This window comes from Streptomyces sp. NBC_00829, from assembly GCF_045161795.1.
GTDB lineage: Bacteria > Actinomycetota > Actinomycetes > Streptomycetales > Streptomycetaceae > Streptomyces.
Window position 1 is genome coordinate 2294548 of record NZ_CP108867.1, and the last position, 115343, is coordinate 2409890.

91 protein-coding genes, 1 pseudogene and 1 riboswitch (1 of these 93 running past the window's edge) are annotated in these 115343 nt (G+C 70.0%); of the genes and pseudogenes, 38 read left to right on the top strand and 54 right to left on the bottom strand.

Annotated features, from left to right (window positions below):
- Positions 1–149 precede the first annotated feature (149 nt).
- Both OG293_RS09415 and OG293_RS09420 read right to left on the bottom strand, forming a co-directional pair.
- Positions 150–2957 (bottom strand): putative bifunctional diguanylate cyclase/phosphodiesterase, encoded by a 2808-nt coding sequence (locus OG293_RS09415; protein WP_405998310.1) that lies wholly within the window; start codon positions 2955–2957, stop codon positions 150–152.
- A 420-nt stretch (positions 2958–3377) separates the two neighbouring features.
- Positions 3378–4328, bottom strand: coding sequence for a 2-hydroxyacid dehydrogenase (locus OG293_RS09420; RefSeq protein WP_405998311.1), 951 nt, complete (start codon positions 4326–4328; stop codon positions 3378–3380).
- Positions 4329–4416: 88 nt separating this feature from the next.
- Here OG293_RS09420 and OG293_RS09425 point away from each other — a divergent pair, with 88 nt between their 5' ends.
- From OG293_RS09425 to OG293_RS09435, 3 genes are all read left to right on the top strand, one after another.
- On the top strand, positions 4417–5415 hold the full coding sequence (locus OG293_RS09425; RefSeq protein ID WP_405998312.1) for an aldo/keto reductase: 999 nt from the start codon (positions 4417–4419) through the stop codon (positions 5413–5415).
- Positions 5416–5528: 113 nt separating this feature from the next.
- Positions 5529–6677: a PQQ-dependent sugar dehydrogenase gene (locus tag OG293_RS09430; protein WP_405998313.1), complete on the top strand. Its 1149-nt coding sequence runs from the start codon at positions 5529–5531 to the stop codon at positions 6675–6677.
- A 14-nt stretch (positions 6678–6691) separates the two neighbouring features.
- The gene (locus OG293_RS09435) at positions 6692–6868 is read left to right on the top strand and encodes a DUF6191 domain-containing protein (RefSeq protein WP_405998314.1); all 177 of its coding nucleotides are present in this window, start codon (positions 6692–6694) and stop codon (positions 6866–6868) included.
- Between the two features lie 15 nt (positions 6869–6883).
- Here the strand turns inward: OG293_RS09435 and OG293_RS09440 are convergent.
- From OG293_RS09440 to OG293_RS09460, 5 genes and pseudogenes are all read right to left on the bottom strand, one after another.
- Positions 6884–7536, bottom strand: a pseudogene (locus OG293_RS09440) (hypothetical protein); the annotation flags it as partial.
- Positions 7537–8136 carry a hypothetical protein gene (locus OG293_RS09445; RefSeq protein WP_405998315.1) on the bottom strand — a complete coding sequence of 200 codons (600 nt, stop codon included), beginning with the start codon at positions 8134–8136 and terminating at the stop codon, positions 7537–7539. It lies immediately after the preceding pseudogene.
- Between the two features lie 95 nt (positions 8137–8231).
- Positions 8232–8804, bottom strand: a complete 573-nt coding sequence (locus OG293_RS09450; protein ID WP_405998316.1) for a GNAT family N-acetyltransferase — start codon at positions 8802–8804, stop codon at positions 8232–8234.
- Between the two features lie 18 nt (positions 8805–8822).
- Positions 8823–11027, bottom strand: coding sequence for an MMPL family transporter (locus OG293_RS09455; protein WP_405998317.1), 2205 nt, complete (start codon positions 11025–11027; stop codon positions 8823–8825).
- 192 nt (positions 11028–11219) lie between these two features.
- Positions 11220–13316: a phosphocholine-specific phospholipase C gene (locus OG293_RS09460; protein WP_405998318.1), complete on the bottom strand. Its 2097-nt coding sequence runs from the start codon at positions 13314–13316 to the stop codon at positions 11220–11222.
- A gap of 251 nt (positions 13317–13567) precedes the next feature.
- Between OG293_RS09460 and OG293_RS09465 the strand changes: the two genes are divergently transcribed.
- The gene (locus OG293_RS09465) at positions 13568–14467 is read left to right on the top strand and encodes a hypothetical protein (RefSeq protein ID WP_405998319.1); all 900 of its coding nucleotides are present in this window, start codon (positions 13568–13570) and stop codon (positions 14465–14467) included.
- Between the two features lie 102 nt (positions 14468–14569).
- Here OG293_RS09465 and gatB read toward each other — a convergent pair whose 3' ends face one another.
- The 9 genes from gatB to OG293_RS09510 form a co-directional block, all read right to left on the bottom strand.
- Positions 14570–16078: an Asp-tRNA(Asn)/Glu-tRNA(Gln) amidotransferase subunit GatB gene (gene gatB, locus OG293_RS09470; protein ID WP_405998320.1), complete on the bottom strand. Its 1509-nt coding sequence runs from the start codon at positions 16076–16078 to the stop codon at positions 14570–14572.
- 16 nt (positions 16079–16094) lie between these two features.
- Complete coding sequence (locus OG293_RS09475) at positions 16095–16328, bottom strand: hypothetical protein (protein ID WP_073727053.1); 234 nt, start codon at positions 16326–16328, stop codon at positions 16095–16097.
- A 5-nt stretch (positions 16329–16333) separates the two neighbouring features.
- Positions 16334–17839: an Asp-tRNA(Asn)/Glu-tRNA(Gln) amidotransferase subunit GatA gene (gatA, locus tag OG293_RS09480; RefSeq protein WP_405998321.1), complete on the bottom strand. Its 1506-nt coding sequence runs from the start codon at positions 17837–17839 to the stop codon at positions 16334–16336.
- 5 nt (positions 17840–17844) lie between these two features.
- A complete protein-coding gene (gene gatC / locus OG293_RS09485; protein ID WP_405998322.1) occupies positions 17845–18141 on the bottom strand; it encodes an Asp-tRNA(Asn)/Glu-tRNA(Gln) amidotransferase subunit GatC in 297 nt (98 codons plus the stop codon).
- Positions 18142–18279: 138 nt separating this feature from the next.
- A complete protein-coding gene (locus OG293_RS09490; RefSeq protein WP_405998323.1) occupies positions 18280–20394 on the bottom strand; it encodes a putative bifunctional diguanylate cyclase/phosphodiesterase in 2115 nt (704 codons plus the stop codon).
- Between the two features lie 315 nt (positions 20395–20709).
- Positions 20710–22893 (bottom strand): NAD-dependent DNA ligase LigA, encoded by a 2184-nt coding sequence (gene ligA / locus OG293_RS09495; RefSeq protein WP_405998324.1) that lies wholly within the window; start codon positions 22891–22893, stop codon positions 20710–20712.
- Positions 22894–22924: 31 nt separating this feature from the next.
- Entirely contained in the window at positions 22925–23917 is a 993-nt protein-coding gene (locus OG293_RS09500; protein ID WP_405998325.1) for a methionine synthase, read from the bottom strand.
- Complete coding sequence (locus tag OG293_RS09505) at positions 23914–24603, bottom strand: SDR family oxidoreductase (RefSeq protein ID WP_405998326.1); 690 nt, start codon at positions 24601–24603, stop codon at positions 23914–23916. Before OG293_RS09505 ends, OG293_RS09500 begins: the two co-directional genes overlap by 4 nt.
- A gap of 16 nt (positions 24604–24619) precedes the next feature.
- Positions 24620–25159, bottom strand: a complete 540-nt coding sequence (locus OG293_RS09510; protein ID WP_405998327.1) for a TIGR00730 family Rossman fold protein — start codon at positions 25157–25159, stop codon at positions 24620–24622.
- 61 nt (positions 25160–25220) lie between these two features.
- Between OG293_RS09510 and OG293_RS09515 the strand changes: the two genes are divergently transcribed.
- Positions 25221–25550, top strand: coding sequence for a DUF427 domain-containing protein (locus OG293_RS09515; RefSeq protein ID WP_405998328.1), 330 nt, complete (start codon positions 25221–25223; stop codon positions 25548–25550).
- A 186-nt stretch (positions 25551–25736) separates the two neighbouring features.
- Here the strand turns inward: OG293_RS09515 and mnmA are convergent, their stop codons facing one another.
- Entirely contained in the window at positions 25737–26864 is a 1128-nt protein-coding gene (gene mnmA, locus OG293_RS09520) for a tRNA 2-thiouridine(34) synthase MnmA (protein WP_405998329.1), read from the bottom strand.
- 61 nt (positions 26865–26925) lie between these two features.
- Here mnmA and OG293_RS09525 point away from each other — a divergent pair, with 61 nt between their 5' ends.
- Entirely contained in the window at positions 26926–27618 is a 693-nt protein-coding gene (locus OG293_RS09525) for an N-acetylmuramoyl-L-alanine amidase (protein WP_405998330.1), read from the top strand.
- A 36-nt stretch (positions 27619–27654) separates the two neighbouring features.
- Here the strand turns inward: OG293_RS09525 and OG293_RS09530 are convergent, their stop codons facing one another.
- The 3 genes from OG293_RS09530 to OG293_RS09540 all read right to left on the bottom strand — a co-directional run bounded on the left by OG293_RS09530 (position 27655) and on the right by OG293_RS09540 (position 29464).
- Entirely contained in the window at positions 27655–28818 is a 1164-nt protein-coding gene (locus OG293_RS09530) for a cysteine desulfurase family protein (RefSeq protein WP_405998331.1), read from the bottom strand.
- Between the two features lie 98 nt (positions 28819–28916).
- On the bottom strand, positions 28917–29294 hold the full coding sequence (locus OG293_RS09535) for a DUF4190 domain-containing protein (RefSeq protein ID WP_405998332.1): 378 nt from the start codon (positions 29292–29294) through the stop codon (positions 28917–28919).
- A gap of 17 nt (positions 29295–29311) precedes the next feature.
- On the bottom strand, positions 29312–29464 hold the full coding sequence (locus OG293_RS09540) for a hypothetical protein (protein WP_405998333.1): 153 nt from the start codon (positions 29462–29464) through the stop codon (positions 29312–29314).
- Between the two features lie 103 nt (positions 29465–29567).
- Between OG293_RS09540 and OG293_RS09545 the strand changes: the two genes are divergently transcribed.
- A complete protein-coding gene (locus OG293_RS09545) occupies positions 29568–30182 on the top strand; it encodes a TetR family transcriptional regulator (protein WP_405998334.1) in 615 nt (204 codons plus the stop codon).
- On the opposite strand, the gene OG293_RS09550 is transcribed toward OG293_RS09545, so the two are convergent.
- Positions 30151–31170 (bottom strand): helix-turn-helix transcriptional regulator, encoded by a 1020-nt coding sequence (locus tag OG293_RS09550; protein ID WP_405998335.1) that lies wholly within the window; start codon positions 31168–31170, stop codon positions 30151–30153. The genes OG293_RS09545 and OG293_RS09550 overlap by 32 nt on opposite strands.
- Positions 31171–31266: 96 nt before the next feature.
- Between OG293_RS09550 and OG293_RS09555 the strand changes: the two genes are divergently transcribed.
- Complete coding sequence (locus OG293_RS09555; protein ID WP_405998336.1) at positions 31267–31839, top strand: TIGR03086 family metal-binding protein; 573 nt, start codon at positions 31267–31269, stop codon at positions 31837–31839.
- A gap of 119 nt (positions 31840–31958) precedes the next feature.
- On the opposite strand, the gene OG293_RS09560 is transcribed toward OG293_RS09555, so the two are convergent.
- Together OG293_RS09560 and OG293_RS09565 are read right to left on the bottom strand one after the other, a co-directional pair.
- Positions 31959–32807 (bottom strand): thioesterase family protein, encoded by an 849-nt coding sequence (locus tag OG293_RS09560; protein ID WP_405998337.1) that lies wholly within the window; start codon positions 32805–32807, stop codon positions 31959–31961.
- A gap of 140 nt (positions 32808–32947) precedes the next feature.
- Positions 32948–33412, bottom strand: a complete 465-nt coding sequence (locus tag OG293_RS09565) for an RrF2 family transcriptional regulator (RefSeq protein ID WP_405998338.1) — start codon at positions 33410–33412, stop codon at positions 32948–32950.
- A gap of 134 nt (positions 33413–33546) precedes the next feature.
- On the opposite strand from OG293_RS09565, the gene OG293_RS09570 reads away from it, so the two are divergent.
- Complete coding sequence (locus OG293_RS09570) at positions 33547–36249, top strand: FAD/NAD(P)-binding protein (protein ID WP_405998339.1); 2703 nt, start codon at positions 33547–33549, stop codon at positions 36247–36249.
- 101 nt (positions 36250–36350) lie between these two features.
- Here the strand turns inward: OG293_RS09570 and OG293_RS09575 are convergent, their stop codons facing one another.
- The 9 genes from OG293_RS09575 to OG293_RS09615 form a co-directional block, all read right to left on the bottom strand.
- Positions 36351–37010: a trimeric intracellular cation channel family protein gene (locus OG293_RS09575; protein ID WP_405998340.1), complete on the bottom strand. Its 660-nt coding sequence runs from the start codon at positions 37008–37010 to the stop codon at positions 36351–36353.
- A 141-nt stretch (positions 37011–37151) separates the two neighbouring features.
- Positions 37152–38591 carry an ABC transporter ATP-binding protein gene (locus tag OG293_RS09580; RefSeq protein ID WP_405998341.1) on the bottom strand — a complete coding sequence of 480 codons (1440 nt, stop codon included), beginning with the start codon at positions 38589–38591 and terminating at the stop codon, positions 37152–37154.
- A complete protein-coding gene (locus OG293_RS09585) occupies positions 38588–39685 on the bottom strand; it encodes an ABC transporter ATP-binding protein (protein ID WP_405998342.1) in 1098 nt (365 codons plus the stop codon). Before OG293_RS09585 ends, OG293_RS09580 begins: the two co-directional genes overlap by 4 nt.
- On the bottom strand, positions 39682–40680 hold the full coding sequence (locus OG293_RS09590; RefSeq protein WP_405998343.1) for an ABC transporter permease: 999 nt from the start codon (positions 40678–40680) through the stop codon (positions 39682–39684). Before OG293_RS09590 ends, OG293_RS09585 begins: the two co-directional genes overlap by 4 nt.
- Positions 40681–40805: 125 nt before the next feature.
- On the bottom strand, positions 40806–42581 hold the full coding sequence (locus tag OG293_RS09595) for an ABC transporter substrate-binding protein (protein ID WP_405998344.1): 1776 nt from the start codon (positions 42579–42581) through the stop codon (positions 40806–40808).
- Positions 42582–42683: 102 nt separating this feature from the next.
- Complete coding sequence (locus tag OG293_RS09600) at positions 42684–43682, bottom strand: ABC transporter permease (protein ID WP_405998345.1); 999 nt, start codon at positions 43680–43682, stop codon at positions 42684–42686.
- A gap of 494 nt (positions 43683–44176) precedes the next feature.
- Entirely contained in the window at positions 44177–44968 is a 792-nt protein-coding gene (locus OG293_RS09605; RefSeq protein ID WP_405998346.1) for an enhanced serine sensitivity protein SseB C-terminal domain-containing protein, read from the bottom strand.
- Positions 44969–45063: 95 nt separating this feature from the next.
- Positions 45064–45834: an enhanced serine sensitivity protein SseB gene (locus OG293_RS09610; protein ID WP_405998347.1), complete on the bottom strand. Its 771-nt coding sequence runs from the start codon at positions 45832–45834 to the stop codon at positions 45064–45066.
- 268 nt (positions 45835–46102) lie between these two features.
- Positions 46103–46771 (bottom strand): AAA family ATPase, encoded by a 669-nt coding sequence (locus OG293_RS09615; RefSeq protein WP_405998348.1) that lies wholly within the window; start codon positions 46769–46771, stop codon positions 46103–46105.
- 151 nt (positions 46772–46922) lie between these two features.
- Positions 46923–47020: riboswitch (glycine riboswitch) on the top strand.
- Between the two features lie 149 nt (positions 47021–47169).
- Between OG293_RS09615 and gcvT the strand changes: the two genes are divergently transcribed.
- From gcvT to OG293_RS09640, 5 genes are all read left to right on the top strand, one after another.
- The gene (gene gcvT / locus OG293_RS09620; RefSeq protein ID WP_405998349.1) at positions 47170–48285 is read left to right on the top strand and encodes a glycine cleavage system aminomethyltransferase GcvT; all 1116 of its coding nucleotides are present in this window, start codon (positions 47170–47172) and stop codon (positions 48283–48285) included.
- A gap of 58 nt (positions 48286–48343) precedes the next feature.
- Positions 48344–48727 carry a glycine cleavage system protein GcvH gene (gene gcvH, locus OG293_RS09625; protein WP_405998350.1) on the top strand — a complete coding sequence of 128 codons (384 nt, stop codon included), beginning with the start codon at positions 48344–48346 and terminating at the stop codon, positions 48725–48727.
- Between the two features lie 16 nt (positions 48728–48743).
- A complete protein-coding gene (glyA, locus tag OG293_RS09630; protein WP_405998351.1) occupies positions 48744–50006 on the top strand; it encodes a serine hydroxymethyltransferase in 1263 nt (420 codons plus the stop codon).
- Positions 50007–50146: 140 nt separating this feature from the next.
- Positions 50147–51514 (top strand): L-serine ammonia-lyase, encoded by a 1368-nt coding sequence (locus OG293_RS09635; RefSeq protein WP_405998352.1) that lies wholly within the window; start codon positions 50147–50149, stop codon positions 51512–51514.
- 203 nt (positions 51515–51717) lie between these two features.
- Positions 51718–52107, top strand: coding sequence for an STAS domain-containing protein (locus OG293_RS09640; protein ID WP_405998353.1), 390 nt, complete (start codon positions 51718–51720; stop codon positions 52105–52107).
- 114 nt (positions 52108–52221) lie between these two features.
- Here the strand turns inward: OG293_RS09640 and OG293_RS09645 are convergent, their stop codons facing one another.
- The 7 genes from OG293_RS09645 to OG293_RS09675 all read right to left on the bottom strand — a co-directional run bounded on the left by OG293_RS09645 (position 52222) and on the right by OG293_RS09675 (position 59283).
- Positions 52222–52437 (bottom strand): EF-hand domain-containing protein, encoded by a 216-nt coding sequence (locus OG293_RS09645; protein ID WP_405998354.1) that lies wholly within the window; start codon positions 52435–52437, stop codon positions 52222–52224.
- A 197-nt stretch (positions 52438–52634) separates the two neighbouring features.
- Entirely contained in the window at positions 52635–53822 is a 1188-nt protein-coding gene (locus OG293_RS09650) for a YncE family protein (RefSeq protein ID WP_405998355.1), read from the bottom strand.
- Positions 53822–54610, bottom strand: coding sequence for a polysaccharide deacetylase family protein (locus tag OG293_RS09655; protein WP_405998356.1), 789 nt, complete (start codon positions 54608–54610; stop codon positions 53822–53824). The genes OG293_RS09650 and OG293_RS09655 overlap by 1 nt, the downstream gene beginning before the upstream one ends.
- A 387-nt stretch (positions 54611–54997) precedes the next feature.
- On the bottom strand, positions 54998–55501 hold the full coding sequence (locus OG293_RS09660; RefSeq protein WP_405998357.1) for an ATP-binding protein: 504 nt from the start codon (positions 55499–55501) through the stop codon (positions 54998–55000).
- A 262-nt stretch (positions 55502–55763) separates the two neighbouring features.
- Positions 55764–56531: an enoyl-CoA hydratase/isomerase family protein gene (locus OG293_RS09665; protein ID WP_405998358.1), complete on the bottom strand. Its 768-nt coding sequence runs from the start codon at positions 56529–56531 to the stop codon at positions 55764–55766.
- 77 nt (positions 56532–56608) lie between these two features.
- The gene (locus OG293_RS09670) at positions 56609–57859 is read right to left on the bottom strand and encodes an Ig-like domain-containing protein (protein ID WP_405998359.1); all 1251 of its coding nucleotides are present in this window, start codon (positions 57857–57859) and stop codon (positions 56609–56611) included.
- Positions 57860–58056: 197 nt separating this feature from the next.
- Positions 58057–59283, bottom strand: a complete 1227-nt coding sequence (locus OG293_RS09675) for an Ig-like domain-containing protein (RefSeq protein WP_405998360.1) — start codon at positions 59281–59283, stop codon at positions 58057–58059.
- Positions 59284–59453: 170 nt separating this feature from the next.
- Here OG293_RS09675 and glgX point away from each other — a divergent pair, with 170 nt between their 5' ends.
- The 5 genes from glgX (at position 59454) to OG293_RS09700 (ending at position 68131) form a co-directional block, all read left to right on the top strand.
- A complete protein-coding gene (glgX, locus tag OG293_RS09680) occupies positions 59454–61727 on the top strand; it encodes a glycogen debranching protein GlgX (RefSeq protein WP_405998361.1) in 2274 nt (757 codons plus the stop codon).
- A 99-nt stretch (positions 61728–61826) separates the two neighbouring features.
- Positions 61827–63683: an ABC transporter ATP-binding protein gene (locus OG293_RS09685; RefSeq protein ID WP_405998362.1), complete on the top strand. Its 1857-nt coding sequence runs from the start codon at positions 61827–61829 to the stop codon at positions 63681–63683.
- Positions 63680–65557, top strand: a complete 1878-nt coding sequence (locus OG293_RS09690; protein ID WP_405998363.1) for an ABC transporter ATP-binding protein — start codon at positions 63680–63682, stop codon at positions 65555–65557. The genes OG293_RS09685 and OG293_RS09690 overlap by 4 nt, the downstream gene beginning before the upstream one ends.
- Positions 65558–65647: 90 nt before the next feature.
- On the top strand, positions 65648–65917 hold the full coding sequence (locus tag OG293_RS09695) for a hypothetical protein (protein ID WP_405998364.1): 270 nt from the start codon (positions 65648–65650) through the stop codon (positions 65915–65917).
- Between the two features lie 174 nt (positions 65918–66091).
- Positions 66092–68131 carry a M4 family metallopeptidase gene (locus OG293_RS09700; protein WP_405998365.1) on the top strand — a complete coding sequence of 680 codons (2040 nt, stop codon included), beginning with the start codon at positions 66092–66094 and terminating at the stop codon, positions 68129–68131.
- Positions 68132–68326: 195 nt separating this feature from the next.
- On the opposite strand, the gene OG293_RS09705 is transcribed toward OG293_RS09700, so the two are convergent.
- The 7 genes from OG293_RS09705 to OG293_RS09735 form a co-directional block, all read right to left on the bottom strand.
- Entirely contained in the window at positions 68327–69946 is a 1620-nt protein-coding gene (locus OG293_RS09705) for an alpha/beta hydrolase (protein WP_405998366.1), read from the bottom strand.
- 239 nt (positions 69947–70185) lie between these two features.
- Positions 70186–72861, bottom strand: a complete 2676-nt coding sequence (glgP, locus tag OG293_RS09710; protein ID WP_405998367.1) for an alpha-glucan family phosphorylase — start codon at positions 72859–72861, stop codon at positions 70186–70188.
- Positions 72862–73000: 139 nt separating this feature from the next.
- Entirely contained in the window at positions 73001–74287 is a 1287-nt protein-coding gene (locus OG293_RS09715) for an FAD-dependent monooxygenase (protein ID WP_405998368.1), read from the bottom strand.
- Positions 74288–74306: 19 nt separating this feature from the next.
- Positions 74307–75428 (bottom strand): monodechloroaminopyrrolnitrin synthase PrnB family protein, encoded by a 1122-nt coding sequence (locus tag OG293_RS09720; protein WP_405998369.1) that lies wholly within the window; start codon positions 75426–75428, stop codon positions 74307–74309.
- Positions 75429–75550: 122 nt separating this feature from the next.
- Positions 75551–76984, bottom strand: a complete 1434-nt coding sequence (locus OG293_RS09725; RefSeq protein WP_405998370.1) for an MFS transporter — start codon at positions 76982–76984, stop codon at positions 75551–75553.
- Positions 76981–78411, bottom strand: a complete 1431-nt coding sequence (locus tag OG293_RS09730; protein WP_405998371.1) for a 4-hydroxyphenylacetate 3-hydroxylase family protein — start codon at positions 78409–78411, stop codon at positions 76981–76983. Before OG293_RS09730 ends, OG293_RS09725 begins: the two co-directional genes overlap by 4 nt.
- Before the next feature lie 103 nt (positions 78412–78514).
- Positions 78515–79468, bottom strand: coding sequence for an AraC family transcriptional regulator (locus OG293_RS09735; protein ID WP_405998372.1), 954 nt, complete (start codon positions 79466–79468; stop codon positions 78515–78517).
- Between the two features lie 136 nt (positions 79469–79604).
- Between OG293_RS09735 and OG293_RS09740 the strand changes: the two genes are divergently transcribed.
- The 5 genes from OG293_RS09740 (at position 79605) to glgB (ending at position 88645) form a co-directional block, all read left to right on the top strand.
- On the top strand, positions 79605–80516 hold the full coding sequence (locus OG293_RS09740) for an SDR family oxidoreductase (protein WP_405998373.1): 912 nt from the start codon (positions 79605–79607) through the stop codon (positions 80514–80516).
- Between the two features lie 523 nt (positions 80517–81039).
- Positions 81040–83040 carry an alpha-1,4-glucan--maltose-1-phosphate maltosyltransferase gene (locus OG293_RS09745; protein ID WP_405998374.1) on the top strand — a complete coding sequence of 667 codons (2001 nt, stop codon included), beginning with the start codon at positions 81040–81042 and terminating at the stop codon, positions 83038–83040.
- Positions 83037–84743 carry a maltose alpha-D-glucosyltransferase gene (gene treS / locus OG293_RS09750; RefSeq protein WP_405998375.1) on the top strand — a complete coding sequence of 569 codons (1707 nt, stop codon included), beginning with the start codon at positions 83037–83039 and terminating at the stop codon, positions 84741–84743. Before OG293_RS09745 ends, treS begins: the two co-directional genes overlap by 4 nt.
- Positions 84744–84907: 164 nt before the next feature.
- The gene (locus OG293_RS09755; protein WP_405998376.1) at positions 84908–86293 is read left to right on the top strand and encodes a maltokinase N-terminal cap-like domain-containing protein; all 1386 of its coding nucleotides are present in this window, start codon (positions 84908–84910) and stop codon (positions 86291–86293) included.
- Between the two features lie 30 nt (positions 86294–86323).
- Positions 86324–88645, top strand: a complete 2322-nt coding sequence (gene glgB, locus OG293_RS09760) for a 1,4-alpha-glucan branching enzyme (protein WP_405998377.1) — start codon at positions 86324–86326, stop codon at positions 88643–88645.
- On the opposite strand, the gene OG293_RS09765 is transcribed toward glgB, so the two are convergent.
- Complete coding sequence (locus OG293_RS09765) at positions 88632–90830, bottom strand: HelD family protein (RefSeq protein ID WP_405998378.1); 2199 nt, start codon at positions 90828–90830, stop codon at positions 88632–88634. The two genes, glgB and OG293_RS09765, sit on opposite strands and share 14 nt — an antisense overlap.
- Positions 90831–91616: 786 nt before the next feature.
- Here OG293_RS09765 and OG293_RS09770 point away from each other — a divergent pair.
- The 3 genes from OG293_RS09770 to OG293_RS09780 are packed head-to-tail and all read left to right on the top strand — an operon-like array spanning position 91617 to position 93934.
- Complete coding sequence (locus OG293_RS09770) at positions 91617–92483, top strand: oxaloacetate decarboxylase (protein WP_405998379.1); 867 nt, start codon at positions 91617–91619, stop codon at positions 92481–92483.
- Positions 92484–92541: 58 nt separating this feature from the next.
- On the top strand, positions 92542–92811 hold the full coding sequence (locus OG293_RS09775; RefSeq protein WP_405998380.1) for a hypothetical protein: 270 nt from the start codon (positions 92542–92544) through the stop codon (positions 92809–92811).
- Positions 92798–93934 (top strand): bile acid:sodium symporter family protein, encoded by a 1137-nt coding sequence (locus tag OG293_RS09780; RefSeq protein WP_405998381.1) that lies wholly within the window; start codon positions 92798–92800, stop codon positions 93932–93934. Before OG293_RS09775 ends, OG293_RS09780 begins: the two co-directional genes overlap by 14 nt.
- Before the next feature lie 67 nt (positions 93935–94001).
- Here OG293_RS09780 and OG293_RS09785 read toward each other — a convergent pair whose 3' ends face one another.
- Together OG293_RS09785 and OG293_RS09790 are read right to left on the bottom strand one after the other, a co-directional pair.
- Positions 94002–94433: a protein-tyrosine phosphatase family protein gene (locus tag OG293_RS09785; RefSeq protein WP_405998382.1), complete on the bottom strand. Its 432-nt coding sequence runs from the start codon at positions 94431–94433 to the stop codon at positions 94002–94004.
- Between the two features lie 99 nt (positions 94434–94532).
- Entirely contained in the window at positions 94533–95915 is a 1383-nt protein-coding gene (locus OG293_RS09790; RefSeq protein ID WP_405998383.1) for a cation:dicarboxylate symporter family transporter, read from the bottom strand.
- Positions 95916–96039: 124 nt separating this feature from the next.
- On the opposite strand from OG293_RS09790, the gene OG293_RS09795 reads away from it, so the two are divergent.
- From OG293_RS09795 to OG293_RS09825, 7 genes are all read left to right on the top strand, one after another.
- The gene (locus OG293_RS09795) at positions 96040–97671 is read left to right on the top strand and encodes an ATP-binding protein (RefSeq protein WP_405998384.1); all 1632 of its coding nucleotides are present in this window, start codon (positions 96040–96042) and stop codon (positions 97669–97671) included.
- 91 nt (positions 97672–97762) lie between these two features.
- Positions 97763–98458 (top strand): response regulator, encoded by a 696-nt coding sequence (locus OG293_RS09800; protein WP_405998385.1) that lies wholly within the window; start codon positions 97763–97765, stop codon positions 98456–98458.
- Positions 98459–98549: 91 nt separating this feature from the next.
- The gene (locus OG293_RS09805) at positions 98550–99911 is read left to right on the top strand and encodes an ABC transporter substrate-binding protein (protein WP_405998386.1); all 1362 of its coding nucleotides are present in this window, start codon (positions 98550–98552) and stop codon (positions 99909–99911) included.
- The gene (locus OG293_RS09810; RefSeq protein WP_405998387.1) at positions 99908–100774 is read left to right on the top strand and encodes a carbohydrate ABC transporter permease; all 867 of its coding nucleotides are present in this window, start codon (positions 99908–99910) and stop codon (positions 100772–100774) included. The genes OG293_RS09805 and OG293_RS09810 overlap by 4 nt, the downstream gene beginning before the upstream one ends.
- On the top strand, positions 100774–101598 hold the full coding sequence (locus OG293_RS09815; protein ID WP_405998388.1) for a carbohydrate ABC transporter permease: 825 nt from the start codon (positions 100774–100776) through the stop codon (positions 101596–101598). The genes OG293_RS09810 and OG293_RS09815 overlap by 1 nt, the downstream gene beginning before the upstream one ends.
- Positions 101599–101788: 190 nt before the next feature.
- Positions 101789–102403 carry a helix-turn-helix domain-containing protein gene (locus tag OG293_RS09820; RefSeq protein WP_406003548.1) on the top strand — a complete coding sequence of 205 codons (615 nt, stop codon included), beginning with the start codon at positions 101789–101791 and terminating at the stop codon, positions 102401–102403.
- A 187-nt stretch (positions 102404–102590) separates the two neighbouring features.
- Positions 102591–103238, top strand: a complete 648-nt coding sequence (locus OG293_RS09825) for an HAD family acid phosphatase (protein ID WP_405998389.1) — start codon at positions 102591–102593, stop codon at positions 103236–103238.
- A gap of 113 nt (positions 103239–103351) precedes the next feature.
- Here the strand turns inward: OG293_RS09825 and OG293_RS09830 are convergent, their stop codons facing one another.
- The gene (locus tag OG293_RS09830; protein WP_405998390.1) at positions 103352–104377 is read right to left on the bottom strand and encodes an ATP-dependent 6-phosphofructokinase; all 1026 of its coding nucleotides are present in this window, start codon (positions 104375–104377) and stop codon (positions 103352–103354) included.
- A gap of 263 nt (positions 104378–104640) precedes the next feature.
- On the opposite strand from OG293_RS09830, the gene pta reads away from it, so the two are divergent.
- The 3 genes from pta to pyk all read left to right on the top strand — a co-directional run bounded on the left by pta (position 104641) and on the right by pyk (position 109453).
- On the top strand, positions 104641–106722 hold the full coding sequence (gene pta / locus OG293_RS09835; protein WP_405998391.1) for a phosphate acetyltransferase: 2082 nt from the start codon (positions 104641–104643) through the stop codon (positions 106720–106722).
- The gene (locus OG293_RS09840) at positions 106719–107948 is read left to right on the top strand and encodes an acetate kinase (protein WP_405998392.1); all 1230 of its coding nucleotides are present in this window, start codon (positions 106719–106721) and stop codon (positions 107946–107948) included. Before pta ends, OG293_RS09840 begins: the two co-directional genes overlap by 4 nt.
- 74 nt (positions 107949–108022) lie before the next feature.
- Positions 108023–109453, top strand: coding sequence for a pyruvate kinase (gene pyk, locus OG293_RS09845; RefSeq protein WP_405998393.1), 1431 nt, complete (start codon positions 108023–108025; stop codon positions 109451–109453).
- Positions 109454–109576: 123 nt separating this feature from the next.
- Here pyk and OG293_RS09850 read toward each other — a convergent pair whose 3' ends face one another.
- Entirely contained in the window at positions 109577–109894 is a 318-nt protein-coding gene (locus tag OG293_RS09850) for a helix-turn-helix domain-containing protein (protein ID WP_405998394.1), read from the bottom strand.
- Complete coding sequence (locus tag OG293_RS09855) at positions 109891–110256, bottom strand: type II toxin-antitoxin system RelE/ParE family toxin (RefSeq protein WP_405998395.1); 366 nt, start codon at positions 110254–110256, stop codon at positions 109891–109893. Before OG293_RS09855 ends, OG293_RS09850 begins: the two co-directional genes overlap by 4 nt.
- A gap of 276 nt (positions 110257–110532) precedes the next feature.
- On the opposite strand from OG293_RS09855, the gene OG293_RS09860 reads away from it, so the two are divergent.
- Complete coding sequence (locus OG293_RS09860) at positions 110533–110784, top strand: DUF397 domain-containing protein (protein ID WP_405998396.1); 252 nt, start codon at positions 110533–110535, stop codon at positions 110782–110784.
- A gap of 113 nt (positions 110785–110897) precedes the next feature.
- Here the strand turns inward: OG293_RS09860 and OG293_RS09865 are convergent, their stop codons facing one another.
- Both OG293_RS09865 and OG293_RS09870 read right to left on the bottom strand, forming a co-directional pair.
- Positions 110898–111557, bottom strand: a complete 660-nt coding sequence (locus OG293_RS09865) for a hypothetical protein (protein WP_405998397.1) — start codon at positions 111555–111557, stop codon at positions 110898–110900.
- Positions 111558–111572: 15 nt separating this feature from the next.
- Positions 111573–115343 carry the 3' portion of a ricin-type beta-trefoil lectin domain protein gene (locus OG293_RS09870; protein ID WP_405998398.1) on the bottom strand. Its footprint extends 1200 nt past the window's final position, so the window shows 3771 of its 4971 coding nt (coding positions 1201–4971); its start codon lies off the right edge, out of view; it ends in the stop codon at positions 111573–111575.

Below are 115343 nucleotides of genomic sequence, written 5' to 3' on the forward strand. Positions count from 1 at the left end.
AAAAACCCCTCGTGCCGTGTGGCAAGCGAGGGGAGCGCGTCGGGGTGGGTCCACAGTGCTTCAAAGAGCCCTGCTCAGCCGACGCGCTTTCCAAGTACGAGAATTCGGGTGCGCATGGCACTGACCCTCCCCCCGGCGCACTGCCACTGTCAAGTGGGTGGGACACGCGTCTCACTATTTGACCCGTTGCGGGCCGCGAACGCGCCACCCGTCAGCACGGGCAGAGCCACTCCGCCCGGTACCGGGAACTCGTCCCGGACCAGCGACCGGCGCAGCCGGTACTCGTCCAGAGGGCCGGAGAATGCCATGCCCTGGCCATGTGTGCATCCCATGGCGCGCAGGGCGAGCACCTGCTCGGGAACGTCCACCCCGTCCGCCACGGACTGCATCCCCAGGTCACAGGCGATACGCAGCAGACCCGCCGTGATCTTGTGCAGCCGGGCCGACTCGACGACTCCCTCGACCAGTCCCCTGTCCAGTTTCAGGACGTCCACGGGCAGCCTGCGCAAGGCGTTGATCGCGGCGTAGCCACTGCCGAATCCGTCCAGCGCGATCCGCACTCCGAGCCTGCGCAGCGAGACGAGCCGCTGCTCCAGATCGTCGAAGGAGATCCGGGGATCGCTGTCCGCCAGCTCGATGATCAGGGCGCCCGAGGCCAGTCCGTGCCGGGTGAGCAGCGCCTCGATGGAACCGAGAGGCAGGGACTTGTCCAGCAGCCTCCGGGCCGAGATCCGCACGGACACGGGCACGCGATGACCCAGCCTGCTGCGCTCGGCGGCCTGCTCGACGGCCTCTTCGAGGAGCCAGCGGCCCAGCTCTGCGGTGCGGTCACCGTCCTCGGCGACCCGCAGGAATTCGGCCGGGGTGAACAGGATGCCCTGCGCGGACCGCCAGCGGGCCTGGGCGGCCACGGCGGCGATACGGCCGGTGGTGAGGCTGACCACGGGCTGATGGAGCAGCGCGAACTCGCCCTGGTGCAGGGCGCTGCGCAGCCGTGCGGCCAGCTCGGTGCGGCGCACCACCTCGGCCTGCATCTGGGGCGCGTACAGCTCGACGCGGTCCTTGCCCGCGGCCTTGGCGCGGTACATGGCGAGATCGGCGTTGCGCATCAGATCGGTGGGGGTGATCCCGGGCTCGGCGAAGGCCACCCCGATGGAGGCGGCCACCCGCACTTCGCTGCCGTCGATGCGGTACGGCTGGGAGAGGGTCAGGCGCAGCCGGTCGGCGATCTCCTGGACCTGGTACTCACGGGCGCTGCGGTCACGGGAGCCGTCGCCGACGATGAGCGCCGCGAACTCGTCGCCACCGAGGCGTGCGGCGGTGTCCCCGGTCCGCACCGAGTCCTGGAGGCGGCGGGCCGCCTGGATGAGGAGTTCGTCGCCCGCCTGATGGCCGAGGCGGTCGTTGACCCCCTTGAAGCCGTCCAGGTCGATGAAGAGCACCGCGGTGCCCGAGTCGCCCGCGCGGCGGCCGGTGAGGGCCCGCCTGACCCGTTCGGTGAACAGGGCGCGGTTGGGCAGATCGGTGAGCGGGTCGTGCTCGGCGTTGTGCTGGAGCTGTGCCTGGAGGCGGACCCGCTCGGTGACATCGCGGCTGTTGAAGATCAGGCCGCCCTGGTGGCGGTTGACCGTGGACTCCACATTGAGCCACTCACCGGTGCCCGACCTGAAGCGGCACTCGATCCTGGTCGTGGGCTCCTCCGCCGGAGGAGCCGCCAGAAAACGGCGCACCTCGTGGACCACGCGGCCGAGATCCTCGGAGTGGATCAGGGACGCCAGCTCGGAGCCGACGAGCTCCTCGGCCTCCCGGCCGTAGACTCCGGCGGCGGCGGGGCTGACGTACCGCAGTATCCCGCTGGGCGCGGCGATCATGATGACGTCGCTGGAGCCCTGCACCAGCGAGCGGAAGTGGTTCTCCTTCTGCGCCAGCTCATGGGTGAGGGCGATGTTGTCGACGAGCATGATGCCCTGCCGGACGACCAGGGCGAGCACGACGGTGCAGCCGGTGAGGACGACGACCCGGTCCACGCGGCGGCCCTCGATGACGTTGTAGAGGATCCCCAGCGTGCACACGGCCGCCGCCAGATACGGCGTGAGCGCGGCGAGCGAGCCGGCGACCGGGCGGCTGGGGTGGCGCGGTCCGCGTGGGGGCCGGGCGGTCTCGACCGTACGGCGCGCGCCCCAGGGGGCGTACGCGAGCAGCAGGGAGCCGGCGAACCAGCCGGCGTCGAGGAGCTGGCCCGAGCGGTAGTTCTCGCGCAGCAGGGGTGAGGTGAACAGCGCGTCGCACAGGACGGTCAGGGCGAGTGCGGCGATGGCGGTGTTCACGGCCGACCGGTTGGTGGCCGAGCGCCGGAAGTGCAGCGCCAGGACCATGCTGACCAGCACGATGTCGAGCAGCGGATAGGCGAGGGAGAGCGCGGCGGGGGCCACGCTCTCGCCCTGTACATGCGCGGTGTGGGCCAGCGCGAGGCTCCAGGAGAGGGTGAGCAGCGAGCCGCCGATCAGCCAGGCGTCCAGCACGAGGCAGACCCAGCCGGCCTTGGTGACCGGGCGTTTGGCGAGGACGAGCAGGCCGACGATGGCCGGCGGCGCGAAGCAGAGGAAGAACAGGTCGGCGATCGAGGGGCTCGGGACCTCACGGTCCAGCACCACTTCGTACCACCCCCAGACCGCGTTCCCCGCGGCGGCCATCGCGGAGGAGAGGGAGAACAGCAGCCATGCGGGCCGAAAGCGGCTCTGCTTCGCCCGGGCGTAGAGGAAGCAGGAGACGGCGGCGATCAGGGCGGCGGCGCTCAGCCCGAAGTCACCCATGACCATGGCAACTTCCGGTGAGCCCCAGCCGAGGGCCGCGCCCAGGCCGTAGGCGGCGCAGACGGCGGCGAGGAGGAGTTGGGGGAGCGGTCCCGTGCCGCCGGGGACCGTCTGCCGGGCCATGAGCGCCCCCGGGGCGCTCACCGGACTGCTCCGGCGCGTGTCGCAGGAGGGCTCGCCGCCGGCTCGACCGGTGCCGGTGGAAACGGCGCCGCATCGACCGGTGCCGGTGGGGATGGCACCGCGTCCGCGGGTGCCGGTGGGAGCCCAGCCGGACGGTGTCTTTGTCCCGGAGTCCGTGAGGGTCGCCGTCGGCGATCCTGCCGCGTCGGATGGTTCGTCCATTGGCCGTGCATCGCCCGTCGCCCCCCTCGAAGTCTGATCGGCAGTCAGGTCGCGTAGCAGCACCACCCCTGCCCGGTGCAGCCCCCGGTCGGGACGATACACCAGAACGGTCACTCAGGGACATACCCCCTCTACTCTGCGTGACCATCGACGCCATGGTCGGCACGCGGCGCATCCGGGTGACTTCACAGCGTGCCCGAATGACGCGAGCCGGGCGGACTATTCGGTCGTGAGCACCACGTTGCGCACCGGCTCGCCCGCGGCGAATCGGGTGAGTTGTCCGGCGAGCAGCCGCTTGGCGCGCGGCATGAACGCCGAGGTGGAGCCCCCCACATGGGGGCTGATGAGCACGCCCGGGGCGTGCCACAGGGGGTGCCCGGCGGGCAGCGGCTCGGGGTCGGTCACATCGAGGGCGGCGGTGATACGGCCGCTTTCCACCTCGGCGAGCAGCGCCTTGGTGTCGACGACGGGACCCCGCGCCACGTTCACCAGCAGGGCGCCGTCCTTCATCCGGCCCAGGAAGGCGGCGTTCGCAAGGCCCTTCGTCCGCTCCGTAAGAGGGGCGGAAAGAACCACAATGTCCGCTTCTGGCAGCAGGGTGGGCAGATCGGCGAGTGCGCGCACTTCTCCGCGCTCCGTAGTGCGGGCGGAGCGCGCGACGCGCGCCACCCGCGCGCACTCAAACGGCGCGAGCCGGTCCTCGATAGCGGCCCCGATCGATCCGTATCCCACGATGAGGACCGACTTGTCGGCGAGCGCGGGATAGAAGCCCGCACGCCATTCCTCCTTGTCCTGACCGCGCACGAAACCGGGGAAACCGCGCAGGGAGGCGAGGATCAGGGCGAGGGTGAGCTCGGCGGTCGAGGCCTCGTGGACGCCCTTGGCGTTGCAGAGGCGTACGCCGGGGTGCAGTGAACCGATTCCCGGGGTCACATGGTCGATCCCCGCGGAGAGGGTCTGAACGACTCGGACGGACGACATGGCGGCGAGCGGGCGGACCGCGACCTCCGTGCCCTTCATGTAGGGCACGGCGTAGAAGACGCAGTCGGCGGGGTCGGCGGGAAGGTCCGGGCCGCCGTCCCAGAACCGATACGTGAGGCCGGATTCCGAGGGCTCGGGAAGCCCGTCGATCTCCTCGGCCGGAATGGGGAGCCAAACGTCTGCAGTCATGGTCAGGAGGCTATGCGAAGGGCGTCCGGAGGCATTGGCTAGTTTGGTCAGCGGCCTGCGGAGACGACCAGAGGAGGGGTTCGGGCAGTTGGAACCCAGGACAATCGGTGCGTCGGTGCTCGAAGTGGGCGCGATCGGGCTCGGCTGTATGCCGATGAGCTGGGCGTACACCGGCTCCCAGCAGCGTGGGGACCGCTCGCTGCGTACGGTGCACGCCGCGCTCGACGCCGGTTGCAGTCTTCTGGACACGGCCGACATGTACGGGCCGTTCACCAATGAGCTGCTGATCGGCCGGGTGCTCGAGGAGCGGCGGCGGGACGCGTTCGTATCGACCAAGGTCGGGCTGCTCGTCGGCGACCAGCATGTGGTCGCCAATGGGCGGCCGGGATATGTGAAGCGGGCCTGCGACGCGTCACTGCGGCGGCTGCGCACCGAGGTGATCGACCTCTATCAGCTGCACCGGGCCGATCCTGAGGTCCCCGTGGAGGAGACCTGGGGCGCGATGGCGGAGCTGGTGCGGGCGGGAAAGGTGCGGGCGCTGGGGATGTGCGCGGTGGGGGCGCGCGCTGGGCGCCGCTCGGGCGCGCATCTGTACGAGGGAACGATCCGTCAGTTGGAGCGGGTGCAGCAGGTGTTCCCGGTGAGCGCGGTCGAGGCCGAGCTGTCGGTGTGGTCGCCGGAGGCGCTGGAGCGACTGCTGCCCTGGTGCGAGGCGCGAGGTGTGGGGTTTGTGGCGGCGATGCCGCTGGGGAACGGCTTCCTGACCGGGACCCTGACACCGGGTCAGGGATTCGAGCCGGACGACGTACGGGCCCGGCATCCGCGGTTCACGGCGGAGATGATGGCGGCGAACCAGCCCGTCGTGGCGGGGCTGAGGCGGGTCGCCGGACGGCACGGTCCGAAGACGACACCGGCGCAGGTGGCGCTCGCCTGGGTGCTGGCCCAGGGCCGCGACGTGGTGGCGGTGCCGGGGGCCAAACGCGACGAGTGGGCCGTGGAGAACGCCGGCGCGGCGGGACTGCGACTGACCGGGCGGGATCTGGCTGAGCTGGCGGGACTTCCGAGGGCGAGGGGATCCTGGGACTGAGCGCACCGCGGAGTTCCGGTGATCGGGAACCTCCGGGGCGGCTGGGGTGTAAGAACAGTAGTCAGGCAGCTCATACAGCCGTCGAAGGGATCCGAACCGTGCAACGTCCTGCTGTGACGGCCGTGTTGGCCGCTGCCGTGCTTGTGCTCGTGGCCGGGTGCTCGTCCGGCGACGACCCGCCGGGTGGCCTGAAGGGCGCGACATCGGCCACGCCCGGGGCTTCCGCCTCGGGCACGGGCAGCTCGCCGAGTCCGACGGGCCCGCCCGCGAAGGGCTCCGTGAAGGTCGTCTCCACACTGACCAAGGACCTGAAGTCGCCGTGGGGCGTCGCCGCCCTGCCCGACGGTGATCTGCTGGTGGCCTCGCGCGACGAGGGGACGATCACCCGGGTCGACGTGGAGACCGGCAAGAAGACCCTGATCGGCTCGGTGCCCGGGGTGGCCCCGGCGGGCGAAGGCGGACTGCTCGGCCTGGCCGTCTCGCCGTCGTTCGCCTCGGACCACCAGGTGTACGCGTACTTCACCACCGAGTCGGACAACCGCATCGCCCGCATGCTGTACGACGAGCAGAAACCGGCCGATCAGCAATTGGGGGCTCCGGACACGGTGCTGCGGGGCATCCCGAAGGGCGTCGTTCACAACGGCGGCCGGATCGCCTTCGGCCCCGACAAGATGCTGTACGCGGGCACGGGCGAGACGGGTGACACGGGGCTCGCGCAGGACAGGAAGTCGCTGGGCGGCAAGATCCTGCGGATGACTGGGGACGGGCAACCGGTGCACGGCAATCCGGACGCCGACTCCGTCGTGTACTCATGGGGCCACCGCAATGTGCAGGGGCTCGCATGGGACGCGGACAAGCGCCTGTGGGCAGCCGAATTCGGCCAGAACACCTGGGACGAGCTCAATCTGATCGAGCCGGGGAAGAATTACGGCTGGCCCGAGGCGGAAGGCAAGGCGGGCAAGGCGGGCTTCGTCGACCCGGTGGCCCAGTGGAAGACGGCGGACGCGTCACCGAGCGGTATCGCGTACGCCGAGGGTTCGATCTGGATGGCCTCTCTGAAGGGCGAGCGGCTCTGGCGGATCCCGTTGGCGGGCACGGAACCTTCCGCGGAGCCCCAGGCGTTCCTCAAGGGTGAGTACGGCCGACTGCGCACGGTGCTCTCGGCGGGCGGCCCCAAGCTCTGGCTCGTGACGAGCGAGACGGACACGCGGGGCTCACCCGAACCGGGGGACGACAAGATCCTCCAGTTGGAGGTGAAGTAGGGGGTGTACGGCTTGTGTTCAGTGCCTTCGAGGAGATCTTCGCGCCGGGCCGCAAGCACACCGACGAGGAACGCAACCGCTTGGCCCTGACGAGAGTCGACATCGGCGACAACGACCCGGCCCACGGCCCGATAGACCTGGCTTCGGGCAAGGTCACGATCCGACCGCCGGAGGACGACGACGCGGCGTGAGGTCGGCGGCGGGGTGCGGTTGGTGCGGCCCGTCGCGACCAGGCGAAGGATGTCCTCCTCGCGGCGGGTCAGGCCGAGCGCCGGTCCCGTCGGTTCGGGTGCGGGCGACGGAACGGGGGCATCCGTCAGGGAGATACGGGCTCGCCGCGCCAGCAGGGCGATGTCTTCGGACAGGGGGCGCGCACACAGCCCATGGGCCGTCGCCGCGGCCCGGCGCAGCAGCTCCGCGGCCCCCGCGCGGTCCGACTGGAGCAGTGCCTCCGCAAGGCGGTGGCGGACCCTCGCCAGGTCGTACGGCCGGTCCAGCCCCTCGAAGGCCGTGACCGCCTCCGCCCAGTCGGCCGCCGTGTCCTCACCGTGGGCGCGCCGCAGCTCGGCGCGGACCCAGCGCTCGTGGGCCTTCCACACCGGCACCGCGGTGACCAGGGTCCTGGCCGCCTCACGGATCCGTTCCAGCGCCTCGGCCCGGCCGGGCTCCGCCGCGGGCAGACCACGGGTGTCGGCCTCAGCGTGGCCGAGGCAAGCAACAGCGGCCAGGCGTACCGCTGTGTACCGGGAGGGAACCCCGGCGTCGCAGCCCGTTCGAACTCCGCCCGGGCGTCCGGCACCCTGCCCTCCGCGGCAGCGATGCTCAACGCGACCAGGTGCAGCGGCACAGAGCTCTGCGGCTAGGAGCCGGAGCCCGCGGTGGGCATGCCCAGGAACAGGTCGAAGTACATGCCCGCGGAGACGATCACCCCCAGGACACCGAGGACGACTCCTGCCACGGCGAAGGCACGGACCCAGCCGGCCTTCTGCGGCAGGGCGAGGACGGTGACGCCGACGATCAGGGCGAGGAGGGCGAAGACGCCGTTGACCAGGGCGGTGGTGTGCCAGGCGTTGCCGTAGACGGCGGCGATCTGCTGGGCGGGGGTGCCGCCCTGCGCGGTCTTGATCTGGCCGATCAGGGTCTGGCGCTCGGCGGCGACCCTTCCGGCCCAGGTGCCGCTGAGCGCCACGACCCCGAGTCCGGCGGCGACGACGCCCGCGGCGGCGGATCCGAGGCCGGTGGCGCGCGGGCCCGCCTCGGCGCCGTCGGTGTCCCGGGCGTCCGCGTCCTCGGCGTCGTTGCTCCCGGCGCCGTCCGCCTCGGCAGCGTCCGCTGCGGCTGCCGCGTCGGTCGTGCCTGCGCCGCGCTCGGCCGACCCGGCGGCAGCCTTGGTGTCCTTCTCCGTCAGCTCGGTCGACTCGGTCGCGCCGGTGGTCTCTTCGGTCTCGGTGGGGTTCATGCGCCGCACGCTAGGGGGCGCGTCTGAGAGTCCTCTTAACGACCGTGTGCCCCCGTCGACCACCGGATGCCTCCGTCGACGGCACGATGCTCCCGTCAGCGACGAGAGGTCTTCGCCGACCGCAGTGCCCGCCACTCGGGAGCCAGCACCGACCACATCTCCATGTCGTGCCGCACCCCCCGGTACGGATAGGACTCCCTCAGGACGCCCTCGCGCGTCATCCCCAGCCGCTCGGCCACCTTGAGACTGGCCGTGTTCGCCGACGAGGCGGACCACTCCACCCGGTGTATCCCCCGTTCCTCGACCGCCCAGTCGATCAGCACCGTGATGGCCCGTGAGACCAGACCGCGCCCCACGCCCGCCGGCTCCAGCCAGCAGCCGACCTCGCAGTACTCCATGGCCGTGTCGAATATCCGGAAGAGCACGCCGCCGACGAGCGTCCCGTCCAGCCAGATCCCGTAGAGGCGCCCGCTGTCCGCGGCCTGCTTCTCGGCGTACGACTGAAGGAAGCCGCGCGCCGATTCGAGATCCGAGGCCGCCGCGGCGAGTCCGACGTACGCGCCGATGTACTCGCGTCCGCGGTCTATGTGGGCGAAGAACTCCTCGGCCCGCCATGGCTCCAGGGGGCGAAGTTCCGCGCCGTCGTCGCCCAGCACTGTCGCGAACATCCTCGTCCTCCGGCCCGGTTACGGCACGAGCTGTCCGTCGTCGCTCGTGCGCTGCCCGGGGATCTTCGCATGCACACCGCATTCGGGGGGTTCGATGCTGATGCGGGGCAGACGCCGCTCGAGCCAGCGCGGCAGCCACCAGTTCGCGCCACCGAGCAGGTGCATGAGCGCGGGCACCAGCAGCGTGCGCAGCACGAAAGCGTCCAGCGCCACCGCAGCCGCCAGGGCGATACCGAACATGGCGATGACCCGCTCGCCGCTGAGCACGAACGCGAGGAAGACCGAAATCATGATCACGGCCGCGGAGTTGATCACACGGCCGGTCTCGGCGAGTCCGACCCGTACCGCCCGGCGGTTGTCGCCGGTCTCCAGCCACTCCTCGTACATCCGGCTGACCAGGAAGACCTGGTAGTCCATGGAGAGCCCGAAGAGCACCGAGACCATGATGACCGGCAGGAACGGCTCGATCGGTCCTGCCCGGCCGAGACCGAGCAGCTCACTGCCCCAGCCCCACTGGAAGATCGCGACAACGATGCCGAAGGACGAGGCGACGGCGGCCACGTTCATCACGGCGGCCTTGAGCGGGATGCCGACCGAGCGGAAGGCCAGCAGCAGGAGCAGACAGCCGAGCGCGATCACGACGCCGACGAAGAGCGGCAGCTTGCCGACGATGATCTCGGCGAAGTCGTCGTAGCTCGCCGTCACACCCCCGACGTGTGCCTGAAGCGATGTGCCGTCCGACGCGGCGGGCAGGACGTCGTCGCGCAGCCGGTCGACGAGCTCGCTGGTCGCCTTCGACTGGGGGGCCGAGTCCGGTAGGACGGTGAGCACCGCCGTGTCGCCGCTGCCGTTGTACGCGACGGGCCCGACGGACTCGACGCCGTCGACTCCACGCAGGGTGTCCGGCAGCTTGTCGATCGCGAGCCGGTCGTCCGCGCCGTCGAGATGGGCGACGAGGGTGAGCGGGCCGTTGACGCCGGGTCCGAAGCCCTCGGCGAGCAGGTCATAGGCCTGGCGGGTGGTCGAGGAGGACGTTCCGTTGCCCTGGTCGGAGGTGCCGAGGTGGAGCGAGAACGTGGGCAGGGCCAGTACGAGCATGACCACGGCGGCGACCGCCCCGAGCAGCTTCGGTTTCCGCTCGACGAACGCGGACCAGCGGGCGGCGAAACCGGTGGGGCGTTCGGGCTGCGGGCCGTGCTCGCGGAGCCTGCGGCGTTCGCGTCTGCTGAGTGCCTTCATACCGATGCAGGACAGCAGCGCGGGCAGCAGCGTCACCGACGCCGCCACGGTGAGGACGACGGTCAGACAGGCCGCGATGGCCACACCGTTGAGGAAGCCGAGGCGCAGCATGAGCATGCCGAGCAGAGCGATGCAGACCGTGGCGCCGGCGAAGACGACGGCCCGGCCGGTGGTGGCGACGGCGTCCCTGGCCGCTTCGGCCACCGGCAGTCCGCGCCGTAGCCCCTTGCGGTGTCTGGTCACGATGAACAGTGCGTAGTCGATGCCGACGCCGAGTCCGATCAGCATGCCGAGCATCGGCGCGAAGTCGGCGACGGTCATCACATGTCCGAGGAGCACGATGCCCGCGTAGGCGGTGCCGACGGCGACGAGCGCGGTGGCGATGGGGAGCAGACTGGCGGCGAGGGAGCCGAAGGCGAGGAAGAGGACGACGGCGGCGACGGCCACGCCGACGATCTCCGCCATATGCGCGCTCGACGATTCGGTCAGGGCTATGGCGCTGCCACCGAGCTCGACCCGGAGCCCGTCCGTCTCCGCGGCCTGCGCGGTCTCGACGACGGCCTTGGCCTGCGCCACGGGGATGTCGTCGGCCTGCTGGTCGAAGGTGACCACGGCGAAGGCGGTGTGTCCGTCGCGGCTGATCCGGCCGCCGCCCTCGTTGCCGTACGCGCTGGTGACGGCGGCGACCCCGTCGAGCCGGGCCACCTTGTCGAGCGCCTCGGTCATGCGCTGCTCCACGGCGGGGGCTCGGACGCTGCCGGTACCGGTGTGCCAGACGATGGTGTCGTTGTCGCCGGACCGGCCGTGGAAGCCCTCGTCCAGCAGGGCGGTCGCCCGGCCGGATTCGGTGCCCGGGACTTCGTAGTCGTTGGAGTACGCGCTGCCCGCGACGGCAGCCCCGGCCGTGATGCCGCCGAAAGCGAGGAGCCAGAGAACGACGGCTACGAGTCGGTGCGTGATGCACCACCGGGCGATTGCTGCCAACGGATCCGCTCCCTGGGTGGTTCGTGGATCTTTGACCGGGAACAGCCCGCAAAGAACTCATGACCTACAAAGGGACACTCTGGCAGCAGTACGTGATTCTTTGTCCGTTTCGTGGGCTTCCTCACAGCGGTGGCGAAGGTCCGGGATCAGGCTCCCGGACCTTCGCCCATCTGCACGGACGACCTTCCCCGATCAGCCGGAGACGCTTGCCCGCCCGTTCTCTATGTGACCCATCAAACGGCGGCTGAAGGTCGGCTCACTGTTCGCGGTCACCTCGATGTCGTACCAGCCGTGCGCGTCGGCCGCCGAGTGGACGACCGAGCGGCTGCGGCCCGGCTTGACCGTGACGACGCGGGTCCAGTCGTCGAGGTCGGCCTCGTCGACATAGGCCAGCGGGCGGACGGTGAAGGTAACCGGCTTCGTTCCCTCGTTGCACAGCGTGAGATGGAGATCGCGGTCGTGGTGGTCGATCGACGAGGAGACCTCGGCGCTGCCGTGCTTATTGCCGGCGAACTCGCGGCGGAAGCCGTTCGGCCCGGTGATCGTGAAGCGGTAGGTGTCGCCGGTAAGGGGCACGGACCAATGGGCCCTGCCCCTTACATCCTTGTGCTGCGGAACGGGGAACTCGGCGGCGTACGGATAGAGCGCGAAGTGCGCGCTGGAGCATCCGGTGTTGCTGAGCCGGACCCTGAAGGTGTCGCCGGTGACACTGCCGTACGCGTCGGGCTGGTACGGCAGTGGCCGCGCGGGACGCGTCCCCTCCTCCTGGAGAGGCATGTGCTGCACGGTCGGTGGCACGGGCCGCCAGCGGCCGGTGAACGGCGGGATCGCCCCCGGCTGGTCGACATCGGGCTGCGGCCTGCCGCGCCGGAAGTCGAAGGCGGAGGTCAGATCGCCGGTGACGGCGCGCCGCCATGGGCTGATGTTGGGCTCCTCGATGCCGGTCCACCGCTCCAGGAGCCGGATGACGGAGGTGTGGTCGAAGACCTCGGAGCATACGTAGCCGCCGACGGACCAGGGTGAGACGACCAGCATCGGGACCCGGATGCCGAGCCCGGTGGGCTTGCCGTCCCAGTGCTCCTCGGTGACCTCGGGCGGCGCCACCGGCGGCGGGACGTGGTCGAAGAAGCCGTCGTTCTCGTCGTAGTTGATCAGGACGACGGTGTGCCGCCAGACGTCGGGGTGGGAGCCGAGCGCGTCAAGGATCTTGTAGACGATGGTGGCGCTGTGGATCGGCGAGGAGACGCTCGGGTGCTCGGAGTCAACCGCGGAGGGCACCAGGTAGGACACCTCGGGCAGGGTACCCGCGGCCACGTCCTTGGCGAACTCCTCGGCCAGCGTGCCGGTGGGCACCCGGCGCAGGCCGCGCTCGAAGAGCCGCCGCTCCTTCCTGGTGAGGGTGGCGACCCCCGCCTCCAGAAGGCCCAGCAGACGTTCCCGCTCCGCGGCGTCCTGGGTGTCACGGACGGCCGCGTAGAACGACTCCATGAAGGTGTGGCCGCCGGTCCTGGCGAGCGCCTTGCGGGCGATGGCCTTGAACGTGGTGAAGAACTCGATCTGGTTGTCGGTGAAGTTCTCCCACTCGGTGTACGTCTTCCAGCTCCGCCCCGCCTTGTCGAGCCGTTCGGCGTAGGTGCCCCAGTCGTAGCCGGGGTGGGTGCCCTCGTCGTAGGCGTCGTTGCTGACGGCCCGCTTCCCGCCGGCCTCGAAGCCGGTCTTCCCGCTCCACAAGTGGTTGCGGTTGGGGCTGGTCGACGTGTGGATCGAGGAGTGGTAGGCGTCGCAGATGGTGAAGGTGTCCGCGAGCTCGTAGTGCAGCGGAAGGTCCTGGCGGTCGTAGTACGCCATCGTGGCGGCCGACTTGGCGGAAATCCAGTTGTCCATCCAGCCGCCGGCCCAGGCCTTCGATCCGCCGCTCCAGGAGTGGTCGAGAGCGTTGATGTACTGGAGGTCCTGCTTCTGCGTCTCGGCCGCGCCGCGCACCGGGAAGGGCAGCACGGTGGTGCCGAGCGGGCCGGGCTGCTCGAAGACGGGCTTCCCGGAGGGAAGTTCGACGGCGTTGCGGTCACCGAAGCCGCGTACACCGCGCAGCGTCCCGAAGTAGTGATCGAAGGAACGGTTCTCCTGCATGAGGATCACGACGTGCCTGATCGAGCGCAGTCCGCCGGACGGGGGCTCGGCGGCCATCGCGACCTGCAGGGACGGAGGCAGCAGCGAGCCGGCCGCCGCCGCGCCGAGTGCGCCTCCGCCGAGCGCGAAGAGCCGCCGCCGTGACATGTCCGTGGTCAAGTGATCCTCCCGATACGAGTGCTTCCCCCGCCGGGACCGTAGTGAGGCAGAGTGACTTGAGAAAGTCCCGTGGACGGCGCGGCGGTGAACGTCCATGAGTCCGTGCGGAGAGCCCAGGCACGCACGATCCCCGGCCCGGCGCTCGCCGAGGCGCCCCGCCCCTGCCCCGTGTCGTACCCGGGTTGTTCCGAAGACGTAAATCCCCCTGCGTGCGGCAGGCGTTGTCGGTAGCGGCTGGCACGATGGGTGACATGGAAAACACGGGGACCAACCAGCCGATCCTCTGGCCGGCCGACGCCGCCGAGTTCGCCCTGACGCTCCATGACACCCCCGACGCGTACTTCGGCCGACCCCCCGTCCCGGTCCTCTCGTACGAACCGGGGGTCTCGCTGCGTGACCGGCGGGAGGCATTCCGGGTGGTCTACGCCGCGATAGTGGCCCGTATCGGCGAGCCGACGCTGTACGGCGGATCGGCGGAGGGCCCCAACGTCCGCTGGCGGGACGGCAGGCGGACCGTGCTGCTCGCGGGCAACCGCCACCACGCGCAGCTCTCCGTCCACGACACGCACGCCCTGGAGAGCGAGGAGCTGCGGACCTTCGAGTGGGGCGGCGCCTGGTCGGCCGACGAGCCGCACGACTTCGATTTCCTGCCCTACGCCTGGCAGCTGGACCGCAGTGGCCCCGGTGAGCGTCCGGTCGAGCGGCCCGGCGCCCGGATGGCCTCCTCGCTCGAACACTTCGAGAACGCGCTGGAGCTGCTGCTGACGGCCTGGGTCGAGCAGCTCTCGGTGCAGGTCGGCGACGACTGGGCGAGCTTCAGCGTGACCAGCGCGGCCGACCGCGGCCGACAGCTGCTCATTTCCTACGCCTTGGAGGACGGGCTGCATGTCTCGGTCGACGACCGGGATGGCGAGGACAGCCCCGAGCGGGCGCGGCTGATGCACTTCCGCGGCTGGCAGTCCCGCGACCGCGGCTGGTGGCAGACGGACTTCCCGGAGCCCGAGCGCCCCGAGGTGTCGGCGGTGGCCCGGCTGGCACTGGCGGAGCTGCATGCCCGCGGCACCAAGGAGCCGGAGGAACTGCGCGCGAGGGACGTCAGCTGCAAGGACCGCGGCGACTTGTGGCTGCCGGGCCTGGGCATACGCCACTGAGAGAGCCGGGCGGCCCGGCGCACCACGAAGGACGGCGCATCACGAGGGACGGCCCGCACCGTCCCGGTGCGGGCCGTCCTCAGGTCCTGCGAATCCCGCGCGTCAGCCCTCGACGCCCAGCTTCTCGAGGATCAGTTCCTTCACTCGCGCCGCGTCCGCCTGACCGCGGGTGGTCTTCATGACCGCGCCCACCAGCGCGCCGACCGCCGCGACCTTGCCGCCGCGGATCTTGTCCGCGATCGCCGCGTTCCCGGCGATCGCCTCGTCGACGGCCGCGCCGAGCGCCCCCTCGTCCGAGACGACCTTGAGGCCGCGCTTCTCGACGACCTCGTCCGGGCCGCCCTCGCCGGCGAGCACGCCTTCGATGACCTGGCGGGCCAGCTTGTCGTTCAGGTCACCGGCCGCGACCAGCGCGGTCACCCGGGCGACCTGCTCCGGGGTGATCGGCAGCGAGGACAGCTCGACGCCGTCCTCGTTGGAGCGGCGGGCCAGCTCGCCCATCCACCACTTGCGCGCGGAGGCCGCGTCGGCGCCCGCGTCGATGGTGGCGACGATCAGGTCCACCGCGCCCGCGTTGAGGATCGACTGCATGTCGTGCTCGGAGACGCCCCAGTCCTCACGCAGCCGGTTGCGGCGCACCCGGGGAAGCTCGGGAAGTGTGGAGCGCAGCTCCTCGACCCACGCGCGGGCAGGCGCGACGGGCACCAGGTCGGGCTCGGGGAAGTACCGGTAGTCCTCGGCCTCTTCCTTGACTCGGCCGGACGTGGTGGAGCCGTCCTCCTCGTGGAAGTGACGGGTCTCCTGGACGATCGTGCCGCCGCCGTTGAGGACCGCGGCGTGCCGCTGGATCTCGTAGCGGGCCGCACGCTCCACCGAGCGCAGCGAGTTGACGTTCTTCGTCTCGGAGCGCGTGCCGAACTTCTCGGTGCCGTTTAGACGCAGCGACAGGTTCACGTCGCAGCGCATCTGGCCCATCTCCATGCGGGCCTCGGAGACGCCGAGCGCCTTGATGAGCTCGCGCAGCTCGGCGACGTACGCCTTGGCGACCTCCGGCGCACGCTCGCCCGCACCCTCGATCGGCTTGGTGACGATCTCGATCAGCGGAATGCCGGCGCGGTTGTAGTCCAGCAGGGAGTGGGACGCGCCGTGAATACGGCCGGTGGCACCGCCGACGTGGGTCGACTTGCCGGTGTCCTCCTCCATGTGGGCGCGCTCGATCTGTACGCGGAAGACCTCGCCGTCCTCCAGCTGGACGTCCAGATAGCCGTTGAAGGCGATCGGCTCGTCGTACTGCGAGGTCTGGAAGTTCTTCGGCATGTCCGGATAGAAGTAGTTCTTCCGGGCGAAGCGGCACCACTCGGCGATCTCGCAGTTGAGCGCGAGGCCGATCTTGATGGCCGACTCGACGCCGATCGCGTTGACGACCGGGAGCGAGCCGGGCAGGCCGAGACAGGTCGGGCAGGTCTGCGAGTTGGGCTCGGCGCCCAGCTCGGTCGAGCAGCCGCAGAACATCTTGGTCTTGGTGCCGAGCTCGACGTGGACCTCAAGGCCCATGACGGGGTCGTAGGACGCGAGGGCGTCCTCGTACGACACCAGTTCAGTGACGGTCACGATGAAACTTTCCCTCTCAGCCCAGCAGGACGTCGTCGTCGCCGAGGCGCTTCAGCTCGCGATAGAGGATCGCGAGGCCGGTGACGATGGCGGCGGCGGACACGGCGGCGTCGATCAGTCGCAGAACGTCGTTGTCGTTGCGGGCCAGCTTCGCCTGCTTGGCGACACTGATCGCGCCGAACGCCGTGCTGCCGAGCGACACGTACAGCCCAGTCTTGGACTTCTTGAAGTTCTTGGCTTTCTTGGCCATGGCACTCACAGCGACGGAGCCTCCTCAAGCAGCGGGTGGCCCCACTTTTCCACGAAAGCGGCCTCGACGGCGGCGCCGACCTTGTACAGCCGGTCGTCCTTCATGGCGGGGGCGATGATCTGCAGTCCGACCGGCAGTCCGTCCTCCGGCGCAAGGCCGCAGGGCAGCGACATCGCGGCGTTGCCGGCCAGGTTGGTCGGGATGGTGCACAGGTCGGCGAGGTACATCGCCATCGGGTCGTCGGCTCGCTCGCCGATGGGGAAGGCGGTGGTCGGCGTCGTCGGCGAGACGATCACGTCGACCTGCTCGAACGCCTTCTCGAAGTCCCGGGTGATCAGCGTACGGACCTTCTGCGCCGAGCCGTAGTACGCATCGTAGTAGCCGGAGCTGAGCGCGTACGTGCCGAGCATGATGCGTCGCTTGACCTCGTCGCCGAAGCCCGCCTCACGGGTCAGCGCGGTGACGTCCTCGGCGGACTTCGTACCGTCGTCGCCGACCCGCAGGCCGTAGCGCATGGCGTCGAAGCGGGCGAGGTTCGAGGAGCACTCGGACGGCGCGATCAGGTAGTACGCCGACAGGCCCAGGTCGAAGGACGGACAGTCCAGCTCGACGACGGTCGCGCCGAGGCCGCGCAGCACTTCGACGGCCTCGTCGAAGCGCTCCATCACACCGGCCTGGTAGTGCTCCCCGCGGAACTGCTTGACCACGCCGACGCGCATGCCCTCGACGCTGCCGTTGCGGGCGGCCTCGACGACGGGCGGGACGGGGGCGTCGATGGACGTCGAGTCGAGCGGGTCGTGACCGGCGATGACCTCGTGCAGCAGGGCCGCGTCCAGGACCGTGCGGGCGCAGGGGCCGCCCTGGTCGAGGGAGGACGAGAAGGCGACCATGCCGAACCGCGAGACACCGCCGTAGGTGGGCTTGACGCCGACCGTCCCGGTGACGGCGGCGGGCTGGCGGATGGATCCGCCGGTGTCCGTGCCGATGGCGAGCGGTGCCTCGTAGGAGGCGAGGGCGGCCGAGGAGCCGCCTCCGGAGCCACCGGGGATGCGCGTGAGGTCCCAGGGGTTGCCGGTCGGGCCGTAGGCGCTGTTCTCGGTCGAGGACCCCATGGCGAACTCGTCCATGTTGGTCTTGCCGAGGATGACGACGTCCGCCGCCTTGAGCTTCTTGGTCAGCGTGGCGTCGTACGGCGGGATCCAGCCTTCGAGGATCTTGGAACCGACCGTGGTCGGGATGCCCTCGGTGGTGAAGATGTCCTTGAGTGCGAGCGGGACGCCGGCCAGCGGGCCGAGCTTCTCGCCCGCCTCACGCTTGGCGTCGACGGCGCGGGCCTGCGCAAGGGCACCCTCACGGTCGACGTGGAGGAAGGCGTGCACCTTCTCGTCGACGGCCTCGATACGGGCCAGATGGGCCTCGGTGACCTCGACCGCGGTGAGCTCGCCGGAAGCGATCTTCGCGGCGATCTCGGCGGCCGTCAGCTTGATGATGTTGACGTTGGTGTCCGTCATGGTGATTAGTCCTCCCCCAGGATCTGCGGCACCTTGAAACGCTGCTGCTCCTGGGCCGGGGCGCCCGAGAGCGCCTGCTCGGGGGTGAGCGACGGACGGACCTCGTCCGCACGCATGACATTGGTCAGCGGCAGCGGGTGGGAGGTCGGGGGTACGTCTTGGTCGGCGACCTCGGAGACGCGGGCGACCGCGCCGATGATGTCGTCGAGCTGTCCGGCGAAGTGAACGAGCTCTTCGTCCTTGAGCTCCAGACGCGCCAGCCGGGCGAGGTGGGCGACCTCCTCGCGCGTAATGCCAGGCATGCAGCGATCCTCAGGGGTGAGTGTGTGGTTTTGAGCCCAATCCTATGGGGCGGGGGGCGCTGCCCACGAAACGGTTGGGCGGCCGGACCCCCGCGGGCCCTCTCACCTGCTGCGCAGCACCGGATGGCGAGGGAAAGGTCAGGGGACGACCTGGCTCGAGGACTCGTCGGCGTCCGATGCGGCGGGCAGCTCGGCGGGGCGGTGCCAGCCGCGCTCGCCCCGCGCCCGCAGCCAGGCGGTGGTCTCCTGCGGGGGCATCGCGGCCGCGACAAGCCAGCCCTGGACGGCGTCGCAGCCCAGATCGCGCAGCCGCTCCCAGGTCTCGTCGTCCTCGACGCCCTCGGCGACGACCAGCAGCCCCAGGGAGTGCGCCAGGTCGACGGTGCAGCGGACGATCGCGGCGTCCTCGTCGTCGATGGCGAGCCGGGCGACGAACGAACGGTCGATCTTGAGCTCGCTCACCGGGAGCTTGCGCAGATGGACGAGAGAGGAGTAGCCGGTGCCGAAGTCGTCCAGCGACATCTTCACGCCGTGGTCGGTCAGCCCGGCCAGGGTGTCGGCGGCACGCTGCGGGTCCTCCAGGAGGACGTGCTCGGTTATCTCCAGCTGGAGGGAGCCCGCCGGGACGCCGTGCCGGGCCAGACGCGCGGCTACGGATCCGGCGAATCCGGGGGTGTGGACGTCGCGGGGCGAGACATTGACGGCCACCGGGACGTACAGCCCCTGGGCGCGCCACTTGGCGACCTGGGCCAGGGCCGTGTCGAGGACGTACTCCGTCAGATGGGGCATCAGGCCCGATGACTCGGCGATGGCGATGAACTCGTCCGGCGGGACTCGGCCGCGGTCCGGGTGGACCCAGCGCACCAGCGCCTCAAGGCCGGCGACATGGCCGTCGAACTGGACCTTCGGCTGGTAGTGGAGCTCCACGTCCCCGGCGTCGAGCGCCCTGCGCAGATCGCCGAGCAGGCCGAGCCGGTCGGGGGTGTTGCTGTCCCGCTTGTACTCGTACACCTCGACGCCGGTGCGGTCCCGCTTCGCCTGGTACATCGCGACGTCCGCGCGGCGCAGCAGTCCCTCGGCGTCCTGTGCGTGCTCGGGGAAGACGGCCACGCCCGCGCTCGCCTCCAGGACGAGGGTGAGCCCGTCCAGATCGAGGGGCGAGGACAGCTCGGCGACCAGATGGCGGGCGACGCGCTGGGCGCTGGTGGTGGAGTCCGCGGTCGGGAGCAGTACGGCGAATTCGTCGCCGCCGAGCCTGGCGGCCTCGGCGCCGCGCGGCAGCGCCAGCTTCAGCCGGTCGGCTATCTGGAGCAGCAGCCGGTCGCCCGCGAGGTGACCGAGGGTGTCGTTGACGGAGCGGAACCGGTCGAGGTCGATCAGTACGAGAGCGGAACGGGCCCCACTGGCCTCGGCGTCCTCCAGGGCGGACCAGGTCCGTTCGAGGAGCCACTGACGGTTCGGCAGTCCGGTCAGCGGGTCGCGCAGTTGCTCCTCCGCTCTCGCCCTGGCTATCCACAGCGTGGAGTCGAGGGCGATCAGGGGTACGGCGAACAGCGGCAGCATCAGGGGCAGGGCCACGGCGACCACGCAGATCAGCGGGGCGATGCCGAGCAGGGCGACGGCGACAAGGCCCTGTCTCAGCAGGGCCGTACGGGCGGCGGTGGGCAGACCACCGCCCTGCGGGGCCAGCACGTACCACAACAGCAGCCGGGTGACCGCGAGATAGGCGGTGGCCGCCAGGACCACTTCGGGGACGGCCTCGATCCCCCAGTCGAGTGGTTCCCAGGGTGTCTCGACGCTCGGCTCCACCCCGAACACGGCGAGGACGAGCGCGGCGGCGCCTATCCCGAGGATGTCCACCGCTCCGTGCAGCAGGCCCTGGCGCCAGCGGTGGCGGCGGGCGGCGCCGACGAGGGCGACGACGGCGAGGCTGACCAGCCCGGCGGGGACCCAGCCGAAGAGCAGCAGCACGGCGAGGGTGAGGGCCGCTCCGGAGCCGGTGCCGCCCCACCAGCGGTCGCGGCCGAGGGCGACCAGATGGCCGACGATGAGCCCGGTGAGGAGGGCGAGCGACCAGCCCACGGTGGAGCCGGGGAAGAGCGCGTTGCCCTCGCGCGCGGTGCTGACGATGCCGATGACGAGCAGGGCTCCGGCGCATGCGACGGCGGCGGCGGGCAGGCCCGGTGCCATGCCTGCAAGGGCCGCTGCTCCACGCGGCCGTGAGACCGGGGCGGCGCTCTCGGTCGGTTTCATTCCCGTCCCTCTCACAGCCGGCGGTGCCGATGCCTCGCGATGGCTCCGTTGTCATGCCACCACGACTGAAATCCCACCACGCAGCCGTGCACGACAGGCGCACATCTCAACAGTAGGCCGCAGGAGGCTCGGACGGGCAGCGCTCTACAGCTCTTGCCCGAATGCGACCAGGCCACCCTTATCCATCTGGTATGCGCTGAACGGGTGACCTGTACCGGTCGTTCCGACGCCGGAAACGACGTCTGATTCCGGCCCCGTGCGCCCCCTCTGGGCCCCCGGACGAGCCCCTCCCAAGCCCCGCGCACGCCCCCTCCGTCACGCCTCTGCAGGCACAGCGGCCTCACGGGCCGCGTCCGGCCCCTGTTCAAGGAGGATGACGAAGCCCGCCTCGTCCAGAACAGGCACCTTCAACTGCATTGCCTTGTCGTACTTGGAACCAGGGTTGTCCCCCACCACCACGAAGGCCGTTTTCTTCGAAACAGAACCGGCCACTTTCGCTCCGAGGCTCTGGAGGGCTTCTTTTGCGCCATCCCTGGTGTAATTCTCCAGAGTGCCGGTGACGACCACCGTCAGTCCCTCCAGCGGCCGGGGCCCTTCGTCCTCGCCCGCGTCCTCTTCCTCCATGCGGACGCCCGCCTCCCGCCACTTGCGCAGGATCTCGCGGTGCCAGTCCTCCTCGAACCACTGCTTGAGCGAGGCCGCGATGATGTCGGCCACGCCGTCGACCGCAGCCAGCTCCTTCTCGGTGGCCTGCTCGATCCGGTCGATCGACCGGAACTCCCGGGCCAGTGCCTCGGCCGCCACCGGGCCGACGTGGCGGATGGAAAGGCCGGTAATGATGCGGGCGAGCGGGCGCTGTCTGGCCGCCGCGATGTTCTCCAGCATCGCCAGGGCGTTCTTCCTGGGCTCGCCGAGCTGGTTGGCGAAGACCGTGACGACTTTCTCCTCGCCGGTTTTCGGGTCACGCTTGGGCAGTCCGCTGTCCTGGTCGAGGACGTAGGCCTTGATGGGCAGGAGCCGCTCGATGGTGAGATCGAAGAGATCGCCCTCGTCGGCCAGTGGCGGGGTGGACGGCTCCAGCGGCTTGGTGAGCGCGGCGGCGGCCACATAGCCGAAGTTCTCGATGTCCAGCGACTTGCGTCCGGCGAGATAGAAGAGCCGTTCGCGCAACTGGGCCGGGCAGGAGCGGGCGTTCGGGCAGCGCAGATCGATGTCGCCCTCCTTCATGGGGCGCAGCGCCGTGCCGCACTCGGGGCACTCCGTGGGCATCACGAACTCCCGCTCGCTGCCGTCCCGCAGGTCCGCGACCGGGCCGAGGATCTCCGGGATGACATCGCCCGCCTTGCGCAGCACGACCGTGTCGCCGATGAGCACGCCCTTGGCCTTGACCACGTCCTGGTTGTGCAGGGTGGCGAACTCGACCTCGGAGCCGGCGACCGTGACCGGTTCCACCTGGGCGTACGGCGTGACCCGCCCGGTGCGGCCGACTCCCACCCGAATGTTGACCAGCTTGGTGTTGACCTCCTCCGGCGCGTACTTCCAGGCGATCGCCCAGCGCGGCGCACGCGAGGTGGAGCCGAGCCGGCCCTGGAGCGGGATCTCGTCGAGTTTGACGACCACGCCGTCGATCTCGTGCTCCATGGAGTGGCGGTTCTCGCCGAAGTGCGCGATGAACTCGCGCACGCCCTCCAGCGAGTCCACGACCTTGTTGTGCCGGGCGGTGGGCAGACCCCATTCGCGCAGCAGGTCGTACGCATGGGAGAGACAGTCGATGTCGAAGCCCGAGCGGGCGCCGATGCCGTGGACCACCATGTGCAGCGGGAGGGTCGCGGTGACCTTGGGGTCCTTCTGGCGCAACGAGCCCGACGCGGAGTTGCGCGGGTTGGCGTACGGCTGGTCCCCCGCCTCCACCCGGCGGGCGTTGAGCTCCTGGAACTTGTCCATCGGGAAGTAGACCTCGCCGCGGATCTCGACGAGGTCGGGGACGCGGTCGCCCCGCAGCCGGTCGGGGATGTCAGCGATGGTGCGGACGTTCGGTGTGATGTCCTCACCGACGCGACCGTCCCCGCGGGTCGCCGCGCGGGTCAGCCGCCCCTTCTCGTACGTCAGGTTCACGGCGAGGCCGTCCACCTTGAGCTCGCACAGGAAGTGGTACTCCGAGGAGCCGACATCACGGGCGATGCGCTCGGCCCAGGCGGCGAGCTCCGCGTCGTCGAAGGCGTTGTCCAGGGAGAGCATCCGCTCGCGGTGCTCGACCTTGGCCAGCTCCGTCTCGTACTGACCGGCGACCTTCTGGGTCGGCGAGTCGGGGGTGCGCAGCTCGGGGTACTGCTCCTCCAGCGCCTCAAGCGCGCGCAGAAGTGTGTCGAACTCGCCGTCGCTGATGACCGGGGTGTCCTTCACGTAATACCGGAAGCGGTGCTCCTCGACCTGCTCGGCGAGTTGCGCGTGCTGCTCCCGTGCCTGTGCGGGCAGTCCCGTCTGCTGTTCGCCAGCCACCGTCTCGTCCTCCCGATTTCCCAGCACCCCGTTACTCAGGGTTGTCTGCGAGCGATCTCGCGGCCCGGACGCAATGGGTGAGCGCGGCGCGGGCATACGCCGGTGAGGCGCCCGCGAGCCCGCATGCCGGAGTGACCACCACGGACTCGGCGAGAGTCCCCGGATTCAGCCCCAGCCTGCGCCACAACGTCCTGACACCCATGACGCTACCGGCAGGGTCCGACAATGGAGCATCCGTGGACGGCACGACTCCCGTGAAGAGTTTCGTACCGCCTTCGACGGCCTCACCGATCTGTTCCTCGTCACGTTCGGTGAGCAGACCGAAATCGAACGACACTCCTGCCGCGCCGGCCCGGCGCAGCAGCGCGAACGGCACGTCCGGCGCGCAGGAGTGGACGACCACGGGATCGTCCGCGACTCCCATCACCTCCCGCAGCGTGCCCTCGACCACCTGGCGGTCGACCGCCCTGTGGGTGCGGTAGCCGCTGGCCGTCCTGATCTGTCCACGCAGCACGGCGGTCAGTGACGGCTCGTCCAGCTGGAGCACCACGCGGGCGCCGGGCACCCGGCGGCGTACGTCCGCCAGATGGGAGCGGAGCCCTTCGGTGAGCGAGGCCGTCAGGTCCCGGACGGCGCCCGGATCGCCGAGGGCCGCCTCGCCACCTCGCCGCTCCAGCGCGGCGGCGAGCGTCCACGGCCCCACGGCCTGGACCTTCAGCGGCCCCTCGTAGCCCTGGGTGAACTCCTCCAGGGCGTCGAGGTCCTCGCCGAGCCACGAGTGGGCCCTGCGGGTGTCGCGCCCCGGGCGGTCGCTGATGCGCCAGCCGCTGGGCTCGACATGCGCGTACATCTCGACGAGCAGCCCGATGGTCCGCCCGATCATGTCGGCGCCGGGCCCGCGTGCGGGCAGCTCGGGCAGGTTCGGGAACTCCTCGAAGGCCCCGGCGGCGGTCTTCGCGGCCTCGCGGGCGTCGCCGCCGGGCATGGATCCGACCCCGGTGGCGGGGCCCCAGGGGAAGCTCATCGTCCGGGCCGCACCGTCAGGTCGTTGATCTCCGCGTCGCGTGGCAGGTCGATCGAGGCCAGGATCGCCGTGGCGACCGACTCCGGGTCGATCCAGCGGGACGCGTCGTACTCCTTGCCCTCCTGGGAGTGCACCTTGGCCTGCATGGGGCCGGCGGTGCGGCCCGGGTAGACCGAGGTGACGCGGATGCCGTTGCCGTGCTCCTCGTGACGGAGGGAGTCGGCGAGCGCCTTGAGGCCGTGCTTGGAGGCGGCGTAAGCGCCCCATTCCGCGTGGGCGTTGAGGCCCGCTCCGGAGTTGACGAAGAGCACATGGCCCTTGGCGGCCCGCAGTTGGGGCAGGAACAGCCGGGTCAGTTCGGCGGGCGAGACGAGGTTGGCGTTGAGCTGCTGGTGCCAGGTCTTCGGCCGCAGCTCGGCGATCGGGCCGAGGTCGACGACTCCCGCGATGTGCAGCAGCGAGTCGAGCCGGTCGGGCATCGGCTGCATGCCGAGGGACCGTGAGATGCGGTCCGGGTCGGCCAGGTCGGCGACCAGTGTGCGTGCGCCCTCGTACCGCGAGGCGAGCTCCTTGGCCCGCCCGGCGTCACGGGCCAGCAGAATCAGGTCGTCACCGCGCGCGTGGAGGCGGCGCGCGACGGCCGCGCCGATGCCGGAGCCGGCGCCGGTGATCAGGTGTGTAGCCATACGGGACATGCTCGCACTACTGGATGCCTGCCGACTCCTCCAGGTAGGCGAGCGCCGAGATCCCGTCCTCGGCGAAGAACACCAGGTCGGCCAGCGGGAGGGGCAGAAAGCCCTCCTCCTCCATCCGGCGGAACTGGTGCTTGAGGCCGTCGTAGAAGCCCGCGGTGTTCAGCAGGACCACCGGCTTGGCGTGCTTGCCGTGCTTCTTCAGCTCCAGGATCTCTGTGGCCTCGTCCAGTGTTCCCGTACCACCGACCATGATCACGACGGCGTCGGCCTTGTCGAGGAGGAGCGCCTTGCGCTCGGCGAGATCCTTGGCGATCACCATCTCGTCCGCGTCAGCCCGTGCGTTCGCCGCGAGGAAGCCGACCGAGACGCCGACGAGCCGCCCGCCCGCCTGCTGGACGCCGTCCGCGACGACCTTCATCAGCCCGCTCTCGGAGCCTCCCCACACCAGGGTGTGGCCGCCCTTGCCGACGAGTTCGGCGAAGTCGCGGGCGGGACGGGTGTAGCGCTCGTCGAGGTTGGCGGCGGAGAGGAAGACACAGATGTTCATGGCCTCACGGTACGTCTGCGGTACGGGGAAGAAGTACGGCCCGCGCGGTGCTGTGCCACATATGGTTCACGGACACGCAATCACCATCGAGCAGGGCACGGTTCACGTACGCGTGGTGCGGGACGGGAGGGTTCTGGCGGAGAGCCGGAGTCCGCTCGTCCTGCGCGAGACGGGCTGTCCCGTGCGCTACTACCTCCCCGCCGAGGACGTGCGGACCGAGCTGCTGACTCCCTCGGAGACCCGCACGTACTGCCCGTTCAAGGGAACGGCCTCCTACTGGTCCGTGCCGGACGCGCAGGATCTGGTGTGGGCGTATCCCGAGCCCAAGGACGATGTGGCGCGGATCAAGGGGCACTTCTGTTTCTACGACACCATGGTCGTCCAGGGCTGACCGAAGAACATCGAGCCGGGCGATGAGTTCCCCTCAGCCCCGCAGTCACCCTGCTGCGCCCGTCCGGTGGACACGCGGACGCCTCGCCTCCAGTCGTCCGGACACCTCGCCGTCCGGTCGGCCGTCCACCCGTCCACCCGTCGCCCGTCAGCGGCGGACCGCGATCGGCCGATCCGGATCAGGACATCAGGCGACCGGGGCAGCCGCCCGCTCCGTCGTCGCGATCGTTGCCGAGCCGACCACCCGCGTGCCGTCGTACAGCACGATCGCCTGGCCAGGTGCCACGCCGCGCACCGGATCGGTGAAGCTCACCCGGAGCGTGCCGTCGACCAGCTCGGCGCTGACCTCGGTCTCGCCGCCGTGGGCGCGCAACTGCGCGGTGTACGTCCCGGCGCCCGCCGGGGCCGTACCGCACCAGCGCGGCTTGATCGCCGTGAGAGCCCTCACGTCCAAGGCCTCGACCGGGCCGACCGTCACCGTGTTGTTCACCGGCGAGATGTCCAGGACATAGCGCGGCTTGCCGTCGGCCGCGGGGTGGCCGATCCGCAGGCCCTTGCGCTGGCCGATCGTGAAGCCGAAGGCGCCGTCGTGGCTGCCGACCTTCGCACCGCCCTCATCGACGATGTCCCCCTCGGCCGTGCCGAGGCGCGAGGCGAGGAAGCCCTGGGTGTCGCCGTCGGCGATGAAGCAGATGTCGTGGCTGTCGGGCTTCTTGGCGACCGCGAGACCCCTGCGCTCGGCCTCGGCCCGGATCTCGTCCTTGGTGGTGAGGGTGTCACCGAGCGGGAACATGGCGTGCGCCAGCTGCCGCTCGTCGAGCACGCCGAGGACATACGACTGGTCCTTGGCCATGTCGCTGGCCCGGTGCAGCTCCCGGTTACCGTCCTCGCCCGTCACGACCGTGGCGTAGTGGCCCGTGCACACGGCGTCGAAGCCGAGCGCGAGCGCCTTGTCGAGCAGCGCCGCGAACTTGATCTTCTCGTTGCAGCGCAGACACGGGTTCGGAGTGCGGCCCGCCTCGTACTCCGCGACGAAGTCCTCCACCACGTCCTCGCGGAAGCGTTCGGCCAGGTCCCACACGTAGAACGGGATCCCGATGACGTCCGCGGCGCGGCGGGCGTCGCGGGAGTCCTCGATGGTGCAGCAGCCGCGCGCACCCGTACGGAAGGACTGAGGGTTCGCGGAGAGGGCCAGGTGCACACCGGTGACGTCGTGCCCCGCCTCGGCCGCCCGGGCGGCGGCGACTGCGGAGTCCACACCGCCGGACATCGCGGCGAGCACACGGAGGGGGCGCTGGGGAGTCTGAGGAGTCATAGCCCTACCAGGGTAAGGGGGCCGGGGAACCGAAAGCTCGCGAGTAAGCGTTGGGCAACGCATGGGGAGCGAATCGAAGCGTGGCAAGGGGCGGGGTGTCAGTCGGCGTGCCGTGCTGATCGGCGGGGGCGCGGCGGTGCTGGGCGCCGGTGTGCTGGCACGGGACGAGCTGCGACGTGTCTGGTGGCGGGTGCCGGGGATGGCGCAGTCACGCAAGGACGGTGAGCTCGACCACGCCGGCGCGCAGTGGACGGCTGCGTCGCGGTCGAACTGGCGACTTGCGGACAGGCCCGACGACTTCAGCATCGACCGGGTGGTCATCCATGTCGTCCAGGGCAGCTTTCCCTCGGCTCTCAAGTCGTTCAAGGACCCCGCTCACGGCGCGGCGACGCACTACGTGGTGGGCAAGGACGGGCGTGTGGCGCAGATGATCCGCGAGCTGGACGTGGCCTTCCACTGCGGCAACCGCTCGTACAACGAACGCAGCGTCGGCATCGAGCACGAGGGCTTCGTCGACCGGCCGGCCGACTTCACGGACGCGATGTACCGCGCGTCGGCGCGGCTCACGGCGGGGATCTGTGTGCGGTACGACATTCCGGCGGACCGGAAGCACATCATCGGGCATGTGGAGGTTCCTGGCACGGACCACACGGACCCCGGGCCGCACTGGGACTGGAAGCGCTACCTCACACTGGTACGGAGCGCGATACCGACGGCCCGACAGGCAGCGGAGGAGGCCACCGCCGCGGGCTGAGCCGGTGTGCCGCTGAGCGCGGGCCGGCTGCCGTGGTCAGCTCAGTCCCGCATGACGGGCACGTTCCACCGCGGGGCCGATGGCCTCCGCCACCGCCTCCACATCCGCCTTGGTCGAGGTGTGGCCGAGGCTGAAGCGCAACGTCCCACGGGCCAGATCCGGGTCGGTGCCGGTGGCGAGCAGGACATGGCTGGGCTGGGCGACACCGGCCGTGCAGGCGGAGCCGGTGGAGCATTCGATGCCCTGCGCGTCCAGAAGCAGCAGCAGGGAGTCGCCCTCGCAGCCGGGAAAGGTGAAGTGGGCGTTGGCGGGGAGGCGGTCGTCCGGGTCTCCGCCGAGGATCGCGTCGGGGACGGCCGTGCGCACGGCCTGGACCAGTTCGTCGCGCAGTGCGCCGATCTCGCGGGCGTGGTCCTCGCGCCGCTCGGCGGCGAGACGCCCCGCGACGGCGAAGGAGGCGATCGCGGGGGCGTCGAGGGTTCCGGAGCGTACGTGGCGCTCCTGGCCGCCGCCGTGCAGGACGGGGACCGGGGTGTACTCGCGGCCGAGGAGCAGCGCTCCGATGCCGTACGGACCGCCTATCTTGTGTCCCGAGACGGTCATTGCGGCGAGCCCCGAGGCGGCGAAGTCGACGTCGAGCTGGCCGAAGGCCTGGACGGCGTCGGCGTGCAGCGGGACGCCGAACTCCCTCGCCACCGCGGACAGTGCGGCGACCGGCATGACCGTGCCGATCTCGTTGTTCGCCCACATCACGGTGGCGAGGGCGACATCGTCGGGATTGCGGGCTATGGCCTCGCGCAGGGCCTCGGGGTGCACCCGTCCGTACGCGTCGACCGGCAGGTACTCCACCGTCGCGCCCTCGTGCTCGCCGAGCCAGTCGACGGCGTCGAGGACGGCGTGGTGCTCGACGGGGCTTGCCAGGACGCGGGTCCTGGCCTGTTCGGCGTCGCGCCGCTGCCAGTACAGGCCCTTGACGGCGAGGTTGTCCGCCTCCGTGCCGCCCGAGGTGAAGACCACCTCGCTGGGGCGTGCGCCGAGAGCGTCGGCGAGGTCCTCGCGGGCCTCCTCGACGGCACGGCGGGCCCGGCGCCCGGCGGCGTGCAGTGCCGAGGCGTTGCCGGTGACGGTGAGCTGCGCGGTCATCGCCTCGACGGCCTCCGGCAGCATCGGAGTGGTCGCAGCGTGGTCGAGGTAAGCCATGGTGGCCACGATTCTACGAGGCGTGGCGGGGGCGCGGACGCGGCGCAGGGGTGCACGGGCGTGCGGGTGCCTCGTGCGCAGTGCTCCCGCTGCGCGGGTCAGCCGCTGATGCCCCAGCCGACCGTGCCGTTCGCGCTGACCAGGACGGCCAGTACGACCAGGTCCGCGAGGCCGAGCGCGAGGCCGAGGAGGGCGCGGCCACGGCGTGCGGTGCCGCGCCAGAGGGCGAGGCCCGCCAGGACGACGGCGATCGGGCCGAGCACCATGTTCATCACCAGCAGACCGACGAGTCCGAGGACGAAGGCGGCGACGGCCATGCCGTCGGCGTCACGCCGGGTCCTCGGTGCGGGCCGTGCTTCGGACATGGAGGTCTCCCGGACGGCGGCATCCCCGCGGGTGCTCTCGGTGCTCTCGCCGCGGGTGGTGCGTTCGCTTCGCGCGGCGCGTTCGCTTCGCGCGGTGGCGGTGAGTTGCATGGTGGGCTCCTTCCGGGTCAGTGGTGGCGTGCGCGGCGCTCGCGCACGGCGAAGACGAGCAGCCATGCGCCGATGACGGCGCAGGCCACGAAGGTGACGGAGAGGGGAAGTTGGGCCACGGCGCCCAGCATGATTCCCAGGAGGAGAAGCGCTGCGACGAGGGCGATCATTGTCTTCCTTTCGAAGTCTCGGTGAACACTTGTGATTACGACTGTTCACTGACTGCTGAGTCTACACTTCCCTTCTTGGGAGAACGGTTGTTTACTGAATGCTATGAGTCACACCGCCGGGATTCGTCAGGCCCAGAAACAGAAGACCCGTCAGGCCCTCCTGGACGCGGCGCTGCAGTTGCTGGAGGAGCAGAGCCTGAGCAGTCTCGGCCTGCGTGAGGTGACCCGCGCCGTCGGTGTGGCGCCCACCGCGTTCTACCGCCATTTCCGGGACACGGGCGACCTCGGCGTCGCGCTCGTCGAGGAGGCGCTCGGCAGCCTGCACGCCACGATCGGCGAGGCGCTCGCGGAAACGGGCGACGCCGTACGCATCGACCGGACCGTCGCGCTCATCGCCGGCCTGGTGCGGACCTCACCCGCACATGTCCGCTTCATCGCCCGCGAGCGGCACGGCGGCGTGCAGCCCGTACGCGAGGCGATCGGCGCGCAGTTGCGGCGATTCGGCGACGAGGTGGCGGCGGCGTTCGCCCTGGAGCCGGATTCGGCGGGATGGAGCGAGGCGGATCTGCGGATGCTCGCCGGTGTGTATGTGGACCACATGGTCGTGACCGCGTCCACCTTCCTGGAGGCGGGGCCGGAAGGCGAGGAGCGGGTCAGCTCGGTGGCGCGCCGTCAGCTGCGGCTGATCAGCCTGGGCCGCCGTCACTGGCTGGACTGACCGGGACCTCCCCGCCGCCTGCGGGGCCGGCGCCTCCCGCGCCGTACAGCTCGACCACGGCGGCCGCGGCGCGGGCCAGCTCCGCGCGGGCCTCGGGCGGGGACAGGATCTCGACGCTCTCGCCGAAGGCGAGCAGCGCGCGGGCCGCCATCACGGACGGGACGGCGAGTTCGAGACGGGTCCACTCCCCTGCCGGGACCGGCTCCTCGGCGAGCATGCCCGCGTGGATGCGCAGGAACAGGTCCAGACGGTCGGCCTTCACCCGGGCCGACACCCGTACGTTCGTGGGGCGATCCTGGACCTGGCGGCGCAGCACCTCCCAGACGTCCGCCAGCTCCTGGCCCTCGCGCCGCCGCACCGGCGCGTCGGTGAGCGTGGCGGAGAGCACCCGGTCGGCGCGGAACAGCCGGGGCCGGGTGCGGTGGTCGGCTATCAGGTACCAGACGCCCGCCTTCACGACGAGTCCGTACGGGTCGAGGGTGTACGTCCGCGGCTCGGTCGTGCCGCTGTGGCGGTAGCGCAGCCGCAGCCTGCGATCGGTGAAGACCGCGGTGTTCAGTACGTCGAGATCCACCGCCCGGTGCGGCAGACGCATCCAGCGGGCCGGGTCGACGAGGATCCGCCGGCTCGTCAACTCCGCGGCGGGCCGGTGCGGTTCGGGCAGCGCGGCCATGACCTTGCGCAGGGCGGAGCCCAGCGCCTCGTCGAGGCCGAGCGCGGAGTGTGCGCCCTGGGCGGCCAGCACGAACAGGGCGCGGGACTCGTCGGCGGTCAGCCCCGTGACATCGGTACGGAAGCCGGGCAGCAGGGCGATGCCGCCGTGGCGCCCCCGCTCGGCGTAGACGGGGACCCCGGACGCGGAGAGCGACTCGACATCGCGGTAGATCGTGCGTACGGAGACCTCGAGCCTCTCGGCCAGCTCGGTGGCGGGGACGAGAGCACGGGTCTGGAGAAGAAGCAGGATCGAGAGCAGCCGGTCGGATTTCACGCTCTGAGGATCTCCGGAAAACATGACGGGGGTTGTCAGGTTATCCCTGGAGAGTCCTCCTCGTCACCGAGTCCCGGTCTTGAGGAGAAGGACACCATGAACGATCCCCGCCCCCTGTACGAGCGTGCCGCCGACCAGTTCGCGAGCCTGGTCAAGCTGGTCACGCCGGAACGGCTCGACGACCCGACGCCGTGTACGGAGTACGACGTGCGAGAGCTGCTCTCCCATGTCACGGGCGCCACACACCGGTTCGCGCTGATCGGCGAGGGCGGGGACGGCATGTCGGTGCCCGCGCGGGTCGACGGTGTCACGGACGACGGCTGGACAGCGGCGTACGACGAGGCGCACCGGCGCGCCACGGCGGCGTGGGCGGACGACGCGAGCCTGGTCCGCGAGGTCGCGGTGCCGTGGGCCCCGGCGCTGCCGGGGGCGGCGGCGGTGGGCGGCTATGTGATGGAGACGGTGACCCACACATGGGACCTCTCACGCGCGCTGGGCCATCCGCTGCCGCTGGAGCAGGCCCTGGCGGAGGCGATTCTTCCGATCGCGCAGGCAGTGCTTCCGCCGGAGAGCCGTGGCGAGGGGGTGCCGTTCGGGCCGGTCCGGGAGGCGGGGTCGGACGCGGACGCGTATGACCGGCTGGCGGCGTGGCTGGGGCGTACGGTCTGACGGGCCCTCGGGGGGTGCGGCATGAGGCTCCGGGCACCGCACCCCCATGCCCTCAGGGCCGGGTGTCCTGCCCCGGACCGCGCCGTGAGCGCCGACGGGCTCGGGAGCGCCGGCGGGCCTCAGCCCCGCGACGCCTTCGCCAGCTGACGCGACTGCGCGACCAGCCGGTCCGCGCTGTCCCAGACCTCCGCGTCCTCCTCCAGGAAGCCGCCCGCCAGGTTGCGCGTCGTGATCGAGACCCGCAGCGGCCCGGGGGCCGGGCGGCAGCGGATGTGCGTGGTCAGTTCGACGGTCGGGGTCCAGCCCTTCAGGCCCAGCTCGAACGATGTCGGCGGCAGCGCATCGACCGTGAGCAGAAGCGAGAACGGGTCGGCGTCCCGGCCGTCCGCGAGGGAGAACCAGCCACGCATTTCACCCTTGCCCGAGGGCGCACCCACGACCCAGCCGACGGTCGCCGGGTCGAGCCTGATGTTCAGGCGCTGCTGGATCGCCGAGTTGCCGGGGAACTTCGGCGCGGGACCGTCGGACGGGCCGAGGCAGTCCTGAAGCGCGGGCATGACGGGCGGCTGCGCCGACGTCCGTACGTCGTCCGGCAGCGCAGCCAGGTCGCCATAGGTGGCGAGGACGCGGATACGCTCGACCTCGGTGCCGTCCTGCGCGTACTGGAAGAGCGAGGCCTGGCCGGTGGAGAGGGAGCTGCCGGTGCGCACGAGCTCGGTGCGGATCACCGCGGGGCCGGGCTGCGACGCGCTCAGATAGTGCGCGGAGACCGTGAACGGGTCGGGATGCGGAAGCGCGTCGCCCAGCGCCCGGCCCAACATGGCCAGGAGATAGCCGCCGTTGACGGCCCGGATGATGGTCCAGCCCGACGAGAGCTCCGCGTCGTAGACGCCCGGTGCGCGCAGGGTGACCGCGGTCTCGCGGTCGAACTCGCTGTCCCCGATGGATGCCTGAACTGCCTGTGCCATAGAGGCACGGTACAACAGAAAAATACTGAGCGGTAGCTTATTTTTCGCACCGCCGCCAGCCCTCCGTCCCGCGCGCCCGAGGAACCCCGCACCGGTTTCCGGGGGACGATTCAGCCTGCACGGACCACGGCCGGCGCCGCCTACGACGGATACGTCCGTCCGTCGTCGTTGTAGTCGCGGACCCGCTCCTGCACCAGTGGAGGCAGAGTCCCGGCCGCCAGGTCGGCCAGCGTCGTGCCCTCCAGAACCTGGCGCAGGCTCGTGCGCACCGCGCGCCAGACATCCGGCAGGGCCGACGCCGCGCCGGGGTACGCCAGCCCCGTCAGTTTCAGATCCCGCACGCTCATCAGGGGCCCGTCCATGGCTCGGATGACGTCGGCGACGGTGACCTCCGTGGGGGGCCGCGTCAGCGCGTATCCGCCATCGGGGCCGCGTTCGCTGCGCACCAGTCGCGCCCGGCGCAATTCACTGAGCACGGAGAAGAGGAAGCGCAAGGGAATGTCCTGACGGCCCGCGATGTCCTCCGCCTTCAACGGCCGGCCCGACGTGCAAGCCAGCTCCGCCATGGCCCGAACCGCGTAGTCCGTTCTCGCCGAGATCCTCACGACATCAATGTCTCACGGTCGACGGCCACGCGTCCCGCCCTCGCGAGGCCCCCGACTCCACCGAGTCCGCCGACTGCAGTGCATGGGGTTGCCAATTCAGTTTGTTTATCGAAATAGTGAAGAACATCATCCCTGTGCCGGAGCCGGAGGTATCCGTGGTCCCCGCTCTTCCCCCATCAACTGTCGCTGTCGTCGGTGCCGGAGCGGCCGGTGCGCTGGTCGCCACGCAGCTCTGCGAAGCCGCTGCCCGTCGGCGTACCGGGCTCCAGCTGATCCTGATCGATCCTGCGGCGGAAGCGGGCCGCGGCACGGCGTACGCCACCGCGGCCCCTGAGCATCGGCTCAACGTGCCGGTCGGCGGCATGAGTTGTTACCCCGACGATCCGGGGCACTTCCAGCGCTGGCTCTGCCGCCACGGCGAACCGACCGTCACCGCCGCCGACTTCGCCACCCGCTACCGCTACGGCGCCTATCTCTCCGACACCCTCGGCCAGGCGATCATCAAGGCGCACGGCACCGTCTCCGTGAGCCGCCTGCGGTCAACGGCGACGAGCTGCACGTGGACGGCCGACAGTCGCGCCTCGCTCAAGCTCGCCGACGGCCTGACCGTGACAGCCGACAGCGTTGTCCTTGCCACCGGGCCCGCGGCAGGCTCCAGCAGCTGGGCCCCGGCCGAGCTGCGCAGCTCGGACCGGTTCATCAGCCGGCCATGGGCCCCCGGAGCGCTCGACGGATTGCGCGAAGCCGACAACGACGTACTGCTGGTCGGCACCGGGCTCACGGCCGTTGACCTTTCCCTCGTCCTGGACCGGCCGGGCCGCACGGTGCATGCCGTGTCGCGCAGCGGGATGCTGCCCCGTCCGCACGCGCTCGCTCCCCTTCCCCCCGTGCCACCGCCACCTGGGCTGGTGGGGCTGCCGCCGGCCCGACTGCGCGCGGCGGTACGGCGGCATCTGACCGCTTCCCTGCGCGCCCTCGGCGACTGGAGGCCGGCTCTGGACGGACTGCGCCCCGTGACCGTGGCAATCTGGCAGAGCCTCACCGACGACGAGCGGGCCCACTTCCTCGGCCGGGACGCCACCGAGTGGAACGTGCACCGCCACCGCATGGCCCCGGTCACCGCCGAAGCCGTCGGCCGTGCGCGGGTCGCCGGCCGGCTTCAGGTCCGGGCCGGGAGGGTCGCATCCGCCCGGCCCGTCGACGACGGGCGGCTCGACGTCACTCTCGTGGACGGGCAGGTTCTGCGGGTGGGCTGGGTGGTTGACTGCACCGGCCCGGGACCGCGCATGGACGGCTCCGGCGATTCGCTGTGGAGCGGACTGCTCGCCGACGGCCTCGCGGTCCCCGGCCCGCTGGGTCTCGGGGTCGCCACCGACCGCGGACGACTGCGCGATGCCCGGGGCCGCACCGACCGGCCGCTGTTCACCCTCGGCGCGTCCCGGCGCGGCGAGCTGTGGGAGACCACGGCCATCCCGGAGATCCGCGTCCAGGCCGCGGCGATCGCCGACGATGTGCTGGCCCCGCTCACCCGGGCGGCCAGGGCCGGACACCGGCGGCCCGCCGACCAGTTCGGGCTGCCCCTGTCCACCCACGCCGCCGCAGCAGCCGCCTACCGCTCCGGACTCGCGCGGGTCGTCATGGTACGTGCGGGGGCGGCAGAAGCCTTCTCCCGTGCGACCGAGCTCGATCCCGGATTCGCACTCGGTCACGCCGCGCTCGCCCTGCTCGGCCATGAGTGCGGTGCCGACGTCGATGTGCCCCGGGCTCTCGCCGACGCCCAGCGCAGCGCGGGTGAACGCGGCGACGAGCGTGAGCGATCGTTCGTCGACGTCGTCGCCCGCCGGGTCCGGGGAGGCGACGGCGACCGCTCTCTCGTCGACCACCTCGACTCCTACCCGGGCGACGCACTGGCACTCAGCACCGCCGTCCCCACCATCGCCTTCTCCGGAATCAGCGACCTCGACGGCGACCTGGCGCAGCGGCTGGTGGAACGCACCGCCCCTGTCTACGAGGGCCACTGGTTCCACATGTCACTCCTGTCGTTCGTCCGCCAGGAGCAGGGGCAGTACGCGGAGGCGGGCGATCTGGCCCGTGCGGCTCTCGCCCGCGAACCGGCTTCCGGGCATGCCGTGCACGCACTCGCCCACGTCCATTACGAGTCGGGAGAACACCAGGAAGGCCGGGACTGGCTCGATCAGTGGATCAGCGGCCAGGGGCGTGGCGCCGTGCACCGCGCGCACTTCTCGTGGCACGTGGCGCTGCACGAACTCGCCCTCGACGACCCGGCTGCGGTACGCAGGCGCTGGCTCGCCCAGCTGACTCCGGACCGGGTACGCGGGGTACGGGCCCTGGTCGACTCGGGATCGCTCCTGTGGCGGGCCCGGATGGCCAGCAGCTGGACGGGACGCATGCCCGTCGACGACGTACTGGGCGCAGTGGCGGACGACATGGTCGAACGACCCTCGACAGCGTTCACGGCGATGCACAGCGCCGTCGCACTCACCGCTGCCGGAGATCAGCCCGCACTGCGGCGGCTGCGCGCGCACGCGGCGCAGGCCGATCCCGTGCAGCGGGAGGTCATCGTCCCGTTGTGCGATGCGCTGGGATCCGTCCTGGAGGAACGCTGGGCCACGGCGGTCCACGGCTTGCGCGGCATCCTCCCCACCCTGCGCCGGGTCGGCGGGAGTGCCGCCCAGCGCGAGGTCGTCGAAGAGACACTGCTGTACGCGCTGGTCTCCGCCGGCCGCTGCGACGCTGCCCGGCATCTGCTGGAGCAGCGACTGGACCGGCGCCCCAGTCGGCTCGACACACGGCGGCTGGCCGACCTGCCCGCCTGAGAAACAGGGCGGCCCGGCAGGACCGGGCCGCCCGCTCAGTACCGTGGAGCCGCGGGCGGAGGGATCGCGTCCAACCGCTCCACCGGCCCGGCGGACACGCCCTACACCTCCTCGGCGGCTGCGGAGCTCCGGTGCCACGCCCGGGGCGCCCGCCAGTGGAAGCGCATCGCGAGCAGCCGCAGCACGAACGCCGTCACCACGGCGAGTCCGCTGGTGACCGCGTTCAGCGCGTCGAAGCGGATGCACAGGACGACCAGGATGGCGCCGACCATCGCGGGAACGGCATAGAGATCGCGGTCCCAGCGCAGCAGCGACGGCACCTCGTTGGCGAGTACGTCACGCAGCACACCTCCGCCGACGGCGGTGGCCAGGCCAAGGGCCGCGGAGGGGGTCAGGCCGAGCCCGTACTCGTACGCCTTCGTGGTGCCGGTGACGGAGAAGAGACCGAGTCCGGCGGCGTCGAAGACATTGACGCCGACCTGGATGCGCTCGACCTGCGGATGCAGGAAGAAGACGAGGGCCGCGGCTACGAGCGGCGTCAGAAAGTACCCGAGGTCGCTGAAGGCGGCTGGCGGGACCGCCCCGATGATCATGTCACGGAGAAGCCCGCCGCCCAGCGCTGTGACCTCGGCGAGCACCGCTATGCCGAAGACGTCGAAGTTCTTGCGGACGGCGAGCAGCGCGCCGGAAATCGCGAAGACGAAGATTCCGGCGAGGTCGAGCGCGTGCTGGACGGAGGGCGTGAACAGTTCATGGAGCACCGGACGATTGTGCCGGTTCTCGGGCGCGACGCTTACCGACGCGTGTTCGGAACGATCGGCGGTCCCTGCGGGAAGGCCTCGCCGCGGTGCGTGCGGCGGGCAGGGCCGCGGTGTTCCGCCGAACACCGCGGCCATACCGGACTATTCGGGCTTCTTGCCCTCGGTCGGCTCGGCCTCGGTGGGCTCGGCCTCGTCGCCCGGCCGTGCATCCGCGTCGTCGGCGGGCTCGGAACCGGATTCGGCCTCGGAACCGTCCGCGTCGTCGGCCGGAGCCTCAACCTCCGCGGCCTCGGCCTCGACGGCCTCGGGCTCCGCCTCCGCGACCTCGGGCTCCGCCTTGATGAGGCTCGCCTCGGGCTCGTCCGCGTCGGCTTCCGCAGCCGCCTGAGCCACCTCGGCCTCGTCGGCCGACGCCTCCGCCGTCACAGGACCCGCGGCAGCCGCCGTCTCCGCCGTCTCCGCCGCCGTCGTCAGCTTCGCCGGCTCGACGACCTCGATCGCCTCCCGCGCCGACGCCGGCAGCACCGGGTCACCCGGGGCCATGTCCGGCGCGTTCTCCGGGTGGTGGCAGGCCACCTGGTGGCCCGTCTTCAGCGCCAGCAACGGCGGCTCCTGCGTCTTGCAGATCTCCGTCGCCTTCCAGCACCGGGTGTGGAACCGGCACCCGCTCGGCGGGGAGATCGGCGACGGCACGTCGCCCGTGAGCAGAATCCGGTCGCTCCTGCCGCCGCGCCGCCTCGGGTCCGGCACCGGCACCGCGGAGAGCAGCGCCTTCGTGTACGGGTGCATCGGCGACTCGTACAGCGACTTGCGGTCGGTCAGCTCGACGATCTTGCCGAGGTACATCACCGCGATACGGTCCGAGACGTGCCGGATGACCGACAGGTCGTGGGCGATGATCACGTAGGTGAGGCCCAGCTCGTCCTGGAGGTCGTCCAGCAGGTTCACCACCTGCGCCTGGATGGACACGTCCAGCGCCGAGACCGGCTCGTCCGCCACGACCAGCTTCGGCTTGAGGGCGAGCGCGCGCGCGATGCCGATGCGCTGGCGCTGACCGCCGGAGAACTCGTGCGGATAGCGGTTGTAGTGCTCGGGGTTGAGACCGACCAGGCCCAGCAGCCGCTGGACCTCCTTCTTGACTCCGCCCTCGGGAGTGATCCCCTGGAGCTTGAAGGGCGCGCTGACGATCGTGCCGACCGTATGGCGCGGGTTCAGCGAGCCATAGGGGTCCTGGAAGATCATCTGGACGTCCCGGCGCATCGGGCGCATACCCCCGACGCCGAGGTGCGTGATGTCCTTGCCCTCGAACTCGATCTTGCCGCCGGTCGGTTCGAGCAGCCGGGTGATGAGACGGCCCATCGTCGACTTGCCGCAGCCGGACTCGCCCACGACGCCCAGGGTCTCGCCGGGCAGTACGTCGAAGCTGATGTTGTCGACCGCCTGGACGGCGCCGGTCTGCCGGCGCAGCAGTCCGCTGGTGATCGGGAAGTGCTTGACCAGTCCGCTGACCCTGAGCAGGGGCTCGGGCGAGGATGTCGCCTGCTCCGGGATCGTGATCTCGGAATTCTTTGTCTCACTCACAGCTTCGGCGCAATCTCTTCGGTCCAGATCCGCGTGCGGTCCTCCTGCGACATGTGGCAGGCCGAGTGGTGCCGGCTGCCGACCTCCCGCAGATCGGGCCGCTCGGTGCGGGTGATCCCGCCCTTGGGCACATCGGCGTACGGGCACCTGGGGTGGAAGGCACAGCCGCTGGGGATGTTGATCAGGCTGGGCGGGGAGCCCTTGACCGGGATGAGGCGCTCGGTCTGGTCACGGTCGATGCGCGGCATCGAGCCGAGCAGACCCCAGGTGTAGGGGTGCTGCGGCTCGTAGAAGACCTTCTCGGCCGGCCCGCGCTCGACGCAACGCCCGCCGTACATCACCAGGATGTCGTCGGCCAGCTCGGCGACGACGCCCAGGTCGTGGGTGATGATGATGACCGCGGAGCCGAACTCCTTCTGCAGGTCCCGGATCAGGTCGAGGATCTGCGCCTGGACGGTGACGTCCAGCGCGGTGGTCGGCTCGTCCGCGATGAGCAGCTCGGGGTTGTTGACCAGCGCCATCGCGATCATCGCGCGCTGGCGCATACCGCCGGAGAACTCGTGCGGGTAGGCGTCCACGCGCTTGTGGGGCTCCGGGATGCCCACCCGGTCCAGCAGCTCGACGGCACGCTTGCGCGCGGTCTTCTTGTCGACCTTGTTGTGGACCTGGTAGGCCTCACTGATCTGCTTGCCGATGGTGTAGTACGGATGCATCGCCGACAGCGGATCCTGGAAGATCATCGCCATGTCGCGGCCACGCAGACGCCGCACCTCGTCGGGATCGGCAGTGAGCAGTTCCTTGCCGTTCAGCCAGATCTCCCCGGACAGGTGGGCCTTCTGCCGGCCGTACTGTCCGACGCGGTGCAGGCCCATGATGCCGAGCGAGGTCACCGACTTGCCGGAGCCGGACTCGCCCACGATGCCGAGGGTCTTGCCCTTCTCCAGCGTGAAGGAGAGGCCGTCGACCGACTTCACCAGACCGTCGTCGGTCGGGAAGTGGACCTGGAGGTCACGTACTTCGAGGAAGGCGCCGGAAGGGGCCGAGCCCGCGGAGACGGGCTCGCCCACGGCGCCGGTCTTCGTCAGTTCGGTCATGAGAGCCTCACTCGGGGGTCGATCACTGCGTACATGAGGTCCACGACAAGGTTCGCGAGGACCACGAAGAAGGCCGAGATCAGTGTGACGCCGAGGATCACCGGCAGGTCGTGGTTGTTGATCGCGGCCACCGCGTTGTAACCGAGGCCGTGCAGCGAGAACGTGCTCTCGGTGAGGACCGCGCCGCCGACCAGGGCTCCGAGGTCCAGGCCGAGCACCGTGAGGATCGGGGTCATGGTGGAGCGCATCGCATGCTTGCCGATGACCACGGGTTCGGTCAGGCCCTTGGCCCGGGCGGTGCGGATGTAGTCCTCGTTGAGGACCTCCAGCATGGTGGCCCGGGTGAGCCGCGCGTACATCGCCGCGTACAGGAAGGCCAGGGTGACCCACGGCAGGACCATGCCGTTGAACCAGCCCGCCGGGTCGTCACCGAACTGCGCGTCCGGCCGGTCGAACCAGCCGAGTTGGTCGGAGAAGACCGCCAGGGACAGGATGCCGGTGAAGTAGATCGGCAGCGAGACACCGCCGAGGGCGATGCCCATGGCCGAGCGGTCCAGCGGCGTACCGCGCTTGAGTGCGGAGACGATGCCGGTGGCGACTCCTCCGACGACCCAGAGCACGACGGCGCCGATGGCGAGCGAGAAGGTGACCGGCAGCCAGTCGAGAAGCAGCGGCCAGACCTCCTGCTCGGTCTTGAACGAGTACCCGAAGCAGGGCGCGGCGCAATGCGTCACGTCGGAACCGTTGGCGTACGTACGTCCGGCCACCAGCCCGACCACGAACTTGCCGAACTGGACCAGGATCGGGTCGTCCAGGCCCATCTTCTGCCGGATGCCCTCGATGGCGGCCGGGTCGGACTGCTTTCCGACGAAGTAGAGCGCCGGGTCCGTCCCGATCATCTTGGGGAACAGGAAGAAGATTCCGAAGGTCACCAGAGTGATGACCATCAGCATGACGATGACGGCGAAAATTCGCCGGATGAGATATGCAAGCACTGCGCTCGGCCCGACGGCGGCCCGGGGGCCCTCTCTTCTGGAGAGGGCCCCGGGCCACCGCTCGCGGCCATCACCTGCCCTTCGTGCCTAGCGGGTGTGGCACTGGAACGTGAACTGACTGGGTTTTACTTGACGACGCCGAGCGAGGCGTAGTCGTAGCGGCCGTTGTAGGCGTCCGCCAGGTACGCGTTGGTCACGCGGGTGCTGCGCCAGGTGATCGTCTTGTCGTAGACGAAGGGCAGGTAGACAGCGGCCTCGGAGACCTTCTGGTTCATCTGCTTGTAGACCTCGCCGGCCTTGGCCGGGTCGGTCTCGGCGATGGCCTGGTCGAAGAGCTTGTTGACCGCGGGGTCGTTCAGCTCCGAGAAGTTGTTGTTACCGCTCTGGAGGATGAACCGGCCGTCGACCAGCGGCTGCGAGAAGCCCTGGCCGGTCGGGAAGTCCGCGCCCCAGCCCATGATGATGATGCCGTAGCCCTTTTCCTTGACGACCTTCGGCGAACCGATGATGCCGGACGTCTGGGCGCCGTCGAACTGGTCGACCTGGGCGTCGATGCCGACCTGCTTCAGCGCGTTCTGCAGGGAGACGGCCGTGGCGACCTCGACGGGCTTGTTGTTGCGCACCGCGATGGTGGTCTTGAAGCCGGTCGGCTTGCCACAGGCCTTCAGCGCGGCCTTGGCCTTCTCGAGGTTCGGCTTGCCGTCGTTCTTGAGGACCTCGTACGGGTCGTACGAGGTGTCGGAGCCCTTGATGCCCGCGGGGAGCATGTTCGGGGCGATGTCGCCACCGGCCTGCGGGCCACCGCGCGCGGTCTGCAGCGACTTCTTGTCCGCGGCGTAGATGACGGCCTTGCGGCACTCGATGTTGTCGAACGGCGCAACCGTCTTCGGGAAGACCGCGTAGCGGATGAAGCCGGTCTGGCCGTTGTCCAGGTTGCCCTTGTGCTTGCGCAGGGCGGTGGTGCGGGCGGCCTGGCCGATGCCGGTCGCGTTGATGTCGATGTCGAAGTCGCCCTTGAGCAGGCGCTTGTCCATGTCATCGGCGTTGGTCATGAAGGTGACCGAGATCGTGTCCGGAAGCGCCTTGCGGATCGTGTCCGAGGACTGCTTCCAGTTCGCGTTGCGCGACAGCTTCATCGACTTGTTCGGCGCGTACGAGTCGATCTTGTACGGGCCGTTGGAGAAGGGCTTCAGGCCGTACTTGGCGGAGGTGTCCTTCTCCTTCTTGACCGGAGAGGCGGCCGGCATGGCGAGCATCTGCTCGAAGTCGCCGTTCGGCTGCGGGAGCTTGAAGATGATGGTCTTCGCGTCCGGCGTCTCGATGGCCTTCAGACCGAGCTTGTCGGCAGACGTGTCCTTGTACGGACCCTTGTACTCCTTCTTCGGGTCCAGGACCTGCATCAGGTAGACCGGGCCGCCGGAGATGACGTCCTGGGCCCAGGTGCGCTCGATGCCGTACTTGATGTCCTGCGCGGTGACGGGCGAGCCGTCCTCCCACGTGACATCGTTCTTGAGGGTGTACTTGTAGGTCTTGCCGCCGTCCGAGATCTCGGCCTTCGCGGTCGCGAGGTCCGGGACGAGCTCGGTGCTGGCCTGGCCCGGCTCCGGCTTGAAGCTGACGAGCTGGCGGGTGTAGTAGCGGGCGAAGTCCCACATGAAGCCGTAGTAGCCGCGCGCCGGGTCCCACGAGTCGGCGTCCTGGGTACCGACGAACTTGAGCTCGCCGCCCTTTTTGTCGGAGGCGTTGACGACCTTGCCGATGCCCGCGTTGAAACCGGGCGCGCCGCCCGCGCCGTCCTTCTTGTCGTCCTTGCCGCCACAGGCAGTGGCGGTAAGCATGGCCGCGAGCACGACAGCCGTGCCTGCGGCAAGCCTGCGCTTCGACGTGCGATGGGTTGTCACGATGCTCGCAACCTCCGTGTTAGTCACGGCCCTTGAGGGCCGCGGATTCTGGGCTTTCGCTCCTGACTGGCAGGGGCTGTGTGTCCTTGGGACTGGCGGGGTCTAGCGGGATCCCTTCGGATCCAGCGCGTCCCGTACTCCGTCACCGAAGAGGTTGAAGGCAAGCACGGTGATGAAGATCGCCAGACCCGGGATGATCATGAAGACCGGGTCGTCCTCGTAGGTGCGCACGGCCGTCTGGAGCATCTCGCCCCAGGACGGTGTGGGCGGCTTGACGCCAACTCCCAGGAAGCTCAGTGCGGCTTCGGTCAGGATGTTGGTGGGGATCATCAGCGTCGTGTAGACGGTGATCGGGGCCACGAGGTTGGGAAGCAGCTCGCGGAAGAGGATGTAGGCCCGGCCTGCTCCCAGGCTGCGCGCCGCCTCGACGTACTCGCGTTCACGCAGCGAGAGCGTCTGGCCGCGCACGATGCGGCCGATGTACGGCCAGCCGAAGAAGCCGATCACCAGCACCAGGACGGCGATGCGCAGCCCGGAGCCGGAGAAACCCAGGAGTTCGTTCGGGGTGACCGAGATCAGGGCGATGATGAAGAGCAGCTGCGGGAACGCGAGCAGCAGGTCCATCACCCGGCTGATCGCCGCGTCCACCCAGCCGCCGAAGTAACCCGCGATGACACCGAAGAGGGTGCCGAGCGAGACCGCGACGAAGGCGGAGAGGAAGGCGACCAGCAGCGAGATGCGGGCGCCGTAGACGACTCGGCTGAAGACGTCGCGGCCGTTGACCGGCTCGACTCCCAGCAGGAAGTCTGAGCTGATGCCGCCCCAGCTGCCGATCGGAGTGCCGAGGAGCGGATCGATCTGGTCCTCGTGCAGCTCCTCCGGCGGGTGGCCGAACGCGCTCACGATCAGCGGAGCGAGTATGGCGACCAGGACCAGCAGGAGCACCACGACGCCACCGGCCAGCGCGACCTTGTCGCGCTTGAGGCGAACCCAGGCGATCTTCCAGGGGGAGCGCCCCTCGATGGCCTTCTGCGGGACATCGGCGGCGACATCGACGGCCGCGGTCTCGGCCGCGCTCGTGTCGTGCAGTGGTGCCGTCATCGTGGTGGGGACCCCTCTCGGCCGGCGGTGACCGACCCATGCCCGCCGCTGTAGCGGCTTCGTTCACATCAGTGGTGCAAGTTGTGTGCGTGGTGCGAGGAATGCTTGAACAAGCAGGTCGTACACAGGACCGACTGCCCTTGTGGCGGGAGTCTTCAACGCTGCTGCGATCACCCGCCAGACCCCCCGGGGAATGTTTGCTCAAACGTGATGAGGGGAGGGGGTTTCCGTTATACGGACGAGGCCGCCGTTTGAGCGGATCGCCATCTGGCGCTCGTAGCCTGAAAGTTGAGCAAGGCGCACATTACGGACAAGTCGATCACAATCAGCGGACCGTACACCACAAGGCCGTGGCCGCCACCTTCTCATCCGCCCGGCGTCGACGCGAAGGCCACTTGTGAAGACGGGACGAAACATCCCTGACCTATGGAAACTCCTACTGTCCCCGGGACCGGTGAGTGTCCTTCACCGACCGTGCCGCGGGTGAAGGACACTCACCGGCCGTGCTGCGGCGGATAGCCGTACCCGCCTCCGGCCGGTGCGGCGCCGTGCGCGTCGCGGTCGTAGAAGGGCCGGGCGTTGGCCCGCAGCCACATCGTCACCGGGTCGTACTCGTCGGACATGGCGACGGTGGAGACCGGCAGCCCGTCCGGGACCGCGGTGATCGACTGCTGCATCATGGCGCGCACGGTGTCCACGGACTGCCGGCTCGTGTCGTACAGATCGAGCCCGATGGCAAGATACGGAGCGCCGAGCGCGGGCTGCACCCAGGCTCGGCGCAGCGCACGGACCGCGGGCGTGCGGTGGGCGTTCTGCGAGAGCAGGGCGTAGAAGTGCGGAATCTCGATGGCCGGTTCCGATAGCCGCAGAGGCCCGGCGGGCATCCGGTCGAGTCCGGTGGCAATGCGGCGCAGATCGAGCCAGGGGATGCCGACGCCGCCGCCGGGCGCGTGCGGGTTGAGCCAGATCCCCCAGCGCTCGGGGTACAGCGCGCGGGCGATGTCCGGGCCGCCGACCACCTCGTGCGCGCGGTTCCAGCCGGAGACGGCCAGCTCCTGGGCAGAGGTGACGCACGGGGCGTAGCCGACGCCGTCGACCTCCATGTTCCCGTACTGGGCGTCGGGCGAGCCGGCCTGGCCGTGCCAGAGCAGCATCCACAGCCGGCCGCCGCCGGCCGGGTCGGCGAGCGCGTGCAGCAGTGCCTCGTACGCGTCGTAGCGCCCGGGAGTCACCTGGCGCAGCATGTGCTCGACCTGCCCGGCCGCCGCGGTGCCTGACGCGCTCACCCTGGGTTCCGCCCCTCTTCGATCCACCCGGCACACGAGTGCGGCGGGTCCGGCATGGAACAGCTTAATCGGGAGTCCCGTCACCGACTTGACGACTACACGTGCTCTCGTTGATAGAAGGGCCGCACCCGCTCCAGCATCCAGCCGCCGACCGGGTCCTGTGTGGCGTCCAGCAGAACGAGACTGACCGGCCAGCCCACCTGGACCCGGCTCAGCGCCCGGCCGAGCGCATCCATCGGGGCATTGCGATCGGGGGCCTCCCAGGAGGACACCTGGACGCCGATGAAGAGTGCCGGCGGCTCGCCCTCGACGGAGGCCAGGGCCCTGCGGGCGGTGACGACGACACCGGAGGCCTCGAACTCTCCGGCGGCGGCGGCCAGGAAGTCCACCGGCTCCTCCTGCCAGTCGGGCTCGAAGAGCCGCACCCGGCCGCCGGACGCGGGCCCGTCCAGAGGCGTACGGCCCACCCTGCACAGCTCGGCGACAGCCAGCGGCGGCAGCGGGGCGCCGACGGCGCCGCCGGGGTTGACGGCGATGCCGAGCTGCGGCGGCAGTCCGCGGGCGAACTCACGTGCGGGGGCGACGGTGAAGGGCATATGGCTGCCCACGCAGACCATGAACTGCTGCTCGGAGCTGAAGACCGGGACGTACACGGCTCCCTCGATCTCCATGGTCGGGAGATCGAGGTTCGCACTGTCCGGGCCGCCGCCGTTCGGCAGTGGCACCCAGAGGTGGCTGCGGCCCAGCACCTCGATGAGACGGCCTCCGGCGGCGGGGTTGCCCAGGGACGCGGCGAGCACCTCTTCGAGCTCGTTCGCCGGCCAGCCGCCGTGCGGATGCGGATGCGCCTGCTCCGGAATGTCCATGTCCGTCCTTCTTCCCCGGCTTCGTTCAGTGTCGCGCACCGACCATAGCGCCGGGGCCCGGGGACACGGCCACGGGCCCGACCGGGAGCCGGGGAGACCAGGACGGCCCGAAGGCCGGGCAGGCAAGGAGGTCGGGAACGCGGGAAGCCGGGAAGCCGGGAAGGGCGAGGAGGTCGGGAACGCGGGTCGAGGAGAGGTGCAGGGGGCCTGGGAGGCCGGGGAGGCGGACGGCCGGAAGCCCCGGGGTGTGCCGCGGCCGGGGACCGCTCTAACGCTGTTCGAAGCCGACCCGCCCCAGCGCCCCCGCCGCGTCCCGGTCCAGCAATACCGCCGACGCGCAGCCCGCGGGCAGCCGCCCCGCCTCCGCGTCGCCGAGCAGCCGCCCCACCGCGCGCCGGTGCCGGGCGAAGGCGTAGCCGGAGACTCCCCGGCCTCGCTCGCGCTGGCCCGCCCGGGCCACGTCGGGCGTGACATCGAGAAGGACCAGATGCAGACCGCTGCCGCGTCGGCGGGCCTCGCGCGCCAGCCAGCGCCGCACCCACGCCTGGGTGCCGCAGTCGTGCACGACGACGCTCTCGCCGGAGCGCAGGGCCCGCCGCAGCCCGGCGTAGTGCGCGAGCCGCACGAGCGGGCGGTAGACGGCATACGGCAGCAGCCGCGGCATCCGCGCGTCCCAGCGGTCCCGGGTGTCCTGCGAGTCGATCCCGAGGCCGCCCGCCGCGCGCCTGATCAGGGTCGACTTTCCGCTGCCGGGCAGGCCGGAGACGACCACCACGTCTCCGGCGGCGAAGACCAGGCTGCGCGGGCTGCGCCCGGAGCGGTCCCGCAGATCACGCAGTACGGGGACGGATGCCCCGCGCGCCTTCCTGGCAGGCGTGTCCGGCCGGACGGGCACCCCCGCGGTTGTCGCGTAGGCCTCGGACCGCTGCAACGTCATCACCCCTCCCCCATGTACGGGTCGTCCCACACCCTTGCCCACGAAGTGTAAAGAAACGGTAATGCGGTACAACCGTTTTCGACGGAGGCCGAAGACACCACTTCTCCGCGATGCATGCAATGATGTGCCCGCCAACTGCATACCGGCCGCTTGAATCCACGCGGGAGAGTCCTGGCCACTGTGTGCGCCGGGCGCCGAAGGAGCAAGTCCCTCCCTTGAATCTCTCAGGCCCCGTACCGCGTGTGATGAGGCAGATCTGAAAAGCGAGCCGCCATCGAGTGGCTCCACCCAAGGTGCAAGTCACGACCACCGATACGAGCGGTCGCGACGAACCTCTCAGGTTCCGATGACAGATGGGGAGGATTGTCCTCGCCGGCCATGCCCTGGGAGCCACATCTATGAGCAACGCCCCCCGTCTCACCGCCCTCGATGCCGTGCATCGTTCGCTGGGCGCCACCATGACCGACTTCGCGGGCTGGGACATGCCCCTGCGGTACGGCAGTGAGCGCGACGAACACAACGCCGTCCGCACCAAGGCCGGACTCTTCGACCTCTCCCACATGGGCGAGATCACCGTCACGGGCCCGGAGGCCGTCAAGGCTCTGGACCACGCGCTGGTCGGCAACATCTCGACCGTCGGAGTCGGCCGCGCCCGCTACACGCACATCTGCCGGCAGGACGGCGGGATCGTCGACGACCTGATCGTCTACCGCCTGGGCGAGACCGAGTACATGGTCGTCGCGAACGCCTCCAACGCGCAGGTCGTCCTCGACGCGCTGACCGAGCGCGCCGCCGGCTTCGACACCGAGGTCCGCGACGACCGGGACGCGTACGCCCTCCTCGCCGTGCAGGGCCCCGAATCCCCGGGCATCCTCGCGTCCCTCACCGACGCCGATCTGGACGGGCTGAAGTACTACGCCGGCCTGCCCGGCACCGTCGCGGGCGTGCCCGCGCTGATCGCGCGCACCGGCTACACCGGCGAGGACGGCTTCGAGCTGTTCGTCTCGCCCGAGCACGCCGTTCAGCTGTGGCAGGCGCTGACCAAGGCAGGCGAGAGTGCCGGTCTGGTCCCGGCCGGCCTGTCCTGCCGCGACACCCTGCGCCTGGAAGCCGGCATGCCGCTGTACGGGCATGAGCTGACCACCTCGCTCACCCCGTTCGACGCGGGCCTGGGCCGGGTCGTGAAGTTCGAGAAGGAGGGCGACTTCGTCGGCCGCGCCGCCCTGGAGGCAGCCGCCGAGCGCGCCGCCACCAACCCGCCGCGCAAGCTCGTCGGCCTGATCGCCGAGGGCCGCAGGGTCCCGCGCGCCGGTTTCCCGGTCGTCGCGGGCGGCCAGGTCATCGGCGAGGTCACCTCGGGCGCCCCGTCTCCGACGCTGGGCAGGCCGATCGCGATGGCGTACGTGGACGCCTCGCACGCCGCCCCGGGCAGCGAGGGCGTCGGCGTCGACATCCGCGGTACGCATGAGGCGTACGAGGTCGTCGCGCTGCCGTTCTACAAGCGCCAGAAGTGATCATCAGCACCACCCCTCCCGTTTATCAGCACTCCCCCGCATCCAGGAGAATCAGGTCATGAGCAACCCCCAGCAGCTGCGTTACAGCAAGGAGCACGAGTGGGTGTCGGACGTCGCCGACGGCGTCGCGACGGTCGGCATCACGGAGTTCGCGGCCAACGCGCTCGGTGACGTCGTCTACGCCCAGCTGCCCGAGGTGGGCGACACGGTGACCGCGGGCGAGACCTGCGGCGAGCTGGAGTCGACCAAGTCGGTCAGCGACCTTTACGCCCCGGTCAGCGGTGAGGTGGTCGCGGCCAACCAGGACGTCGTGGACGACCCGTCCCTGGTGAACTCCGCCCCCTTCGAGGGTGGCTGGCTCTTCAAGGTGCGTATCGCGGAGGAGCCGGGCGACCTGCTCTCCGCCCAGGAGTACGCCCAGCTCACCCTCTCCGGCAACTGACCCCAGGGGATCGAAGATGTCTGTTCTGAACACTCCTCTCCATGAGCTCGACCCCGACGTCGCCGCCGCCGTCGACGCCGAGCTCGTACGCCAGCAGTCGACCCTGGAAATGATCGCGTCGGAGAACTTCGCCCCGGTCGCCGTCATGGAGGCCCAGGGCTCGGTCCTGACCAACAAGTACGCCGAGGGCTACCCGGGCCGCCGCTACTACGGCGGCTGCGAGCACGTCGATGTCGTCGAGCAGATCGCCATCGACCGCATCAAGGCACTCTTCGGCGCCGAGCACGCCAATGTGCAGCCGCACTCCGGCGCGCAGGCGAACGCGGCCGCGATGTTCGCGCTGCTGAAGCCGGGCGACACGATCATGGGCCTGAACCTCGCCCACGGCGGTCATCTGACCCACGGCATGAAGATCAACTTCTCCGGCAAGCTGTACAACGTGGTCGCGTACCACGTCGACAGCGAGAGTGGCCAGGTCGACATGGCCGAGGTCGAGCGCCTCGCCAAGGAGTCCCGCCCGAAGCTGATCGTCGCCGGCTGGTCCGCATACCCGCGCCAGCTGGACTTCGCCGCGTTCCGCCGGATCGCGGACGAGGTCGGCGCGTACCTGATGGTCGACATGGCCCACTTCGCGGGTCTGGTCGCCGCCGGGCTGCACCCCAACCCGGTGCCGCACGCCCATGTCGTCACCACCACCACGCACAAGACCCTCGGCGGTCCGCGCGGCGGTGTGATCCTGTCGACGCAGGAGCTGGCCAAGAAGATCAATTCCGCGGTCTTCCCCGGTCAGCAGGGCGGTCCGCTGGAGCACGTCATCGCGGCGAAGGCGGTCTCCTTCAAGGTCGCGGCCACCGAGGACTTCAAGGAGCGCCAGCAGCGCACGCTGGACGGCGCCCGCATCCTCGCCGAGCGTCTCGTCGCGGCCGATGTCGCCGAGCACGGTGTCTCGGTCCTGTCGGGCGGCACGGACGTGCACCTGGTCCTGGTCGACCTGCGCAACTCCCAGCTGGACGGCCAGCAGGCCGAGGACCGGCTCCACGAGGTGGGCATCACGGTCAACCGCAACGCCATCCCGAACGACCCGCGGCCGCCGATGGTCACCTCGGGCCTGCGGATCGGGACCCCGGCGCTGGCCACCCGCGGCTTCCAGGAGGAGGACTTCCGGGAGGTCGCCGACATCATCGCCGAGGCGCTGAAGCCGGCATACGACACCGAGGCGCTGAGCGCCCGGGTGTCCGCGCTGGCCGCGAAGCACCCCCTGTACCCCGGCCTGAAGTAGTTTCGTACGCTTTCGTTCGTACGAACCTTCGGGGCACCGCGCACACTGGAGTGTGGGCGCGGTGCCCCGCCCCGTGTTCCAGCGCTCTCTGCACCACCCCGGCAGACAACGGCGTCTACCAACCTCTCTAGGAGTTCCCCGTGGCCATCTCGGTCTTCGACCTGTTCTCGATCGGCATCGGCCCGTCCAGCTCCCATACGGTCGGCCCGATGCGCGCGGCGCGTATGTTCGCGCGGCGCCTCAAGAACGAGGGCCACCTCGCCCGCACGACGGCGATACGCGCGGAACTCTTCGGCTCCCTGGGTGCGACGGGCCACGGCCACGGCACCCCCAAGGCCGTCCTGCTCGGTCTGGAGGGCAACTCGCCCCGCACCGTCGACGTCGAGACCGCGGACGCGCAGGTCGAGCGCATCCGCACCGGCCGGCGGATCAATCTGCTCGGCATGCGGGAGATCGACTTCGACTTCGACAAGGACCTGGTCCTGCACCGCCGCAAGTCGCTGCCGTACCACGCCAACGGCATGACGATCTTCGCGTACGACGCCGAGGGGGGCCTCGTCCTGGAGAAGACGTACTACTCCGTGGGCGGCGGTTTCGTGGTCGACGAGGAAGCGGTCGGCGAGGACCGGATCAAGCTCGACGACACCGTGCTCAAGTACCCCTTCCGCACCGGCGACGAACTGCTGCGGCTGGCCGACGAGACGGGTCTGTCCATCTCCGCCCTGATGCTGGAGAACGAGACGGCCTGGCGCTCCGAGGAGGAGATCCGCGAGGGCCTGCTGGAGATCTGGCGGGTCATGCAGGCCTGTGTCTCGCGCGGCATGTCCCGCGAGGGCATCCTGCCCGGCGGCCTCAAGGTCCGCCGGCGCGCGGCCAACTCCGCCCGCCAGCTGCGCGCGGAGGGCGACCCGCTGGCACACGCGATGGAGTGGATCACCCTCTACGCGATGGCCGTGAACGAGGAGAACGCCGCGGGCGGCCGGGTCGTCACCGCGCCCACCAACGGCGCCGCGGGCATCATCCCGGCCGTGCTGCACTACTACATGAACTTCGTGCCCGGCGCCGACGAGGAGGGCGTGGTCCGCTTCCTGCTCTCCGCGGGCGCGATCGGCATGCTCTTCAAGGAGAACGCCTCGATCTCGGGTGCCGAGGTCGGCTGCCAGGGCGAGGTCGGCTCCGCCTGCTCGATGGCGGCGGGCGCGCTCGCCGAGGTGCTGGGCGGCACGCCCGAACAGGTCGAGAACGCCGCCGAGATCGGCATGGAGCACAACCTCGGCCTGACCTGCGACCCGGTCGGCGGCCTGGTCCAGATCCCGTGCATCGAGCGCAACGGCATGGCCGCGGTGAAGGCCGTGACGGCGGCCCGGATGGCGATGCGCGGCGACGGCAGCCACAAGGTCTCCCTCGACAAGGTCATCAAGACGATGAAGGAGACGGGCGCGGACATGTCCGTGAAGTACAAGGAGACCGCCCGCGGCGGCCTCGCGGTGAACATCATCGAGTGCTGAGCAGCGGCCCGCCCCCGGGCCGACGCACGCGACCAAGCCCTCGGAGAGTCAAGAGAGTTGACGGAACTTCACTCGCACGAGGGAGTTTTGGGAGCTCCGAACGTTTTTTCTCCCCCCGTTCCCCGAACCCCCGCACTAATCTCACAGCCTGTTCACCCAGGCCCTCGGTGGCCGGACCGGCTCGCCGCACCAAGGAGAAAGCCATGACCGAGGGGCTGACGTCCACGTCCTCCGACTTACGCGCGCCGCTCCCCGGACCGTACGGGCGGGTCTACCGCCGCCGGGACCGGACCGTCGTCGAGCTGCGCGGCGAGATCGACATCGCCGCGGTCACTCTCATCGGGGCGTACGTGGACGTGGTGACGGCCATCCGCGATCACGAGGTGGTGGCCGATCTGACGCATGTGGCGTTCTTCGACTGCTCCGGCCTCACCCTGCTGTGCCGGGCCCAGCGGCGCACCGCCGAGAACGGCGGGCGGCTGTGGGTCGTGTGCGACCGGCCCGCGATCCTGCGCGTGTTCCGGGCGGGCGGAATGCGCGACGCGTTCCGTATGCTGCCGACGCTGGAGGCGGCTCTCACAGCCGGGGCCTGAGCCGGGACGGAAACGCGGACGCGAGGCCGCGGCGGTGAGCAGTGCGGGGCGGGCCCCCGGCCAGGCCGGGAGCCTCCCCCAGGGTCAACCGGCCTGGGGGCGCCCGCAGGAGCGTCAGGCCTTGTTCAGCGAGGCCCAGAACTCCTCGAAGGTCAGCCGACCGTCGCCGTCCGTGTCCTTCGCCTTGATCACTGCCTCGGCGACCGCTTCGGTGACATGGAAGTCGCCCAGCTGCGCCATCACGCTCTTGTACTCCGTCGCCGTGATCTGGCCGTCGCCGTCAAGGTCGTACCGATCGAACGCCTTGCGCGCCTCTTCGATGTCCGCCACTGCTTCCGCCCCTTTTCCTGGTGCAGTCCTTCTTGGTGCCGTACCTGGTGGTGCACCACTGACGGAGGTCAGATTAACTTCCTTCTCGGTCCCTCAGGGCAGCGGCCGCCCGGTGGGGGCGCACACACAGGAGACGGGCACGATGAGTCGAGGCACGTGCGGACATCCTGGCCGCCGACCCCGCCCTTGTGTCCAGGTCAGCGGAAGACTCCGGTGTGGCCCAGTGAGTACCGTCCCGGCTGCGGGTAGACCGCGAGGCCGTGTGGGCCGCTGCCCACCGGGATACGGGCCAGTTGCCTCCCGGTCGCGGTGTCGATCGCGTACACCTCGGAGTTGTACCGCCCGGACAGCCACAGGACCTTGCCGTCCGCCGAGACACCGCCCATGTCCGGGCTGCCGCCACCTGGCAGCCGCCACTTGTCGGTGAGCTTCTTCTGCGCGAAGTCGAAGAGGGAGATGGTCCCCTCGCCGCGGTTCGAGATGTACATGACCTTGGAGTCACGGCTGACGTAGAGGCCGTGGCAGCCCTTGCCGGTGGGCATCAGCGTGGGTGTGGTGAACTTCTCGCCGTCGAGCACCCACACGCCGTGGGCCATCATGTCGGCGATGTAGAAGGTCTTTCCGTCCGGCGAGAGTTTCACGTCCTGCGGCATCGCACCGTTGAACGGCAGCCTCTGCTGGCCGACGACCTCCATCTTCTCCGTGTCGACCTTGAGCAACTCGCCGGAGAACTCGCAGGAGACCACGAAGTACCGGCCGTCCGCGGAGAAGTCCGCATGGTTGACGCCGTAGCAGCGGACCGGGGTCGTCTTGATGCGGTTCATGGTGTGCGGGTCGCGGAAGACGAGCTGCCGGTCGAGGGAGGCCATCACGATCGCGTATCTGCCGTTGGGAGTGAAGTAGAGGTTGTACGGGTCGTGGACCTTGATCGGCTTGCCGACGGCGCCGGTGGCCGGGTCGATGGGGGTGAGCGTGTGACCGCGGTTGTTGTTGACCCACAGCGTCTTCATGTCCCAGGACGGGACCACGTGCTGCGGCTGGCCGCCGACCGGAATCGTCTCGATGACCTTGTACGTCGCGGGGTCGATGACCGAGACCGTGTTGGAGTTGGTGTTGGGGACGTACACCCGGGAGGGGAAGCCCCGGACCACCGGCGAGAGCTGGTTGGGGCGGTCCGCGGAGTAGATGTCGTGCGGGTCCAGCACCGGCGGCATGCCGGGCAGCCCGGCCGGGGCGGCCTTCTTGGGCTTGGCGGGCGGCAGCGCGGCCTGGGTGCCGAGCGCCTCGGTCTTGCCGGCGGGCGAGGTGCAGCCCGCGAGGACGGCGAGGAGGGCGCCGGCGAGCAGCGCGGTGGCCCGCTGGGCGCGGGGAGTCGTCGGACGCATCAGATCAGCAGCTCCGTGGTGGTCACCGCGCGCAGGCCGCGGCGTTCGAGGTCGTCGAGGAGTCCCGGCAGTGCGGCGACCGTGTCCGCGTAGCCGAGGTGCAGGCTCACCACCGATCCGCGCTGGATCTTCCCGGTGACGTTGCGGATGACGGCCGCGGCTCCGGGCGAGGTGAAATCGAGGGAGTCGACGTCGTACGAGAGGACGTGCGGGTAGCCCGCGCGGGCCGCGAGCCGGGTGATGAGCCCGGTCGCGTCCTTGGCGCGGGAGGGACGGAACCAGGTGCCGATGGAGCCGGTGAGCCGGCGCAGCCGCTCGGCGCAGCCGGTGATCTCGGCGTAGGCCTCGGTCTCGGACATCGCGGAGATGCCGAGGTGCCGCTGGGTGTGGTTGCCGAGGTCGTGGCCGCCGTCGAGGATCCGGCGGGCGAGGCCGGGGTACTGGTCGAGCCAGCTGCCCACGGCGAGCACGGTGATGTGCGCGCCGGCCCGTTCGGCCTCGGCGAGCACGGCCTTGGTGACGGCCGGGTCCCCCTGGCCGTGGAAGGTGAGAGCCACCTTGTCGCGGTCCCGCGGGCCGTGGGTGATCTGGGCGGGCCGGCCGGGGAAGCGACGGGGGGCCGGGGCGGGGGTGGCCCTCGGGGCCAAATGGTGGCTGCGGGACGGCAGGGCGGGGGCGGCGGGGGGCGCCGGAGCGGGACCGCCGTCGGAGCAGCTCGTGGCGAGGGCGCCCGCGGCGGCGGCTCCCGCTCCTGCGCGCAGGGCGCTGCGGCGGTCGATCGAGGTCACGGGAAAGCACAGTAGGGGTGAATTGGGAGAAAAATAACGATTGACCCAATTCATAACACCTACACGTCGCGGCCACGCCGACCGTCCCACCTGCCCAGGAAGCAATGAATCACTCGCGAGAGCCAATGTTCATTCATAATTTTCCAGGCGGGTGGCTCACCTCACCTACGATTCACTTTAGAGATGCGGCTAATAGCCGACTATTTCCCAGTAAGAACTTTTGGCAATGCCGCATCCCGTCTGCCATAGTCGTTGGCACGACCCCCCTTGACCCGGGTTCAGGTCGTCGTAAGCCGCCGTGGATACACCCCCCCGATCCATGGCGCTCCACGGAAGCCCCCGCTCAGGGGGCTTTCGTGTTTCCCGGCCACGCCGTCCCGGTTGCGCTCAGCGCTCGGAGACCCGCATCTCGAACCAGGTGGTCTTGCCGCGCGGCAGCAGATCCACACCCCACCGGTCGGAGAGCTTGTCGACGAGAAAGAGGCCCCGGCCACTGGTGTCCATTTCCTGGACCGGCATCAGACAGGGCAGGCCGCGCGAGGGGTCACGGACCTCGATCCTGATCCAGCCGCGCCGACGCAGCATGCGCAGCCCGAAAACCCGGGCTCCGGTGTGGCGTACGGCGTTTCCGACGAGCTCGGAGACCAGCAGGACGGCATGCTCGGCGGTCTGCGAGGAGAGCGCCCACTGGCGCAGCACCACGGACTGGGTCAGCCGACGCGCGGTGGCCGCGGACTCCGGGCGCGAGGGGAGCCGGACTTCTTCGTCCGTGGGGTTGCCGAACAATTCGAGCGCCTTGAGCGCCTGTTCGTCCTCGATCGCGGGCATCCACCGCACTGCCGTAGCGCTGCCGCGCTGCCGGGATTGCTCCACACCTTCGAGGCCCGCCATGCACCCATCATGGCCGTAATGAGCGGCTTCCGGGGCCGTTCCAACGGAATAGGACCCCCGGAATCGGCCGCTCCGGGGGGCATGGTTGGCATATGACTCTGGCCGCATGCTGACCCTGATACTCACTCTGAGCTGCGCTGACACTGTGCGCACGTATGATCGCCAAGCGCAACGCGCTGATATCGCTTAAGGCTGCCTTAAGGTTCAGCTAAGCCACACACAGGGTTGACGCGGGATGCGGAACTGCCCAACCGGCCAGAATTCAGAGGAACTTGGCCTTACCCGGCCCCTCCTCCACAAAGCTGCGCATCCCGCGCTCGCGGTCCTCCGTGGCGAACAGACCCGCGAACCAGTTCCGTTCGACCGTGAGACCCGTGTCGATGTCCGTCTCCAGTCCGGTGTCGATGGACTCCTTCGCGGCGCGCAGCGCCAGCGCCGGTCCCTGCGCGAGCCTGGCGGCCCAGGCACGCGCCTGCTCGTACACCTCGGCGGCCGGCACGACGCGGTCCACCAGTCCGAGGGTGAGCGCCTCGTCCGCCTTCACCATCCGGCCGGTGAAGATCAGGTCCTTGGCCTTGGACGGGCCGATCAGACGCGCCAGCCGCTGGGTGCCCCCCGCGCCCGGGATCAGGCCGAGCAGAATCTCCGGCTGGCCGAGCTTCACGTTGTCCGCCGCGATCCTGAAGTCGGCGCAGAGCGCCAGCTCGCAGCCGCCGCCGAGCGCATAGCCGGTCACGGCGGCGACCACGGGCTTGGGAATACGGGCGACGGCGGTGAAGGCGTCCTGGAGGCCACGGGAACGGGCGACCATGTCCGGGTGGGTCATGGTCTGCATCTCCTTGATGTCCGCGCCGGCCGCGAACACCTTCTCGCCGCCGTAGAGGATCACGGCCCGCACGTCGTCGCGGCGGGTCGCCTCGGCGGCCAGCTCGCGCAGCCGGTCCTGGACGGCGATGTCCAGCGCGTTCATCGGGGGGCGGTCGAGAAGGATCGTGCCGACACCTTCGGAGACTTCGAGGGAAACAGTCATGAGGGCAGGTTAGTCGGCGTTAACGCAAAGCGGCCCGGTGCTGTCGGTCACAGCACCGGGCCTCCTGACAGGAGCACTTACTTGATCCACTCCGCCCAGGAGAGGTTCCAGCCGTTCAGGCCGTTCTCCGGGGAGATCTGCTTGTCCCTGGAGTTCTTCACGATCACGACGTCGCCGATGATCGAGCTGTCGAAGAACCAGGCGGCAGGGGTGCCGCTGTCGCCGGCGCCACGGGAGTCACGCAGACCCACACAGCCGTGGCTGACGTTCGCCGATCCGAAGGTGCCCGACGAGGCCCAGTAGTTGCCGTGCACGAAGGTGCCGGACTCGGACAGGCGCATCGCGTGCGGCACGTCCTTGATGTCGTACTCACCGCCGAAGCCGACGGTGGCACCGTTCATCCGGGTCACCTCGTACTTCTCGCTGATCACCATCTGGCCGTTGTACGTCGTGGTCGACGGCGCGCCCGCGGTGATCGGCATGTCCTTGATCTGCTTGCCGTCGCGCACGACCTTCATCCGGTGCGAGGTGGCGTCCACAGTGGAGACCTGGCTGCGGCCGATGGTGAACTTCACCGTCCTGGTCTGCTTGCCGTAGACCCCGGGGCGTCCCTCGACGCCGTCAAGGTTGAGCTTCACGGTCACCTTGGTGCCCGCGGCCCAGTACTTCTCCGGGCGGAAGTCGAGGCGGTCGTTGCCGAACCAGTGGCCCTCGACGGGCACGGCCGGCTCCGCGGTCACCTTGATGGCCCTCTCGACGGCCGCCGGGTCGGTGATACCGCGGGTGAAGTTGATGGAGACCGGCATCCCGACGCCGACCGTCGATCCGTCCTCGGGGGTGTACTGCCCGATGAAGGTGTTCTTCGGGACGAGCGTGGTGAAGGTGGTGTCCTTCGCCGACTCACGGCCGTCCCCGTCCTTGGCGACGGCGTGCACCTTGTACTTGGTGGATCCGGCCAGGTGCTGGAGCGGCTGCCAACTGGCGCTGTCCGCGGCGAGCTTCCCCTCGACCGGGACGCCCTTGTCGTCCTGGACCGTCACCGTGGTGAGCTTGCCCTTGGCCGCGCTGACCTTGAGCGCGCCGCTGGTGGCGACCGCGGAGGCACCGTCCTTGGGCGCTATGGTCACCACCGCCTGGGAGGCCGCGTTCTCGACCTTCCCCCCGTCCTTCTTGCCTTTGTCGCCACTGCCCTTGTCGGAGTCCCCGCCTCCACAGGCCGTGACCAGCAGCAGCAACGCGCCCAGCATCAGAGCCAGAAGACCGGCGCCCCCACGCCCGTGTCCCCGTGCGGCCCGGCCCGACGCCCCCGGTATCGGCTGCCCGTTCAAAATGGTCTCTCCCCTCGCACGGCCTGGCCCCGCCACGGCCCGCACCCCCGCGCGCCTCACGCACGCACGGCGATAGATAATCACACCGCAGGTAGTTGAATGTCCCCGCGAATGTCACCGTTCAGTCCCAACTGTCCGGCGAGCTCATCTGAAAGGGTGGGATGCGGGTGGGGCCTGGCCAGGCCGGTCGAGCAGGGTCAGTGGAGGGCGGAACCGGCCTTCCACACGTCCCAGTCGAGGTTCCAGCCGCCGAGACCGTTGGCGGGGTCGACCGTCTTGTCCTTCGAGTTCACCACCTCGACCACATCGCCGATCATCGACCGGTCGAAGAACCAGCCGGCCGGAGCGTCCGGGCTGCCGCCCTTCTCGTCGCGCAGGCCGACACAGCCGTGGGAGACGTTCGCGGAGCCGAACGTCTCCGGCGCGGCCCAGTAGTTGCCGTGCAGGAAGGTGCCGGAGTCGGTCAGCCGCAGCGCGTGCGGGACGTCCTTGATGTCGTACTCACCCTTGCCGTCGCGCTTCTTGAAGCCGACCGTCGCCCCGTTCATCCGGGTCACGTCGTACATCTCCGTGACGACCATCTTTCCGTTGTACGTGGTCGACTTGGGCGCGCCGGCCGTGATCGGGAGGTTGGCCAGGACCCCGCCGTCGCGGCGGACCTCCATCGTGTGCGCGGTCGCGTCGACCAAGGAGACCTGCGAGCGGCCGACGGTGAAGCCGACCGTCTTCTGCTGGATGCCGTAGGCGCCGGGCGCCGCCTGGACGTCGCGCAGCCGCAGATCGATGGTGACCCGGGTGCCCGGCTTCCAGTACTCGCGAGGACGGAAGTCCAGGCGTTCGTTGCCGAACCAGTGTCCGGCGATCTCCACGGGCGGCTCGGAGGTGATGCGGATGGCGCGCTCGACGGCCGCGCGGTTCTCGATCGCCCGGTTGAAGTCGAAGGAAACGATCATGCCGGTGCCGACGGTGGACCGGTTCTCCGGTTTGAAGTAGCCGATGAAGCGGCGTCCGGGGACTTCGGTGGTGAACGTGGTGTGGCGGGCCGAGCGGCGGCCGTGGCCGTCCAGCGCGACGACATCGACGCTGTACTTGGCCGCGAGGTCGAGGCGGGTCCCCTTGCCGGGGTTCCAGCGCAAACCGTCCTCCGAGATCGCGCCGTGCACCTCGGTCGGCCCGTCGTCCTCGATCTGCGTCACCCTGACGCGCTCCAGCCGCCCGCTGGGCAGCCGCACTTCGAGGGGGCCGTCCGATCCCACCCCCTTCGCGCCGTCCTCGGGAGTGACCCGGATGGTCTCCCCGGGCGACCGCGGCTTGCTGCCGATGTCGAGCCCTTCGCCGGTGCAGCCGGTCAGCCCGGCCATCAGTCCTGCCCATGCCAGGGCTACCGCCATGCCCTGACCTGCCCGCTTCAGTACGTGTCTCACGTACGCCCAACGAGAGCGCCCCTCCGGGGGAAACGTCGCTGCGGGGCCATGTTGGGACATCAGCCGTGCGGGCAGAACAGGTGGGAGGACCACGCGTGGGGTGGCACGGCCGGGACGCCGTGACGATCCGGCCGACAGCGGTGGCCCGACGAGCCGCGGGAGGCCGACAGGTGTCGAGCGCAGCCGAGCAGGAGACAGCGCGGGAGGGGAAGCGGGGCGATGCGCCCGGCCCGGTCAGGGCGGCCGAGGTCAACGGCCGCCACCGGGAGCCGGGTGCGCGCAGGCCTTTGGTGTGGCCGGGGGCACCGACACCGCTCGGGGCCCGCTTCCGGGTCGGTCCCGACAAGGTCTCCGGAACCAACTTCGCGCTCTGGGCGGGCGGGGCGGAGGCGGTCGAGCTGTGCCTCTTCGACGAGGCCGGTTCACAGACACGGCTGCCGCTGACGGAGCTGACCCATGAGATCTGGCACGGCTTCGTGCCCGGGATCGGGCCGGGGCAGCGGTACGGCTACCGGGTGCACGGGCGCTGGGACCCCTGGACCGGCGCCCGCTGGAATCCGGCGAAGCTGCTGCTCGATCCGTACGCCCGCGCGGTGGACGCGGGCCGGGGCAACGACTACGGCGCACTGCCGCCGGAGGTGTACGGCCATGTGCGTGACTGGCCGCAGCAGCATGTCGCCGACACCGTCCGGGATGACCGGGACTCGGCTCCGTACGTCCCCAAGGGGGTCGTCGTCCATGACGACGACGACTGGGCCGACGACCGCAGGCCCAAGACCCCGTGGGCCGACTCGGTCATCTACGAGCTGCATGTGCGGGGCTTCACCAAGCTCCACCCGGAGATCCCCGAGGAGTTGCGGGGCACCTACGCGGGCCTGGCGCACCCGGCGGCCATCGGCCATCTGCAACGGCTCGGGGTCACCGCCGTCGAACTGCTCCCGGTGCACCAGTACGCGCACGAGGACCATCTGCTCAAGCGGGGGCTGCGCAACTACTGGGGCTACAACTCCATCGGCTACTTCGCACCGCATGCCGCGTACTCGGCGAGCGGGACGCGCGGCGAGCAGGTGGGCGAGTTCAAACGGATGGTGCGGGCCCTGCACGCGGCAGGGATCGAAGTCATCCTCGACGTGGTCTACAACCACACGGCCGAGGCGGGCGAGCTGGGCCCGACGCTGTCGCTGCGCGGGATCGACAACCGGGGTTACTACCGGCTCCACCCGGACGCGCGGGCCTACACGGACTACACGGGCTGCGGCAACACCCTGCACGTGGTGCAGCCCCATGTACTGCGGCTGATCACCGATTCGCTGCGCTACTGGGTGACCGAGATGGGCGTCGACGGCTTCCGCTTCGACCTGGCCGCCGCGCTGGCCCGCTCGATGCACGACGTCGACATGCTCTCCCCCTTTCTCGCCGTGATCGCCCAGGACCCGGTGCTGCGGCGGGTGAAGCTGATCGCCGAGCCGTGGGACGTGGGCAACGGCGGGTACCAGGTGGGGTCGTTCCCCCCGCTGTGGACGGAGTGGAACGACCGCTACCGCGACGCTGTCCGGGACTTCTGGCGCGGCGCGCTGCCCGACGTACGGGACCTGGGATACCGCCTCTCGGGCTCCAGCGATCTGTACGCCTGGGGCGGGCGCCGCCCGTACGCCTCCATCAACTTCGTCACCGCGCACGACGGCTTCACCCTGCGCGACCTGGTCAGCTACGAGCACAAGCACAACGAGGCCAACGGCGAGGGCAACCGCGACGGCACCAACGACAACCGGTCCTGGAACTGCGGCGCGGAGGGCGAGACGGAGGACGAGGCCATCAACGCCCTGCGCCGGCGGCAGGTGCGCAATCTGCTGACGACGCTGCTGCTGTCGACGGGCGTGCCGATGCTGGTGGCGGGCGACGAGATGGGCCGTACGCAGGGCGGCAGCAACAACGCCTACTGCCAGGACAACAAGGTCAGCTGGCTGGACTGGTCACTGCCCGAGCGCCAAGGCCCGCGCGGGCTGCTGGAGCTGACCACCCGGCTGCTGTCGCTGCGCCACAGCCATCCGGTGCTGCGCCGCCGCGCCTTCTTCTCGGGCCGCGCCCAGGCCGCGGACGGTCTGCGGGACCTGGCCTGGTTCACCCCGCAGGGCAAGGAGATGACCGAGCCTGACTGGTACGCCCCCGCGTCGACGCTGGCTCTGTTCCTGTCGGGCCGCGACATCCCCGGCCGGGACGCGCGCGGTCAGGCGATCACGGACGACAGCTTCCTGACGATCCTGCACGCGGCGGACGCTCCGGCCGCCTTCCGGCTGCCCGGCCCGCCCTGGGCTCAGGCCTACGAACTGGTGGTGGACACCTCGCGGGAGGAACAGGAGGGCGAGCCGGGGACGGTGTTCGCCGGGGGCGACACGGTGACCGTGCCGGCGCGTTCGGTGCTGCTGCTGAGGGTCGGCGGCTGACCGCCGGCTCAGGAGCGGGCCGGCTCCGCGACGTGCTCTGGCCGGCCGGGCGCAAAACCGGATGAGCGATGTCAGTGGTGAACCGTAGGCTCGCCCCTGATGTTCGAAAAACATTTAGCTGCCAAGGACCGGTCCGCCGTGCGCTCGCTGCTGCGGCTGTGGCCGTATGTACGCCCTGTCCGGACCCGCCTGTTCGGTGCCGCTTTCGTCGCCGTCGTGGCCTCCTGTCTGGGTCTGGTCATCCCGCTCGTACTGAAGTGGATCGTCGACGGCCCCGTGGCCGAGGCCGACCCCGGCGGGGTCTGGCTGGGGGCGCTGGCACTGCTGTTGCTCGGGCTCCTGGAGGCGGGGCTCTTCGGCTTCCGGCGGTGGCTGGTGGCCCGGCCGCTGGCGGGGGTCGAGGCGGCCATGCGGGCGGATCTCTACCGGCATCTCCAGCGGCTGCCGGTGGCCTTCCACGACCGGTGGGCCTCGGGGCAGTTGCTCTCGCGCGGCACGACGGATCTCATGCTGGTGCGGATGTTCCTGGCGTTCCCGCTGACCTTCCTGCTGGTCAACGGGACGACGATCCTGGTCGGGTTCATCATTCTGCTGGGACAGCAGTGGAGCCTGGGGCTGGTGCTTCTCGCGCCGATCGTGCCGCTGGTCGTTCTCTGCTCGCTCTTCGAGTCGCGGTACGCGATCGTCGCGCGGCGGGCTCAGGACCAGGTCGGCGATCTGACGACCGTCGTCGAGGAGAGCGTGCTCGGCATCCGCATCATCAAGGGCTTCGGCCGCCACCGCAGCCAGGCTCTCGCGTTCCGGGAACTCTCCCGGCGGCTGCGCGGCACGGAGATCGGCAAGGCACGGCTGCTGGCCGGGATCTGGGCGCTGATCACCACGATCCCCGAGGTGGTCATCGGCGCGGCTCTGGTGCTGGGGACGGTACAGGTCGCGGACGGCGAGCTGTCCACGGGCACGCTGGTGGCGTTCTTGTCGACGGCGCTGGCCCTTCGATGGCCGGTGGAGTCGATCGGCTTTCTGCTGGCGATGAGCCAGGAGGCGGCGACGGCGACCGAGCGGTACTTCGAGGTGATGGACGCGCGGGAGGAGCCGGACACGTCCGGGGCGGCACCGGCGTCCGGGCAGCCGGCGTCCGGCGAAACCGCATCCGGGAGGACCGCATCCGGGAGAGCGGCACCCGAGGAGGCGGCGTCCGCCGACGGGATGCGGTTCGAAGGGGTGACCTTCCGCTACCCGGACGCTGCCGAGGGTTCCGTACCCGTGCTCGCCCGGATCGATCTGCAGGTGCGCCCCGGCGAGACGTTGGCTCTCGTCGGGGGCACCGGCTCCGGGAAGACCACGCTGACCGCCCTCGTACCGCGCCTGCACGAGGTGAACGGCGGGCGGATCACGCTCGACGGCGAGGACATCGCCGCCATGCCCAGGGAGCGGCTGCGGGAGCTGGTGTCGGTGGCCTTCGAGGAGCCGACGCTGTTCTCGGCGAGCGTAGGCGAGAACGTCCTGATGGGCGCGGAGGGCGCTGACGAAGTCGAACTGGAGCGGGCGTTGGACATCGCCCAGGCCGGCTTCGTCGCCGGGCTGCCGCAGGGCGCCGCCACCCAGGTGGGCGAGCAGGGCCTGAGCCTCTCCGGCGGTCAGCGCCAACGGCTCGCACTGGCCCGGGCGGTGGTCGGCAGGCCGCGTTTCCTGGTGCTCGACGATCCGCTGTCGGCGCTCGACGTGCATACGGAAGCCCTGGTGGAGGCGGCGCTGCGGCGTGTCCTTCGGGACACGACCGCCCTGGTGGTGGCACACCGTCCGTCCACGGTGATGCTGGCGGACCGGGTGGCCCTGCTGTCGCAGGGCCGGATCGCGGCGATCGGCACCCATCAGGAGCTGCTGCGGACGAACGCCGAGTACGCATGGCTGATGTCGGGCGCGGACGCCGGCGTCACCGAGGGGAGCGCACGATGACCACGAGCACGTCAGCCACGACGTCCGCCACGAGGGGCAGCGACGCGGCCCGGCAGCCCGCACCGCGGCCGGACGGTGGTGGCGACCCCTTCGACCGGGACGCACTGCCCGCGCCCCGGGGAGCGACCGGTGCGCTGCTGCGGTCGCTGCTCGCCCCGCGCCGCGGACGGGTGGCCGTCGCCGGGCTGCTCCTGCTGCTCCAGCAGGCCGCGGTCCAGGCCGGCCCGCTCCTCGTCGCCTACGCCATCGACCGCGGCGTGCCCGCCTTCCGCCGGGACGACCTCGGGCCGCTGATCGCCGTCGCCGTCGGGTACGCCGTGTGCGCGCTCGGCGCCGGCGCGCTCCAGTACGCCTTCATCCGCGCCTCCGCCCGCGTCAACCAGGACATCCTGCTCGACCTGCGCGGCCGGATCTTCCGCCATGCCCAGGCCCTGAGTGTGGACTTCCACGAGCGCTACACATCGGGGCGGCTGATCTCGCGGTCGACCACCGACGTCGAATCCCTGCGGGAACTGCTCAGCGAGGGCCTCCAGGAACTGATCATGGTGATCCTCGCCTTCGTCTACATCTCCGCCATGCTGCTCTGGCTGGACATCGGGCTCGGCGGGCTGGCAGTGCTCTCCTTCGTACCGCTGTATCTCCTGGTGCGGCTCTACCAGAGGCGGGCCAAGGCGGTCTACAGCACCCGATCGACGGCGATCGCCGCGGTCATCGTGAAGTTCGCGGAGACGATGAACGGAATCAGGCCGGTGCGGGCCTTCCGGCGTGAGCGCGCCAACGACGCGGAGTTCGCGGGCCTGAACCACCGTCACGAACGCAGCAACGGCGACGCCCTGCTGGAGATGGCGCGCTATGTCGTCGGCTCGCGGCTCGTCGCCAACATCGCCGTCGCCGGGATCGTGCTGTGGGGCGCGTACCGGGTCGCCGCGGGGACGCTCGCGCTGGGCGTGCTGGCCGCTGCCGTGCTGTATCTGAGGCGGCTGTACGACCCCATCGACCGGCTCGGGATGTTCCTCAACTCCTACCAGTCCGCGGCTGCTTCGCTGGAGAAGATCGCCGGGCTGCTGGCCCAGGTCCCCTCGGTCCCGGAGACACAGGAGCCCAAGGAGCTGCCCGCCCCGGACTCCGGCCACCCGGGGCGCGATGTCGTCTTCGACGGCGTCCGGTTCGCCTACCGGACGGGTGGCGAGGTGCTGCCCCGCTTCGATCTGACGATCCCCGCGGGCCAGACCGTCGCTGTCGTCGGCTCGACCGGCGCGGGCAAGTCCACGCTCGCGAAGCTGCTTGCGCGCTTCTACGACCCGAGCGAGGGGAGAGTGCTGATCGACGGAGTCGACCTGCGCGATCTGTCCACACCCGAACTGCGGCGGGGCGTGGTGATGGTGACCCAGGAGGCGTTCCTGTTCTCCGGGACGGTCGCAGAGAACATCGCGATCGGGCGGCCGGACGCGTCACGTGAGGAGATCGAGCGGGCGGCGAAGGCGATCGGCGCGCACGACTTCATCGCCGGGCTGCCCGACGGCTACGACACGGACGTACGCAAGAGGGGCGGCCGCATCTCCGCCGGACAGCGACAGCTCGTCGCGTTCGCCCGCGCCCTGCTCGCCGACCCGGCGGTGCTGATCCTCGACGAGGCGACGAGCTCACTGGACATCCCGGGCGAGCGTGCGGTGCAGCGCGCGATGGACACGGTGCTCCACGGCCGTACGGCGGTGGTGATCGCCCATCGCCTCTCGACGGTGGAGATCGCGGACCGGGTGCTGGTGATGGAGTCGGGCCGGATCGTGGAAGACGGCCCGCCGTCCCGCCTGATCGGCGGTCAGGGCCACTTCGCGGGCCTGCACCAGGCGTGGCGGGACAGCCTCTCCGGCTGATCGGAGCGCGGGTACACCTGCCGAGGCGGGTCTGACCCGGGCGCCCATCGTGCGTACGGCGATTGCGCTCGCCGACGCCGAGGGCTGCCCGTGCTGTCGATGCGGCGGATCGCCCATGCGCTGTCCACGTCGAAATGGGCGCTGTACCGGCATGTCCAGGACACGGGCATGTCGGACGGCGAATGGATGGCACGGAACGAGCCACGGTTCGAGGCGATCGCGGCAATCGGCCACTATCCCCCGCTCAACACGCCGTTCATGCATGACGACTCGACCTCGACCTGGAAATCCTCTTCGATTTCGGGGCTCAGGCGAATGCCGGACGGCTTCGCGGTGATGATCGACGAAACGTCCGCTTAACGAACATGACCAATCGGGCAACGGACGATTTCCGGCCAACTTCTTGACGCGGTCCTGACAGAAAGCATTTTCACCTGCCACTCTTCCCCCGAATCCACGCACCACACGCTCCGCATGCTCTGCCCGGCCGACCTCACCCAGTCGCCCGGTACCCCCCTCGCAGAAGGAGTTCGCGTGAGACCCACGCCTCGTCGGCGCACCACCGCGACCGGAGCTCTCATAGCCACCGCCGCTCTCCTGGCGGTCGGATTCCAGACCGGCACCTCCTCGGCCGAACCGGCGTCAACCGCCGCACCGGCAGCGGCGAAAGCAGGGAAGGCCAACCCCGGCGCCCTGCCGCTGAATCTCACCCCGGCCCAGCGAGCCGAGCTGATACGCAAGCAGAGCGCCACCACCGCGGCCACCGCCAAGGAACTGGGTCTGACCGCCCAGGAGAAGCTCGTCGTCCGTGACGTCACCCAGGACCGCGACGGCACCACGCACACCCGCTACGAGCGCACCTACGCCGGACTTCCCGTTCTCGGTGGCGACCTGGTCGTCGCCGAGACCAAGGCGGGCTCGACCGAGTCGGTCACCAAGGCGTCCACGGCAAGCCTCAAGAGCGTCGGCACGAGCGCCGGCATCGCCCCGGCCGCCGCCGAGAAGCAGGCTCTCGGTGCGGCCAGGGCGCAGGGCTCGGCGCGGACCAAGGCCGACCGGGCACCGCGCAAGGTCGTCTGGATGGCGAAGGGCACACCGACGCTCGCGTACGAGACCGTCGTCGGCGGTCTCCAGCACGACGGCACCCCGAACGAGCTTCATGTCGTCACCGACGCCACCACCGGGGCGAAGCTCTTCGCGTGGCAGGGCGTCGAGAACGGCACCGGCAACACCCAGTACAGCGGCCAGGTCACCCTCGGCTCGACGCAGTCGGGCTCGACGTACAACCTGACCGACGGCGGGCGCGGCGGTCACAGGACGTACAACCTCAACCACGGCAGCTCGGGCACCGGAACACTGTTCTCGGGTCCCGACGACGTGTGGGGCAACGGCCAGGCCTCCAACGCCGAGACCGCCGGCGCGGATGCCGCCTACGGCGCCGGGCTCACCTGGGACTACTACAAGAACGTGCACGGCCGCTCCGGTATCCGCGGTGACGGCGTCGGCGCGTACTCCCGGGTCCACTACGGCAACAACTACGTCAACGCGTTCTGGCAGGACAGCTGCTTCTGCATGACGTACGGCGACGGCTCGGGCAACGCCGCGCCGCTCACGTCGATCGACGTGGCCGCGCACGAGATGACCCACGGCGTCACCGCCGCGACCGCGAAGCTCGTCTACAGCGGAGAGTCCGGCGGCCTCAACGAGGCCACGTCCGACATCTTCGCCGCCGCGGTCGAGTTCTACGCCAACAACGCCCAGGACAAGGGCGACTACCTGGTCGGCGAGAAGATCGACATCAACGGCGACGGCACCCCGCTGCGCTACATGGACAAGCCGAGCAAGGACGGTGCGTCCAAGGACGCCTGGTACTCCGGCATCGGCGGAGTCGACGTCCACTACTCCTCGGGTCCGGCGAACCACTGGTTCTACCTGGCCTCCGAAGGCAGCGGCGCCAAGACGATCAACGGGGTCAACTACGACTCCCCGACCTCCGACGGTCTGCCCGTGACCGGCATCGGCCGGGACAAGGCCGCGCTGATCTGGTTCAAGGCGCTCACCACGAAGTTCACCTCGACCACCAACTACGCGGCTGCCCGCACCGGCACCATCGCGGTCGCCACGGAGCTGTACGGAGCCACAAGCGCCGAGGTCAAGTCCGTCACCGACGCGTGGGCCGGCATCAACGTCGGCGCCCGTCCCGGCGGCGGCGACCCCGACCCGGGCGGCACGGTCTTCGAGAACTCCGCGGACGTGGCGATCCCGGACAACGGCGCGGCCGTCACCTCCTCGGTCAACGTCACCGGCCGCACCGGCAACGCCCCGGCCACCCTCAAGGTAGGCGTGGACATCGTCCACACCTGGCGCGGCGACCTCGTCGTCGACCTGGTCGCCCCCGACGGATCGGTCTACAACCTGAAGCCCTTCAGCGGCTCCGACTCCGCCGACAACGTCCAGACGACCTACACCGTCAACGCCTCCTCCGAGGCCGCCAACGGCACCTGGAATCTGCGAGTCCAGGACAAGGCGGCCCTCGACACCGGCTACATCAACGGCTTCAAGCTCACCTTCTGATCCTGCCGAACGGATCCGGCCGGACCGACCCGTCGGAACGGCTCGAGTCCTGACGACGAGAGCTGCCCGGGGCGCACCAAGGCCCCGGGCAGCTCTCGCGTTTCCCGTGTCGAGAGAGGCACTTCGACCGAGCCGCCCCGCTTCCGCGACGCGGCCAAGCGCTCCGCCCCGGCCGGAGCGCCGCCTCGGCCGAAATCACCCGATGATGCCTGCCATCGCGCCACCGCCGGTGGCGACGCCGCCGTGCGGACGAGGCGCGGCGAACGGAGGCGTGTTCTGGGCGGCACAGGTCGCTCCGACCGGCGGCAGGGTGCCGTCGATGATGTAGCGGCTCTCGTACGCCTGGACGCAGCTGCTGGGGTTGAGCAGAGCGGTGTGCCCGTACCCCTTCAGGGTGAGCAGGCGCGCGGAGGCCAGTTCCCGGGCCATGGCCTCGGCGTCCCGGATGGGGGTGGAGGGGTCGTAGGTGGGGTTGACCAGCAGGATCGGATGCGCTGTGGGGGTGTTCCATGGGCCGGTGTAGCGGTTGGCGGCCACGGCCGGCCAGGTGGAGCACGGCTCGGCGGCCCAGGTCCAGAACCGTCCGAGGTCACCCGAGCGGGCGGCGGCGAACTCCTCGAACCCGTGGTACGCCAGGGGATTGCGCGGCTCGGGGCTGTCGGAACAGCTCACCGCGCCCCCTTGCTCGATCCCCGCGTACGGATACGGGATCGGCGGGGGCTCGGCGGCCGGTGGCTCCGGAACGCGGCCCTGCCACAGGTCCTGCAGCGTGCCGGCGAGGTCCGTCCAGCCGGGATGGACGACATAGAGGGAGTTCGCCACGGAGTCGATGGTCGCGGCGTAGGTCCACGCACCCACCGGATGCTCCCGCAGGCGCAGCGTCAGCTTGTCGAACTTGGCCCGGGTCGCTTCCGGGCTCCCTGCGGAGAACGCGCAGTGAGCCGTGTCGGCCGAGCCGCACAGGGTGAGGAACTGGTCCAGGGTCGCGGCCGCGCCGACGTCCGTGCCCATCCGCAGGAAGAGCGGAAGGTCGGGGTCGCCGGTGGAGTTGTGGTCCGTCCAGGCCTGCGGGTCGATGTTCCCGTCGAGGACCAGGGCGCGGACCTTGGCGGGGAACATGTTGGCGTAGGTGGCGCCCAGGATCGTCCCGTAGGAGATGCCGAGGTAGGTGAGTTGCGGGTCGCCCACCGCCTGGCGGAGCAGATCGAGGTCCTGGGCGGTTTCGGCGGTCGACACATGGCGCAGCAGCTGGGGGTCACGCTGCTCGCAGAGCCGCCCCAGTTCGGCGTATGCGCTGATCCAGGTCGCCCGCTCCTTCTTCCCGACCGGGAAGCCGATCGGCTTGCTCGCAACCCAGGCAGCGGCCTCCTCGGAGCTGCCGAAGCAGTTCACCGCGGTGCTGTAGCCGATGCCGCGAGGATCCCAGCTGACAATGTCGAACCGCTCCCGTACCTCCTTCGGGAAGAACTCGTAGTCCTGCGGCATCTGCACCTTTCCCGGTCCGCCGGGGCCGCCGGGGTTGAAGAACAGGGAGCCGAGGCGCGGTCCTGGGCCGGTCGCCTTCCGTTTGACGACCGCCAACTCGATTGTCCGGCCGCCGGGGTTCTGGTAGTCCAGCGGCACCTCCGCGGTCGCGCACTCGAACGGGCTGTCCGGGACACAGGGGGTCCACTCCAGCTGCGGGACCGGCACCGCGGACAACGGCGCGGCGGGCCGCGCGAGGGCCGGCGCGGTGGCCGCCGTCGAGCAGACGACCGCCACGGCGACGGCCGCGGCGAGGCGTCGGCGGGCCGCCAGTCGTATGGATATCTGCATGTCCGACCTTCCGTGCGTCGTGGCTGGGCGCCCGATACCAGCAAACCTGCGGACGCCGGCTCGCACCCGCGTCAACATCACCGCGGCCCGTCGGAGCCTGCAAGCCAACACAGCCGAATGGATCAGTCCCCCGAGTGGGGCGAGGAACCAAAGGCTCCATGCGCACGTCAAGACGCCGGCTGGCGACATGAAGGAAGGGCGGCACGGTGACGGTCACCGTGCCGCCCTTCACCAGCGGTTCAGCGCATCAGCAGACCTGCGCCCTCTCCCGTCGCCTCGGTCGGCAGCGCCACCAGACCCAGATCCGCGCTGGACGCCAGCAGCGGGTGCGTCGGAAGCACTCGGACGGTGTAGCCGAACGGGCCCGTGCGGTCCAGGGAGAGCGGGCCTTCGTACGCCCAGCGCCCCTCCAGATCTGGCCCGCCGGCCGGCTTCAGCGGGAACGACTCGGCGTCGGCGATCGCATCGTCGGAGTCGACACGGCCGGCCACCGCCTGCACCTCGACGTCCTCGGGCTGGAGCCCGCCGAGCGCGACCCTCACCCGCAGTGCCAGCGTGGAGCCCAGCTCCGCGGTGCCCACGGCCGTGGCCTGCTCCAGCGCCTCCACATGGTCGACGGCCACCTGCGGCCAGCCCGCCCGCACCCGCGCCTTCCAGGACGCCAGCTCCTGGGCCGTACCACCGTCCATGGACCGGTGGGCGCGGGCCGCGGGGGCGTACAGCCGCTCCACGTACTCACGCACCATGCGGCCCGCGAGCACCTTCGGGCCAAGGCTGCCCAGGGTGCGGCGGACCATCTCGATCCAGCGCTGCGGAAGCCCGCCCGCACCGCGGTCGTAGAAGCGCGGAGCGACCCGGTTCTCGATCAGCTCGTACAGCGCAGCGGCCTCCAGCTCGTCCCGGCGGTCGTCGTCCGTCGCCGAGCCGTCCGCCGTCGGGATGGCCCAGCCGAAGTCCGGCTCGAACCACTCGTCCCACCAGCCGTCCAGCACCGAGAGGTTGAGAGCGCCGTTGAGCGCGGCCTTCATCCCGCTGGTGCCGCAGGCCTCCAGCGGGCGCAGCGGATTGTTCAGCCAGACGTCGCAGCCCGGATAGAGCTTCTGCGCCATCGCCATGCCGTAGTCGGGGAGGAAGACGATCCGGTGGCGTACCCGCGGGTCGTCGGCGAACCGCACCAGCTCCTGGACGAGACGTTTGCCGCCGTCGTCCGCCGGATGCGCCTTGCCCGCGACGACGATCTGGACCGGCCTGGTCGGATGCAGCAGCAGCTCCATCAGCCGGTCGCGGTCGCGCAGCATGAGCGTGAGCCGTTTGTACGAGGGGACCCGGCGGGCGAAGCCGATGGTGAGGACGTCCGGGTCGAGCACTTCGTCGACCCAGCCCAGCTCGGCGGCTCCCGCGCCCCGCTGCCGCCAGGAGGCTCGCAGCCGGTCCCGCACTTCGAGGACCAGCTGTTCGCGCAGTTCGCGGCGGAGCTCCCAGATGTCGGCGTCCGGGATGTCGGCGACAGCGTCCCAGCGTTCGGAGCCGCCCACGGACAGGGCGTCCTCGGCCCGGCCGGCGCCGATCCGGCGCGCGCCCAGCCGGAACACCTCGGGCGCCACCCAGGTCGGCGCGTGCACCCCGTTGGTGACGGAGGTGATGGGCACCTCCTCGGCGTCGAAGCCCGGCCACAGCCCCGCGAACATGCCGCGGCTGACGGCCCCGTGCAGGGTGGATACGCCATTGGCGCGCTGGGCGAGCCGCAGGCCCATCACCGCCATGTTGAAGAGGTTGGGCTCGCCGCCCGGATAGGTCTCCATGCCGAGCTGGAGCACCTTCTCGACCGGGACCCCGGACAGTTCGCCCCGGTCTCCGAAGTGCCGGGCGACGAGCTCGCGGTCGAAGCGGTCGATCCCGGCCGGCACGGGGGTGTGCGTGGTGAACACCGTCCCGGCCCGTACGGCCTCGAGCGCCGCGTCGAAGTCGAGACCCTGGCCCCCGCGCTCGGGCGGTTCGCCCATTTCGCGGATGCGTTCGAGCCCGAGGAAACCGGCGTGCCCCTCGTTGGTGTGGAACACCTCGGGCGCCGGGTGGCCGGTCAGCCGGCAGTACACCCGCACCGCGCGTACGCCCCCGATGCCGAGCAGCATCTCCTGGAGCAGCCGGTGCTCGCTGCCGCCGCCGTAGAGCCGGTCGGTGACATCGCGTTCGCCGGGACCGTTCTCCTCGACGTCCGAGTCGAGCATCAGCAGCGGTACCCGGCCGACCCGGGCGACCCAGATGTGCGCGCGCAGGGCGCGCCCGCCGGGCAGCGCGAGGGAGACCGGAGCCGGAGTCCCGTCGGGCTCCCGCAGCAGGCCGAGGGGCAGTTCGTTCGGGTCGAGCAGCGGATAGTGCTCCAGCTGCCAGCCGTCGCGGGAGAGCGACTGGCGGAAGTAGCCGTGCCGGTAGAGCAGCCCGACACCGATCAGCGGAACGCCGAGGTCGCTGGCGGCCTTGAGGTGGTCGCCGGCCAGGATGCCCAGGCCGCCGGAGTACTGGGGCAGCGCGGCGGTGACGCCGAACTCGGGTGAGAAGTACGCGACCGCGGCCGGGAATTCGGTCCCTTCGGGGTCGCTGCCGACGGGCGCGCCGCTGTGGGTCTGGTACCACCTGCGCCCGTGCAGATAGTCGTCCAGATCGTCGGCGACGGCGGCAAGTCTGCGCAGAAATCGGCGGTCCCCGGCCAGCTCCGAAAGCCGCGCGGCGGACACGGCCCCGAGCAGCCGCACGGGATCGCCTCCCGCCGCCTGCCACCCCTCGGGGTCGACGGCCTGGAAGAGGTCACGGGTCTCGGGGTGCCAGGACCAGCGCAGATTGCGCGCCAGATCGCTGAGGGGGAGGAGCGGTTCGGGGAGGACGGGGCGGACGGTGAATCGACGAATGGCCTTCACGGGTCCCACCTTCGCAGGAGAGGTACGCATCCGAGGGGACGCACGACGGTGTGCGTCTCTCCGTCACCCCCGACGGTAGTGCTCGCGACGCCTTCCGAACCACGGCGCACGGCCGCGTGGCAAGTTTCCGCCGGGGCATTCACCGCCGGGAGCGCACCGCCGGGCCGTAGGGCGACCCCTGGTTGACGCTCTGGGGGTCGAAGGCCCCGGTCGCGGCGTACCGGGAGGCGATCTCGTCCAGCTCCGAACGGGGGATCACCTGGTCGATGTCCGTGAAACCGCGGGGGGCCCGCTCGTGGGCGAGGTTGATGACGACCTCGGGGCCCAGCTGCCGGTTGGCCCGCTGGAGTTCGGTCATGGCGGGCCTGCGCTCGGCCTCGTACGCGGCGAACGCCTCGGCCGGGTCGGGGTGCAACGCCATGGCGTGACCGAGGGCGCGGGCGTCGACGATGGACTGGGTCGCGCCGTTGGACCCGATCGGGTACATGGCGTGCGCCGCGTCCCCGACCAGCGTCGTACGCCCGTGGGACCAGCGCTCCAGTGGCTCACGGTCGACCATCGGGTACTCGTACGCCGTGTCGGCGGCCTTGAGCACCTCGGGGACGCTGACACCGTCGAAGTCCCAGCCCTCGTAGTGGTGCAGGAACTTGGTGACGGGTACCGGGCGGTTCCAGTCACCGCGCGTAGCGTCGTCGACCGAGTCCGCCGGCATCGCGAGCGCCCAGTTCACGAGGACCTCGCCGCCGTTCCTCGTGGGCATGGTCATCGGGTAGACCACGGCCTTCCTGCGGTCGTCGCCGGCGATGAACATGAAGGTGCCGATCTGCTGGGCGGGCATCCACGAGACGCCGCGCCAGACGAGCATGCCGTTCCACGGCGGCTCCCCCTCGCCCGGGTTGAGGGCCGCGCGGACCGTCGAGCGGATGCCGTCGGCGCCGATGAGGGCGTCGGGTTCGAGGGACGCCTTGCCGCGCCGGGCACCGTCGCGGTGCTCCAGCTGGACCCGGGCGCGGCCGTCGGGGAGCGGATCCAGGCCGGTGACCTTAACCCCGCCGACCAGGGCGGCGCGGCCGAGCCGGGTGCGTACCGCATCCGCGAGCACGAGCTGGAGTCCACCGCGCGGGACGGAGAGCTGGGGCCAGTGGTATCCGGCGCCGAGGCCGCGCGGCTCGCAGGAGATCAGCGCCCCGCTGCGGTGGTAGTAGCGCAGCTCACGCGTGCGTACAGAGTGCTCCTCCACCTGGTCGAGCAGCCCGAGCGCGTCCAGCTCGCGCACCGCGTTGGGCATGATGTTCAGCCCGGCTCCGACGGGCCGGATGTCCTGGACCGTCTCCACGACCGTGATCCGCTCGAATCCGGCCGCGTGCAGGGAGAGTGCCGTGGTGAGTCCGGCGATTCCACCACCGGCGATCATGATGTGCGTCATGGGGAACCTCCAGGGACCGTCAGGCGGCGGGGGTGCGGGGCCGTTCGGCGGAGCGGCGCACCAGGGTTTCGTTGTCCCGGGTCAGACCGAGGACCGCGCGCAGCAACTCGATCGGGGCGCCGCCGCTGCCCAGCTCGTACAGCCGTACCTCCTCGCTGTACGCCTTGCGGGCGATGATCATGTGGCGGGCGCGGAAGGTCTTGAGGATGCGCAGCACACGGGCGAGGGAGACGGCGGAGGCGGCGAGCTGCGGCGGCAGCTGGTCGGCCGCCTCCCAGCTGATCGCGGCGGACAGCTTGGAGACGGCCGAGGTGGCGCCCCGTTGCGCCGCGAAGTGCTCACGCCAGGAGGGGAGGCTGTACTGCACCGATTCCTCCAGGAAGGCGTCGTAGGCCGGGCTGCTGCGGTCGCTCTGCCACAGCGTCAGATCGACGAGCCAGAGCGGCACCTGGGCGGCGGCGGGTCCGAGGTAGTCGACGCCCGCGATGTCGATCTGCTCGAAGTAGGAGCGCAACTGTGTGGCGAAGAAGACCGGCGAGACCTGGGTGACGGTGAAGTCGATGGAGTCGACCATGGACTGCACATGCCGGGCGGTACGGTCGAGGGCGAGGGCGAAGCCCGGTTCGTACGGCTCGGTGCCGGCCAGTTCCGTGCAGGTGCCGAGTGCCGCCACCAGGCTGGGGAAGACCATCCGGACCGCCTCCTGGAGGCTGGCCTCCATGGTGTCGCCGGTGTACATCCGCTGTCTGGGGCCCAGCGGGTTCCAGGTCGTGTAGTGGTGCACGGTGTCGCGCGGCACCATGTCGGTGCGCCGTCCGAGCTCCTGAAGCGCCGGCAGGACTTCGGGGACCGCGGCGACGGGCTCGGCGCCGTGGCGTTTGAGGGAGCCGAGGAGGATGCCGAGGTCGCGCATGGCGGCGAGCGCGTCGGTGACGGAGAACCTGGCGAGGCGGTCCTCGTCGGGCATCAGCGTGCGCAGGGCGACGGTGAGTGCGGGCACATCGGCGTCGGCGTTCATCGCGGGCAGCGCGGCGAGCAGCGCGTCGGCGCCGAGCGGATCGGCGGCACGTATCTCGGCTATCCGGTAGCGCGGGTCACCACGCAGACGGAGACCGGGCGCGACGAGGTCGTTCGAGGTCAACGGAATGCCCCCCTCGGGCAACATCGGTCAGTGGGTGGGATGCGGAGCTGCGGACGTCACGCGGTCACCGGACGTCCTGGCCGCGTGCGGACACTTGCGCCGCACGCTCTCGCCGCACACGGTCACTCCACGGCACCGCCCACAGGGTCCCGCCGCGGTGGCGCCACGGCGGATCCGGGCAGCCGCAGTCGTACGCAGAGCAGGGTTGCCAGTGCCGCGAAGGCGGCCCCCGCCAGCAGCGCGGAGCGGAAGCCGGTGGTCTGCGCGGCGGCTGACGCCCCGCCCGCCGCGGTGGCCACGGCGACCAGGACGGCGAGCCCGAGCACCGAGCCGAACTGCTGGCTGGTGTTGACGAGTCCGGAGGCGAGCCCGGTCTCCTCGGGTGCGGCGTCGGAGGTGGCGGCCACATTGGTGGTGACCATGACCAGGGGCAGCGCGACCGCGAGGACGAGGCTGGGCGCGAGGACCGTGCCGGCGAAGGTGCCCTCCGCGGCGAGCGCGAGCGCCAGCCACACCATGCCGGTGACGAGCAGCGCGAAGCCCAGGGTCATGGTGGCCCTGAGTCCGATCCGGAGGATGATCCGGCCGGTCTGCGGAGCGATGGCGACGACGACGAGCGACAGCGGGAGCAGTCCGAGTCCGCCGGTCAGCGGCGACTGGTGGAGCACCCGCTGCAGATAGAGGCTGACCAGGAAGAACATCGGGAACAGTGCCATCTGGGCCAGTGCGCTGAGGAGGTTGGCGTCCCGCAGCGCGGGCCGTCGCAGCACGGCCGGCGGTACCAGCGGGCTCGCCGCCCTCGCCTCAAGCACACCGAAGGCGGCGAGCAGCAGGAGTCCCCCGGCCCCCGCTGTCAGGGTGCGCACCGAGGTCCAGCCGGCCTCGCCCGCGCCGACGAGCGCGTACGCGAGCAGGCCGAGGCCACCGGTGGCGGTGAGCGCGCCGCCGAGGTCGAAGCCCCCCGGGACAGGGCGGCGCGCGTCCGAGGGCAGCCGCAGCAGGGCCGCCGCGCCGAGCGCGAGCGCGACGCTCACATTCAGCCAGAACGTGGAACGCCAGCCGAGGAGATCGGTGAGCACCCCGCCGAGCACGGTCCCGAGGACACCGCCGAGGCCGCCCATCGCGGCGAACACGCCCAGGGCCCGGTGCCGTTCGGGCCCGTCCGGGAAGAGGGTGAGCAGCAGCGCGAACGCCGCGGCGGCGGCGAGGGCGGCCCCCACGCCCTGCACCGCCCGCGCGGCGACCAGCGCACCGGCCGTCCCGGCGAGGCCCCCGGCCGCCGACGCGGCGGCGAGCAGCCCCAGTCCCGCGAGGTAGAGCCTGCGGTGTCCCAGCAGGTCGGCTGCCCGCCCGCCGAGCAGCAGCAGTCCGCCGAAGGTGATGAGGTAGGCGTTGGCCACCCAGGACAGCGCCGCCGAGCCGGAGCCGAGATCGTCGCCCACCGACGGGAGCGCGACATTGACGATCGCCGTGTCCATGATCAGCAGCAGCTGGGTGGAGGCGAGCAGGACGAGCGCGGCTCCGGGGCGGGCGGCTCCGGGGCGGGCGGAACTCACTGTCCCGCCCCGGGGCCGTAGCCGTCGAGGCATGCCTGGGCCAGCTGCTCGCAGTTGTCGGCGCCGCCGGCCGATGTCTGCATCGTCAGGCAGACGTACGGGGCCCCGTGGTAGAAGCGCTCGTACTGCTCGTGGCGCCCGGCGAACTCCGATCCGAGGGCGTCCCAGACCAGCTTCAGCAGCTTGATCCGGCCCTCGGCCGTCACTCCGGGGGCACGCAGGTACTTCTCGACGACCGGCCCGAGCTGGGGGTGGAGCAGATCCTGGGCGGAGGCGGGCAGCTGGATGACCCCTCCGCCCGCGAGCAGCTTGATCTCCTGGACGGCCCGCGGGTAGAGCTCGCCCGCCATGATGCGCTGGGCGAAGGAGATCTCCTGTCCGGGCATGACGCCGCCGCGTCCGCCGTCGACCTGCTCGAAGGACGCCTCGGCGGCCAGCACGAAGGCCTTGGCCTGGGCGACCATGGCGAGCAGCCGGCCGACCGACTGGGTGACGGCCGGCAGTTGATACGTGTTGTTGGACCTGGTGAGCAGGATGGCGAGGCCGGTGAGGAATTCGAGCTTGGTCCAGAAGCGGGTGGCCGCCTGGTGCACGAAGTTGAGATAGGCCGGGGTCCCCCACCACATCGCGGCGGTCGACTCGACATCGCGGTACGTCAGCACCCGCTCCCACGGCACGAAGACGTCCTCGCAGACGAGCAGCGCGTCGTTCTCGTCGAAGCGGGAGGAGAGGGGGTTGTCGAGGACGCTGCGCGCCTGCGCCTCGTAGGAGGTGCGCGAGACGAGCTTCAGGCCGGGCGCGCCGACGGGCACGGAGAAGGACAGCGCGTGTTCGACGTCCCCGGGGGCCAGTGGCTCGATCGTGCCGACGAGCACCTCGTCGGCGAAGACGGCGCCTGTGCCGATCATCTTGGCCCCGCGTACCACGATGCCGCCGTCCTTCTCGGCGACGGCCCGCACCACCAGGTCGTCCTCGCCCTCCCCGGACCGCGGGTTGGTGATGGTGAAGGCCGCGTACAGATCGCCCTCGGCCAGCCTTGCGTGGTATGCGAGGGCGTTCGCGGCGCCGTCGAAGGAGTCCGTGGTGAACAGACCGGGCAGCGCGGCGAAGCCGGCGGCCCCTCCCGCCATGCAGTCGGGGGTACGGCCGAGGAAGCCGAAGCTCGACTCGGCCCACACCTTGTACGCCGTGCGCCGCGCGACGAGGTCCTCGTAGCTGCGGGGCACGGCGAAGGCGCGGTGGACGCCGCCGGAGGTGAGGGCCTCGCTGTGCTCGGAGTCGTGCGACAGGTCGTAGAGCCGTGCCATGGACGCGGCGGTGTTGCGGAACGCGGCGTGGCGGGTGACGTCCTTGACCCGTTCGCCGTCGAGCCACACCTCTCGCCCGTCATCGAGCGATGCGAGGTACTCCTGGCCGGACCTGGTCAACGTCTCTCCTCAAACGAAATGTCCCGCGACACAGCCGAGCCTCGCTCCAGGTATGGAGGCCGGGCAATGAACGACCGTCCAGCGGTGATTAAGAACCGGCCAGTCATGCAGCTGAGGAGCTCCCCGATCGGTACTCTCCCGGCGTCATTCCGAACCACTTGCGGAAGGCGAGGTGGAAACCGACGGCGCTCAGGTACCCCACGCGCTCGGGGACGGCCGACTGGGGCAGCGAGGTCTCGCCGAGCAGCCGGGCCGCCTCCTGCATCCGCCGCCCCGTCAGATGGCGCGCCGGCGCCTCCCCGACCAGTTCACGGAAGGCCGCCGTGAACGCGGAGCGGGACATGCCCGCCTCGCGGGCGAGCGACTCGATGGTCCACGGTTCGGCGAACCGGGTCGCGATGATCACCATGGCCCTGCTGATGCCGGGATTGCGCAGTACGGGCAGGGCGGAGGGATTGCGGGCGAGTTCGCGCAGCAGCGGGCGCAGCGCGAGCACGAGCGCCATCTCGAACGTGCGCAGGGTGATCAGCCGGTCGCCGGGGCCGACAGGGCGGTCGGTGGTGGCGAGCAGACGCAGCGTGTCGCGCAGCAGCGGCTCCTGGTCGACCTGTGAGCGGTCCAGTACCAGTGCCCAGGGCAGGGCCTTGTACAGATGGGTGGCCGCGGACGCGTCATAGTGCAGTCCGGCGCAGAGCAGCCTGCTCTCCGGGCCGTCACCGTCGATCCTGATCTCGCCGGAGGTGCCCGGGGCACGCTCCGGGAGCACGGCCGCGAGCGCGACGCCCCGCCGGTCGGGCTGGTCGGAGAGCCGGTGGGCCGTGCCGGTCGGGAACAGCGCGAGGTCGCCCTCGTGCAGTTGGAGCGGCGTCTGGTCCTCGGCGGTGATCCAGCATTCGCCCTCGGTGATGAAGTGCAGTACCGCACAACTCTGTTCCGCGTCGCCCTCGATGGCCCAGGGAGCACTGACGCGCCAGCGACTGTCGAAGACCCCTGTCAGGCGCAGGGGTTTGAGCAGCTCGCTGAGGAGATCGTCGCCTTCGCTGTCCGTCGGTTCCATTGGACGATCCTTCAACCCCCGCCCCGTTTTGTTAATTGATCGGCCGAAGCCGCCGAGGCGAGCCTGGAAGAGCCGTTCACGGCAGCAGACACACCCTATCGAAGGGCTCATCAGACTTATGTCCGATCACATTCCGATGCGCGTAGCGGTCGTGGGGGCGACCGGGTTCCAGGGCGGGGCGATTGCCCGCCTGCTCGCCGAACGGCACCATCGCGTCCGTACGCTGAGCCGCAAACCCGAGGCGGACCGTCCTGAACTGCCCGGCGTCTGTGTCACGGGCGGCGATCTGGGGCGCTACGAGGACGCCCGCCGACTCTTCGCGGGTGCCACGCACGCGGCGGTCGTGATGCCGCTGGTCTACCAGGCCGAGAAGGTCATGCGGTACGCCCAGCACATAGCCAAGGCCGCCCGCGAGGCCGGCCTTGGCCGACTGGTCTACAACTCCAACACGCGCATCCCCGACCGGACGACGAATGTCGCGGCCTTCGAGACGCGCCGGCTGGCGGAGACGGTGTTCCGCGAGAGTCTGGCCCACAGCGGTGTCGAGGTCGTGGCGGTCCGTCCGCCGGTGTACCTGGACAACCTCTTCAGCCCGTGGAACGGCCCGGCCCTGGTGAACGAGGGCGTGCTGGCCTACCCGCTGCCGGCCGACGCCCCGACCGCGTGGATCTCGCACCGGGACATGGCGGAGGCGGTCTGCGCGGCACTCACGATGGAGGGGGTGGCGGGCCGCACCTTCGACATCGGCGGGGCGCGGACGCTGACGGGTGATGAGCTGGCGGTGGCGTTCGGGCGGGGGCTGGGGCGCGAGATCCGCTATGTGCACCTGGAGCCGCGGGTGTTCGAACAGGGACTCGCGCAGACTCTGGGCGCGGAGTCGGCGGCCGGGATCGCCGGGATCTACCACTACATGGCCAACGGCCTGGAGCCGGACCTGCTGGCGGGCGACGAGGGAGCGACGGCGGCGGTGCTCTCGGTGAAGCCGGCGCCGGTGGACGAGTGGGTCACCAGGCAGCCGTGGCAGATGTGGTCGGGGGAGCAGTCATGAGCGCGCGGACCGAACCGAGCTGGGGCTAGACCCTGCCCCGTAAGGACGTTCGTTTGGATCAGGACGCGAGCCCCGCGAGATCCAGAGATTGCCCTGGATGTACTGACCTGGAGACCTTGCCGCCGGCCGGGGGCGCCGCGCCGACCTGAGAGAGCACCGGGCGCCGGCGCCGCATGTGCCGCTTCTCGGAAGATTGAGGACACGCCCGAAGGGAACCCGGGCCCCGACGCAGCGAGCGTCGGGGCCCGTCGTGTTGGTCGCCGTGTCTTGTGCAGTCACCTACGTCCGAGTAGTTAACACCCCACCGGATTGCCCACCCGAAGCCCATGGGAAGGCTCATCCGGTACGCAGGCGATCGCAGCCCTCTCACGATTTCTTCCGCCCACCCGAGTGAACGCGGACAGGAGCGGCCATGCCCGTAGCCCGCCAGTCGTCGACTGAGCAGTTACAAAGAACACCCAACCCTCGTAAAAATGCACAACCAGCTCAATCCGCCCTGCCCGTACAGCCCTCAGGTGATCCCATGATCGGTCGCATCCCCGTCCTGCACGTGAGTCCCCAAGTCGACTGCGGGAGGAGGCCCGCCAAAGCCGTGACCGGTGAGACCTTCCAGGTCGCCGCCACCGTCTTCCGTGAGGGACACGACGCGGTCGCCGCCAACGTCGTCCTGCGCGACCCGAAGGGACACCCGGGTCCCTGGACTCCCATGCGGGAGCTCGCCCCCGGCACCGACCGATGGGGCGCCGACGTCACCCCGGACGCCGAGGGGCGCTGGACCTACATCGTCGAGGCGTGGAGCGATCCCGTCGCCACCTGGCGGCACCACGCCCGGATCAAGATCCCCGCCGGTATCGACACCGCTCTGGTGCTGGCCGAGGGGGCCGAGCTGTACGAGCGGGCCGCCGCCGGGGTACCCAAGAACGACGGCCGCGAGGCCGTGCTCGCCGCGGCCGACGCCCTGCGCGACGAGGAACGGTCCGCCGCGGCCCGCCTCGCCGCGGCTCTCGCCCCGGACGCCACCGACGCGCTCGCCCGTCACCCGCTGCGCGAACTGGTCACCTCCTCACGTCCGTTGCCGCTCGTCGTCGAGCGTCGGCGCGCCCTGTTCGGCTCCTGGTACGAGCTCTTCCCGCGCTCCGAAGGTGCTGTCGTCGAGGAGGGCGCGCCCCCCAGGTCCGGCACGTTCCGGACCGCCGCCGAACGGCTGCCCGCGGTCGCCGCGATGGGCTTCGACGTGGTCTATCTGCCGCCCGTGCACCCCATCGGCACCACCCACCGCAAGGGCCCGAACAACTCCCTCTCCGCCGGTATGCACGATGTCGGCGTCCCCTGGGCCATCGGCTCCCCCGACGGCGGCCATGACGCGCTCCATCCGGATCTGGGCACCTTCGAGGACTTCGACCACTTCGTGGAGACGGCCCACGGCCTGCGCATGGAGGTCGCCCTGGACTTCGCGCTCCAGTGTTCACCGGACCACCCCTGGGTGGAGAAGCACCCCGAGTGGTTCCACCACCGCGCCGACGGCACGATCGCCTACGCGGAGAACCCGCCCAAGAAGTACCAGGACATCTACCCGATCGCCTTCGAGGCGGACCTGCGCGGTCTGGTCAACGAGACCGTGCGGGTGCTGCGCTTCTGGATGGAGCACGGCATCCGGATCTTCCGCGTCGACAACCCGCACACCAAGCCCGTCGTCTTCTGGGAAAAAGTGATCGCGGACATCAACCGCTCCGACCCCGACGTGCTGTTCCTCGCCGAGGCGTTCACGCGTCCGGCGATGATGCACACCCTCGCCGCGATCGGCTTCCAGCAGTCGTACACCTACTTCACCTGGCGTACCACCAAGCAGGAGCTCACCGAGTACCTCGGCGAGCTCTCCGGGGACGCCGCCTCGTACATGCGTCCCAACTTCTTTGTGAACACTCCGGACATCCTGCATGCCTCTCTCCAGCACGGCGGCCGCCCCGCCTTCGAGGTGCGGGCTGTGCTCGCCGCGACCCTGTCGCCCTCCTGGGGCGTCTACGCGGGCTACGAACTATGCGAAAACACCCCGCTGCGGGACGGCAGCGAGGAGTATCTGAACTCCGAGAAGTACCAACTGCGGCCGCGCGACTGGGAGGCGGCGGAGCGCGAGGGCCGCACCATCTCGCCTCTGATCACCGCCCTGAACCGGATCAGGCGCCGTCATCCCGCGCTCCAGCAGCTGCGGGACATCCATTTCCACCCCACCGACAACGACGCGGTGGTCGCGTACTCGAAGTCCGCCGAGGGCCCTTCGGGTACGAACACCGTGCTCGTGATCGCCAACCTCGACCCCCACCACACCCAGGAGGCCACGGTCTCGTTGGACATGCCGCACCTCGGCCTGGACTGGCACGAGAGCGCACCGGTGCGCGACGAGCTCACCGGCGAGACCTATCACTGGGGCAGAGCCAGCTATGTGCGCCTAGAGCCGGGCAGCACGCCCGCGCACATCGTCGTTCTGCGACCGTCCCCGCCGATCGGAGGGTCACCCACATCATGATCGTCAATGAGCCCGTCCACGACACATTCGAGGACACGCCGGTCAAGGACCGCGATCCCGACTGGTTCAAGCGGGCCGTCTTCTACGAAGTGCTGGTGCGGTCCTTCCAGGACAGCAACGGAGACGGCGTAGGCGACCTCAAGGGCATCACCGCCAAGCTGGACTATCTGCAGTGGCTGGGGGTCGACTGCCTCTGGCTCCCGCCGTTCTTCAAGTCCCCTCTGAGGGACGGCGGTTACGACGTCTCGGACTACACAGCGGTCCTTCCCGAGTTCGGTGATCTCGCCGACTTCGTGGAGTTCGTGGACGCGGCACACCAGCGCGGAATGCGCGTCATCATCGACTTCGTCATGAACCACACCAGCGATCAGCATCCGTGGTTCCAGGAGTCCCGCAGCGACCCGGAGGGGCCGTACGGCGACTACTACGTCTGGGCCGACGACGACAAGCAGTACCAGGACGCCCGGATCATCTTCGTCGACACCGAGACGTCCAACTGGACCTTCGACCCGGTGCGCAAGCAGTACTACTGGCACCGCTTCTTCTCCCACCAGCCCGATCTCAACTACGAGAACCCGGCGGTGCAGGAGGAGATCGTCTCGGCCCTGCGCTTCTGGCTCGATCTGGGCATCGACGGCTTCCGGCTGGACGCGGTGCCGTATCTGTACCAGGAGGAGGGGACCAACTGCGAGAACCTCCCGGCCGCCCACTCCTTCCTCAAACGGGTGCGCAAGGAGATCGACGCGCACTACCCCGACACCGTGCTCCTCGCCGAGGCCAACCAGTGGCCCGAGGACGTCGTCGACTACTTCGGCGACTTCTCCGCCGGGGGCGACGAATGCCATATGGCGTTCCACTTCCCGGTGATGCCCCGGATCTTCATGGCCGTGCGGCGGGAGTCGCGCTATCCGGTCTCCGAAATCCTCTCCAAGACCCCGGCCATCCCGCAGAACTGCCAGTGGGGCATCTTCCTGCGCAACCACGACGAGCTCACCCTCGAAATGGTCACGGACGAAGAGCGCGACTACATGTACGCGGAGTACGCCAAGGACCCGAGGATGCGCGCCAACATCGGCATCCGCCGCCGCCTGGCCCCGCTGCTGGACAACGACCGGAACCAGATCGAGCTGTTCACGGCGCTGCTGCTGTCGTTACCCGGATCACCGATTCTGTACTACGGCGACGAGATCGGGATGGGGGACAACATCTGGCTGGGCGACCGCGACGCCGTGCGGACCCCGATGCAGTGGACCCCCGACCGGAACGCGGGATTCTCCTCCTGCGACCCCGGCCGGCTCTATCTCCCCACCATCATGGATCCGGTCTACGGCTACCAGGTCACCAACGTCGAGGCGGCGATGGCCTCGCCGTCGTCGCTGCTGCACTGGACCCGGCGGATGATCGAGATCCGCAAGCAGAACCACGCCTTCGGACTCGGCTCCTACACCGAACTGCCGTCCTCGAACCCGGCCGTGCTCGCCTTCACCCGCGAGTACAAGGACGATCTCGTGCTCTGCGTGCACAACTTCTCACGGTTCGCGCAGCCCACCGAACTCGATCTGCGGTCGTTCAGCGGACGGCATCCGGTGGAGCTGATCGGCGGGGTCCGCTTCCCCGCCATCGGCCAGTGGCCCTATCTGCTGACGCTCGCGGGCCACGGCTTCTACTGGTTCAGGCTGCGCAAGGAAGCAGCCGCCATCTGACCCACTGATAACGAGACGTACCTCCCGCGGGGCGGTTTCCCCCGCCCCGCACCGGGCACTCTCCCCTTCATCCCCGCGCGCCGCCGGACAGCCACTGCTGTAATCCGGGACACTCTGCGCATACAGCGCCATTGGAGTGCATCTCGGGGAAAGGACGCGATGCCATGTCGGAGGCTGCATCCACCCGGACTCCCGTCGCTCTTCTCCCGTCCCTCGCGCCCCTGTTGCTCACCTGGCTGCCACGCCAGCGCTGGTTCGCCGGCAAGGGACGCCCCGTCACCGGCTTCTCGCTCGTCTCCGCGACGGAGCTGCTGCCCCTGGAGGCGACGGGTCCCGCGCTGCTGCATCTGCTCGTACGGGTCCAGCAGCCCGGGCTTCCCGCCCCCTCCTCGCAGGACTGCTACCAACTCTTACTCGGCGTACGCGAGACGCTGCCGCCGCATCTCGCACCGGCGCTGATCGGCCATGTGACCGAAGGCCCGCTCGCCGGGCGTACCGTCTACGAGGGCCTGTACGACCCGCGTCTGGCGGAGCTGATCCTGGAGCGGCTGCGCACCCCCGGGGCGCTCGGTCCGCTGCGCTTCGACCGCTTCGGCAAAGGCCCGGTGATCGGCGGCGCCCTCGCCGCCCGCCCGCTGGAGACGGAGCAGTCCAACTCCTCCCTGGTGTACGGCGATGCGTACATCCTCAAGTTCTTCCGCCGGGTCCATCCCGGCACCAACCCCGATCTTGAGCTGCCGCTCGCGCTCGCACGCGCCGGCTGCGGCCGGGTGCCCGCGCCCGTGGCGTGGTACGAGGCCACCTCCCCGGAGCCGTACACCCTCGGCGTGCTGCAACCGTTCCTGCGGGGCTCGCAGGACGGCTGGCTGCTCGCCCTCGACTCGCTGGCCCGGGGACGGTCCTTCTGTGAGGAGGCCCGCGCGCTCGGCCGGGTCACCGCCGAGGTGCACACGGCGCTCGCGGACGCACTGCCCACCGTGATGCTGCGCCGGCCGCAGACAGAGCACCTGGCGGCGGCCATGACGGCTCGTCTCGACACCGCGGCGCAGGCGGTGCCCGCGCTCCTGCCGTATGTACCGCGACTGCGCGCCGCCTTCGACACGGTCGCCGCGCTGGGCGCGCGGGGCCGTGCCTGGCGCGCCCAGCGCGTCCACGGCGACCTGCATCTCGGTCAGACGCTCCGCGGCGGCGCCCACCACGGCGCGGACCACTGGTCGGTCATCGACTTCGAAGGCGAGCCCGCACGCCCGCTCGTCGAACGCCGCAGGCCGCAGCCCCCGGTCCGCGATGTCGCCGGAATGCTGCGCTCCTTCGACTACGCGGCCCGCACGCACCGCCCCTGGAACCCTGCCTGGGCCGAGCGCTGCCGCACGGCGTACTGCGAGGGCTACGCCGAGGCCGCGGGCGCCGATCCACGCACCGAACCCGAACTGCTGCGTGCCTACGAGACGGACAAGGCCGTGTACGAGGTCGTGTACGAGGCCAGGCACCGCCCCGACTGGCTTCCGGTGCCGATGGCGGCGATCGACCGCCTGGCCGCACTGAGCTGATTCCCCACCGCGCCTAGGAGGCCGACCCCCGTGACCGCCCGACCCCCGTCCCGCAATTCCTCCGACTCCGATGCGCGCCGCCGAGCGGCCGATGCCGGTGCCGGTGCCCGCAAGAAGAGCACCGCGCCACGGCGGGCCGGCGGCAGCCACGGTGTGCGGGCCACCCGACCGCTCACGGACGGGGACCGGGAGCGGCTGCTGACCGGCTCCCACCACGATCCGCACTCCCTGCTGGGAGGACATCTGCTGCGGGGCGGCGTCGAGATGCGTGTGCTGCGTCCCTACGCGCAGTCGGTGACGGTCCTCGCCAAGGGACTGCGGGCCGAACTGCACGAGGACGGCGACGGATTCTTCTCCGGGGTGCTGCCGATGCGCACCGTCCCGGAGTACCAGTTGCTCGTCACGTACGAGGAGGACGGGCCCGGGATCGAGGTACACGATCCGTACCGCTTTCTGCCCTCGCTCGGCGATCTCGATCTGCATCTGATCGGCGAGGGCCGGCACGAGGAGCTGTGGAAGGCGCTGGGGGCGCAGCCGATGACGCACCAGGGCGTCACGGGCACCCGGTTCACCGTGTGGGCGCCCGACGCCCGGGGCGTGCGGGTCGTCGGCGACTTCAACTACTGGGACGGCACCGGGTATCCGATGCGCTCGCTCGGCTCGACGGGCGTGTGGGAACTGTTCCTGGCCGGCGTCGGCGAAGGCGCGCTGTACAAGTTCGACATCACCCGCCCGGACGGCTCGCACACCCTGCGCGCCGATCCGATGGCGCGGCGCACCGAAGTGCCGCCCGCGAACGCGTCGATCGTGACCGAGTCCCATCATGTGTGGCGGGACGAGGAGTGGATGGCGCACCGCGGCGACCGGCCGGTGCACGAGGCGCCGTTCTCCGTCTACGAGGTGCACCTCCCCTCCTGGCGTCCGGGCCTGACCTACCGCCAGCTCGCGGTCCAACTGCCCGCCTATGTAAAAGACTTGGGCTTCACCCATGTGGAGCTGATGCCGGTTGCCGAGCACCCTTTCGGAGGGTCCTGGGGCTATCAGGTCACCGGTTTCTACGCCCCGACCGCCCGCATGGGCACCCCCGACGACTTCCGTCATCTGGTGGACGCCCTGCACCGGGCGGGCATCGGGGTGCTCGTGGACTGGGTGCCCGCGCACTTCCCGAAGGACGACTGGGCGCTGGCGGAGTTCGACGGCCGCCCGCTGTACGAACACGAGGACGCGGCCCGTGCCGCGCACCCCGACTGGGGCACGCTCGAGTTCGACTACGGCCGCAAGGAGGTGCGCAACTTCCTCGTCGCCAACGCCACGTACTGGTGCGAGGAGTTCCACATCGACGGGCTGCGCGTCGACGCCGTCGCCTCGATGCTCTATCTCGACTACTCCCGCGAACAGGGTGAGTGGACTCCGAACGAGCACGGCGGCCGGGAGAACCTGGACGCCGTCGCCTTCCTCCAGGAGATGAACGCCACGGTGTACCGGCGCTGCCCCGGCGTGATCACCATCGCCGAGGAGTCCACGGCCTGGGACGGAGTCACGCGCGCCACCCACCATGTGGGTCCCGGCGGCTTCGGCGGCCTCGGCTTCGGCCTGAAGTGGAACATGGGCTGGATGCACGACTCGCTGGGCTATGCGACGCACGAACCGGTGCACCGCAAGTTCCACCACAACGAGATGACCTTCTCGATGGTGTACGCGTACAGCGAGAACTACGTCCTGCCGATCTCGCACGACGAGGTGGTGCACGGGAAGCGGTCGCTGGTGGGCAAGATGCCCGGCGACTGGTGGCAGCAGCGCGCCAACCACCGGGCCTATCTGGGCTTCATGTGGGCCCACCCCGGAAAGCAACTCCTCTTCATGGGACAGGAGTTCGCCCAGGGGGCGGAGTGGTCGGAGGGCCATGGGCCGGACTGGTGGCTGCTGGATCCCTCGTACGCCGCGGAGGCGGACCACCGCGGTGTACGGGACCTGGTGCGCGAGCTGAACACGGTGTACGGCGCCACTGCGGCGCTCTGGCAGAAGGACACGGATCCGGCCGGCTTCGCCTGGGTGGACGGCGACGCTGCCGAGGACAACGTCTTCGCCTTCCTGCGCTACGACTCCTCGGGCGCGCCGCTGCTCGCCGTCAGCCACTTCTCCCCCGTGGTGCGCCATGAGTACCGCCTGGGAGTGCCCGACACGGTCCAGGCGTGGACGGAGGTCCTCAACACCGACGCGGCACGCTTCGGCGGCAGCGATGTGCTCAATCCGGACCCGCTGAAGCCCGAGTCGGTGCCCTCGCACGGCCGGGGGACGAGCATCCAGCTGACGCTGCCGCCGCTGGCCACGGTGTGGTTCAGGCCGGTCTGACAACTCCCAGCCGCTGGGTGGCCCGGGTGAGCGCCACATACAGGTCGTTGGCGCTCATCCGGTCGGGGCCGACGACAAGGACGGTGTCGAACTCCAGGCCCTTCGCCTGGCGGGGATCGACGAGGACGACGGGCCGGGACAGATCCAGCGGCCCCTCGCCCCGGGACAGCCCCCGCAGCTCGGCATGGAGTTCACACGGGGCGATCACGGCGAGCCTGCCCTCCTCGGGCGCCTCCTCGGCAGCGAGCCGGGCCACCTCCCCCAGTGGCAGCGTGCGCTCCCAGGGCTTCACCCCCGTCGAGCGGATGGAGCGCGGCGGCTCGAACGCGGGGTCGCAGGCCCGGCGCCGTTCGGAGGCGTACTCCATGATCTCGGCGGGCGTGCGGTAGTTGACGCCGAGCCGCGCCAGCTGCCAGCGGTCCTGCACATACGGTTCGAGGATCTCCTGCCACGAGTCGCAGCCCGCCAGGTCGCCGGTCTGCGCCGGGTCACCGACCAGGGTCATCGAGCGGGTCGGGCAGCGCCGCATCAGCAGCCGCCAGGCCATGGCCGACAGCTCCTGCGCCTCGTCCACGATGATGTGCCCGAAGGCCCAGGTACGGTCGGCGGCGGCGCGCTCGGCGGCGCTGCGGTGGTCGGCCTCCTCCTGGCGCTCGGCCATGCGCTCGGCGTCGATGATGTCGTGCGCGGCGAGCACCTCGGACGCGTCTTCGTCGATGTCCTGCTTGTCCTCGAACTCGTAGGTGCGCGAGGCGTACGAGACGTCGAGGACGCCCTGGGCGTAGGCGATCTGCCGCGCCCGCTCGGCCTCTGAGGCGGCCAGGGCCGCGGAGTCGTCCTCGCCGAGGAGCTCGGCAGCCTCGTCGAGGAGCGGCACGTCGGCGGCGGTCCACGCGGCGTCGGCGCGCCGGATCAGCGCGGCGTCGTGCTCGGTCAGATGCGTGGGTTCCTCCAGGTACCCGGCGAGGAAGGTCTGCGGGGTGAGCGGCGGCCACAGCGAGGCGATCGCGGCGTGCACCTCGGCGCTGGCGGCGATGCCCTTGCCGAGCTGGGCGATGTCGTCGGGGCCGAGGAAGTTCGGGCCGCCGTAGGGGTCGGCGCCGATCCGGTCGGCGAGCTGGGTGGTCAGGTCGTCGATGATCCGGAAGACGAAGTGCGGTCGGGCCAGGTTGTGGGGCAGACCGGTCTCGCGGGCCTTGTGCCGGGCTTCGACGGCCATGTCCCAGTCGAGCAGGAGCTCTCCGTCGTCGTGAGGAATCACGATCGGGGCGTGCTTCTCGGGCACCTGCTGACGGTCCCGTACCGCCTCGGCCAGCACGCCGGCCATGTCCGCGCGGCCCTTGACTGCCGCGGCGGCGGGGCTGTCCGTGCCGGTGGCGGTCACCCCGGGGAAGAGTTCACCGACGGTCGCCAGCAGCACGCCCGTCTCACCGAGCGAGGGCAGCACCTCGCCGATGTAGCCCAGGAAGGCCGGGTTGGGCCCGACGATCAGCACGGCCCGCTTGGCCAGCTGCTCCCGGTTCGCGTAGAGGAGGTACGCGGCCCGGTGCAGCGCGACCGCGGTCTTCCCGGTGCCGGGCCCGCCCTCGACGACGAGCACTCCGCGCTGGGGAGCGCGGATGATGTGGTCCTGCTCGGCCTGGATGGTCGACACGATGTCGCCCATGCGGCCGGTACGGGCGCTGTTCAGCGAGGCGAGCAGCACCTCGTCGGCGTCGTGCGACTCGTAGCCGGTGCGGGTGGAGTCGGCCAGATCCATGATCTCGTCGTGCAGTGCCGTGACGTTACGCCCGTGGGTGGTGATGTGCCTCCGTCGGCGCAGGCCCATCGGTTCGAATCCGGTCGCGAGATAAAACGGCCGCGCGACCGGAGCCCGCCAGTCGATCAGCATCGGAGTTCGTTCCGCGTCGTCCCGGCGGATTCCCGTGCGGCCGATGTGGTGCATGACTCCGTCACGCCGGTCGATCCGCCCGAAACAGAGTCCGGAGTCCGCCGCATTCAGCGCGGCGAGCGAGGCGGAGTGCTCGGCCACGCCGACATCGCGTTCCACACGCGCCTGAAGACCGGTGCTGACCTGCGCGATCGTGGCATGCATGGCTGCTTCGGCCTGCTCCCGGAGTGCGTCGATGCGCTCGTAGAGCAGGGAGACGAATTGCTGTTCATTCTGCAATTCCTCGGTTGACAATTCAGCTCCTGACGCGATATGGTGCCACCACTCGGCTTTTCCGCACCCACCCTGTCGAGCACGGATTCACAAACATCCAATATACGCAGACAATTACCCCGGCCGTCAATTCGGTAGCGGGGTATTTTTCTGCCGTGACCGACAACCTGGGCCGTGCCCCTGACGCGGCGGGCAGACGCGGAACATGTCGAACACACCCCGGCGGGACGACCCCTCGCCGACCTGGAGCGCGTACGGGAGCGACCGGCGCTGCGGGGCGCACGACCGGCGCTCCAGCGGCCGGACCGTGCCGCGCCTTCCACGGCACGGACGGCTCGCGAACGGCTCGCGAACGGCTCACGAACGCCCCGGCTCCGCCGCTGAACCACGGGACGAGCCGGCGGCGCTGACGACCGGGCTCGCGTGCGTGGACAAGTCCCGCGGAGCGCGGCACGGCACAGCACTTCTCGGGCTTCACCCGGTGGCGGCCACTGCTGAGCGATTCCGCCCGGAAAGACGCGTGTGACCTTCTGACGGTCGCCGAGAAATCGCCACAACAAGACCCACCGCCACGTAAAAGATTCGAAAAGGGTGCGAGAAACGCTCGGCGGCGACGATCGAGTGGTCTCAACTTGGCAGAGCCTTTTTCATCAGGTCGAAACCTTTCTTCGCCCACGGGAGCACGCGGGCACGGCTAGTCCAACCGGGTGATCCGGCATTGTGGCCACCTTCAATGTTCTGCAAAGCTTGCGCCACAAAAACGAAAGCAGCAGCTCCTGCTGCCTTTCGCGTACTCCTGGAGGGTCCATGCATTACGGGCGCACTCTGCGCGAAGCAATCTCGAATTCCGAAACCACCCCCCTCATCGGAATTTACGACATGTATTCCGCGTCCATCGCGGCGAACCACTACAACGGATTCTTTGTTTCCGGATTCGGATTCGCGGCCTCGCACTACGGCCTGCCCGACATCGGTTTCATCGCCTGGCCGGACATGGTCGCTTTCGCCGAGCGGCTCCGCCTGGCATTTCCCCGGCACCACATGGTGGTCGACATCGACGACGGCTATGTCGATCCGGAGGTCGCCTGTCATGTCGTGCAGCGCCTGGAGAGGATCGGCGTCTCCGGGGTGATCCTGGAGGACCAGAAGCGTCCCCGTCGGTGCGGCCACGCCGACGGCAAGCAGGTGCTTCCGCTGGAGGAGTACCTGGAGAAGCTGAACCTGGTCCTGGAGAGCCGCAGCGACCTGGTCGTGGTGGCGCGCACCGACGCCGTCGAGGAGTCCGAGATCGTGCGCCGGGCCGCCGCGCTGGCGGAGACGGACGCGGACGTCGTCCTGGTGGACGGGGTGCGCAGCGTCGAATGGATCCGCAAGATCCGAGGCGTCGTCGGCGACAAGAAGCTGATGTTCAACCAGATCGCCGGCGGCAAGTCGCCCCGGCTCTCGCTCCCCGAGCTCACCGAGCTCGGCATCGACGTGGCGATCTACAGCACGCCCTGTCTGTTCGCCGCGCACACGGCGATCGACTCGGCTCTGACCGATCTCAAGAATGCGGACGGCCGCCTCCCCGACACCACCCGCGGCGCGGCGGAGGTCGGTGTCCGGGGCTCCACGGAACTGCTGGAGAGGAACATCAGCAGGCACCACGGTCGCCAGCGGCCCGTGTCCGTCTGAGCGTTCGTCCTCCCCCTTTCCCGGTCCGGCGACTGCCAGGAGTAACCGCAGTATGCGTATGTCCAGCAAGAACACTTTGGTCGCAGTCGCCGCCGGGCTTCTGCTCGTCGCGCCCGCGGGGCACGGAGCGGCGCACGCGGACGACGAGGATTCGACGGCACAGAATTCGGCCCCAGCCGTTCAGCGGCCTCCCGTTCAATTGGTGCCGGTGGGGCTCAATCTCGTCCTGATCGACAATTCCGGGGCCGATTCATGGCTGGAGGTCGACCGTACCGCCAATTCCCAGTCCGGAACCGGGACGGCGGGCAGCGACCATGAAGGGGAATGAGGCAGGCAGGCGCCGCCCCTGGCGGATCGTCGACCCGTATGTGGCTGCGCTGCTGGGGACGGTCGCCTTCGCCGCTGTCCTGCCCGCGGGGGGCCGGGCCGGGGAGGGGGTGGCGCTGGCCTCCGACATCGCCATCGGCGTGCTGTTCCTCCTCTACGGGGCGCGGCTGTCGACGCAGGAGGCGGTCGGCGGACTGCGCCAGTGGAAGCTCCATCTGGTCGTGCTCTCGGCCACGTTCGTCCTGTTCCCGCTGCTGGGACTCGCGGCGCGGCTCTGTGTGCCGCAGCTGCTCACCGAGCAGCTCTACACGGGGGTGCTGTTTCTGTGCGTGGTCCCCTCCACCGTGCAGTCGTCGATCGCCCTCACCTCCACCGCCCGGGGTGACGTTCCCGCCGCGATCTGCGCGGGAACGTACTCCAACCTGCTGGGGATGGCGGCCACCCCACTGCTGGCGGCCTGGCTGATCGGCTCACAGGCCGCCTTCACCGCGGAGGGACTGCTGCGGATCACACTCCAGCTGCTCGTGCCGTTCGTCATCGGTCAGCTGCTCCACCCCAAGCTGGGAGGGTTTCTCTCCCGGCACCGGCGCAGGCTCACCCTCCTGGACCGTGGCTCGATCCTGCTGGTCGTCTACACGGCCTTCAGCGCGGGCATGGAACAGCACGTCTGGCAGCGCGTCACACCGTTGCGGCTGCTCGCCGTCGTACTGGTGGCGGGCCTGCTGCTCGGCACCGCGCTGGCGGCGACGGCGTTCGCGGGCCGACGTCTGGGATTCGGCCGCGGGGCGCGCGTCGCGATCGTCTTCTGCGGGGCGAACAAGAGCCTCGCGAGCGGGCTGCCGATGGCGGCCGTGCTGTTCGGGACCGAGGCGGGTCCCGTCATCCTTCCGCTGATGCTCTTCCATCAGCTGCAACTGCTGCTCTGCGCGGTCATCGCGAACCGCTGGCCCGACGAGGCCGGTGAGATCCGTGAGGACGGTCAGGGCGGTGAGGCGGGCAAGATCGGCGGGATCGGCGTGGTGGCGGTGGCACCGTCCGGCGCGGCCCGTGCGGACGGGGAGATCACCCCGAGCCCGGCGCCCCTGCCGAGGGGCGGCCCCGCGGCAGCACCGGAAACGGTCTGACAGTACGGGGGGTGCGGCTGTCGGACGATGTCCGCTGGAGCAGCCGGCCGCGGACACCTTCTGGCGATCAGCCGCTGAAGCGGCTCACGTAACGGCGCTGCCAGGGCGTTTCGACGGCGTGGCGGTCATAGTGGCGCCGTACGAACTCCACCGCCTCCTCGGCGGGCACCCCGTCGAGGACCGCGAGAGCCGCCAGCGCCGTACCGGTGCGCCCGCGTCCGCCGCCGCAGGCGATCTCGACGCGCTCCTTCACGGCGCGCTCCCACGCCTCGCCGAGGACCCTGCGGGCCTCCGCCCGGTCGCTCGGCAGCCGGAAGTCCGGCCAGCGCAGCCAGCGGGTCTCCCAGGGGACGTCGGGCGGCTGCCTGCCGAGCAGATAGACGCCGAACGCGGGGGCGGGCCCGGCCGGAAGGGGGTGGCGAAGGGCCCGGCCGCGGACGAGCCGCCCGGACGGGAGCCGCAAAGTCCCGGGGGCGGACGGCAGCCAGGTCTCGCTCACCCCCTCACCGTATCGGCCAAGGCCGCATACGACGGCCCGCCCTCCGCCACGGGGGAGCGGAGGACGGGCCTGCACAGGGGCGCGGGCGCCGGGGGTGTATCAGACCTTTGCGGGCACCTCGCTGCTCTCGCGCTGCTCCGGCACATCGGCGTCCGCGTCCGCGTCCTCGTCCGACGCCAGCCGGCTGTGGTCGTCGAGCAGGGTCTTCTCGTCGAACGGGATCCGCCCGGCCAGGACCTCGTTCACCCGCGGCTTGTCGATCTCCTTCGTCCAGGTCCCGATCAGGACCGTGGCCACGGCGTTGCCCGCGAAGTTCGTCAGGGCGCGCGCCTCGCTCATGAAGCGGTCGATGCCGACGATCAGGCCGACGCCGTCGACCAGGTCGGGCCGGTGCGACTGCAGACCGCCCGCCAGCGTGGCCAGCCCGGCGCCGGTGACGCCCGCCGCGCCCTTCGACGCCACGAAGAGGAAGAGGAGAAGTGTGACCTGTTCCCCGATCGACATGGGGTCGCCCATGGAGTCGGCGATGAAGAGCGACGCCATCGTCATGTAGATCATGGTGCCGTCGAGGTTGAAGGAGTAGCCGGTCGGGACGGTGATGCCGACCACCGGCTTGCTCACGCCCAGGTGCTCCATCTTCGCGATGAGGCGCGGGAGGGCGGACTCGGAGGAGGAGGTGGAAAGGATCAGCAGGAACTCACGGCCCAGGTACTTGAAGAGCGTGAAGATGTTGAGGCCCGCGACCAGCCGCAGCAGCGTGCCGAGCACGATGAAGACGAAGAGGAAGCAGGTCACGTAGAAGCCGAGCATCAGGACGGCGAGGCTCTTGAGCGCGTCCAGACCGGCCGAGCCGGTGACGGCGGCGATCGCGCCGAAGGCGCCGATCGGGGCGGCCCACATCACCATGGCGAGGATGCGGAAGACGAGGCGCTGGATGTGCTCGACCCCGCGCAGCACCGGCGTGCCGGCCGGGCCCATGGCCTGGAGCGCGAAACCGGCGAGCACCGCGACCAGCAGGGTCTGAAGGACTTCGCCGGTGGTGAAGGCGGAGACGATGGTCGTCGGGATGATCCCGAGCAGGAATTCGGTGGTGTCCTTGGCCTCGGCCGACACCTGGCCGTGGCCGGCCTCCTTGACCGCGTCGGTCAGTGCCAGGCCGTCGCCGGGCTGGAGGATGTTGCCGACGACCAGGCCGATGGTGAGCGCGACCATCGACATCGCCAGGAAGTAGCCGAGCGCTATGCCGCCGACCGCGCCGACCTTGGCGGCCTTTCGCACCGAGCCGATGCCCAGCACGATCGTGCAGAAGATGATCGGCGAGATCATCATCTTGATCAGGTTCACGAATCCGGTGCCCAGCGGCTTGAGCTCGATGGCGAACTCAGGGGCTGCCAGGCCAACGGCGATGCCCAGCACGACCGCGATGATCACGGCAATATAAAGATAGTGGGTCCGGTCCCGCCTGACGGCTCCAGTAGCCACGGGGTCCTCCTTGTTCGTTTGCCATCCATGTCCCTATGGATGCCGCGACTATCGCCCACCCTGTGACCCCGGTCACCCTTACGTGCGTTTCGTTCATACGAAATCGGCCAGGCAGACTTGCGTCATGCGCATACCTCGCCCTCGCAGCCTCGCCGGCCAGCTCTTCGCGATGCAGGTCGTGCTGGTCGCGGCGATCGTGGCGGGCTGCGCGCTCTTCGCGTACTTCACCGACCGGTCCCAGGCCGAGGAGGCGGCGCGGCTCCAGTCCAAGGCCGCGGCGGCGGGCGCCGCGCACTCCCCGTCCGTCGTCGCGGCGGCGCGTTCCGCCGACCCGTCGCCGCGGCTCCAGCCGTACGCGGAGGCGCTGCGCAAGGACGCGGGCGTCGACTTCGTGGTGATCATGGCGCCGGACGGGACGCGCTGGACGCATCCCGAGCCGGGCCAGATCGGCAAGACGTATCTGGGCCATATCGGCCCGGCCCTCACGGGGAAGATCTACAGCGAGACGTACGAGGGTGTGCTCGGCGTGTCGGTGCGGACGGTGGTACCGGTCTACGACCGCGGCCGGATCACCGCTCTCGTCAGTGCCGGGATCACCATCCAGGAGATCAGCCAGCAGGCCCGCAAGCAGGTCACGGCACTGGTCTGGGTCGCGGGCGCCGCGCTCGCACTGGGTGGTATCGGCACATACGTGATCAACGCACGGCTGCGGAGGCATACTCACGGCATGAACGCGGCCGAGCTGAGCCATCTGCACGACTACCACGAGGCCGCTCTGCACGCGGTGCGCGAGGGACTGCTGATGCTCGACGGACGGCGACGGATCGCCCTGGTCAACGACGGGGCACGCGAACTGCTGGGGCTCGGCGACGACTCGGTCGGACGCCCGGCGGCCGAACTGGGCCTCCCGGCACCGCTCACCGGGGCGCTGCTGGCGGCCGAGCCGCGGGTCGACGAGGTCCATCTCACCGCCGACCGGGTCATCGTGGTCAACACCAGCCCGGTCGTGGGCGGCGAGCAGCGCGGCACCATGGTCACCCTCCGGGACCACACCGAACTCCAGGCACTTTCGGGCGAGTTGGACTCCGAGCGCGGCTTCACGCAGGCCCTGCGCTCGCAGGCCCACGAGGCGGCCAACCGGCTCCATACCGTGGTGTCGCTGATCGAACTCGGCCGGGCGGACGATGCGGTCGACTTCGCCACGGCGGAGCTGGAACTGGCGCAGGCGCTGACCGACCGGGTCGTCGGCGCGGTGGGCGAACCCGTGCTGGCCGCGCTGCTGCTCGGCAAGGCGGCCCAGGCGAACGAGCGCGGTGTGGAACTGGTCCTCGCCGAGGACAGCCGCATCGACGACCGTGTCCTGCCGCCGTCGCTGCCGGCTCGCGACCTGGTGACCATCCTGGGCAACCTCATCGACAACGCCGTCGACGCGGCGTCCGAGTCGGCGGCCGGCCGGCAGCCCGTGGACGGCTCTGTGCGTCCACTGCGCGCCAGGGTCACCGTCACCGCCCGCGCGGACGACGACGAGCTGCTGCTGAAGGTCGCGGACACGGGCAGGGGCATCGCCCCTGCCGACGCGGACGAGGTCTTCCGCCGCGGCTGGTCCACCCACGGCGCGGGCCGGGGCCTGGGCCTGGCCCTGGTCCGGCAGGCGGCCAACCGCGGCGGTGGCACGGTCGTCCTGGCCGAGGGCCCCGACGGCGGCGCGGAGTTCACGGTCCGGCTGCCGCTGCACACGGCGAAGGTGCGCCCATGACCCCGCCCCCGGTCCGTACGGGCCGGTCCAGACCCGCGCCGGACACGCGGCGCCGTCGCCCCGCGGGAGCGAGCACCGCCGAGGTGGCCTCATGACCTCCTCAGGCACCCCCATACGCGTCCTCGTCGTCGAGGACGACCCGGTCGCCGCCGACGCGCACGCCCTCTACGTCGGCCGGGTCTCCGGGTTCTCGGTCGCCGGGGTCGCCCACTCCCGCGGCGAAGCCGTCCGCGTCCTGGAGCGCACCGAGGTCGATCTGCTGCTGCTCGATCTGTACCTGCCCGACGGGCACGGGCTCCAGCTCGTACGGTCGCTGCGCGCCGCGGGCCACCACGCCGACGTCATCGCCGTCACCTCGGCACGCGACCTCGCCATCGTCCGCGAGGGCGTCTCGCTCGGAGTCGTCCAGTACGTACTGAAACCGTTCACCTTCGCCACTCTCCGGGACCGGCTCACCCGCTACGCGGAGTTCCGCGCCGCCGCCGGGGAGGCGAGCGGCCAGGACGAGGTGGACCGGGCACTGTCCGCGCTGCGCGCGCCCCAGGGCGGCGGCGCTCTGCCCAAGGGCCTGAGCGCACCGACGCTCGCCGCCGTCACCCGTACCCTGCGCGATGCCGCGGCCGGGCTCACCGCCACCGAAGCCGGTACCGCCGTCGGCATCTCACGGATCACGGCACGGCGCTATCTCGAACACCTGGTCACGGAGGGGCGGGCGGCACGCAGCCCGCAGTACGGACAGATCGGGCGCCCCGAGCTGCAGTACCGATGGATCACATCCGGCCGCTGAACGAGTGCACCCTGCACGGGGATTGACCGTGTTCGCGGGCGGGCCCTACGGTCACCGGGCAGCCCGTCGTGGCTTCGAGGAGGTCGTGCCCGTGCGCCCCACCGCCCCGCTCATCCTCGTCCCCTTAGCCGCAGTCCTCGCCGCATCCTCCCTCACGGCCTGCGGCGCGGGATCCGGCGGCGACCCGGACACCGTCAGAGTCGCCTACAACCGGTCCACCGACAACAAGGTCCGTTTCAAGGACGACTTCCTCGCGTCGGTGAAGAAGCAGTTCGAGAAGGACCACCCCGGCAAGAAGGTCAAGCTCGTCCCGATCCAGGCCCCGGACAACGACTACGCCACCAAGGCGCAGCAGATGATGCGCTCCCCCAAGACCGCCCCGGACCTGGTCTACGAGGACACCTTCCGCATCAACTCCGACATCAAGGCCGGGTACTTGAAGCCGCTGGACGACTACCTCCCGAAGTGGGACCAGTGGAGCCGGTTCGTCGACACAGCGAAGGCCGCCGCCAGGGCCGAGGACGACAGGACGTACGGCGTCCCGGACGGCACCGACACCCGCGGCCTCTGGTTCAACAAGGAGATCTTCGCCAAGGCCGGTCTGCCGGCCGACTGGCGGCCGAAGAACTGGGCGGAGATCCTCACCGCGGCCCGCACCGTCAGGAAGAAGGTCCCGGGCGTCATTCCGCTCAACGTCTACACCGGCAAGGGACCCGGCGAGGCCGCGGTCATGCAGGGCTTCGAGATGCTGCTGTACGGCACCGGCGGCGATCCCCTCTACGACCCCACGGCCAGGAAGTGGGTGGCGGGGAGCAAGGGATTCCGGGACTCTCTCGGCTTCGTTCGGACGGTGTACGGCGAAAAGCTCGGCCCGGACGTCTCCGACGCGCTCGACCCCAACATCGGGACCCGGGTCGCCACCGAGCTGCTCCCCGAGGGCAGGCTGGCCATCGCGCTGGACGGTTCCTGGATGGGCCAGCACTGGCTCGACACCGGCGCCAAGCCGTGGCCGGAGTGGAACAAGAAGCTGGGCCAGGCACCGATGCCCACCCAGAACGGGCAGGCGCCGGGCAGGGTGTCCATGTCGGGCGGCTGGACCTGGGCCATCCCGGCGAAGGCCAAGAACCCGGACCTGGCCTGGGAGTTCATCACCTCGATGCAGACCCCGGCGAACGCCGTCGAGTGGACGGTCGTCGATGCCCAGATCGCGGTGCGCAAGGACGTCGCCGCGAGCCCGCGCTATCTGAAGTCCATGCCCGGTATCGACTTCTTCACCTCTCTGGTGCAGCACACCCACTACCGTCCCGCGCTGCCCGTCTATCCGCAGGTCTCGACCGCGATCGGCGAGGCGATGGAGAAGGTGACGACGGGCGACGCCTCGGTGGCCGATGCGGCGAAGGAGTACGACGACCAGCTGAGGACCATCGTCGGCGACGCGGTCATCACCAGGTGAGCCCCACGAGAAGAGGGTTGTGGCGGTGGGTGCCGATCACCCCCGCCACACTCCTGCTGCTGCTCTTCCTGGCGGGGCCGATCGGCTACTGCGTCTGGATCGCCTTCACCGACACCCGGCTGACGGGCGCGTCGGGCTCGGACTTCGTCGGGCTGGACAACTTCCGCCGGGCGTTCGCCGACGACGACTTCCGCAATGCCGTACGGCTGACGCTCGTCTTCACCTTCGTCTCGGCCGTCGTCGGCCAGAACACCCTGGGCCTGGCCCTCGCCGGTCTGATGCGCAGGGCGTCCCGTCCGGTCCGCACCCTGACCGGCTCCCTGGTCATCGCGGCGTGGGTGCTGCCCGAGATTGTCGCGGCCTTTCTCCTGTACACCTTCTTCCGCCGCGAGGGGACGTTGAACGCCCTGCTCGACTGGCTTCATCTGCCGTCCCAGAACTGGCTGTTCACACTGCCGATCCTGGCGGTGTCGTTCGCCAATGTCTGGCGTGGCACCGCGTTCTCGATGCTGATCTACTCCGCCGCGCTCGCCGAGATCCCGCGTGAGATCACGGAGGCGGCGGAGGTCGACGGCGCAAGCGGCCCGCGCCGTCTCCTGCACATCACCCTGCCGATGATCCGCCGCTCCATCGGCACCAATCTGATGCTGAACACGCTCTCCACGCTGTCGGTCTTCGGCCTGATCTGGGCCATGACACGCGGCGGGCCCGGCAATCGCAGCCAGACACTGCCGGTGTTCATGTACGACCAGGCGTTCCAGAAGAGCCTGATCGGCTACGGCACGGCGGTGGCTCTGCTCCTTCTGCTGGTGGGCTCCCTCTTCTCGATCGTCTATCTGCGACTGATGAGGGTGGAGGTGTGATGCGCCGGGCCACCCGCACCAGGCTCGCGGCCGACGGCGCGCTGCTGCTGACCGCCGCGGCCTTCGCGCTGCCACTGGTGTGGCTGCTGTTGTCCTCGGTGGACAGGGAGGCGGACCTCAGGGTCCGGGTCCCGTCCTCGGTCACCCCGGACAACTTCGACGCGGTGCTCACCACCGAGATCACGTTCACGCCCATGCTCAACAGCCTGCTGCTGTGCGGCGGCGCGACGCTGCTGACGGTGGTGTGCGCGGCGCTCGCCGCCTATCCCCTCTCGCGTCACCGCTCGCGCTGGGGCCGCCCTTATCTGCTGACGATCCTGTTCACGACATGTCTGCCGATCACGGCGGTCATGGTCCCGGTGTACGGACTGTTCGTCCAGATCGATCTGATCGACACGATGTACGGCACGGGCCTGTTCCTCGCCACCTCCCAGCTGCCCTTCTCCATCTGGCTGATGAAGAACTTCATGGACGGCGTCCCGGTGGTCCTGGAGGAGGCGGCCTGGACGGACGGCGCGTCGGGACTCCAGAGCCTGACCAGGGTCGTCCTGCCGCTGATGGGCCCGGGGCTGACGGTGGTGACGATCTACACCTTCATCCAGCTCTGGGGGAACTTCTTCGTCCCGTTCATGCTGATCCTGTCGCCGGAGCAGATGCCGGCGTCCGTCTCGATCTTCACCTTTTTCGGCAACTACGGCTCGGTGATCTACGGCGAGCTCGCGGCGTTCTCGATCCTCTACTCCGCCCCGGTGCTGGTGCTGTACATCCTGATCGCCCGCAGACTGGGCGGCGGCTTCGCACTGGGCGGAGCCGTCAAGGGCTGATCGACCGGCCCGTGGTCACATGACGTTACCGAAAGGTAACGATCAGCTCGGATGTTCCTACGATGAGTGGCTCTGGGTAAACTCACCGTAGCCACCGCCCCTTCCCACGTCGTAGCGTGTGGCCGTGCACCACACCCCGTCCCCACCTTTCGACGCCCCCGCCGCGCGCCGGCTGCGCGAAGCCCTCGGCATGGCGCCCGGCCATGTCGCATACGGCCTGCGCGCCCAGTACGGGCTCCATATCTCCCCCGAAACCGTGGTCCAGTGGGAGCGGGGCCTCTCCGCGCCCGGGACCCGCGAACTGACGGCGCTCGCCGGGGTGTTGTGGTGCGCCCCGCACGATCTGCTCACCGAGGCGACCACGCTGCGCGAGCACCGGATGGCACGCGGCCTCTCCCCCGACGACCTGGCGCGCGGCGTGGGCATGGATGCCCTCTCGTATGTGCGGATGGAGGAGTCGGGGCGCTGGCGCGGCAACGAACGGCAGACCGCCGCGCTCGCCGAGGTGCTGGAGCTCGGCCCCCGCGAGCTGCTGAAGGCGACCGGCCGGGACGCCGAGCTGGGGAATCTGCTGCGCGACGCGGTCAAAGCGCGCTGGCGGGCGTATGTCCGGCCGGTGGGCAAGATGCTCCCGATGGAGCGGGCACAACTGGAGGACGTGCTGGAGGAGCTGCACTCGCAGTACCAGTCACGGATGGTGGCGACGCTCGCTTGGGGCGCCACGACACAGGACACCGGGGAGCCGGGCCGGGACTTCCTGGAGCAGATCGTGGATCACTTCTGGGAGCTGGCGCACGCCCGGTGAGGCCGCGTGTGGCCACCGACCCGGCGGTAACCGGCCATTGAGGCGAACTCCCTTCCGCGGCCACGCAGTTACCAAGATGTAGCGAGAACGCTTCCTTCTGTCCGCTGTCGGGCGCGAGCATGCCAAGGTCCCGGCCGCCTCACAACCGGCCGGGCCCCACTGGACCCACTCAGAAGTGAGCCCCCCCATGCATGCACGCAGTTGGACCACTCGGGCGGCGGTGTCGGTCGCCGCGCTGGCCCTCACCTCGTCCCTGACGGGCACGGCCACGGCCGCGACCGTTGTCAGGACCGCTCCCGCCGCGCAGCGGACGAGCACCGCCGTCCCGGCCGTCGGCGACGTCGACTACGCCACCTGGCAGCGCGATGTCTCGGCCGTCGTCGCCACCGCCCGCCCCTACATCGAGCAGCGCACCGCGAACAGTTCGGGTCAGCGGCTCGCGATGGTCCTGGACATCGACAACACCTCGCTGGAGACCGACTTCCACCACTTCTGGGAGTACCCGACCCCGGCGGTCAAGCAGGTCCTCGACCTGGCCAAGTACGCCGACTCCCGGGGAGTGGACATCTTCTTCGTCACGGCCCGCCCCGGCATCATCGAGCCGCTGACGTCGTACAACCTGCGCAAGGCGGGCTACCCCCTCGACGGTCTGTACGTCCGCTCCCTCCCCGACCTGTTCTCGGAGGTCAGCGCCTACAAGACCGGCAAGCGGGCGGAGATCGAGGCGAAGGGCTACACCATCGTCGCCAACATCGGGAACAGCACGACCGACCTGGTCGGCGGTCACGCCGAGCGGACCTTCAAGCTGCCGGACTACGACGGCCAGCTGTCCTGACACGTCCACCGCCCCGTACGGGCCGTCCGCCGACCGCGCCGCGCGGCCGGCCGGCGGACGGTCCGCTCACCGCCGCCGTGACCACGGGCGCCCAGGGCCGGCCGCCGCACGGATCAGAAGACCGACTCCGCCTCGTACATCCGGTCGTGGGGCACGGTCTTCAGCCGGTGGACCGCGTCCGCCAGCGGCACCATCACCACCTCCGTGCCGCGCAGCGCCGTCATCCTGCCGAACTCCCCGCGGTGCACCGCCTCCACGGCGTACCAGCCGAAGCGGGTGGCCAGCACCCTGTCGTACGCGGTGGGGGTGCCACCGCGCTGCACATGCCCGAGGATGACCGGCTTGGCCTCCTTGCCCAGGCGCTGCTCCAGCTCGGCCGCGAGACGGTTGCCGATGCCCTGGAAACGCTCATGGCCGAACTGGTCGATCTCGCCCTTCTCGTACTCCATCGAGCCCTCGGCCGGGTGCGCGCCCTCCGCGACGCAGATCACCGCGAACTTCTTGCCGCGCGCGAATCGCTCCTCGACCATCTTCACCAGGTCCTCGACCTGGAAGTGCCGCTCGGGCAGACAGATGCCGTGGGCGCCGCCCGCCATGCCGGACTCCAGCGCGATCCAGCCGGCGTGCCGTCCCATCACCTCGACGACCATCACGCGCTGATGCGACTCGGCCGTGGTCTTGAGACGGTCGATGGCCTCGGTCGCCACCGTCACGGCGGTGTCGAAGCCGAAGGTGCGGTCGGTGGAGGAGATGTCGTTGTCGATGGTCTTGGGCACCCCGACGACGGGCATGCCCGCGTCGGCGAGCATCCGGGACGCGGTGAGCGTGCCCTCGCCGCCGATCGGGATGAGCGCGTCGATGCCGTACTGCTTCGCCAACTCGGCGGCGTTCTCGGCGGCTTCGCGCAGCCGGCCGCGCTCCAGACGCGCGGATCCCAGGATCGTGCCGCCCCGGGCGAGAATGCCGCTGACCGCGTTGAGGTCGAGCGGACGGTAGTGGCCGTCGAGCAGACCCTTGAACCCGTCCTCGAAGCCGATGACTTCATCGCCGTGGCCGGTCAGGGCGCGGTGCACAACCGACCGGATCACTGCGTTCAGGCCCGGACAGTCGCCGCCTGCGGTGAGAACTCCGATGCGCATCGTGCTGTGTCTCCTGCTCGTCAGTGGTACAGGTGAGCCCACCTTCGATTGTTCCACGGGCCCCGGGAACCTCGCCCTCCCAGCTACTTGGCCGCAGGGCACTTGGTCCCCGCTCGCGGACCCTTGGACCCGCCCGTTCCGGCGGGCGCCTTAGCTACCCTCAGAGGTATTGTCAAGAGGGCGATGCCCACCCAGCGGTATTTTTTGTATGCACCACCTTCTGCACTTCTTGTATGCGGCAGCATGGACAGGAGGGCAAACGCGTGACGCGCAGCGTGTACGTGACCGGGATCGACCGCGGGGACGGCCGGCAGGTGGTCGAGCTGGGGGTTATGGACCTCCTGACCCGCCAGGTGGACCGGGTCGGCGTCTTCCGCCCGCTGGTGCACGACGGCCCGGACCGGCTCTTCGACCTGCTGCGGGCCCGCTACCGGCTCTCCCAGGACCCGGCCTCCGGTTACGGCATGGACTACCACGAGGCGTCCGCGCTCCAGGCGGAGAAGGGTACCGACGAACTGGTCTCCCGGCTCGTCGACCGCTTCCACCAGGTGGCGCGGGAGTACGAGGTCGTACTCGTCCTGGGCACGGACTACGCCGCCACACAGCTCCCCGACGAGCTGGCGCTCAACGCGCGGCTCGCCAACGAGTTCGGTGCCTCGGTGATCGCGGTGGTCGGCGGCAAGGGCCAGACCGCCGAGGGCGTACGGGCCGAGACGCGCAACGCCTACCGGGCGTACGAGGTGCTCGGCTGCAACGTCCTCGCCATGGTCGCCAACCGCGTCGCCCCCGAGGAGCGCGAGACCATAGCCGAGCGGCTTGCGGCCAGCCTCCCGGTTCCTCTCTACACACTGCCCGACGAGCCCGCCCTCGCGGCCCCCACGGTCGCCCAGATCGCCCACGCCCTCGGGGGCACGGTGCTGCTCGGCGACGACTCCGGGCTCGCCCGTGACGCGATGGACTTCGTCTTCGGCGGCGCGATGCTGCCGAACGTCCTGAACGCGCTGACCCCCGGCTGCATGGTGGTCACCCCCGGCGACCGCGCCGATCTGGTGGTGGGCGCGCTGGCCGCCCACTCCGCGGGCACTCCCCCCATCGCCGGCCTCCTGCTCACCCTGGGCGAGCGGCCCGCCGACGAGATCCTCACCCTGGCGTCCCGGCTCGCCCCCGGCACCCCGGTGGTCTCGGTCCCGGGCATGAGCTTTCCGACAGCGGCCGAACTGTTCGGACTGGAAGGCAAGTTGAGCGCCACCACGCCCCGCAAGGCGGAGACGGCGCTCGGCGTGTTCGAGCGGTACGTCGACACCGGCGATCTACTGGACCGGCTCGCGGTCGCCCGCAGCGGCCATGTCACGCCGATGATGTTCGAGAACGATCTGCTGGAGCAGGCCCGCGCCGACCGCCGACGTATCGTGCTTCCCGAGGGCAGCGAGGAACGCGTGCTGCGCGCCGCCGACGTACTGCTGCGCCGGGACGTCTGCGACCTGACGCTGCTCGGCGACACCGAGGTCATCCGCAAGAAGGCCGCGGACCTGGGCATCGACCTCGGCGCCAGCCAGCTGATCGACCCGGCCGCCTCCACGCTGCGCCGGCCCTTCGCCGAGCGCTACGCCGCCCTGCGGGCCCACCGGGGGGTGTCCGTGGAGCTGGCCCACGACGTGGTCGTCGATGTGAACTACTTCGGCACCCTCATGGTCCAGGAGGGCCTGACCGACGGCATGGTGTCGGGTTCGGTGCACTCCACTGCGGCGACGATCCGCCCCGCCTTCGAGATCATCAAGACGAAGCCGGACGCCTCGATCGTCTCCTCCGTGTTCTTCATGTGCCTCGCCGACCGGGTGCTGGTGTACGGCGACTGCGCGGTCAACCCGGACCCGGACGCCGAACAGCTCGCGGACATCGCCATCCAGTCGGCGGTCACGGCCGCACGCTTCGGCGTGGAGCCGCGGATCGCGATGCTCTCGTACTCCACGGGCAGCTCTGGCTCCGGCGCGGACGTCGACAAGGTCCGCGAGGCGACGAAGCTGGTGCGCGCGTCCCGGCCGGATCTGCGGATCGACGGCCCGATCCAGTACGACGCGGCGGTGGAGCCGTCCGTGGCGGCGACGAAACTGCCCGATTCGGAGGTGGCGGGCCGGGCAACAGTGCTGGTCTTCCCTGACCTGAACACCGGCAACAACACCTACAAGGCCGTCCAGCGCTCGGCCGGTGCCGTGGCCGTAGGACCAGTGCTCCAGGGGCTCCGCAAGCCCGTGAACGACCTGTCGCGCGGCGCACTCGTCAGCGACATCGTGACCACGGTCGCCATCACCGCCGTCCAGTCCCAGGAGCAGGAGCAGTCCGCATGACCGCCAGCCGTGTCCTCGTACTCAACTCCGGCTCCTCGTCGGTGAAGTACCAGCTGCTCGACATGCGCGACAGCTCACGACTCGCGGTCGGGCTCGTGGAGCGGATCGGCGAGGCGACCTCGCGACTGGTGCACTCCCCACTGACGGGCGGCGGCGCTCAGCGGCGCGAGCGCTCCGGTCCGATCGCCGACCACGATGCCGCCCTGAAGGCGGTCGCCGAGGAGCTGACGCAGGACGGGCTCGGACTCGACTCGCCCGAGCTGGCCGCGATCGGACACCGGGTGGTGCACGGCGGGCTGCGCTTCACCGAGCCGACCGTGATCGACGAGGACGTTCTGGCCGAGGTGGAACGGCTGGTCCCGGTGGCCCCGCTGCACAACCCGGCGAACATCACCGGCATCCGTACCGCACAGGCGCTGCGCCCCGACCTCCCTCAGGTCGCGGTCTTCGACACCGCCTTCCACACGACGATGCCGGAGGCTGCGGCCCGCTACGCCATCGACGTCGAGACGGCGGACGCCCACCGGATCCGCCGCTACGGCTTCCACGGCACCTCGCACGCCTATGTCTCGCGCCGGACGGCCGCCCTGCTGGGCAAGGACCCGTCCGAGGTGAACGTCATCGTCCTGCACCTGGGCAACGGCGCCTCCGCGTCCGCGGTGGCGGGCGGCCGGTGCGTGGACACCTCGATGGGTCTGACGCCGCTGGAGGGTCTGGTGATGGGCACCCGTTCCGGTGACATCGACCCCGCGGTCACGTTCCACCTCAAGCGGGTCGCGGGAATGTCGGTGGACGACATCGACCAGTTGCTCAACAAGAGGAGCGGTCTGCTCGGTCTGTGCGGCGACAACGACATGCGGGAGATCCGCCGTCGGATCGACGAGGGCGACGAGCGGGCACGGCTCGCCTTCGACATCTACATCCACCGGCTGCGGAAGTACATCGGCGCCTACTACGCGGTGCTGGGCCGGGTGGATGCCATCGCCTTCACGGCCGGGGTCGGCGAGAACGCGGCGCCGGTGCGTGAGGCGGCCGTCGCGGGTCTGGAGGAGCTCGGGCTGGTGCTGGACCCGGAACGGAACGCCGTACGGTCCGACGAGCCACGGATCATTTCGGCGAATTCTGGACGGGTTGTGGTGGCCGTCGTCCCGACCGATGAGGAAATGGAGATCGCCCAGCAGACATTCTCCCTGGTCAAGAGCCTTTCGGGCCCAGGCAACGCCTGAGCGGAAGTCCGCCCATTTGTATATTCCACCAGCCGGAATATTCCGAGCCGAAACAAACCGATAGGATCCGCCTTATGCGCCGTTCCAAAATCGTCTGCACACTGGGCCCCGCCGTCGACTCGTACGAGCAGTTGAAAGCTCTCATCGAGGCCGGTATGAACGTGGCCCGCTTCAACATGAGCCACGGAACCCACGCTGAGCACGACGAGCGGTATCACCGCGTGCGCAAGGCGTCCGAGGACACCGGCCGCGCGGTCGGCGTGCTCGCCGACCTCCAGGGCCCCAAGATCCGCCTGGAAACGTTCGCCGAAGGGCCGGTCGAACTGGTCCGGGGCGACGAGTTCACGATCACCACCGAGGATGTGGCCGGCAACAAGTCGATCTGCGGCACCACCTACAAGGGCCTGCCCGGCGACGTCTCCAAGGGCGACCAGATCCTGATCAACGACGGCAATGTCGAACTGCGGGTCGTCGAGGTCGACGGCCAGCAGGTCAAGACCATCGTCGTCGAGGGCGGTGTGATCTCCGACCACAAGGGCATCAACCTGCCCGGCGCGGCGGTCAACGTCCCGGCCCTGTCCGAGAAGGACGTCGAGGACCTGCGCTTCGCGCTGCAGATGGGCTGCGACCTGGTCGCGCTCTCCTTCGTACGCGACGCGAGCGACGTCAAGGACGTCCACAAGGTGATGGACGAGGTGGGCCGCCGGGTCCCCGTCATCGCCAAGGTGGAGAAGCCGCAGGCCGTCGAGAACATGCTGGACGTCGTCATGGCGTTCGACGGCGTGATGGTGGCGCGCGGTGACCTGGCCGTCGAGTACCCGCTCGAAAAGGTCCCGATGGTGCAGAAGCGCCTCGTCGAGCTGTGCCGCCGCAACGCCAAGCCGGTGATCGTGGCGACCCAGATGATGGAGTCGATGATCACCAACTCCCGCCCGACGCGCGCCGAGGCGTCCGATGTCGCCAACGCGATCCTCGACGGGGCGGACGCGGTCATGCTGTCGGCGGAGTCCTCGGTCGGCGCCTACCCGATAGAGACCGTCAAGACGATGTCGAAGATCGTCACCGCGGCCGAAGAGGAGCTGCTCTCCAAGGGCCTCCAGCCGCTGGTCCCGGGCAAGAAGCCGCGCACCCAGGGCGGTTCCGTCGCCCGCGCGGCCTGCGAGATCGCGGACTTCCTGGGCGCCAAGTCGCTGGTGGCGTTCACCCAGTCCGGCGACACGGCCCGCCGGCTGTCGCGCTACCGCGCCGAACAGCAGATCCTGGCCTTCACGACGGACCCGGCGACCCGCAATCAGCTCACGCTGAGCTGGGGTGTGGAGTCCTACGTCGTGCCGCACGTCAACAACACGGACGCGATGGTCGACCTGGTCGACGCGGAACTGCTGAAGCTGCAGCGGTACAACGCGGGCGACGTCATGATCATCACGGCGGGCTCGCCTCCGGGCGTCCCGGGGACGACCAACATGGTGCGGGTGCACCACCTGGGCGGGGTGGACGCGAAGTAGTCGCACGCGCCTGAAGTGATGACGAGGGCGGTACCCCGGATCGGCCGGGGTACCGCCCTCGGGCTTTGACGATGGGCGGGGCTGGTCGACCTCACCCGACCAGGGGTACTCGACTCTCCGGCCTCAGGCGACAACCACGCGGGTGCCGTCGAAGTTCGCGACGATCTCCAGCCGGCCCCCGAGTGCAGCGACGTAGGCGGCGATCGTTCCGACTTCCGCCGCTTTTGTGTTCCCTCGTTCGATCGCCGACACCCGCTCCTGTCGCACATGCATCCGAGCCGCTACCTCGCTCTGTGTGAGGCCGAGTTGCTTCCGCATCTCGGCCAGCCGGTGCGCGCGAGCTTCAGCCACCATGCGCTGAGCTCCGGCAGCGATCACATCGAGGTCCTCGGCGTCGAAGACCTCACGCTTGACGTCGTCCCAGGAGTGGAAGGTGGTCATTCCTGTGCCTCCTTCTGCCGCCGGGCCAGGTGATCCAACCATGCGGCATATCGTGCCTCGGCTGCGGGGATCGAGCGGCGGTACCACTCGGACCACTGCCCTGCCTTGTCTCCGGCCACCAACAGAACGGCACTGCGTTGAGGGTCGAAGACGAACAGCACCCTGATCTCGCTCGCCCCGGACGAACCAGGGCGCAACTCCTTCAAATTGTGCAGAGCGGAACCCTTGATGCGGTCGACCAGGGGACGACCCAAGTCGGGCCCCTCCTCAACCAGAGCCTGGATAGCCAGACCCACCAATCGCGCGGAGTCGCGGTCGTCCTTTCTCAGCTTGTGCAGCCAGTCCCGGACTTCTCCGGCCATCTCAAGGTGCCACGGCATGGCAGCCCACGATCCAGTACGTACACATACTAGTACCTTGACGTACTGCTGGCCAGGAGAAGCAGTATCACTGTTTACTCCCCCGAACGGGCGCAAATGGGTGCACCTCATTGACGAGCGGCATGGCGCTCAGGGCCTGGTCGGCATCCCCCGGAGGACTCGGCGGCGATGATCGCTCGCGTAATGGAGGAACGTTATGGGCACAAGCCAGGACCTGACGGGCGCGCGGTGGCGTAAGTCGTCGTACAGCGGCGGCGAGTGCATCGAGTGCGCCCCCTCGGCGCCGCCGCCTGGCGCAAGTCGTCGCACAGCGGCAACACCGGCGGCGACTGCATCGAGGTCGCCGCCCAGCCCTGCCGTATCGCCGTCCGCGACTCCAAGAACCCCGACGGCCCCGCCTACACCGTCACCCCCGCCGCCTTCACGGCCTTCGTCACGGCCGCCGTGGAGGGCGGCGTGCGCGCCCCCGGTCGACCGACGAACGACGGCGACCCGCACCCTTGGCAGTAGGTGCGGGACGCAAAGCCGGGCGTAGCTCCGTCACCCGTTCCGCTACGTGAGGCGGTAGGACTCGGGCACAATGTGCGTGACTCCGTTCAGGACGATCGTCAAGTTGCGCGCCGTCAGTCCACCAGATCCGGCCAGACGTTGAAGTCACCGTCGTCGACGACGTCCTCACCGAGGCCGAGCTGGTCCCCGAGCGCCAGATAGCGCTCGTAACGGGCCTCGCTGATCGGTACGGAGTACGCCTTCACCGCCCTTAGGAACAACCGGAAGGCGAGATCCGGGTCGATGTCCACCGCCTGTTCCAGGGCCGGGACGACACCGGCAAGCGGGTTGTAGGAGTGGTGCGCTGTCGCCTGCTCGAGGGCAGGTCCGACCGATCTCACTTCGGCTCGGACAGCCTCCTTCGTCGACTCGTCCACTACAGGTGTGGCAGTGAGGGGCGAGAAGGAGGGATCGTCACGCCGGATTCTGCCGGTGCAGATGTCAGCGATCCGGCGCAGCCACACCCGGCCGTCGACCCCGAGGCGTTCCAGGTCGAATTCCCGGAACGTCCCCGCCAGCCACAGAATCTCGACGTCCCGACTGGACAGAGGTGAGTCCAGGAGCACGAGACAGTCCCGCAGAAGCTGGTGGGCGAACGCCCCTTCAAACCGGTCAGCGACGCTCCCGACGACCTCCAAGCCCGCGGCCTCACTGTTGACCAAGGGGTAGCGGATCCATTTGATCAGCCCGCTGAGCCCGATGTCGACACCGAGGTGCCGGTGTGGCTGCGCCATGCTTGCTTCTCTTTCCTACTTCGGGTAGCTGGTGAAGATAGCGAAGTTGTCCGGGACGCCCGTAGCCTCGTCCCCTGGGTGCGTGTTGCCCTTTCCTCGTACCGCCTTGATCCTGATGATCACCTCGTTACCCGCATCGGTCGGCGCTGCGGCCCCCGAACGGTAGACCTTGCCGAGCGAACCCTCGCCCCGCAGCGTCCAGTCGATGGGGAAGAGGTCGAAGCGGGGGTCGAAGATCTCTCCCTTTGGCTTCTTCCGCTGCGCGGTGATCCACTTCGCAAGCTTCTCCCCGTTCTTCGGGCTGCGCTTCAGCCACTGCTGGAAGGCCTCATTGGTGGCGCGCATTGCGGTGGCCTCGTCGTTCCAGACCGACACAACGCCATCCCTGGCGATCTTGTCCTGCAGCCTCTGCCCGCTGATGTTCACATGCTCCGTGATGGTGTGTGCGCCTTCCCTGCCTTCATCGCCCACGATGTTCAGGCAGTTGTGAACGAGCACATCGTCAGGCCGCTGACCCGACGTGCGCACGAAGAACGTGCGCAGGTCGTCGACCGTGAGGTCGTAGACGGTGCGCGGGACCAGGCCCGAGCGGTCACGGAGGTCGGTCAGCGCGCGGACGGAGCCGTCCGGGGTGCGCAGGCGGTCGCCGACGCGCAGGTCGGAGGCCAGCGTCCAGCCACGGTCCACCACGTAGAACTTGTGGCCCGCGGTGCTTGTCAGCGTGCCGCCGCCGGCGACGGTGAGGTCCACCAGGCGCTCGGTGTTGTGCTGGAAGGTGTCGGTGACCTGCCGGGCCCGCAGCTCGCCGGAAACCGGATCCGTGGCCTTGACGAGGTCACCCACACCCACCTGGCTGATGGGCCGGTGTGAACCGTCCGCCATCAGCACGGGGGTCGCGGCCGGGAAACTGTTGCGCGCACAGGCCGTGAACGCGTCCTCGTAAATGTTCACCTGCTGCGAGATTTTGGCGAGGGTCGCGGGATCCAGGTCCAGGGCCTTGAGAGCCTTGAACGCGTCGGCGACACCGACACCGGTCTTCATCGCGGCGTCCAGGGCCCGGATTCCCTCGAAGACCTTGCTGAATGCCTTGCCGGGGATGAAGTTGCTCGCTGCCCAGGCGCAGCCGCTGGCGCTGCCGTGCCAGCAGTCGACGAAGTCCTGGACCAGGACCGCCTTGATGACCTGGTAGGCAAGGGTCATCTCGATGAGCTGCAACTTGGTGAAGTACCGGGTGACGTCCTTCTTCAGACCCGGGATGCGCTTGCTCTCGATGAGCAGCGTGTCCTCGGACGGACAGCTGATGCCCTCCGGGATGTCCGGATTGGTGCAGAGGAAGAAGTCGACCACCGCGCTGAAGGTGACCGTGAACGTGGTGGTGCAGCCTTCGAAGCCGATCGTGATCACGCAGGGGTTGTGCTGCTTGGCGTCGGTGATCTCGATGCTGTCCTCGTCGACGACGTACCACGTGCCGCCGATACCCGTGCCGGCACCTGCGTTGACCTGCTGGTTGGCCTTCTTCCGTTCGGCGGACTCCGCGGCCTTCTGCGCGTCCTCGGCGTACTTCTGTGCGTCCTTCGCCGCCTGCTCGGCCGCCGTCGCGGCCTCGTCGGCGCGCGTCGCCGCCGCCCGTGCGTCCTTGGCTGCCTGCTCTGCCGCGGCTGCGGCGTCGCGGGCGGCCTGGGCGTCGAGAGCGGCCTGGTCGGCGGAGTCGCGGGCTTCCTTGGCGTAGCCCTCGGCCCGCCCGGCTGCCTTGTCCGCGGCTGCCGCGTCCTCCGTCGCCTGGCGGTCGTAGTCGATCGTGCGGGCCAGGGACGCCGAGGCCAGTGAGGCGGCCTTGGCGGCGTCGGCCGCGTAGCCCAGGGCCTCCTTCGCGTAGGTACGGGCATCGGCTGCGTACTCGGCGGCCTTGGCTGCATGCTGATAGGCGATCTTCGCGTCGCCCTGCGCCTGCTCGGCGAGGTTCTTGGCCGCGGCGGCCTCCGCCTGCGCGTTCTTGGCGTGGGCGTCGGCGACGGCCTTCTGCTGCTCGGCGATCGACTTCGACGCCTGCCCGGTCAGCACCACCAGGCCCGCGGCCGAGTCGGTGGTGACGTAGGGGGAGCCGAGCTGGATCGCGTCGTTCGCCGGCTTGGCGACCTGCGCGGCGGCGTTCCCCGCGTCCACCGCGGCCTGCGCGGTGACATGGGCGAAGCCCGCGGCCTTCGCGGAGGCGACCAGGGCCTTGCCGGCCTCCTTGAAGGCCTCGTCCGCGTCGGTCTTGGCGTTCTTGGCGTGCTGTTCGGCCTCGTCGGCCAGCTTGACCGCCGCGTTGGCCTCCGAGGCGGCGTGGGCGGCGGCCTGGATGGCGTCCGCCGCCGCGCTGGTCGCCGTCTTCACCGCGGCGTCGGCCTTCAGCTTCGCCGCCTGGGCGTCATCCGCGTTGGAACGAGCCCGCTTGGCTGCCGCCTCGGCGCGGGTGGCCGCGGCGTCCGCGTCCGCCGCCGCCTGCGTGGCGGCATCCGCCGCGGTGCGGGCACGGCCGGCTGCCGCTTCGGCGTCGTCGGCATGCCCTGCCGCCGCGTCGGCTGCCGCCCTGGACTCCTTGGCGTTGGCGTCCGACTCGTGGGCCTGCGCGAACGCCTCCTTCGCGTCCGCCTTCGCACGCGCCGCGTCCGCCTTCTGCTCGGCGTCCCACGCGTCATCCCGCAGTTCACGGGCCTTGTCGCGGGCCTTGACCGCGCCGTTCTTCTTCTCGACCGCGGTGGTCTCGGAAGCTTCGGCCGCATCCTTGGCGTCCTTGGCCTTCGCCGCCTCGGCCTCGGCGTTCTTCCGATGCTGCGCGGCCTCGGCCTGCTTGGCCGCGGCGGTTTCCTTCTCCGCCTTCGCCGTCGCCTCCTCGGCCTCGGCGGCGAGCCGCTTCGCGTGGGCATCGGCGGCGGCCTTCTTCGCCTCGCCCTCGGCCTTCACGGTCTCGGCGAGCTTGGCCTCCGCGGTCTCCTTGTCCTTCTTCGCGTTGTCCCGGTGCACCTTGGCCGCATCCGCCGCGGCCTTCGCCTGCAACTCGGCAGTGTGCGCCGCTTCCTTGCGGAACTCCGCCTTGACCTGTGCCGCCTGCGCCAGCGCCCGCTGCGCGATCGTCTCACTGTCGCCGCCGGAGGCACGGGTGGCGGCCTCCGCGGTCGCACCGGCCTTCACCATCGCCTCAAGCGCGGCCACCGCGCCCTTGGTGACCTGAGCCTTCTGCTGGCCGACCAGCAGACCACGGCCCCGAGGCGCGCCGTCCGCATCGGCGACGGCGTACGCCGCCTGCTCAGCGGTGTCGGAAGCGGCAGCCGACTTCTTGGCGCTCTCCAGCTGGACCTTGAGCGCGGCGAGCTGCTTCTTCGCCGCCGCCTGGGCATCGGTGACGCCCTTCTTCGCCTTGTCGAACTGGGCCTTGGGCGGGTACGACAAGCTGTCCGTGCCCTGGTGCCCGGACGGCTTGATCAGGAACTTCTGCGAACTGGCGTCCTTGCAGTCCCACAGCCGCGCGTCCGTGCTCTTGGTGAACGAACTCAAATCCAGGCACTTGCCCGTAGAGACACTCTTCAGGGGCGAGGCGGCGCGGACATCGCCCTTCCACGACTGCCCCTCGGACTTGTAGCAGTCCGAGATCTGGATCTTCGTGCCGCTCGCCGGCTTGTTCCCCGCCACATCCAGGCACTTTTGCGAGCCGGCATTCCGCAGGTGGAGGTTGTCCTCACTGCCCTCGACCATCCACTGCTGCGCCGCGCCGCCGTTGCACGTATACACCTGAACCGGCGTGCC

Bases quoted from the DNA above. Each gene is read 5' to 3' on its own strand.
- OG293_RS09420 (WP_405998311.1), bottom strand. From the start codon at position 4,328: ATGACTGCAGACGTTTGGCTCCCCATTCCGGCCGAGGAGATCGACGGG.
- OG293_RS09445 (WP_405998315.1), bottom strand. From the start codon at position 8,136: ATGAACCCCACCGAGACCGAAGAGACCACCGGCGCGACCGAGTCGACC.
- OG293_RS09450 (WP_405998316.1), bottom strand. From the start codon at position 8,804: ATGTTCGCGACAGTGCTGGGCGACGACGGCGCGGAACTTCGCCCCCTG.
- OG293_RS09465 (WP_405998319.1), top strand. From the start codon at position 13,568: ATGGAAAACACGGGGACCAACCAGCCGATCCTCTGGCCGGCCGACGCC.
- OG293_RS09475 (WP_073727053.1), bottom strand. From the start codon at position 16,328: ATGGCCAAGAAAGCCAAGAACTTCAAGAAGTCCAAGACTGGGCTGTAC.
- gatA (WP_405998321.1), bottom strand. From the start codon at position 17,839: ATGACGGACACCAACGTCAACATCATCAAGCTGACGGCCGCCGAGATC.
- gatC (WP_405998322.1), bottom strand. From the start codon at position 18,141: ATGCCTGGCATTACGCGCGAGGAGGTCGCCCACCTCGCCCGGCTGGCG.
- OG293_RS09490 (WP_405998323.1), bottom strand. From the start codon at position 20,394: ATGAAACCGACCGAGAGCGCCGCCCCGGTCTCACGGCCGCGTGGAGCA.
- OG293_RS09500 (WP_405998325.1), bottom strand. From the start codon at position 23,917: ATGAGCTTCCCCTGGGGCCCCGCCACCGGGGTCGGATCCATGCCCGGC.
- OG293_RS09505 (WP_405998326.1), bottom strand. From the start codon at position 24,603: ATGGCTACACACCTGATCACCGGCGCCGGCTCCGGCATCGGCGCGGCC.
- OG293_RS09510 (WP_405998327.1), bottom strand. From the start codon at position 25,159: ATGAACATCTGTGTCTTCCTCTCCGCCGCCAACCTCGACGAGCGCTAC.
- OG293_RS09515 (WP_405998328.1), top strand. From the start codon at position 25,221: ATGGTTCACGGACACGCAATCACCATCGAGCAGGGCACGGTTCACGTA.
- mnmA (WP_405998329.1), bottom strand. From the start codon at position 26,864: ATGACTCCTCAGACTCCCCAGCGCCCCCTCCGTGTGCTCGCCGCGATG.
- OG293_RS09525 (WP_405998330.1), top strand. From the start codon at position 26,926: ATGGGGAGCGAATCGAAGCGTGGCAAGGGGCGGGGTGTCAGTCGGCGT.
- OG293_RS09530 (WP_405998331.1), bottom strand. From the start codon at position 28,818: ATGGCTTACCTCGACCACGCTGCGACCACTCCGATGCTGCCGGAGGCC.
- OG293_RS09535 (WP_405998332.1), bottom strand. From the start codon at position 29,294: ATGCAACTCACCGCCACCGCGCGAAGCGAACGCGCCGCGCGAAGCGAA.
- OG293_RS09540 (WP_405998333.1), bottom strand. From the start codon at position 29,464: ATGATCGCCCTCGTCGCAGCGCTTCTCCTCCTGGGAATCATGCTGGGC.
- OG293_RS09545 (WP_405998334.1), top strand. From the start codon at position 29,568: ATGAGTCACACCGCCGGGATTCGTCAGGCCCAGAAACAGAAGACCCGT.
- OG293_RS09555 (WP_405998336.1), top strand. From the start codon at position 31,267: ATGAACGATCCCCGCCCCCTGTACGAGCGTGCCGCCGACCAGTTCGCG.
- OG293_RS09560 (WP_405998337.1), bottom strand. From the start codon at position 32,807: ATGGCACAGGCAGTTCAGGCATCCATCGGGGACAGCGAGTTCGACCGC.
- OG293_RS09585 (WP_405998342.1), bottom strand. From the start codon at position 39,685: ATGACCGAACTGACGAAGACCGGCGCCGTGGGCGAGCCCGTCTCCGCG.
- OG293_RS09600 (WP_405998345.1), bottom strand. From the start codon at position 43,682: ATGACGGCACCACTGCACGACACGAGCGCGGCCGAGACCGCGGCCGTC.
- OG293_RS09610 (WP_405998347.1), bottom strand. From the start codon at position 45,834: ATGGACATTCCGGAGCAGGCGCATCCGCATCCGCACGGCGGCTGGCCG.
- OG293_RS09615 (WP_405998348.1), bottom strand. From the start codon at position 46,771: ATGACGTTGCAGCGGTCCGAGGCCTACGCGACAACCGCGGGGGTGCCC.
- gcvT (WP_405998349.1), top strand. From the start codon at position 47,170: ATGAGCAACGCCCCCCGTCTCACCGCCCTCGATGCCGTGCATCGTTCG.
- gcvH (WP_405998350.1), top strand. From the start codon at position 48,344: ATGAGCAACCCCCAGCAGCTGCGTTACAGCAAGGAGCACGAGTGGGTG.
- glyA (WP_405998351.1), top strand. From the start codon at position 48,744: ATGTCTGTTCTGAACACTCCTCTCCATGAGCTCGACCCCGACGTCGCC.
- OG293_RS09640 (WP_405998353.1), top strand. From the start codon at position 51,718: ATGACCGAGGGGCTGACGTCCACGTCCTCCGACTTACGCGCGCCGCTC.
- OG293_RS09650 (WP_405998355.1), bottom strand. From the start codon at position 53,822: ATGCGTCCGACGACTCCCCGCGCCCAGCGGGCCACCGCGCTGCTCGCC.
- OG293_RS09660 (WP_405998357.1), bottom strand. From the start codon at position 55,501: ATGGCGGGCCTCGAAGGTGTGGAGCAATCCCGGCAGCGCGGCAGCGCT.
- OG293_RS09665 (WP_405998358.1), bottom strand. From the start codon at position 56,531: ATGACTGTTTCCCTCGAAGTCTCCGAAGGTGTCGGCACGATCCTTCTC.
- OG293_RS09685 (WP_405998362.1), top strand. From the start codon at position 61,827: ATGTTCGAAAAACATTTAGCTGCCAAGGACCGGTCCGCCGTGCGCTCG.
- OG293_RS09690 (WP_405998363.1), top strand. From the start codon at position 63,680: ATGACCACGAGCACGTCAGCCACGACGTCCGCCACGAGGGGCAGCGAC.
- OG293_RS09705 (WP_405998366.1), bottom strand. From the start codon at position 69,946: ATGCAGATATCCATACGACTGGCGGCCCGCCGACGCCTCGCCGCGGCC.
- OG293_RS09715 (WP_405998368.1), bottom strand. From the start codon at position 74,287: ATGACGCACATCATGATCGCCGGTGGTGGAATCGCCGGACTCACCACG.
- OG293_RS09735 (WP_405998372.1), bottom strand. From the start codon at position 79,468: ATGGAACCGACGGACAGCGAAGGCGACGATCTCCTCAGCGAGCTGCTC.
- OG293_RS09740 (WP_405998373.1), top strand. From the start codon at position 79,605: ATGCGCGTAGCGGTCGTGGGGGCGACCGGGTTCCAGGGCGGGGCGATT.
- OG293_RS09745 (WP_405998374.1), top strand. From the start codon at position 81,040: ATGATCGGTCGCATCCCCGTCCTGCACGTGAGTCCCCAAGTCGACTGC.
- treS (WP_405998375.1), top strand. From the start codon at position 83,037: ATGATCGTCAATGAGCCCGTCCACGACACATTCGAGGACACGCCGGTC.
- OG293_RS09755 (WP_405998376.1), top strand. From the start codon at position 84,908: ATGTCGGAGGCTGCATCCACCCGGACTCCCGTCGCTCTTCTCCCGTCC.
- OG293_RS09770 (WP_405998379.1), top strand. From the start codon at position 91,617: ATGCATTACGGGCGCACTCTGCGCGAAGCAATCTCGAATTCCGAAACC.
- OG293_RS09775 (WP_405998380.1), top strand. From the start codon at position 92,542: ATGTCCAGCAAGAACACTTTGGTCGCAGTCGCCGCCGGGCTTCTGCTC.
- OG293_RS09780 (WP_405998381.1), top strand. From the start codon at position 92,798: ATGAAGGGGAATGAGGCAGGCAGGCGCCGCCCCTGGCGGATCGTCGAC.
- OG293_RS09795 (WP_405998384.1), top strand. From the start codon at position 96,040: ATGCGCATACCTCGCCCTCGCAGCCTCGCCGGCCAGCTCTTCGCGATG.
- OG293_RS09800 (WP_405998385.1), top strand. From the start codon at position 97,763: ATGACCTCCTCAGGCACCCCCATACGCGTCCTCGTCGTCGAGGACGAC.
- OG293_RS09815 (WP_405998388.1), top strand. From the start codon at position 100,774: ATGCGCCGGGCCACCCGCACCAGGCTCGCGGCCGACGGCGCGCTGCTG.
- OG293_RS09820 (WP_406003548.1), top strand. From the start codon at position 101,789: ATGGCGCCCGGCCATGTCGCATACGGCCTGCGCGCCCAGTACGGGCTC.
- OG293_RS09825 (WP_405998389.1), top strand. From the start codon at position 102,591: ATGCATGCACGCAGTTGGACCACTCGGGCGGCGGTGTCGGTCGCCGCG.
- OG293_RS09830 (WP_405998390.1), bottom strand. From the start codon at position 104,377: ATGCGCATCGGAGTTCTCACCGCAGGCGGCGACTGTCCGGGCCTGAAC.
- OG293_RS09840 (WP_405998392.1), top strand. From the start codon at position 106,719: ATGACCGCCAGCCGTGTCCTCGTACTCAACTCCGGCTCCTCGTCGGTG.
- pyk (WP_405998393.1), top strand. From the start codon at position 108,023: ATGCGCCGTTCCAAAATCGTCTGCACACTGGGCCCCGCCGTCGACTCG.
- OG293_RS09850 (WP_405998394.1), bottom strand. From the start codon at position 109,894: ATGACCACCTTCCACTCCTGGGACGACGTCAAGCGTGAGGTCTTCGAC.
- OG293_RS09855 (WP_405998395.1), bottom strand. From the start codon at position 110,256: ATGGCCGGAGAAGTCCGGGACTGGCTGCACAAGCTGAGAAAGGACGAC.
- OG293_RS09865 (WP_405998397.1), bottom strand. From the start codon at position 111,557: ATGGCGCAGCCACACCGGCACCTCGGTGTCGACATCGGGCTCAGCGGG.